The sequence below is a fragment of the Desnuesiella massiliensis genome, assembly GCF_001403615.1.
In the GTDB taxonomy this organism is placed as follows: domain Bacteria; phylum Bacillota; class Clostridia; order Clostridiales; family Clostridiaceae; genus Desnuesiella; species Desnuesiella massiliensis.
Window position 1 is genome coordinate 1 of record NZ_LN879450.1, and the last position, 84816, is coordinate 84816.

General features: G+C 32.8%; 81 protein-coding genes, 2 tRNA genes, 3 rRNA genes and 1 pseudogene. 24 read left to right on the plus strand and 63 right to left on the minus strand.

Annotated features, from left to right (window positions below):
* Positions 1-41 precede the first annotated feature (41 nt).
* Positions 42-1544 (minus strand): 16S ribosomal RNA (locus BN2665_RS00275).
* Positions 1545-2482: 938 nt separating this feature from the next.
* Between BN2665_RS00275 and BN2665_RS00280 the strand changes: the two genes are divergently transcribed.
* Positions 2483-3787: a hemolysin family protein gene (locus tag BN2665_RS00280; RefSeq protein ID WP_055665128.1), complete on the plus strand. Its 1305-nt coding sequence runs from the start codon at positions 2483-2485 to the stop codon at positions 3785-3787.
* Positions 3788-3931: 144 nt separating this feature from the next.
* Here BN2665_RS00280 and BN2665_RS00285 read toward each other — a convergent pair whose 3' ends face one another.
* The 5 genes from BN2665_RS00285 to BN2665_RS00305 all read right to left on the minus strand — a co-directional run bounded on the left by BN2665_RS00285 (position 3932) and on the right by BN2665_RS00305 (position 8424).
* The gene (locus BN2665_RS00285) at positions 3932-4765 is read right to left on the minus strand and encodes a class I SAM-dependent methyltransferase (RefSeq protein WP_055665129.1); all 834 of its coding nucleotides are present in this window, start codon (positions 4763-4765) and stop codon (positions 3932-3934) included.
* Between the two features lie 471 nt (positions 4766-5236).
* On the minus strand, positions 5237-5803 hold the full coding sequence (locus tag BN2665_RS00290) for a DJ-1/PfpI family protein (RefSeq protein ID WP_055665130.1): 567 nt from the start codon (positions 5801-5803) through the stop codon (positions 5237-5239).
* Between the two features lie 22 nt (positions 5804-5825).
* Positions 5826-6650, minus strand: a complete 825-nt coding sequence (locus BN2665_RS00295) for a DUF2785 domain-containing protein (RefSeq protein WP_055665131.1) — start codon at positions 6648-6650, stop codon at positions 5826-5828.
* A gap of 68 nt (positions 6651-6718) precedes the next feature.
* The gene (locus BN2665_RS00300) at positions 6719-7642 is read right to left on the minus strand and encodes a helix-turn-helix transcriptional regulator (RefSeq protein WP_055665132.1); all 924 of its coding nucleotides are present in this window, start codon (positions 7640-7642) and stop codon (positions 6719-6721) included.
* A 92-nt stretch (positions 7643-7734) separates the two neighbouring features.
* Positions 7735-8424 (minus strand): Crp/Fnr family transcriptional regulator, encoded by a 690-nt coding sequence (locus tag BN2665_RS00305; RefSeq protein WP_055665133.1) that lies wholly within the window; start codon positions 8422-8424, stop codon positions 7735-7737.
* A 94-nt stretch (positions 8425-8518) separates the two neighbouring features.
* Here BN2665_RS00305 and BN2665_RS00310 point away from each other — a divergent pair, with 94 nt between their 5' ends.
* The 4 genes from BN2665_RS00310 to BN2665_RS00325 all read left to right on the plus strand — a co-directional run bounded on the left by BN2665_RS00310 (position 8519) and on the right by BN2665_RS00325 (position 10905).
* Entirely contained in the window at positions 8519-8941 is a 423-nt protein-coding gene (locus BN2665_RS00310) for a DMT family transporter (protein WP_074042181.1), read from the plus strand.
* Positions 8942-8953: 12 nt separating this feature from the next.
* Entirely contained in the window at positions 8954-9418 is a 465-nt protein-coding gene (locus tag BN2665_RS00315; RefSeq protein WP_074042182.1) for a DMT family transporter, read from the plus strand.
* A 73-nt stretch (positions 9419-9491) separates the two neighbouring features.
* Positions 9492-10184 (plus strand): YjjG family noncanonical pyrimidine nucleotidase, encoded by a 693-nt coding sequence (locus tag BN2665_RS00320; RefSeq protein WP_055665135.1) that lies wholly within the window; start codon positions 9492-9494, stop codon positions 10182-10184.
* A gap of 289 nt (positions 10185-10473) precedes the next feature.
* The gene (locus BN2665_RS00325) at positions 10474-10905 is read left to right on the plus strand and encodes a hypothetical protein (protein ID WP_055665136.1); all 432 of its coding nucleotides are present in this window, start codon (positions 10474-10476) and stop codon (positions 10903-10905) included.
* Between the two features lie 5 nt (positions 10906-10910).
* On the opposite strand, the gene BN2665_RS00330 is transcribed toward BN2665_RS00325, so the two are convergent.
* The 9 genes from BN2665_RS00330 to BN2665_RS00370 form a co-directional block, all read right to left on the minus strand.
* Positions 10911-11432: a hypothetical protein gene (locus BN2665_RS00330; RefSeq protein WP_055665137.1), complete on the minus strand. Its 522-nt coding sequence runs from the start codon at positions 11430-11432 to the stop codon at positions 10911-10913.
* A gap of 218 nt (positions 11433-11650) precedes the next feature.
* Positions 11651-12040, minus strand: coding sequence for an iron chaperone (locus BN2665_RS00335; RefSeq protein ID WP_055665138.1), 390 nt, complete (start codon positions 12038-12040; stop codon positions 11651-11653).
* Positions 12041-12083: 43 nt separating this feature from the next.
* Positions 12084-12497 (minus strand): acyl-CoA thioesterase, encoded by a 414-nt coding sequence (locus BN2665_RS00340; RefSeq protein ID WP_055665139.1) that lies wholly within the window; start codon positions 12495-12497, stop codon positions 12084-12086.
* Positions 12498-12553: 56 nt separating this feature from the next.
* Complete coding sequence (locus BN2665_RS00345) at positions 12554-13039, minus strand: cysteine hydrolase family protein (protein WP_055665140.1); 486 nt, start codon at positions 13037-13039, stop codon at positions 12554-12556.
* 404 nt (positions 13040-13443) lie between these two features.
* Positions 13444-14697 (minus strand): IS110 family RNA-guided transposase, encoded by a 1254-nt coding sequence (locus BN2665_RS00350; protein ID WP_055665141.1) that lies wholly within the window; start codon positions 14695-14697, stop codon positions 13444-13446.
* Positions 14698-15260: 563 nt separating this feature from the next.
* Positions 15261-16757: a phytoene desaturase family protein gene (locus BN2665_RS00355; RefSeq protein WP_055665142.1), complete on the minus strand. Its 1497-nt coding sequence runs from the start codon at positions 16755-16757 to the stop codon at positions 15261-15263.
* A 180-nt stretch (positions 16758-16937) separates the two neighbouring features.
* Positions 16938-17117, minus strand: coding sequence for a hypothetical protein (locus BN2665_RS00360; RefSeq protein WP_195892638.1), 180 nt, complete (start codon positions 17115-17117; stop codon positions 16938-16940).
* 93 nt (positions 17118-17210) lie between these two features.
* Positions 17211-17903, minus strand: a complete 693-nt coding sequence (locus BN2665_RS00365) for a FadR/GntR family transcriptional regulator (RefSeq protein ID WP_055665143.1) — start codon at positions 17901-17903, stop codon at positions 17211-17213.
* A 68-nt stretch (positions 17904-17971) separates the two neighbouring features.
* The gene (locus tag BN2665_RS00370; protein WP_055665144.1) at positions 17972-19156 is read right to left on the minus strand and encodes an MFS transporter; all 1185 of its coding nucleotides are present in this window, start codon (positions 19154-19156) and stop codon (positions 17972-17974) included.
* A gap of 285 nt (positions 19157-19441) precedes the next feature.
* Between BN2665_RS00370 and BN2665_RS00375 the strand changes: the two genes are divergently transcribed.
* The 3 genes from BN2665_RS00375 to BN2665_RS00385 all read left to right on the plus strand — a co-directional run bounded on the left by BN2665_RS00375 (position 19442) and on the right by BN2665_RS00385 (position 23789).
* Positions 19442-21316, plus strand: a complete 1875-nt coding sequence (locus BN2665_RS00375) for a beta-glucoside-specific PTS transporter subunit IIABC (protein ID WP_055665145.1) — start codon at positions 19442-19444, stop codon at positions 21314-21316.
* A gap of 42 nt (positions 21317-21358) precedes the next feature.
* The gene (locus BN2665_RS00380; protein ID WP_055665146.1) at positions 21359-22765 is read left to right on the plus strand and encodes a glycoside hydrolase family 1 protein; all 1407 of its coding nucleotides are present in this window, start codon (positions 21359-21361) and stop codon (positions 22763-22765) included.
* Positions 22766-22940: 175 nt separating this feature from the next.
* A complete protein-coding gene (locus tag BN2665_RS00385; protein ID WP_055665147.1) occupies positions 22941-23789 on the plus strand; it encodes a PRD domain-containing protein in 849 nt (282 codons plus the stop codon).
* 234 nt (positions 23790-24023) lie between these two features.
* Here BN2665_RS00385 and BN2665_RS00390 read toward each other — a convergent pair whose 3' ends face one another.
* On the minus strand, positions 24024-24332 hold the full coding sequence (locus BN2665_RS00390) for a serine hydrolase domain-containing protein (RefSeq protein WP_154674827.1): 309 nt from the start codon (positions 24330-24332) through the stop codon (positions 24024-24026).
* Positions 24333-24560: 228 nt separating this feature from the next.
* Positions 24561-28916, minus strand: a complete 4356-nt coding sequence (gene polC / locus BN2665_RS00395) for a DNA polymerase III subunit alpha (protein ID WP_055665149.1) — start codon at positions 28914-28916, stop codon at positions 24561-24563.
* A gap of 244 nt (positions 28917-29160) precedes the next feature.
* Between polC and BN2665_RS27850 the strand changes: the two are divergent.
* Positions 29161-29341: pseudogene (locus BN2665_RS27850) on the plus strand (hypothetical protein).
* 131 nt (positions 29342-29472) lie between these two features.
* Here the strand turns inward: BN2665_RS27850 and BN2665_RS00405 are convergent.
* From BN2665_RS00405 to BN2665_RS00495, 19 genes are all read right to left on the minus strand, one after another.
* Positions 29473-29796: a hypothetical protein gene (locus BN2665_RS00405; protein WP_055665151.1), complete on the minus strand. Its 324-nt coding sequence runs from the start codon at positions 29794-29796 to the stop codon at positions 29473-29475.
* Between the two features lie 173 nt (positions 29797-29969).
* Complete coding sequence (locus BN2665_RS00410; protein WP_242865872.1) at positions 29970-30848, minus strand: metallophosphoesterase; 879 nt, start codon at positions 30846-30848, stop codon at positions 29970-29972.
* Positions 30849-30997: 149 nt separating this feature from the next.
* Positions 30998-31825, minus strand: coding sequence for a methyl-accepting chemotaxis protein (locus BN2665_RS00415; RefSeq protein WP_055665152.1), 828 nt, complete (start codon positions 31823-31825; stop codon positions 30998-31000).
* A gap of 190 nt (positions 31826-32015) precedes the next feature.
* Positions 32016-32729, minus strand: coding sequence for a CoA-transferase subunit beta (locus BN2665_RS00420; protein WP_055665153.1), 714 nt, complete (start codon positions 32727-32729; stop codon positions 32016-32018).
* Between the two features lie 13 nt (positions 32730-32742).
* Positions 32743-33570: a CoA transferase subunit A gene (locus tag BN2665_RS00425; protein ID WP_055665154.1), complete on the minus strand. Its 828-nt coding sequence runs from the start codon at positions 33568-33570 to the stop codon at positions 32743-32745.
* 17 nt (positions 33571-33587) lie between these two features.
* Complete coding sequence (locus tag BN2665_RS00430) at positions 33588-34922, minus strand: CoA-disulfide reductase (RefSeq protein WP_055665155.1); 1335 nt, start codon at positions 34920-34922, stop codon at positions 33588-33590.
* A 10-nt stretch (positions 34923-34932) separates the two neighbouring features.
* Positions 34933-36105, minus strand: coding sequence for an ABC transporter substrate-binding protein (locus BN2665_RS00435; protein ID WP_207643666.1), 1173 nt, complete (start codon positions 36103-36105; stop codon positions 34933-34935).
* Between the two features lie 14 nt (positions 36106-36119).
* The gene (locus tag BN2665_RS00440) at positions 36120-36677 is read right to left on the minus strand and encodes a BMC domain-containing protein (protein WP_055665157.1); all 558 of its coding nucleotides are present in this window, start codon (positions 36675-36677) and stop codon (positions 36120-36122) included.
* Positions 36678-36920: 243 nt separating this feature from the next.
* Positions 36921-37187 (minus strand): EutN/CcmL family microcompartment protein, encoded by a 267-nt coding sequence (locus tag BN2665_RS00445; protein ID WP_055665158.1) that lies wholly within the window; start codon positions 37185-37187, stop codon positions 36921-36923.
* Between the two features lie 13 nt (positions 37188-37200).
* On the minus strand, positions 37201-37851 hold the full coding sequence (gene pduL / locus BN2665_RS00450) for a phosphate propanoyltransferase (RefSeq protein WP_195892639.1): 651 nt from the start codon (positions 37849-37851) through the stop codon (positions 37201-37203).
* A gap of 15 nt (positions 37852-37866) precedes the next feature.
* Positions 37867-38145, minus strand: coding sequence for a BMC domain-containing protein (locus tag BN2665_RS00455; protein ID WP_055665205.1), 279 nt, complete (start codon positions 38143-38145; stop codon positions 37867-37869).
* 131 nt (positions 38146-38276) lie between these two features.
* Positions 38277-38570: a BMC domain-containing protein gene (locus BN2665_RS00460; RefSeq protein ID WP_055665159.1), complete on the minus strand. Its 294-nt coding sequence runs from the start codon at positions 38568-38570 to the stop codon at positions 38277-38279.
* Between the two features lie 39 nt (positions 38571-38609).
* Entirely contained in the window at positions 38610-38888 is a 279-nt protein-coding gene (locus BN2665_RS00465; RefSeq protein WP_055665160.1) for a BMC domain-containing protein, read from the minus strand.
* Positions 38889-38907: 19 nt separating this feature from the next.
* Positions 38908-39231, minus strand: coding sequence for a BMC domain-containing protein (locus BN2665_RS00470; protein WP_055665161.1), 324 nt, complete (start codon positions 39229-39231; stop codon positions 38908-38910).
* Between the two features lie 17 nt (positions 39232-39248).
* A complete protein-coding gene (locus BN2665_RS00475) occupies positions 39249-40739 on the minus strand; it encodes an aldehyde dehydrogenase family protein (protein WP_055665162.1) in 1491 nt (496 codons plus the stop codon).
* 10 nt (positions 40740-40749) lie between these two features.
* A complete protein-coding gene (locus BN2665_RS00480) occupies positions 40750-41529 on the minus strand; it encodes a class II aldolase/adducin family protein (RefSeq protein WP_055665163.1) in 780 nt (259 codons plus the stop codon).
* Between the two features lie 211 nt (positions 41530-41740).
* Positions 41741-42403 carry a deoxynucleoside kinase gene (locus tag BN2665_RS00485; RefSeq protein ID WP_055665164.1) on the minus strand — a complete coding sequence of 221 codons (663 nt, stop codon included), beginning with the start codon at positions 42401-42403 and terminating at the stop codon, positions 41741-41743.
* Between the two features lie 4 nt (positions 42404-42407).
* Positions 42408-43346, minus strand: coding sequence for a GNAT family N-acetyltransferase (locus BN2665_RS00490; RefSeq protein WP_055665165.1), 939 nt, complete (start codon positions 43344-43346; stop codon positions 42408-42410).
* Positions 43347-43356: 10 nt separating this feature from the next.
* The gene (locus tag BN2665_RS00495) at positions 43357-44541 is read right to left on the minus strand and encodes an MFS transporter (protein WP_242865873.1); all 1185 of its coding nucleotides are present in this window, start codon (positions 44539-44541) and stop codon (positions 43357-43359) included.
* A gap of 186 nt (positions 44542-44727) precedes the next feature.
* Here BN2665_RS00495 and BN2665_RS00500 point away from each other — a divergent pair, with 186 nt between their 5' ends.
* From BN2665_RS00500 to BN2665_RS00515, 4 genes are all read left to right on the plus strand, one after another.
* Positions 44728-45924 carry a class I SAM-dependent methyltransferase gene (locus BN2665_RS00500; RefSeq protein WP_055665166.1) on the plus strand — a complete coding sequence of 399 codons (1197 nt, stop codon included), beginning with the start codon at positions 44728-44730 and terminating at the stop codon, positions 45922-45924.
* A 19-nt stretch (positions 45925-45943) separates the two neighbouring features.
* Entirely contained in the window at positions 45944-46621 is a 678-nt protein-coding gene (locus BN2665_RS00505; protein ID WP_055665167.1) for a DUF4230 domain-containing protein, read from the plus strand.
* A 214-nt stretch (positions 46622-46835) separates the two neighbouring features.
* Positions 46836-47318 carry a hypothetical protein gene (locus BN2665_RS00510; RefSeq protein WP_055665168.1) on the plus strand — a complete coding sequence of 161 codons (483 nt, stop codon included), beginning with the start codon at positions 46836-46838 and terminating at the stop codon, positions 47316-47318.
* Positions 47319-47389: 71 nt separating this feature from the next.
* Positions 47390-47899: a flavin reductase gene (locus tag BN2665_RS00515; RefSeq protein WP_055665169.1), complete on the plus strand. Its 510-nt coding sequence runs from the start codon at positions 47390-47392 to the stop codon at positions 47897-47899.
* Positions 47900-48117: 218 nt separating this feature from the next.
* Here BN2665_RS00515 and BN2665_RS26615 read toward each other — a convergent pair whose 3' ends face one another.
* Entirely contained in the window at positions 48118-48843 is a 726-nt protein-coding gene (locus BN2665_RS26615) for a CD3324 family protein (protein WP_082435747.1), read from the minus strand.
* Positions 48844-49128: 285 nt separating this feature from the next.
* Positions 49129-49899 (minus strand): tRNA threonylcarbamoyladenosine dehydratase, encoded by a 771-nt coding sequence (locus BN2665_RS00525; RefSeq protein WP_055665170.1) that lies wholly within the window; start codon positions 49897-49899, stop codon positions 49129-49131.
* A 538-nt stretch (positions 49900-50437) separates the two neighbouring features.
* On the opposite strand from BN2665_RS00525, the gene BN2665_RS00530 reads away from it, so the two are divergent.
* Positions 50438-51199, plus strand: a complete 762-nt coding sequence (locus tag BN2665_RS00530; RefSeq protein WP_055665171.1) for a DeoR/GlpR family DNA-binding transcription regulator — start codon at positions 50438-50440, stop codon at positions 51197-51199.
* A 90-nt stretch (positions 51200-51289) separates the two neighbouring features.
* On the opposite strand, the gene mtnA is transcribed toward BN2665_RS00530, so the two are convergent.
* The 5 genes from mtnA to BN2665_RS00555 form a co-directional block, all read right to left on the minus strand.
* Positions 51290-52348 carry an S-methyl-5-thioribose-1-phosphate isomerase gene (mtnA, locus tag BN2665_RS00535; RefSeq protein ID WP_055665172.1) on the minus strand — a complete coding sequence of 353 codons (1059 nt, stop codon included), beginning with the start codon at positions 52346-52348 and terminating at the stop codon, positions 51290-51292.
* Between the two features lie 11 nt (positions 52349-52359).
* On the minus strand, positions 52360-53583 hold the full coding sequence (mtnK, locus tag BN2665_RS00540; RefSeq protein ID WP_055665173.1) for an S-methyl-5-thioribose kinase: 1224 nt from the start codon (positions 53581-53583) through the stop codon (positions 52360-52362).
* A 19-nt stretch (positions 53584-53602) separates the two neighbouring features.
* On the minus strand, positions 53603-54577 hold the full coding sequence (locus BN2665_RS00545) for an ABC transporter permease (protein WP_242865874.1): 975 nt from the start codon (positions 54575-54577) through the stop codon (positions 53603-53605).
* A gap of 2 nt (positions 54578-54579) precedes the next feature.
* Positions 54580-56085, minus strand: coding sequence for a sugar ABC transporter ATP-binding protein (locus tag BN2665_RS00550; RefSeq protein WP_055665175.1), 1506 nt, complete (start codon positions 56083-56085; stop codon positions 54580-54582).
* A 79-nt stretch (positions 56086-56164) separates the two neighbouring features.
* Positions 56165-57286 (minus strand): sugar ABC transporter substrate-binding protein, encoded by a 1122-nt coding sequence (locus tag BN2665_RS00555; protein WP_055665176.1) that lies wholly within the window; start codon positions 57284-57286, stop codon positions 56165-56167.
* Between the two features lie 382 nt (positions 57287-57668).
* Here BN2665_RS00555 and BN2665_RS00560 point away from each other — a divergent pair, with 382 nt between their 5' ends.
* The 5 genes from BN2665_RS00560 (at position 57669) to BN2665_RS00580 (ending at position 62075) form a co-directional block, all read left to right on the plus strand.
* Positions 57669-58091, plus strand: a complete 423-nt coding sequence (locus BN2665_RS00560; protein ID WP_074042183.1) for a MarR family winged helix-turn-helix transcriptional regulator — start codon at positions 57669-57671, stop codon at positions 58089-58091.
* Positions 58092-58192: 101 nt separating this feature from the next.
* The gene (locus BN2665_RS00565) at positions 58193-58546 is read left to right on the plus strand and encodes a carboxymuconolactone decarboxylase family protein (protein WP_055665177.1); all 354 of its coding nucleotides are present in this window, start codon (positions 58193-58195) and stop codon (positions 58544-58546) included.
* Positions 58547-58605: 59 nt separating this feature from the next.
* Positions 58606-60321: a dihydrolipoyl dehydrogenase gene (gene lpdA, locus BN2665_RS00570; RefSeq protein WP_055665178.1), complete on the plus strand. Its 1716-nt coding sequence runs from the start codon at positions 58606-58608 to the stop codon at positions 60319-60321.
* Positions 60311-61306 (plus strand): lipoate--protein ligase, encoded by a 996-nt coding sequence (lplA, locus tag BN2665_RS00575; RefSeq protein WP_055665179.1) that lies wholly within the window; start codon positions 60311-60313, stop codon positions 61304-61306. The genes lpdA and lplA overlap by 11 nt, the downstream gene beginning before the upstream one ends.
* A gap of 76 nt (positions 61307-61382) precedes the next feature.
* Complete coding sequence (locus BN2665_RS00580) at positions 61383-62075, plus strand: 5'-methylthioadenosine/adenosylhomocysteine nucleosidase (RefSeq protein WP_055665180.1); 693 nt, start codon at positions 61383-61385, stop codon at positions 62073-62075.
* A 175-nt stretch (positions 62076-62250) separates the two neighbouring features.
* Here BN2665_RS00580 and BN2665_RS00585 read toward each other — a convergent pair whose 3' ends face one another.
* The 12 genes from BN2665_RS00585 to BN2665_RS00640 all read right to left on the minus strand — a co-directional run bounded on the left by BN2665_RS00585 (position 62251) and on the right by BN2665_RS00640 (position 75483).
* Positions 62251-63804 (minus strand): zf-HC2 domain-containing protein, encoded by a 1554-nt coding sequence (locus tag BN2665_RS00585; RefSeq protein WP_055665181.1) that lies wholly within the window; start codon positions 63802-63804, stop codon positions 62251-62253.
* The gene (locus BN2665_RS00590) at positions 63794-64366 is read right to left on the minus strand and encodes an RNA polymerase sigma factor (RefSeq protein ID WP_055665182.1); all 573 of its coding nucleotides are present in this window, start codon (positions 64364-64366) and stop codon (positions 63794-63796) included. The genes BN2665_RS00585 and BN2665_RS00590 overlap by 11 nt, the downstream gene beginning before the upstream one ends.
* A gap of 194 nt (positions 64367-64560) precedes the next feature.
* Positions 64561-65439, minus strand: a complete 879-nt coding sequence (locus tag BN2665_RS00595; RefSeq protein ID WP_055665183.1) for a radical SAM/SPASM domain-containing protein — start codon at positions 65437-65439, stop codon at positions 64561-64563.
* 222 nt (positions 65440-65661) lie between these two features.
* Complete coding sequence (locus BN2665_RS00600; protein ID WP_055665184.1) at positions 65662-66954, minus strand: TldD/PmbA family protein; 1293 nt, start codon at positions 66952-66954, stop codon at positions 65662-65664.
* A gap of 3 nt (positions 66955-66957) precedes the next feature.
* Positions 66958-68340, minus strand: a complete 1383-nt coding sequence (locus BN2665_RS00605) for a TldD/PmbA family protein (RefSeq protein ID WP_055665185.1) — start codon at positions 68338-68340, stop codon at positions 66958-66960.
* Positions 68341-68591: 251 nt separating this feature from the next.
* Positions 68592-69836: a DUF1015 domain-containing protein gene (locus BN2665_RS00610; RefSeq protein WP_055665186.1), complete on the minus strand. Its 1245-nt coding sequence runs from the start codon at positions 69834-69836 to the stop codon at positions 68592-68594.
* Between the two features lie 230 nt (positions 69837-70066).
* On the minus strand, positions 70067-70978 hold the full coding sequence (locus BN2665_RS00615) for a D-2-hydroxyacid dehydrogenase (protein WP_055665187.1): 912 nt from the start codon (positions 70976-70978) through the stop codon (positions 70067-70069).
* 38 nt (positions 70979-71016) lie between these two features.
* On the minus strand, positions 71017-72093 hold the full coding sequence (locus tag BN2665_RS00620) for a pyridoxal-phosphate-dependent aminotransferase family protein (protein ID WP_055665188.1): 1077 nt from the start codon (positions 72091-72093) through the stop codon (positions 71017-71019).
* A gap of 506 nt (positions 72094-72599) precedes the next feature.
* Positions 72600-72788, minus strand: a complete 189-nt coding sequence (locus BN2665_RS00625; protein WP_055665189.1) for a hypothetical protein — start codon at positions 72786-72788, stop codon at positions 72600-72602.
* Positions 72789-72950: 162 nt separating this feature from the next.
* Entirely contained in the window at positions 72951-74456 is a 1506-nt protein-coding gene (locus BN2665_RS00630) for a carboxypeptidase M32 (protein WP_055665190.1), read from the minus strand.
* A gap of 65 nt (positions 74457-74521) precedes the next feature.
* A complete protein-coding gene (locus tag BN2665_RS27250; RefSeq protein ID WP_055665191.1) occupies positions 74522-74680 on the minus strand; it encodes a hypothetical protein in 159 nt (52 codons plus the stop codon).
* Between the two features lie 122 nt (positions 74681-74802).
* Positions 74803-75483 carry a beta/alpha barrel domain-containing protein gene (locus BN2665_RS00640; RefSeq protein ID WP_055665192.1) on the minus strand — a complete coding sequence of 227 codons (681 nt, stop codon included), beginning with the start codon at positions 75481-75483 and terminating at the stop codon, positions 74803-74805.
* A 489-nt stretch (positions 75484-75972) separates the two neighbouring features.
* Between BN2665_RS00640 and BN2665_RS00645 the strand changes: the two genes are divergently transcribed.
* From BN2665_RS00645 to BN2665_RS00665, 5 genes are all read left to right on the plus strand, one after another.
* Positions 75973-77214, plus strand: coding sequence for a DUF1576 domain-containing protein (locus BN2665_RS00645; protein WP_055665193.1), 1242 nt, complete (start codon positions 75973-75975; stop codon positions 77212-77214).
* The gene (locus tag BN2665_RS00650; RefSeq protein ID WP_055665194.1) at positions 77211-77555 is read left to right on the plus strand and encodes a hypothetical protein; all 345 of its coding nucleotides are present in this window, start codon (positions 77211-77213) and stop codon (positions 77553-77555) included. The genes BN2665_RS00645 and BN2665_RS00650 overlap by 4 nt, the downstream gene beginning before the upstream one ends.
* A gap of 108 nt (positions 77556-77663) precedes the next feature.
* Positions 77664-78590: an ABC transporter ATP-binding protein gene (locus BN2665_RS00655; protein ID WP_055665195.1), complete on the plus strand. Its 927-nt coding sequence runs from the start codon at positions 77664-77666 to the stop codon at positions 78588-78590.
* The gene (locus BN2665_RS00660; protein ID WP_055665196.1) at positions 78590-79780 is read left to right on the plus strand and encodes an ABC transporter permease subunit; all 1191 of its coding nucleotides are present in this window, start codon (positions 78590-78592) and stop codon (positions 79778-79780) included. Before BN2665_RS00655 ends, BN2665_RS00660 begins: the two co-directional genes overlap by 1 nt.
* 396 nt (positions 79781-80176) lie before the next feature.
* On the plus strand, positions 80177-81325 hold the full coding sequence (locus tag BN2665_RS00665; RefSeq protein WP_055665197.1) for a glycosyltransferase family 4 protein: 1149 nt from the start codon (positions 80177-80179) through the stop codon (positions 81323-81325).
* 36 nt (positions 81326-81361) lie between these two features.
* Here BN2665_RS00665 and BN2665_RS00670 read toward each other — a convergent pair whose 3' ends face one another.
* The 8 genes from BN2665_RS00670 to BN2665_RS00705 form a co-directional block, all read right to left on the minus strand.
* Positions 81362-82159 carry a TIGR00266 family protein gene (locus BN2665_RS00670; RefSeq protein ID WP_055665198.1) on the minus strand — a complete coding sequence of 266 codons (798 nt, stop codon included), beginning with the start codon at positions 82157-82159 and terminating at the stop codon, positions 81362-81364.
* Positions 82160-82199: 40 nt separating this feature from the next.
* Positions 82200-82745: an NAD(+) diphosphatase gene (locus tag BN2665_RS00675; RefSeq protein ID WP_055665199.1), complete on the minus strand. Its 546-nt coding sequence runs from the start codon at positions 82743-82745 to the stop codon at positions 82200-82202.
* A gap of 65 nt (positions 82746-82810) precedes the next feature.
* Positions 82811-83515, minus strand: a complete 705-nt coding sequence (gene sfsA / locus BN2665_RS00680; protein ID WP_055665200.1) for a DNA/RNA nuclease SfsA — start codon at positions 83513-83515, stop codon at positions 82811-82813.
* A gap of 388 nt (positions 83516-83903) precedes the next feature.
* Positions 83904-84104 carry a DUF4177 domain-containing protein gene (locus BN2665_RS00685; protein ID WP_055665201.1) on the minus strand — a complete coding sequence of 67 codons (201 nt, stop codon included), beginning with the start codon at positions 84102-84104 and terminating at the stop codon, positions 83904-83906.
* Positions 84105-84277: 173 nt separating this feature from the next.
* A tRNA-Leu gene (locus BN2665_RS00690) sits at positions 84278-84361 on the minus strand.
* A gap of 53 nt (positions 84362-84414) precedes the next feature.
* Positions 84415-84489, minus strand: a tRNA-Glu gene (locus BN2665_RS00695).
* Positions 84490-84509: 20 nt separating this feature from the next.
* Positions 84510-84626: ribosomal RNA gene (gene rrf / locus BN2665_RS00700) — 5S ribosomal RNA — on the minus strand.
* Positions 84627-84693: 67 nt separating this feature from the next.
* Positions 84694-84816: ribosomal RNA gene (locus tag BN2665_RS00705) — 23S ribosomal RNA — on the minus strand; the annotation flags it as partial.

An 84816-nucleotide genomic window follows, 5' to 3' on the forward strand; every position in this document is an offset into this window, starting at 1 on the left:
TTCTTATCATATAGGTTATCCCTATATGTTCGACTCCTTAGAAAGGAGGTGATCCAGCCGCAGGTTCTCCTACGGCTACCTTGTTACGACTTCACCCCAATCGCTGACCCTACCTTAGGCCGCTGCCTCCTTACGGTTAGCTCACGGACTTTGGGTATTGCCAACTCTCATGGTGTGACGGGCGGTGTGTACAAGGCCCGGGAACGTATTCACCGCGACATGCTGATTCGCGATTACTAGCAACTCCGGCTTCATGTAGGCGAGTTTCAGCCTACAATCCGAACTGGGACCAGTTTTTGAGTTTTGCTCCACCTTGCGGTCTCGCTTCTCTCTGTACTGGCCATTGTAGCACGTGTGTAGCCCTAGACATAAGGGGCATGATGATTTGACGTCATCCCCACCTTCCTCCCGGTTAACCCGGGCAGTCTCGCTAGAGTGCTCAACTTAATGGTAGCAACTAACAATAAGGGTTGCGCTCGTTGCGGGACTTAACCCAACATCTCACGACACGAGCTGACGACAACCATGCACCACCTGTCTTCCTGTCCCGAAGGACTTCCCCCATTACGGGTAATTCAGGAGATGTCAAGTCTAGGTAAGGTTCTTCGCGTTGCTTCGAATTAAACCACATGCTCCGCTGCTTGTGCGGGCCCCCGTCAATTCCTTTGAGTTTTAATCTTGCGACCGTACTCCCCAGGCGGGGTACTTATTGTGTTAACGGCGGCACGGAAGGGGTCGATACCTCCCACACCTAGTACCCATCGTTTACGGCGTGGACTACCAGGGTATCTAATCCTGTTTGCTCCCCACGCTTTCATGCCTCAGCGTCAGTTACGGTCCAGAGAGTCGCCTTCGCCACTGGTGTTCTTCCTAATCTCTACGCATTTCACCGCTACACTAGGAATTCCACTCTCCTCTCCCGCACTCTAGACTTCCAGTTTGGAATGCAGCACCCAAGTTGAGCCCGGGTATTTCACATCCCACTTAAAAATCCGCCTACGCATCCTTTACGCCCAGTAAATCCGGACAACGCTTGCCACCTACGTATTACCGCGGCTGCTGGCACGTAGTTAGCCGTGGCTTCCTCCTCAGGTACCGTCATTATCGTCCCTGAAGACAGAGCTTTACAACCCGAAGGCCTTCATCACTCACGCGGCGTTGCTGCATCAGGCTTTCGCCCATTGTGCAATATTCCCCACTGCTGCCTCCCGTAGGAGTCTGGACCGTGTCTCAGTTCCAATGTGGCCGATCACCCTCTCAGGTCGGCTACGCATCGTCGCCTTGGTGAGCCTTTACCTCACCAACTAGCTAATGCGCCGCGGGCCCATCTCATAGCGGATTACTCCTTTGATTGCTCTACCATGCGATAAAGCAATATTATGCGGTATTAATCCTCCTTTCGGAGGGCTATCCCCCACTATGAGGTAGGTTGCCCACGTGTTACTCACCCGTCCGCCGCTAGAGACCGAAGTCTCTCGCTCGACTTGCATGTGTTAGGCACGCCGCCAGCGTTCGTCCTGAGCCAGGATCAAACTCTCAATTTAAAATTTAAGTTTGATTGCTCATTCTTACTTTGTCTTATGATTTCTCATAAAGAATTGCTGGTTTCATGTTTATTTTCCTCTGTTTAATTTTCAAAGACCATGTCGCTTCATCTGAGCGACTTCTATATCTTATCATCTAAGTTTCTGCTTGTCAACAAATTTTTTTAGATTTTTTTAATCTTTTTTAACTTGTTGTTTTCTCAGTGTACTTAAATGATTCGTTTCAGTGTCGCTTGCTTCAGGCGACTTCTATATATTATCACAGGAGCTTAACCCCATATGATAAGTATAATCTATATGATTGAAAATGTATATTGTTTTCTATTAATTTCTTTAAATTTCGCTATGTTTCTTATATGGACACACTAGGAGGTGTTAGACGATATTATTAGAATTTTATCAATTATTAGAGTTATTATAATATAGTTAATGGTTCTTAGCTATTAACTTACATACGCCTCATAGAGTCTGAAAGGTTGGTATTGGGGAACACGTATAAATTAGAATTACACATAAACTCACTATTATATAGAAACAAAATAATAAAGCTATTACTTATTTTTTATATACTTATATGCTTAAAATTTACTTATATATTTATTAGTATTCTACACATATCGTTTTTTATACTTAAGTATTAATAACTGTTTTGTGGGGTTTTTCATTATTACTATGATTTTGTTCATAGTAATGCTTATCATAGGACGTCCCCCTATTTATTGCTATTTAAAAATTACTTCAGAATATGTCGTGGTTTTATATTAAATCTTGAATTGTTATCTTTGACTTAATATGTATGATTTACTGTATCACTAAGATATAGATACTATACAGAAATTTTAGATAATTTAACCAATATTCCTTATGTGTGTTGAACAAGCTATTTAAATATGATATACTTCCTAATATATTTTTATTTAATGAGGAGGAATTTATTAATGGACACGGACCCTAGCAGTATACTTATGCAAATTCTTTTAATCTTAGTTCTAATTCTAATGAATGCTTTCTTCGCAGCTTCGGAGATAGCTATCGTATCTTTAAACAAGTCGAAAATTTCACTTCTTGCTGAAAATGGTGACAAGAAAGCAAAAATATTATTAAAATTAATAGAGGAGCCAAGTAGATTTTTAGCTACTATACAAGTAGGTATAACTCTTGGAGGTTTTTTTGCTAGTGCATCTGCAGCAACTAATCTTTCACAGCCTTTAGCTGCTTTACTTTCAAAATTTAACATACCAGGTAGTGGAGAGATAGCACTTATTGCAGTAACAATAATTTTATCTTACATTACTCTTGTATTAGGTGAGCTTTATCCGAAAAGATTAGCACTACAAAACGCTGAAGGTATAGCTAAATTTGCTGTAAAACCTATATTGTTAATATCTAAGGTCGCAGCGCCCTTCGTAAAGATATTAACTTTATCAACAAACTTATTAGTAAGAATTTCAGGAATTAATAGTGATAATCTTGATGAGAAGGTATCAAAAGAAGAGATACGAATGATGATTAATGCCGGAGAAGAAAATGGTGTATTTAATGAAATAGAAAAGGAAATGATAAACGGTATTTTTGAATTTGATAATACATTAGCAAAGGAAATTATGACTCCCAGAGTTAATGTTTTCATGCTTGATATAAAGACTGATCCAAGTGCAATATTAGTGAGGGTTTTAGAAGAACAGTACTCTAGAGTCCCTATATACGAATATGACATTGATAATATAATTGGTGTTTTGTATATGAAGGACTTATTTATTGAATCAAATAGGGGAGAACTTACTAAAGATACTATAAGAAATATTCTAAGACCTGCTCATTTTGTACCTGAGACAAAAAATATAGATGAACTTTTTAGAGAACTTCAACGTACCAAAAATCACATGGCCCTATTAATTGATGAATATGGAGCATTTAATGGTGTTGTTACTATTGAGGATCTTATTGAAGAAGTAATGGGAAATATCTTTGATGAATACGATGAAAATAATGATAACATAATCAAGCTTGATGATACTAATTATTTAGTGGATGGCTTTACAGATATAGATGATATAAACGAAGCTTTAAATCTAAATCTTCCATCAGAGATATTTGATACAATAGGTGGATTTTTGATAGATCTTTTAGGCTATATACCTAAGTCTAATGAAAAAAGCATCATAGAATATAATAATTTGAATTTTACTGTTGAAAAAGTAGAAAAGAAAAGAATCAGTAAGATTAAAATTTCTATAAATTAGTCATATGTAAGGAGTATATTGCCTAATATACTCCTTATATTTATTTATATTGTCTATCAGATCCATAAACCTATGTTTATAGTAGAATTTTTTGGCTTTTACGTAGCTCACAAAGCTCAGCGCCTTAACAGAATAGCTTAACCTCTATTTTTCTACTACAATACACATAGTCTTAGATTTCATATCATAAGAATTACCTGTTACATCCGAAAACACTTGTATATTTTTAAAACCTACTTTTTTTAGTTCCTCTGCTATCGTATCCTTTGTGTAATAATGATCCCATATCCTATAGGCATTTATCTTTCCTTCTTTATCAATTATTACATATTGATTTAACCTTATATTTTCTTCATAAATATAATGAGCTTCTATACATATATGGGCATCTGGGGCCCAGAATCCACCCCCTTCGTTCAAATACCATGTATTATTTTCAGTTTTTCCTTCATAATTTTTTGGAGTAAATACGTCAAAGATAAACTTTCCTCCGCTTTTCAAAGCCTCATATATCTTCTTTAATAACATTTCTCGTTGTACATGGGATAAAACTCCAAAATCACAATAAATTAAAGTAATTAAATCAAATTCATCTCTATATCCTATATCAAGATAGTCCTGATAGATATACTCAATATTATAACCTTTTTCTTCAGCTTTCTGTTTAGCATATTCTATGGATCTTTGGGAAAAATCTATTGCTGTCAACAAATATCCTTTTTCAGCTAATCTTTCTGCATAAAGCCCTGGCCCACAGCCTAAATCTAAAAGCTTTTTATAGTCTTTACAAGGCGCTAGTTCACTAATCCATCCTACAGAACTATCAATAAAAGAATGCCTTCTACTTGCTGCTTCCAAGGCTGGATCTAGATGAGCCTTTAGCATTCCCTTAGATATATGATCATCATCCCAAAATTTCGCAGTACTTTCCTCATACAGCTTTGGTCTCTTTAGATATTGAAATATTTTATCTAACATTTTTATACACACTCCTATTATTACTTTTTACTAACATCAATGTTTTTACAATAAAGCACTATTATTCATATGGCTTTCGTGACTCCCTCTCCCCTTAATAATTATTTGTAACAATATGAATTAATTAAAACAAAAAGAGCCGTGATTTTACTCTACGGCTCTTAAAAATAAGATGGAATACTATTTGCCGAGAGTGCAGAAATAAAATCATAATTGATATAATAGGCACACTAAAAAAGCTGTTAAATAAACAGTTTTCTACCTATTCAATTAATGATTTTATCCTACCTCTCCATGCTGCACTCATGTTAGTTGACTGCTTAACATCAAGCGTACCGGATAGCATTCCACCTTTCTTAATCATATTGTTACATCTAAATTTTACCATAACAAAGTTATGATGTCGATATCCTATAGATATGCCTACTAAATTAATTAGGATAGTTCACCGCAACTTGTGTTTTGTTTAAACTACTTTTTATCTTTAATATTCTTTAACCAGTTATAGCTATCTTTGATTTCTTTATCATCTTTATAAATATTCATTACTTTTTGTAATTCAATAGCGAATTCAATAAATGCTTGACCAATTGATGTTATACAATTTCCATCTATAACAACATCCTCATCCACTATAACCACTTTTTCATATACGTGCTTGTTGTTTTCATCTACTCTAAATCCTTGACTATCACCATTAGCCTTTTTATAATCAAGCAATCCGTAATATGCCATAAGCTCGGCTCCCCCACAAATACCAGCAATAAATTTATTCTTTTCATTTAATCTAGAAATAAACTCCTTCAGTTCTGTTTTTTCATAAAGCTGCTCTGGATTTCCTCCAGGAATAATAAAAAGATCAATGTCCTCTGGATTTAATTCATGTATTGTTTTGTCCGGCAAATATTTTTGTTTTTCTTCACTTACATAAACACGATTTTCTAAAGCAGCTGAGAAAATATTATCCCTAAACCCATTAACAGCAAATACAACTTCAAATTCACAAAAACCATCATAATAAAAAACGCATATGTTCATTTAATAACCCTCTTTCTTTTACTTATAGTGTGTTAAGTATTTTTTTAATCTCTTCAATAATAAACTTTGAATCCTCTTTTTCTAATAATCTAAAATATAGGCTTCTCAAAAATCCTTTTATATTGACCTTTAAATGAAAATTATCTATATAGCTATTCCTTGGATTTTCAATTCTAAATTCTTGTAACCACCCCACTATTTCTGAACTGCTAAGTAGTTTTCTGTTAAAAACGTTCTCTACTACCGTAACCATTCTTTCACTCTCTTCATCTATATAAACATAATATTCTATAGATACCTTAGCTTTTATAGAATCCAAAATATCTATCAAGTCAGTTTTATTAAAACAAATACATTGAACTAATTCATCTAAAGCATCTGCAGTATGAGCTGCTGAATGGGCCCAGCCTTTTACTTCAACATATCCTCTCACATCCCGTTCATTAAGCATATATTCTATAAGTTTGTCCTTTACTTCATACAATACCTCTTCTGATAAAAAATCTTCTTTTCTGTGCTCATTTATAATAAGAGCAACTACTAACACTGAGAAGGCTCTTTTAAAAACTGCATCCTCTTCTTTATCATATAATTTATAAAAAAGATGTGATCCGTCTAAGCTAATATTTAGCAGAACTTTAAGCTCTTCGGAAGTAAATCTGCTCTTTGAAATCCAATTAAATAAAATTCCGTATATTAGCTCATCTCGAAGTTCAGAATCTAGTGATCCTATATTCTCTAGCATTTCTAACCCTAGGGTAAAATAATTCTCACCCTCTTCAAGTAAATAGTTATTGTTTTTAATCCTTTTTAATTTCTCTTTCAACATATTTTCTTCGTGGGTCATACCATCCCTCCTAATCCTTTTAACCCTTTATTTTTCTATTATAAAACACAATGACTGACACCTATATGTCAGTCATTGTATTTGCTATATATTTTATTTATATATATGATCATTTCTTTTCTTAATCTTTCAGGACCTAAAACTTCACATTCATCCCCAAAGCTTAAAATGAATTTTTTTAAGCCTTCATCATCAGGGAATGAATCTTCTACTATATATGTTCCATCATCTAAACACTTTATCTTATCTTTTGAAAAATACTCGCTCAATTGCTCTCCTATTTTGCTAGAGAACTTTAATGTAACTAGAATGCCATTTTTTTCATAGCTTTCACTAAATATTTTTCCTATTTTTTCTTTGGATATAGTATTTTTTATAAAGCCCTCTCCTAATTTCATATTTCTTACTCTAACAAGCTTGAACTTTCTATAATCTTTTCTTATTCTACAAAAGGCAATAATATACCACTGTCCTTCACTAAATTCTATTTGAATTGGTTCCACTATTCTCTTTGAATATTCCATTTTTCTGTTTATATATTCAAATTCTAATGTCCTATTATCTTCAATTGCTTTATTTATCAAGAATAAATACTCCCTGAGCTCTCGTTCCATACTAAAGTGAGACATGTCTATACTAAGCTTTTCATATTCTTGCTTCTCATTATTACGTAAAGCTTCGAACTTGAGTATTATGTCATTAAATTTCGGGTTGTTTCCAAATAGAAACTTTAAATTATCCATTACAGCAATCAAAGGCTCAATTTCTTTTTTATTAAAGAATAGATTATTCAGATTATAGTTTTCCATAATATAATAGCCACCACCTTTTCCACCAGTGGCAGCTATAGGAACCCCTGCCTCACTTATTTTTTCTATATCGCGATATATGGTTCTCAAGGATACCTCAAAATGTTCCGCAAGCTCTTTTCCAGTGACTAAACCCTTTTGGGAAATTATTATTAAAATCGATAATAATCTATCTGCTCTCATAATATAAATAGGTTTTTAAACCCTTCCTACCTCATCATCAAATTTATTTTTATATTAATTTTACCACACTTCATCTCTACATTTTTCTAATCTCAAAGAGATTTTATATATAAATTCTTAGATAATTCCTTAAGCCTATGCTCATCTAATATATATATTATTTTATCCTCACATTTTACAATAGATGCTGTTTCAAGCTCTTTAAAAGTCCTATTTAAATGCCTATAGGTTGTTCCTAAAAATTGAGCAATCTCTTTAAAGGAGGAATTTAAGATTATATAGTTTTTATCCGTCATATGCTCAACTAAGTAACTAGATAATCTGTTTATAAGAGGATATACAAAGTTGTAGGAGCTGTTATTAATGGTAGCATAAAGTTTTTCGCTTAGAGACTCTACTAAATGATGCAGAAATTTTACATTATCTAAATACTTTTTTCTAAGTATATCTGAAGATATTGCTATTAAATAAGTGTCTTCTATGGCATCAATATTGCAGAGTACAGGAATGTTTTTTAAAAGTTCTAAGTCCCCTATAGTATTAAATTCTTTATAAAACTTTAGAAGCATTGACTTACCGTTTTCAAAGAGATAAGAAACTTTAATCTTTCCATCTACAAGCAAATAATAATACTCAAGCTTTGTTTCTGCTTCTAATATATATTCATCTTTTTCGTAGAAATGAAGCTGTGCATGTTTTAATATATCCTTGTCAAGTATGTTTTCTATATTATGTTTATCAATATAGTGGGTTAAAAGATTATGATCTGAAATTCTTCTCATAAATTCTCCTTCATATGACATATGTCATGTCCTAATTTATATAAAATATTATAATTTACTTATAAACCATTGTAAATCATTAGGAGGAATGCATATGTATAAAAACTTAGCTCTTATAAATGGCGCTATACTGGCCATAATGGTTTTTTTAAATGGCATGCAATCAAGTATAATAGGGCCTTATATGAGCACTTTAATATTTCATGTAATAGGTTTTATCTTAATTATAATTATATCCATAATAAAGAAGAATAGGCTCTCAAATTTAAAAGAAATACCCTTTATGTTTTTCCTTCCAGGCATACTAAGCGTTATAACTATACTTTTAAACAATATCTCTATACCTCAAATAGGCTTGACCCTTGCCATAGGAGTGACTTTGTTTGGCCAGCTTGTAATGTCTAGCTTAGTAGAGCATTTTGGATTATTTGGAATGCCTATTAATAGTTTTAAGAAGGAAAAGATATTAGGTTTTTCTATAATTTCGCTTGGAATAATAGTGATGATTACTATGTAAGGAGGGATCAAAATGATATATATATTCTTATCCTTTTTAACAGGGGTATCAATAGTTATAAACATGATGTTAAATGGAAAGCTGGCTCAAAGAGAGGGCATGACAAATGGAGTTATTATTAATTATTTAATGGCTACCCTATCTTCTATGATGCTATGTGCCATTATGGTAAAGTCTATGCCATCTTATTCGGCTATAAGATCTGTTCCCCTCCCCTATTTTTTAGGGGGTTTCATAGGAGTTTTAACAACCTATATGTTTAACATCATAGTTCCTAGAGTACCTGCAGTATATGTAGTTATACTTCGCTTTATAGGTCAAATGCTTGCAAGTGCAGTTATAGATTATATGTATTTAGGTATTTTTTCTAAAGGAAAGATATTAGGAGGTATGTTATTTCTTATAGGACTTATAATTAATGCAAAAATCGATAATAAATATACTGAAGAAAAGCTTAAGTTAAGTAAGAATGTTTAAATACTAATAGACTTTTATATAAAAAAATTTGTATGTTATAATTATAAAAACTAATCACTTAAGGGGGATTAAGATGAAATACGAAATTATATTATTTGATGCCGATGAAACTTTATTTGATTTCAAAAAATCCGAAAAACATGCTCTTAAAAGTGCTATGCTTGAATTTAATATAGAATATGATGAAAACCATCACTTGGAAGTATATAAGGATATAAATACGGTTATATGGAAAGAACTTGAGGATGGGCTTATTACTCAGGATAAGTTAAAGGTTGAAAGATTTAAAAGATTCTTCCATAAATTAAATATACAATTTGATGAGGTAAAATTTGCAAAATCCTATATGAGGCATTTGTCCCAATCATCTTTCTTATATGATGACAGTACACCCCTTATAGAAAGCCTTTATAAAACTCATAGACTTTCTATAATCACTAATGGCCTTACGGATGTTCAGAATACTAAAATAAGAAAATCTACTATAGCAAAATACTTTGAAGATGTAGTGATATCTGAGGAAGTTAAGGTGTCAAAGCCAGATGCTAGAATATTTGAACTAGCTTTAAGCAATCTAAAGTATACTGATAAGAGCAAGGTGCTAATGGTAGGGGATAGTTTATCTTCTGATATACAAGGTGGAATAAATTTTGGTATAGATACCTGCTGGTTCAACCCTAATAAGATTGTAAATAAAACTTCAGTAAAGCCTACCTATGAGATTTCTAGTTTGATGGAGCTTGAGGATATATGTAAGTTGAAATAAAAATCTTATGTTTCTAGATACAAATGACAACCTCCATAAATTGTATTTTATAAGTAAAATTAAATTTCTGTAATACTTAAAGTGACTTACCCCCCTTTCATATGATTATACCAAATTAATATAAGGATAAAATATATTAATTTGGTATAACACAATTAATATGCATATAATTACATTTAAGTATATATAAGTACATTTCTTAATTATTTATACATAAAAGTAATATTATTGAAACTTATTGTTATATAATGTATGATTAATTTAAAGCTTGTAAAGGAAGGGGTTATAAATGGGACTTATAATTTTAAACATAGTAATTTTAAGTATTTATTTGGCTATACCAACATGGGTTGGTGCTATTTACTCAGTTATGTTAAAGCATAAGTTTAAAGTTAAAACTATATATATTATGCTAGGAACACTTTTCTTAGAGTTATTGGTAGTTGGCTATTTATATTTTAATCCTATAATCACTTATTCTCCTGAAATATCTCAAAGTGAAATTGAGCAAGTAATGAAGTATATTAAAGAAACTGATTTACAAGTAGATGATATATTAGGCTTTGGCCAGAATCAGTTGCCTATCTTTGTTTATAGCTATCATTTTGAATATAATCTCTATAAAGAAGATTACCCCACAAATCCCATAATACTTCATGTAAGTGGGTTACCTATTGGATATGAAAGATATCATCCTGAAATTAAGCCTAGCTTAGACTAAATAGGTTAATCTAATTTTATTACCTTATGACGGGGCATGCCTTTAGGAATATATATATCTACTTCTTTATCGCTTAGCCAAGTTAAGGAAAAATCGTTAAGTTTGAATGCTTTATAGTCATTATCTATATCTATAGAAGAATCTTCAATTTTTTTCTTAAATATTAAATATTTTTTTTCGTAAAAATCAACCGTAGTAAGAAAAAACCTAGATCGTTCTACTGCAACTAAGGTATTGCTACTATCAGGAGATTTAAAATAATATTCTTTTGGTTCAAGATGAACTAATAGAAGAATTATATTCACTATTATCAATCCTATTAGTGGGTAAACAATTACTTCACTGTTTTTAAATAAAAATATTGCTAAAAATAGGACAATAAAATTTAGTATCTCTGAAGTTATAGTACCTAATATATACAGCTGAAAAAAGTTATGTAGTATAGAAATAAGTATTCTACAAAAAAGAAGTACTATAAAACAAATAATACATAGCCTTTTAACAAACTTTTCTGTAACTTCATTCATAATTATATATAATCCTCCATTAATTAAAATATTCATGACATTAAATATACGTTATATAAATTTAAAAATATACCCCTCGCATTTATATTTTGGGGTAAAATATCTTATTAATAGTTGAGAATAAATTAATAAAAAATATAGCCTGGCATATTATAAATACCAGGCTCATGTTGCTTACAGACCCTAGCTTATTTTAATACGCTAGGGTTTGTAACGAATTATTTCTTCTTTTTTAGTTTTTCTTCTGTTAGTTTTACATTCTCTTCAACCCTAAATTTAACTATATCCTTTACTAATCCATAAGGTAAGGGCCTTTCTATTGGGAATTGTACTGACCCCTTGGCTCCTTTATACTCTGATAACCGATCCTTAAATGCCTCAATTCCACTAGGAGCTGGATAAAAGCCTATATGATTCTTATGAGCCGCAAAATGTACTAGATTTCCATGCAACGTAAAGGTAGGCATCTGATAGCTTATCTTCTCCTGCGCCTCTGGCGCCGCCTCTTTTATGACTGCTCTTAACCTTTGGAGTATATCTTGAATGTCAGGAGGGAATTGACTAATATATTCATCAATGGAATTAAAGGTTGTTTTGTTTCCTTCCATAATTTCTCCTTTCATATGTGTTTTTACAATATAATTAATATGGCTATATTAATGATTGTAATTTCTCGAATATCTCTGTATGCTTTTTCTTTAGATTAACTATCTTAAAATCATTATCAACGAAAGCGTGTAATGTGCTGCCCTTAGCAATTTCTTTCTGATCTTTTTCTCTAATTACTGAATAATTAAATTCTGCTTTAACTGGAGTTAACTCTTTAATCCAAGTTTTTATTAGCAGTTCATCCTCATATTTTGCCCCTTGTATATATTTGCAGCTGCTTTCAACCAAGGGAAACATTATACCACTTTGCTCCATATCTGAATAACTCATACCGCTTTTCTTAATAAACTGAGTTCTTGCCTCTTCAAAATAAACATAATAGTTAGAATGATGCACTATGCCCATCTTGTCAGTTTCTACATATCTAACAATTATTTTTGTTTCATTTATATACAAGTTTTACACATCCTTTCTACATCCATAGCATCATACATCTATTATATCATTTTGTATTATAGACTGCTTAGGATGTACGAAAGTACTTCAAAGGAAATCAATGCCCTGTTATTATAAATATCTATTAAACCATTAGGATGGTTTGCAAAGACACCATGCTGAAGTATGGCTGCTCCAAAATCCCTTTCAATGGCACCATTATATGTTGCTAATACACAATATTCAGCTGCATTACCACATAATACAACAAAATCAATATTTTTTTCTTTTAATATTTTCTCTAAATCCGTTTTCCAAAAGCTATTACTATATACCTTTAAAACTTCTGTATCACTATCCTGAACAATTAAGTCTCCTACATTTTGAAAGCTCTCATCATTACCACCTTCAATATCCCTAACAATTATTACAGGTTTGCCCGATTTTCTAAATAATTTTGCTGTCTCATTAATATATTCAAAGGTATTATGATATTCCTGCCCTCCCTTTCTATGGCCTATAAAAGCTTCTTGCACATCAATTATTAATAATGCAATATTCACTATACATTACCTCCTACCTCAATAATTTAATATTTTCTTTAATATTCTCTTGTTTTCATTGAATTTCAATTTGTATCATAAAACAAACTTAGTAAGTATTTGGAGTTATATTGAATATATAACGTTATTTTACTGGAGTTAGGTAGACAGCCCTATTAGAATTTTACTTTTTACCAATAATTTGAAGGTATTCACCGAAAAAGCTCTAATGCTGACCCTACCATATCTCCCTGAGTACACAACATTTGTGCCTCTATCATTCCTTCGTTCTGCATTTTAGAGCAGGTGCTAGCGTTAATCCTTGTATACTGGGTCATTTATGCCCTTATGGGGGTGTGAACGTGTTTAACCTTACTCTTTTTAACCGAACAATTTTTTATTGCTATATAACTTTAAATATCTTATTAAGCTGCTTGTTTATAACTATTTACTCCGTGAACTTTATCATGTGAGTACATTATCTTTTTAGTACACAAAGTATACATAACTTTGATAAGTCTAACACTTAAAGCTACTATTGCTTGTTTCCCTGTAAGTTTATTATCTTGTCTTTTTGTGAGATGTTCATAAATCTCCTTAAATGCTTGATTTTTCGCAACCATAACTATAGCTGCTTGATACAAAATATTTCTTAAATTAGATCTACCTCTTTTACTAATCTTAGTTTTTCCTTTTTTCATGCCAGAACTAGTTTCTTTCAGATTTAGTCCCGCAACTTTTTGAATTTGCTTATAGTTATCATACTTAGATATATCTCCTACCTCGGCTAAGAAAGTTGCAGCAGTCACTATTCCAACGCCTTGTATACTTAACAGAAAGTCAATATAACCAGTTTTATCTAAGTATTGCTTCATCATTTCTTCAACTGCATCTATTTCTTTTTGCAGCCAATCTAACTTCCTTAAAATTAACTCTAATCTATATTTTGCACCTTCTAACCCTACGGGTACACCTATTGACTTTTTAGCCGCCTCATATACCAATATAGACTTTTTTAAACCCACACGATTTTTAGTAGCATCTTTTAAAATCTGTGTAAGCCTTTCAATTCCAATATCTAAAATATCTTTCGGAAAAGGACAATTTTTTAAAATTGCTATTAAAGATTTACTTAATATATCTGAAAATAATCTTGTGAGTTCTGGAAAATATTCATCTAATAGCGCTATTAGTCTTACTTTTTCAGCAATTAGTTGCCTTCTTAATTCTTGTCTATTATTACTACACAATCTTAAATAAACATATACTTCTTCTTCAAACATGCATGTAAGATATTGCCCTTGATAGATTAGTTTTGATATTATTTTGGCATCCTTTTTGTCATTCTTAGTAGGACTATTATCTTCTAATTCCTTTGTTTTATTAACATGATAAGGATTAACTAAACATATATTTATGCCTTTATTTTTCAAATAGTAGGCGATATTTTTCCAATAATGGCCTGTCGGCTCCATGCCTACAAGAGTATGAATTGTTCCATATTTATTCGTTAATTCTTTTATTGTTTCTAATAGACAATCAAAAGATTCTTTGGTATTCTTTATTATGAATGGTTTTTTTATATATTCACCATTCACTACAAATTGACCATAGTGGTTTTCTTTTGCGATATCTATCCCTAGAATTAACGTATTGGGAACCATTATTATGTTATTCATTTAAGTTTACCTCCTGATATAAATTGTTTGTTGTCTTTTGCAAGTTGACACAATATATTTATATCAGGTTTTTTTATTCATCTCAAAGTCTAAAACACTTTATTACAGGAATACTTGTATAAATTAGTTGTTATTTGTTAATCATCCCATCTATAAGAACTCTGTACTTTAACTGATTAGCTTTCCATTTTCTGAACTGCTCCTATCACTAGCACAAATAACAAATCGGAGTTTTCATACAAAGCCTCTTTTTACTAATTCTAACAATAAGACATTCATTAGTAAATAAAAACCCATAGAAAGGATAAATAATTTATCACAAAGTAGAATTGATTTTGCCAGATGCTCTTTAAGAACCATATTCTATTCTATATAAGTAATTCCTTTGTGATATTTTGTGCATATAAAAAAAGCCAATTAATGTTTCCTCATTGATTGGCTTCGTTGTTGTAATATATACTCAAATTCTTTTTTATTATATAATTAACATATTTGTATATAATTTATATTTAATCTTTTAAGTTTTGTGGTGTTAAGTTCTCTTCCTTCTTATTTTATCTGATTCACTTTATCTTCTTCACACACTGATAAGCTGCTGCAAGAGCACCAGGTACACCACCGATCTGCATAGCCCAACTGGAGCCGATATAAAGATTTTTTACTGGTGTTTCTATATTCACACTCATGCTATTTTTATAGAACTTCTTCTTAGGATTCCAACTCCATGAAGAACTCGCTCCATCAGTATTATGTGTGAATCTTTCATAAGTCAGTGGAGTTGCGGCATCTTTATATTCTATGCATTCCTTCAAGCCGGGAATTAGCCTGGCTGCACTGTCTATCATTGCATCCATTGCCTTTTCCTTCAATTGTCTATATACTTCCTTATCCCCACCACCCCAATTGTTCATCCAATGGCTAGGCACTATGGTCTGAATCATCAATGACGATTTTCCTTTAGGAGCAAGTTTAGTGTTTATCATTGATGGTGAATACAGTGAAACAGATGTCTTGTTGAAAAACTCTCCGTCTTCGGAATTGTAAATGTCATAACCTGGCTTACGATCTAAAGCGAATACATGATAAACCTTCATATGCCTTCCAAGTTCCTCATTGGACATATTCAATCCTAGGTATACTGTGAAGAAACCCTCCGAAACTGCAGCAGTGTCGATATTATTCTGGAACGCCTGTGAAACAAGGTTCTTGTCGTCTAAAAGCTTCAGGATGGTTTTCTTATAATCCCCTGCAGAAATAACATAATCTGCGTTATATATGGTATTTTTGCATGAGACTCCAACTGCGGTACAATTTTTTGTGATTATCTTGTCAACATAAGAGCTCAGCTTTAAATCACCGCCAAGTTTCTTGAAGTTTTCTGCGAGAATGTTAGCCCATGATTGCATACCGCCTTTCACAGTCCAAAGGTCGGTCAACATAGTCGACAAACCTGTGCCGAATATGGCCGGCATATCCGGATAGCCTAATCCGCTGAACTGCTTGAACAACTTTGAGTCTTTTTCAAAATATCTTGCAGCAAACTCCGAGGACGTCATGTTGCCATACAACTTTGCTAGCTTTATTTGCCTTGGAGCGCTCATGATGTAGGGAATCATTGATTTTAACATTTTAAGCCCACTGTAAAGAAATGGGATGGGTTCATTCACGTTCTCCATCATATTAGCTATTTTGTCAAAATCTGAAAAAGCCGTATCCAGTTTTTCTTTATCGGATGGGAAAGCAGCGTAAATCATTCTTTTATAATCATTGTAATTCTCAGGAGTTCCGTCGAAATCCTCTGAAACGAATCGTATTCTCTGCTTTACGAAGTCAATCTTTTCAAATATTCCTATGTCCTTCATTGCCTTAAATACCGATGCTGAAGCTTCAAAGGAAAGAGTGCCGCTCTCAAAATAATAACCCTTTCTGTAAAATCCGGCGGTATAGCCGCCAGGCATGGTGTGAGCTTCAAATATGGTTACTTTATGTCCCTTCTTTGCAAGAAGATTTCCGGCAATAAGTCCACCGATTCCCGAACCGATTATTATGACATTTTTCATTTGAAAATCCCTTCTCAAAATTATTTCACTAGATTTTATATGCCTCCCTAACTCTTTTTATTCTTCATTAACATTTTTAACCACGATTTTAGCTACTGGCAATACTCTTTTCTCTAACCTACTCAATGTGAGTCCCTATTTCTTCCTTATGTGAATTATAAAAGACAAACATTTTTCCACTTACCTTTTTAAAATAAATTTTTGATTCGGATAATTAAACTCTTCTACCAAGTCACCTTCAACAAAACCAAATTTATTATATAACTGTCTTGGAGCTATTCCTTTTATATCTCCTTCCCGAAAAGTTGTAACTGAAATATCCCCTTCCTTTGAAAATAGTTCAAGCATTTTTGCAATCAATGCAGTAATCATCTTTTTAAATAGAGTTAAATAAAAAGAAGCACTCTCTCCTTCTGAAAAGCGTGCTCCCTTTTGCTCTAGTAATTAAACTTTTTATCTTCTTTGAAATAATTCAATTATCTCTTCTAAATGGTCATACATTGCATGATATGCTAAATTCTTATCTTTCTTCTCTATGGAATCCATTACTTTATTATGGTGTTCAATCATATCTTTTAATGAAGTTCTATATTTAAACCCAAAAAATTGATTAGAAAATATAGTTTTAGGAATTAATTCGTAATACTGAATAAATAACTCACAATGTGATGCTTTAATAATCTCTTTGTGAAAATTTAAATCTGCCTCATTACATTCTTCAATTAAACCACTAGATACCTTCTCTAACTCTTCTATGGATTTTAAATATGCATCTTTTATTCTTTCTCTCTCTTCATCTGTAGCATTAATTGCAGCTAGCTTAGCAGCTTCACTCTCAATTAACTGTCTAGTTTTTAAAGACTCTACATAAAAATCTTGAATATCGCTTCTACTAAAGGGTTCACTCTCATCAAATAAATCTAATTTTTGAAATCCCTTAACTATTGGACTTGAATACGGAATAACTTCAATTACTCCTTCTTCACACAATTTTTCTATGGCTTTACGAACTGGAATACGGCTTATATTAAATCTTTCTGCTATTTTTCTCTCACTAGGTAATTTACTATTAATCTTAAATTCTCCACTTAGGATATTTTCTTTAATATACTCTATAACTTGTTCAGTTGCATTTAAATTTGACATGGCATATAAAACTCCTAATAATATATTCTTTTACTAATATCTTAGCTTAAAACATATTATTATTTCAACTATTCCATATAATAACGAGTTTTTACTGCTTCACTAATGGAACCATTATAATAGATTTTAGATAATACTGCACCAACTAAAGCAATAAAAGCTAATATAAAATATCCACTTTTAATGGACATGAAACCTGCAATCTTTCCTACTACCATTGGAAAAATTGACATACCTATTGCATATACTGCCTGAAATAATCCCATTGCAGTTGATCTTTGATGTTGTGGGACTTCCACCATTGCCTCGCTAGTTAAATATGATAAAAGAATCCCTGTAGACATACCAGGTAAAAGTTGTAATGAGAAAATTATAAAGATGTTATCCACATTTGGAACTAATATACAATATAAACATATTAATGAGAACACTATTGGAATCCATACCTTAGGCCCTTTTTTAACACAGAACTTAGAAGAAGCGAATCTAGCTGAAACTACTGCAGATACCATATAAAATATAGATGCTAGTCCAACCACTAAAGGAGCTGCTCCTAGCTCTTGAAGTATTTGAGTAGTAAATGACATTGTTGTAGACATTTGAATTCCTTGCTGAATTAATGCTAATAAAGAAAAGAAGATTAGTCTCTTATTTTTACAAATTGATATACATTCTCTAAAAGAAGTTTTCTTGTCAACTTGCTTATGATCTTTAACCCAAAAGGATAGTATTGATCCAACTATTGCTGCTATTACGCTTGTAGCACATAAAAATTTCATTCCTAGATTATTATAAAATAATGTACTTACTATAAATCCAAATAGCATTCCCACGTTATTCACTAATATTATTTTACTAGTAGCCTTTTGTTGATCTTCCTTAGAAAAATACCCAGTATAGTGAACCATATAAGAAATCCACATGGATGATGCAATCCCTGATAAAACATTTGCAATAAGAAACCCTATCTCCGCTGGCATAATAACACGTATGCATGAGGCTATCCCTGCAAAAATTACCCCTAAAAATATAAAACACTTATGCTTGCCTATAGAATCAGCAAAAATTCCTGCTGGTAATCTTAATAAACATTGTGATATTCCATATGCCCCTATAATTGTACCTATCATGTTACTTGAAACACCATTCATTACTAAATATAGATTTTGAAAAGGTATGTACACATACTGTGCAAACCAAAATAGTACAACGATTGTAAGTAACAAATTCTTCTGATTAAGTGTCTTTTTCATATTATCTCTCTCCTATGTGGTATATTTACATTGCAAATAATATACCATTTTTAATTTTAATGCAAGTTTTTTTCTATTTTTAGTTTGACAATCGAAAATGTTTATGATAACATGAGACCATAAAAACGAAATATTAACAGTAGACGTGTTACTGGTAAAGCAGGCAAGATCGAATCAATTTTTTAGATTATTTTTTAATAATCTAATATTTGATTTGGTCTTTTTTTGTTGAATGGCCATGAGACAAAAGCTAAAAAGTTTTCATTAACATAGGAGGATTTTGTTATGGATTATAAAAAAATAGCCCAAGACATTTTAGCAAACTTAGGAGGCAAAGATAATGTACAAGAATTATCTCACTGCATGACAAGACTTAGATTTAAGTTACACAACTCATCTAAGACAAATTCAGATAAAATATCTTCAATTGAAGGAGTTATAACAGTTGTTCAAAGTATGGGACAATTTCAAATTGTAATTGGAAACAAGGTTACAAAGGTTTATGATGAAATGATTAAACTTGTGCCTGAATCAGGAGTTTCAAATGTAGACTCAGACACTAAGGAAAAACAAAGCCTTGGCAATGCCATTTTAAGTGCTGTTTCTGGAATCTTTACTCCTACTATTCCTGCAATTGCTGGTTCTGGTATGATTAAAGGTATATTATCGGTTTTAGCTATGTTCTATTTAAATAAATACGGTATTAATATAAAAGAATCTCAAACTTATATCATCTTAAATTCATTAGCTGATGCTGTATTCTTCTTTATGCCTATTATCTTAGGCTACACAGCTGCTAAAGTATTTAAGACAAGTGAAATAATATCAATGATTATTGGTGCTACATTATGTTATCCTGCTTTTACAACACTCATGACAGGTAAAGCGGCTGTTTATTTCCTTGGATTACCTGTAACAAAAGCAACATATACTTCTTCAGTAATTCCAATAATTATTGCTATATGGGTGCTTTCTTATGTTGAAAAATTCCTACAAAAATATATACCTGAAGTGCTTAAGATTATAATGGTTCCAACATGTGCATTAATTATAATGTTACCAGCTACAATATTACTATTTGGACCTATCGGAATATACTTAGGAAATGCTATTAACTTTGCTTATAAATATATCTATCAATTAAGCCCAGTGTTATGTGGTGCCTTCCTTGGCGGATTATGGTGTGTACTAGTTATCTTTGGTGCTCACAGAGCTTTATTACCAATTGGTATTAATGATGTTGCTACAACTGGAAGACAAAACCTTTTAGCTTTTGCAGGTGCTGCGAACTTCTCTCAAGCTGGATCTGCTTTAGGAGTATTCTTTAAAACTAAGAATAAGCAATTAAAAACTATTGCTATGTCTTCTTCTATTACTGCTTTATTCGGAATTACAGAACCAGCTATCTATGGTGTTAACCTTAGACTTAAAAAACCAATGATATTAGCTGTAATATGTGGTGCTATCGGTGGCGGAATTATGGGACTTGGGGGAGCTTATGGTAATGCTTTTGCCAACCAAGGTATTTTAACAATTCCTGTATACGCTGAAGCTGGTACTATGGGATTCTTAAGCTACTTAGGTGGATGTGCTATAGCCTTCTTTGGTTCTGCAATACTAACTTACATTTTAGGTTTTGAAGATATAAAAGAAGACAATGAACAAATTTCAAATAGCACAAAGCTTGAAACTTTAACTAAATCAGAAGACCTAGATATTACGTCACCACTTGAAGGGACAACTATCCCATTAACTGAAGTAAAAGATGATGTATTTTCATCAAAAGTTATAGGTGAAGGTGTTGCAGTAATACCATCTACTGGAGTTATAACTGCACCTGCTGATTGCACTGTTGTATCATTATTCCCAACACTGCATGCTATAGGGTTAAAACTAAATAATGGCGCTGAGTTACTTATTCATATTGGTATTAACACTGTTGAATTAAATGGCGAACACTTTATTAAATTCGTAAATCAAGGGGATACTGTAAAAAAAGGAAGCAAGCTAATCTCATTTGATATAGAAGAAGTAAAAAAAGCAGGCTATGATATTACTACACCAATAGTAGTAAGTAATACAGGTGATTTTGCTAAGGTAACATCATACGAAAATGCAAAAGTTTCAACGGAAGACGTAATAATATCTTTAACAAAATAACTAGAACAAACCAAAATTTCATTATACTAAGGAGGATTATATATGAATACAATATTCCCCAAAAATTTCTTATGGGGTGCATCTTCATCTGCATTCCAAATTGAAGGTGCCTGGGATGAAGAAGGCAAAAAAATGACGGTTGCTGACTACAACTCATTTAAAAAATCCCACTTACAAGCCGACACAAAGGTAGCCTCAGACTTTTATCATAAATTTGAACAAGATATTGATTTAATGAAAGAACTAGGAATGAAAACTTATAGATTTTCTATTTCCTGGGCTAGAATTATTCCAGATGGTGATGGAGAAATTAACCCAAAAGGGATAGATTTTTATAATAAGGTTATAAATAAACTAGTGGAAAACGAAATAGAGCCTTTCGTAACTCTATATCACTTTGATTTACCATTTGCTTTAGTAGAAAAATATAATGGTTGGGAAAGCAGAGAAACTGTATTTGCCTATGAACGCTTTGCTAAAGTCTGCTTTAAGGAATTTGGAGATAGAGTTAAGTATTGGCAACCTCATAACGAACAAAACTTAATTGTTAGGGTAGAAGAAAGAATTAATATTTATAGTGAAACAGATCCATTAAAGATTGATAAAATGCGTGCACAAATGGATTACAACATGTGTTTAGCACATGCTTTAGCCGTCAATGCTTGTCATGAAATGATAGAAGGAAGTAAGATTGGCGCTGCTGTTTCATCATCTGTAACGTATCCTCTTACTTGCAAGCCTGAAGATATTTATGCTGCTCGTATGAATGATAACTTCAAAGTTTATTATATGCTAGATATGCACTACTACGGGGAATATCCAGGATACTACATTAAATATCTAAAAGAAAGAGATATAATGCCTCATATGGAAGATAACGATAAGGAAATACTAAAGAAGGCAAAAATGGACTTTATCGCAATTAACTACTATAGAACAAATTGTGCTGAAGCTTTACCAATAGATGCTGAACATCCTTTTGGCTTAAGAGAAGGAACTGTAGACTTTAGTATGTATGGACTATTTAAAATGTCTATGAATCCTAAGTTAAAAGCAACAGAATACGGTGCTGCAATAGATCCTTCTGGATTACGTGTTGCATTAAATGAATATTGGCAAAGATATCACTTACCTATTATAATTACAGAAAATGGATTAGGAACTGCTGATGTCATAGAAGATGGAAAAGTTCATGATGAATACCGTATTAATTATCTAAGAGAACATATAAATGCTTGTGCTTTAGCAGTTGAAGACGGTGTTGAAATGCTTGGATACTGTCCATGGTCATTTATGGATCTATTAAGCTCTGCTCAAGGATTTAAAAAGCGTTACGGTCTTGTTTATGTAGACAGAACTGATGATGATACATTAAGTATGAAGAGAATTAAGAAAGATAGCTTCTACTGGTATCAAAATGTTATAAAAACTAATGGTGAAACGGAATAAGGTATCGTAAAAAAATAAATAGTCAAAGATGGGTCGTATATTTTGCGTAAGACAATTTACTTACATTAACTTATATGAAAATTCAACTAAGGCTCAGAGGTAGTTTTCTCCTGCTGAACCTTAATTGAATTTATTTACAATATATAAATATAATAATTATATTGGAGTGTTAAATATGCATATTACAAAGGTATTGAATAACTCTTTAGTTCTTGCACAAGATAATTCTGGCAATGAAATAATCTTAATGGGTAAAGGAATAGGTCATAACCATTCTGTAGGGTATGAGTTGAAAAAGGAGGAAATTGAAAAGATATTTGTCCTTCATGATGAAGGTATCAAGAAAAATATTTTGCAACTTGCTTCCGAAATTGATGAGGTATATTTTAATATTGCTCAGCTTATTATCGATTATGCAATAACAAAATATAATCTTAAACTAATGAATCATATATATTTAGCCCTTACGGACCATATAGCCTTTGCTGTAAAACGTTTTAAATCTAATATTATAATAGAAAACCACTATTTATCTGAGATTAAAGAATTTAATCCAAATGAATACGACATAGGATCATATGCTCTTAAAGTAATTGAAGAAAACCTAGATTTAAGACTTCCTGAAGATGAGATTGGAAATATAGCAGGACACTTTATTAATGCACAACAAGATAACCCTTATAGTGATAAAAATAAAAAAGTTGCAAAGATAGTTAATGATATACTGCAGATTGTACACTACCATTTTGCAATAATATATAATAAAGAATCTTTCTCTTATACACGTTTTGTAATGCATTTAAAAGCTTTTGCTCAAAGATTTATATCTAATAAGCCTAATAAAGAGCAAGTTGACTTTATTTATGAACAAGTCCGTGCTAATTGTAGATCTGAATATGAATGTGTTAAGAAAATAAAAACATATGTAAATAATGAATATTCTAAGGAACTACCAAAACAAGAGGAATTATATTTAATGATACATATCCATAAGATACTTGGAGAATTAAATGAAGTTAATTAAGTGCTGTTGCAAAATGAAATTTTGCAACAGCACTTTTATATGATGTAAAATAACTTAAGCTTACTCTATTACAGCCGGAATAATACATTCACATATCAGTGTCCACCTATCACGAGGATTCATGATGAATTCTGAGGCAATTGCTATAACTAAATTTTTTTCTGGAATGCAACAAATGATATTACCGTCATCGCCCATTGCCAAGTATGCAAAAACTCCGTCCTCTTCTCGTAACTACCATAGATAACCATATTTATTAGAGTTCATCGCTGTTGTTTCATCAATCCATGTCTCCGAAATAATCTGATTATTGTTCCAAATACCACGGTTTAGATATAGGAAGCCAAAGGATTTCATTCCATAACTCGGTATCTGCTTCATACCGATGGGATTAAATAAACGTTCGTTGGCAAACTCACGAGCACTTTTTCCTGTGCTGCGAGTAATGATGGTTGAAAGCAGGTGAGTCCCTGCATTTGTAGATACTTCGCATATATTCCAGAATTCTCCAATAGATAACAAGAGATCATCTCCATTCTTCATATTTTCATACTAACTAACTGCTTTAAACATCCATATCCTGTTTACTTCTACTATACACTTCAAAGTCAACTGAAAAAATATCGCCCCTCGTAATTGCTGAGCGACGGACTTTCATCACCAAACTGTCACCCACGCTGGCGTACATCAAAAAAATCCACAACATTTCTGTCGTGGATTTAATGAGGAAGACGAGGTTTACCTTACCAATATCTTCATACAATCTTAGTATTAAATTGCATCAAAAAAGCTCAATTGATCCTTTTCTGGAAGGCCTTTTAAACAACCGAATTTTCTAAGTGAATCTATAGCAGAATTACCAATTTTAGCACGTTTCTTTAGATCTTCTAAAGAACCTATTGGCTTTCCTGTTTGAGTTGCTTCTTGTACTGCATTGTATATGCCTTCTGCTGCCACATTTCCCATACCGGATATACTGTTTATAGGGGGCCTTAAGCCCTCCTCTTCTACTAAGAATTTTGTAGCATGGGATTTATATAAATCAATGGGTAGGAACTCAATCTCCCTCTCGTACATTTCCAGAACCAATTCCAGGTCATCATACATATCCTTATCCTTAGGGAGAGCTTGCATACCCATCATTTCAATTTCCTTCATCTTTTCTTTAACTTTCTCTTTTCCAAAAATCATAAATTCTGCATCAAAGGCTTTCGCCCTAATACTGAAGTATGCTGCGTAATAAGCCTTAGGTATGTGAACCTTAAACCAAGCTATTCTAAAGGCCATCATTACATAGGCTGCAGCGTGGGCCTTAGGAAACATGTATTTTATCTTTTTGCATGAATCTATGTACCATTCCGGCACATCACATTCCCTCATTAATGCCTCATATTCCGGAAACTTTGGGTCTTTTAATGCTTTTCCCTTACGCACCGTTTCCATAATCTTAAAGGCAGTATTAGGTGGCAAGCCCTTCTTAATAAGATAAACCATGATATCATCTCTAGTACATACTGCCTCACTTATACTATTAATGGTTCCTGAATCAATTAAGTCCTTAGCATTTCCCAGCCATACGTCGGTACCATGAGAAAGTCCTGATATACATATTAAATCCATAAAGGTTTTTGGCATTGTATCTAAAAGCATTCCTCTTACGAACTTGGTACCAAATTCAGGGATTCCAAAGCTTCCTACCCTGGAATTTATCTGCTGCGGTGCTACTCCTATAGCCTTTGTGGATGAAAATATAGACATAGTATCCTTATCATCCATAGGAATCTTTTGGGGGTCTACTCCTGTTATATCCTGTAACATTCTTATGACTGTTGGATCGTCGTGCCCTAGTATATCTAGCTTCAACAAGTTCTGATCAATAGAGTGATAGTCAAAATGTGTTGTTATTATATCTGAATTTGGATCATCTGCTGGATGCTGTACGGGACAAAATTCAAAAATTTCTCTCCCCTTAGGAACAACTATAATTCCACCAGGGTGCTGTCCCGAAGTTCTTTTTATACCTGTACAGCCCTTTGAAATTCTGAGTATTTCTGCCTTGTTTACTGTAAGGCTTTTTTCTTCAAAATACTTTTTCACATAACCAAAGGCTGTTTTTTCTGCTATGGTACCTATAGTTCCTGCCTTAAAGGTTGTGCCCTTTCCAAAGATAACTTCTGTATATCTATGTGCTTTTGCCTGATATTCTCCTGAGAAGTTTAAATCTATATCCGGCTCCTTATCTCCGTTGAATCCCAAGAAGGTTTCGAAAGGAATATCTATACCATCCTTAGCAAGCTGTTCTCCACAAACTGGACATTGCTTATCCGGCAGGTCAAAGCCAATTTTAGCACCGTAATCTGCAAAATCCGAAAACTTACATTTGGGACACCTATAATGAGCTGGCAAAGCATTTACTTCAGTTATACCAGTCATATATGCCACTACAGAAGAACCAACAGAACCTCTGGAACCAACCAGATATCCGTCCTCATTTGATTTCCATACTAGCTTTTGAGCGATTATATACATTACTGAGAAACCATTTTTTATAATGGAATCTAGCTCCCTCTCCAATCTTTGCTGAACTAACTCTGGAAGTGGATTTCCATAAAGTTCATAAGCTTTTCCATAGGTAATATCCTTAATAGTCTGCTCACAACCATCTATATGAGGCGTAGCTTTCTCAGATGAAATTGGGCTGATCTGCTCACACATATCTGATATCTTATTGGTATTTGTAACTACCACTTCATAGGCTTTTTCCTTACCTAAATAAGAAAATTCCTGAAGCATCTCCTCAGTAGTTCTTAAATATAAGGGTGCCTGATTATCTGCATCCTTAAAGCCCTGACCTGCCTCCAGTATACGCCTGTATATCTCATCCTCAGGATCCATGAAATGAACATCTCCTGTGGCCACTACAAGCTTATTTAGCTTCTCACCAAGCTGTATAATCTTTTTATTGATTTGCTTTAAATATTCCCTATCAGGTACTTGCCCATTCCTTACTAAGTAATCATTATTTCCTAGAGGCTGAATTTCTAAATAATCATATTCCTCTGCAATAGCTTCAATTTCCTCATCGGATTTTCCAAGAAGTATTGCCTGATAAAGCTCACCCTCACTGCAGGCACTGCCAAGAATCAAGCCTTCTGAGTATTTTTTGTACATGCTTTTTAATATACGAGGCCTTTTATAGAAATAGTCTAAACTTGAATAAGACACCAATCTATATAAATTTTTCAATCCCACATAATCCTTAGCAAATATTATTGCATGATAGGTTTTAAGCTTTTTATATTCTTCCTTTTTAGCTGCTTCATCAGAACCGTATATATCTATCTGCTCAAGGGTTTGTGCTCCCCTTTCCTTTAGCTTTTCAAGCATTATCTTGAAGACCTTAACGGTAGTATCCACATCATCTAATGCTCTGTGAGCAACCTCTACACTTATGCCAAGGTTTTTAGCAATTCTCCCTAATTTATAGCTTTTATACTCGGGAAAGAGCTCTTGAGCCAAGGTCAAGGTATCTACATAGGTAAAATCAAAATCGTAACCTAGGACTTTAGCATTATGCTTTAAGAAGCCCACATCAAATCCAGCATTATGAGCAACTAAAACACTTCCCTTAATAAACTCCAACATTTTAGGAAAAACTTGTTCTATAGTTTCTGCATCTCTTACCATGTCATTAGTTATATTTGTAACCTCAATAACCCTTGCAGGAATAGGCTTTTCAGGATTTACAAAGCAGCTGAACTGATCTATTATCTTTCCATCTTTATATTTCATGATTCCTATCTCAGTAATTTTTTCAGTTACCGGGGAAAAACCTGTAGTCTCCAAATCTAGCACGCAATAGGTAGTATCAATACTCTGTCCCTTAGGATTTGTTACGGATGGCCTTTTATCTGGTGCTAAATAAGCTTCCACTCCATATATAACTTTCATGTCCGGATTATCTCTTCCTAAAAGCTTATGCGCCTCAGGAAATGACTGCACTACACCATGATCTGTAATGGCAATGGATTTCATGCCCCAGCTCATGGCTCTTTTAATCAAGTCCGTAGCACTAGTCATAGCATCCATCTGACTCATCTGTGTATGCATGTGCAGCTCTACCCTCTTCACCTCTGCATTATCCTGCCTCTTAGTCTTCTTCGTACCTTCTATTTCTATTATGGTATTAGCAATCATCTCAACTTCCCCAGAAAATTTACTGAAACCAGCATTTCCAGCAAGCCTGACACCCTTAGCATTTTTGAGTCTAGATAATACTTCACCATCTTCATCTGATTTTAAGAAGGATTTACAAGTCATGGAACTTGAGCCATCGTATAGGTCAAAGGAAACTAATATTTTTCCACTTTTTAATTCCTTTGCTTCTATATTAGATATTTCACCTTCTATAGCTACTTTACCCTCATCTGGTGTTATGTCAGTAATTTTTATTACATTCTCCTTAATTTTAGAGCTTCTGCCTAATATTAAGAATGGATCAACTTTTTTTCCACCCTTTTCTTCTTTTACATCCTCTTTTTTCTCTGCATAATTTTTAGGTAATTTAGCTGTATTATTACTTATATTAGCCTTAATTTCCCTTGCAATAGACAGTATTTCCTTTTCACGTGCTTCATCCTTAAGAACTAACTCTTCACTGGTTACCTTATCAACAAAATTTATATTATAGGTAATGCCATACAAGGTTTTTATAGACTTATGAATCTTATTATGATAATGCATGGATTTCAAAAATTCTGATACCGGCACTTTAAAGTTAAAATTTATGTTGTTTTTATCCACTTCATATTCACTTTGATTTAGTAGTACCCTTAACGCAGGATATTTATCTGCCACTGAAAATACAATATCCATAAGTTCCTCTTCTGTGAGGTTTTTATCCATTCCATCAGCATAATTTACAGCGATTATAGAATCTTGTAAGGCAAATCTTTTTCTTATAAATCTATTAAGTTCTTCAAGTTCTTTTACTCCAATATATTTGTCTGAGCTGATTTTCATCTCTAAGCATTTACTTCTTTTATTTATGGTTACCGCTTCTACAATAGCAGTATTTATATTCCCTACTGAATTATAATCACTAAAAATTTCATTTATTCTTTTCATTATATTCTTTAACCTTCTCCTCAAAATTTTTAGCACTCTACTATTATGATAGTAATATTTGTGTTTTTCAACATAAAAGTGAGGTATTAAATCTCTATCCTAATACCCATATATTTATTCTACATAATTATGATGCAATGTCCAAGTAAAATATATTAACCACAGAAAGATGGTTGTGGATGTTTTGAATGTTTTATCCACCTGGGCTATTGGCAAATTATTCACTATAGCTAATGAGGTGGCATTGGATATGTTTAATGCTTTTATAAAGTATGTATCAATGGTTTATGTGATTAAATTAGTTTTAAAACATAATCTTTTTCTTTCTAACGTTAATTATCAAGATTAAATTTCTTGGAATTCATATAGAAGTTAATGGCAATGAGAAAAAGCACCCATCAACGATTAGTGCTTTAAGCTCTTAAATTCACATAATAGATTTTATCCAATAGTCCTAAAACAAAATAAATGTTCTAAGGATGCTTAGTGTTGGCAGCACTAAGCATTTCTTATTTATATTATATCAAATTTATTATAAAAATACACATCTATTTTCTTATTTATTCTTTCTCCTAAACAGGACTGAAACAATTATATTATATACACCATAGAAAAGCGTAATAGAGAATATTGCTGCAACAAATAAAATCAACACTAATGTAGTTCTAATGATACTTACGTCTAAACTTAGTTTGTTAAATACTCCCAATAAAAGAAAAAATAATAGCAAGGACACAAAGCCAATGATTACCTGTTTTACTCCTCGTTGTAGATTTGCACTTGCTTTATTTGCATTATCTTCAATTTGGTGATTGAGAGTTTTTCTGCTTTCAGCAAAAACCATATCTTCTCTTACCTTGTTATTCCAGTCACCAGCCACATAATCACATCCTTTAAATTCTTTTATAATATAATTATATCACGGTGGTGAATATTGTAAAATAAGTAAACATTGAACTATACAAAATAGCACTTAAACTGTCCTAATTACTTGTTGTCACATCATTTTATACTTTAAGAAAAATACTTATAAAATTTAACTAATGACTATAATTAATTAGATAGAGTAATCACCGATATGTCTGGATTATTTAGTAGTCTTATGCCAAAGTCTCCATTACCTAAGCCTCTATTTACAATGAGGACTTTGTTGTTAAGCTCATATTTCCCAAAATCATATTTAGGAAAGAACTTTCTTTCTGGTGACAATAGCCCTCCTAAGAATGGCAATCTAATCATTCCACCATGAATATGTCCGGTAAGGGTTAAGTCAACTCCCCAATTTGAATAAGTCTCAAAGTATAGAGGATTATGAGTTAATAAAATATTATAATCATTTTTATTGAAAGAGCCTAGGATGCTTGCCATGGTTTCTTCTGAAAAATTAATATCCTTTGCATAATTACTGTTATTATCTTTATAGTACCTAAGATTAAACCACATTCCATAAAGGTTAATACTATCATTACCTTTATTAATTTTAATAAAATTATTATCTAAAACCTTAGTGTCTGCTTGTTCTAATCTATTAATTAGTAGTGAGAACTTGTCTTTAGGTAAACTCTGTTCGTGATTTCCTACAATATAGTAGGTATCATATTTTCTGCTTATTGCTCCTGCAAAGTCCAAAAACACATCAAAATTATCATCTTTGGTATTAATCATATCTCCTGTCATAACCACAATATCTGGCTTCTCTTTTTCTATTTTCTTTATTAGATTACTATTGTTTTTTCCAAAGCTTTTGCTGTGCAGGTCTGATACTTGCACAATCTTAAAACCATTAAAGACTGATGGAATTTTGTCTGATTTAACTTTATACCTAGAAACCTGTATCAACGTATTACTTAAAATTATCATAACTACATTAATGATTATTAGAATTAAGATAACCGATAAAATAACTTTTTTCTTGCTTTTTAGAATTACCAACTATATCACCTCAACAAAACATGTCCTTCAATACACCATAACTATATTTATTTACGTTTTAAAATTATAAAAAGCACCTTAACTAAGCAGACACATTAAAGCATGTCCGGTTAAAGTGCTTTTATTATTTGAAGATGATTATAATATCTTTATAATTTATTAGACAGTTCCTTAAGTATAGAAACCGCATTGCTTACTTCACTCATGCTAGCAAGAATCTCCTCTATGGCTCCTGCTTGTTCAGAGGTTATTTCATTATTAGTATTAACTAACCTTTTTATTTTTTCGTTAATGCTTTTTACTTCATTTAGTATAGCCTCTATATTAGTTACTGCTCCTGAGCTGCTATTCCCTAATTTTTTCATTTCATTAGCTACAATAGTGAAGCCTTTACCTGCTATACCAACTCTAGCCGCTTCAATCTGAGCATTTAAGGACAATAAATTAGTTTGTCTTGAAACATTCTTTATGAAGTTTAATATATTGTCTGTTTCTTCTTGCTTATTTACAGAATCTAACATAGTCTCCACCATATGCTGACTTGTTTCTTCTTGTTGCTGTGCTCCCTTAGCAATATGGTTTATTGCTTCCTCAATCTGCCCTACAGATTGTACTATAGTATCCGTTATATTTATAACTTTTTCTTCTATTTCTAATTCTCTTCCTAAAGCCAGTCCACCTATAATTTGATTTTTTTCATCTCTCACTGGGCAATAATAGGCTTTAAAGGCTATACCATATAACTCTTTACCAACCTTTACTTCTATAGGTTTTCCTGTTCTCATAACCTCAAGCATAGGGTCCTCTGGTAGTAGCATTGTATTAGGTGCTATGCTTAAATCAATTGTATCATTAGGCACAAATCTTAAGGTCTTTTCTCTGTCTGTTACCCCAACCATGTAACCATTTTTCCTCATGGTTTTTATATAAGGTGCTGCTTCCACTAAAGATTGTAATATAGGATGTATATTTTCCATTAAAGCACACTCCTTTTTTTCTAAAATTTGCCTAAACTTAAATTTTAAAAATTAAAATTTCTCTTATAAATTAAAATTGGGTTCAGAAGAACACTCCCCTGAACCTTATAATATTAAAGTTTTCATGATTAAATTATACCATATTTGCCAAATGTTATGCATATAAATTTAAAATTCTTTAAACTTCCAATTAAAACTCAATGCTTCTTATATCTGTTGGGTCAACCTTTTGAAGCATCTTCAACTCTTCTGGTGTAGGATCTTCTGTGAATCTTATTTTATCATAGACTACCTCAAAGCCGGTATTATCAATTACCTCTTGAAGGCTTGAAGTTTTATGAATGCTGTCTAAAACTAATCTTCCATCCTTAAATGCAAAAATACATAAAGGGGTAACTATTTTATGTATATTTCCTCTCGTAGTTACAAAGTCACACTTAGGCACAAAGGTTCTCTTATCATGCTTTGTTCTCCATATTATAGCTCTCTTTGCTGTAGGTATAAGCACCGCACTTCCAGCACCGCCAGGCAGTCTTACCTTAGGCTTATGATAATCTCCCACTACACTGGCGTTAACATTTCCATAAGAGTCAAATTGTATTCCGCTAAGAAAAGCTACGTCTAATCCCCCTCTCATAGATAAATCGAATATCTCTGAAAGAGGGAAAAGAGCTTTTGTTCCCTTTAAAAGTTCCGGGCCATCTGTAGATTTGGAAAACTTAAGAGGCTTAGCATCTACTCCACCAGTGATGTTTACATATATCAAATCTGGTGCTTGCAGACTTTTAGCAAGCTGTATAGCCACCATAGGCAGCGGAGAAGCTACTCCATGGAAAACTGTTTCGTCATTTTTAAGCATTCTAGCTATAGCTATGGTCATTATATCTGATGGTCTGTAATTCATAATTTATCACTCCTTAGAATCTGCTTACGCCCCTATCTTTTCTGCTGTATTTGTCTACATAATCTATGATTTGCTCTTTTGTCTTTAAGCCTTTAAATTCCTCTAGGGATTTTCTATCTAAATCATATCTTCCTGCACAAGTACCAGGAGCTGCTCCGTTAGGTGCAAGCACCACCGCCTCTACTAAAAATCCTGGTATATCTGTAAGCTCAGGCTGCCTTGCAAAATTATCCGTATGTATCAATCTTTCGCAAGTGATGATTACCTTCTTAGCAGATCTTGATAGTAAAACATCTTCGTATTTAGGTCCAACTATCCTTGCGTTACCATACTCATCTGCTTCCTGAACATGAAGGATTGCATAGTCAGGTCTTAGTGCCTTAACCACTGTTATTTTCTCTTCACTGAAAGGATCTTCTATAACTTTAAAATAGTCATTCTTTTCAATTAAATCACCATACACAAGCCCTCTTACAGGCATAAAAGGCACTCCATATTGAGATGCTCTTAAGGCACATATAACAGTATAGCATGCATGTTCATTAGCTTTTACCACGCCACCTTCTACCGCTTTTCTATAGTGCATAGCCAAGCCATACTCTGTTTCATAGCCTATGAATCCAGCATCTACTGAAGCAACAGCAGCTGCTGAGCATAGTATATCTACATCATGCGCTCCTGCAGTCTTTACAAGCTTTAATCCACTTCTGTTTTGCCTTATTAGCTCTCTGCAAAAGGCTAGGGGACTTCTATGAAGCACATTACCCCCTAAAGATAATGTATCTCCATCTCTTACTAAAGCTGCAGCTTCTTCTAAACTTAAAACCTTACTCTTTGCCATCTAATCTCACCTCAACTCTATTTAGCAGCATTAGCTGCAATATGAATAGCATCCCAAACCCCAGCAAAAGGTGGTGCATAGCATAGGTCTAACATTCCTAATTCTGCTGTGGTCATCTCATTATGAATAGCTGTAGCAAACACATCTATCCTAAGGGCTACTCCTTTTTCTCCTACCATTTGAGCACCTAAAAGCTTTTTACTCTGTTTTTCATATATCAATTTAATGAATATAGGGGTAGGATTAGGATAGTAAGACGCATGGCTTGAAGTCTTAACAAATACCGTATTATAGTCTAAAGCAAATTTCATAGCTTCTTTTTCAGATATGCCCGTTCTCGCTACCTCTAAATCTAAAACCTTAGCCACAGCACTGCCTAAGGTACCTTTGAACTTTATGTGCTTTCCTAGCATATTTTCTCCAGCTATTCTTCCCAGTTTATTAGCCGTAGTTCCAAGAGGAATATAAGCATTCTCTTCTAATACCTTATGATATACCATAGCACAGTCTCCGGCGGAATATATATCTGGTATGCTTGTTCTCATTTCTCTATCAATTATGATAGCTCCATTTCTCTCCATTTGTAATGGCAGACTCTTTAAAAACCCTGTATTAGGTCTTACCCCTATACACAGAACTACTAAATCTGCTTCATACTGACCCTTATCTGTTTTAACTGCCTTTACTTCCTCATAACCAAGTAACTCCTGAACGCTTTCATTTAGACTAAGATTAACTCCTTGCTTAATAAGTTCCTTTTCTACTATAGAGCTTATCTCAGTATCAAAATTACCTAATACCTGAGAGCCTAATTCTATAACTCTTACATTTTTCTTAAGCTCTACCATGGACTCTGCTAATTCCATGCCTATGTATCCAGCACCTACTATCACAACATTTTTAACGCTATCCTTGCTTAGAGCTTCCTTTAACACCATGCCATCTTCAAGAGTTTTTAGAGTATATACATTTTTCAAATTAACTCCTGGGAAAGGAGGCACTATAGGGGCAGCTCCTGTAGATATCATGAGCTTATCATATTTATCTACAAACATATTACCGTTTTCTAAGTCTCTCACCACTACGCTTTTATCCTCTGGATATACCTTTACCACTTCATGTCTTAGCTTTACCTTTATGCCCATCTCTTCAAATTGAGCTGGCGTTCTAGCTATCATTTTAGTATAATCATCATTTACATTGGAAACATAATATGGAAGTCCACACGCTCCATAAGAAAGAAAATTTCCTTTTTCATAAACTACTATCTCTGTTTTAGGATCTAATCTTATAGCCTTTGAGGCTGCACTCATGCCAGCTGCAACTCCACCTATTATAATTATCTTACTCATTTTCTCACTCCTATCTCATACACTGCATTATTTTTTTGTGAGCTGTCCTTAAAGCCTCTTCTGCGCTTAACTCATAGTTAAAGGCTTTGCTTATATATTCATAAAGAATTCCCAAAATCTCTCCGGAGCCCTTTAGACTTGGCAATGGCTTAGCATACTTTTCTACCATCTCCAAATGAGCATCATACCAAGAGCATTTACTTCTTTCTGTTTCATCTAAATATGTAGACTTTCTTACAGGGCTTCCTGCATAGCTTCCCACTAATTTGTCTATATCTTTAGAAGTTAAATAAGCTAAAAATCTTACTGCGTCCTCTTTATTCTTGCTATTATTATTTAAGGCAAAGCTCCAGGTTACATTCCATGGCTTATCTAAGGTAGCAAAGCCTATGTCCTCTGGCTCCTCACATTGTTCATTCAATACCACTCCAAGCTGGCCACCCCAGGTAATAGCAAATACTGCTTTCTTCTGCTGAATTTGATCCTTTATCTCTACATTGCCAAATTCATTAGTGTTAACAGGTGCATACTTTCTTAAGACTATATACTTATTAAGGGCCTTTATACCCTTATCATTATAAAAGCTTGGTTTGTGGTCCTCATCAAATAAATCTATACCTTCGCTTCTCAAATAAGGTAAGAAATCTGTCAATATCTCGCTTACATGAGCCTTTAAGGCTATTCCTCTCAAGCCTTTAAAGCCATCTACCTTTTCCACCATGGAAATCAATTCATCTATGGTGATACATTCTTTTGGCAGATATCCTAAAACCTCTTTAACAATGCTTTTTCTATATAAAACCATATGTCCATCACAAAAGGAAGGCAATAGGTACTGATGTCCATCTAATTTCATTTCTTCTCTTATTATGGGTAATATATCCTCATATTCATAATCCTTAGGCAATAAATTCATATAATCATCCATGGGGCTTATAAACTTATTCTCCACAAAATCTCTTAACCAAAAATGACCTGCCACCATGACAATATCATAATTAGGTTCTTCTGCTTTGAAATCTTCCATCATGGTATTATAGTAGTTTTCCCAAGAAGCTATATTAAAATCTATATCTATACTATTATTGTTTTTCCATCTATCTAATATTTTATAATTTTTATCTACATAAACTTCTACCGCTGGATCTCCTACTGCAAGTACACGGACCTTCTTGCTACTCATAGGCATAGCCTCCTTTACTTATTATGAAACAAAGCTTCTTTTAACGTATCATGGGGATTTGCTATAACATTGCAAGCAATTATCTTATCTCTTAAATTTATAGGAGAGGATATTTGTTCTACTGCATGTTTTACAGAAGAATATTCTCCGCTGATAACAATACTGGTTCTGCCGCCCATGGTTTCAGAAATATTAAATCTTACAACCCTAGCGTTAGAAGTTTTAGAAGTTATATCTGCAATAATAACTCCAGTTATTATATTTAATGTATCTATTATAGCTAAGGATTCCAGGTTTTCAGCGCTTTCTATACCTTTTAAGGAACTTAGTAAAGCTTCCTCTGCTTTCCCTATCATATAGAAATCTACAATGCTCTGTTCAAAGTTATTTACAGCTATCTGCATGGCATTTTCTATATTTCCGTAGCTCCCCTCTATAATGATAAAAAATTTACCCGGATTTACTACAGAACTTCTTATTACATTAATTAGAGCTCCCTTTAGCATAAAATCCATGCAAGCTATACCATCGGACACATTATTAAGCTCTAAAAAACCGAGGGCACTATTCATATACTTCACCTCATTTAGCTATAGGGAAACGCTACGTAAACTTAACTTATACATGTTCCAAAATGGCATCCTTAAGCCATTATGGTACATGTATAAGTTTGTAGTTGGAGTTGTTTCCCTATAATATAATAAAAACCCTCTATAGACAAACAATTAATAGGTATGCATAAAGAAAATACTCCTAAAGCTAATATTTTCTTTATGCATAATTTAAAGGGGAAAAAATTGCTTATCTTAGCAGGGCTATTTTATTTCTATATATTGATCTCCGTCTATAATGCCAACCACTATAGCATCAATAGGAACTTCATTTCTATCTAAGGCATACTGAGTGTTATGTCCTTGTGTTACTAATACCGTCTCTCCTATGCCCGCTCCTATATTATCTGCTGCCACTATGTAATCAGCATTTTCCTTAAATAGAGGCTTTATGATTAATAATTTATATCCCTGTAACTTTTGAACTTTTCTAGTGGATACTACGGTTCCACAAACCTTACCTAATATCATGTTCAGCCCCACCTTATTTTAATATCTCTATTTCATCTCCATTATTTATCATAAAAGCATTAGCATCATCGGTATCTACATGCATTTCAAGGAAGAAATCCTCTCTCACCTTAGCAGTGACATTATACATGATCCCACCTTTTTCACCTTTTATTTTCACAGATAACTTTTCATTATTTTTTACTCCAAAATATTCTGCATCTTTAGGAGTAAAGTGGATATGTCTATCAGCAATAATACAGCCTTTATCTAAGGTAACGCTTCCTTTAGGTCCTACCAGGGTTATTCCGGGGGTATGCTCTAGCTCTCCTGAGCTTCTTATAGGAGGATTAGTTCCTAGCACTCTAGCATCTGACTTTGCTAGCTCTATTTGGGTTTCTTTTCTTTCGGGACCTAGGATTCTTACTCCTTCAATAGTTTTTCCATTCTTACCTACCAAAGTTACTTTTTCATTAGCTGCAAATTGTCCTGGTTGAGAAAGGTCTTTAAACCAAGTCAGCTTATAACCCTTCCCAAATAACACATCTACATGTTCTCTGGTCAAATGCACGTGTCTTGCGGATATGCCCACATTTATTATTTTATTCTTAGGCTGCACATCATTGTTGTTCATGGCCTCCATGACCTTTTGGGTTATGAAAGCTACAAGTTCTCTATTTTCCATAGCCTCACCAGCTTACTATTTTATTATTGGTAAAATCTTAGATATATCAGAATGTGGTCTTGGAATTACATGTACCGCTACAAGCTCTCCTAATCTTTGAGCTGCTTCTGCTCCTACTTCTGTAGCCGCTTTTACTGCTCCTACATCTCCTCTTACTAATACAGCCACTAATCCTGAACCTATCTTTTCAGTACCTACTATTTCAACATTTGCTGCTTTTAACATAGCGTCAGCTGCCTCTATAGCTGCTGTTAATCCTTTAGTTTCTATCATTCCTAATGCTTCACCGTTCATTTTTCTTTCCTCCTTAATAATCTTTTCTTTTTTCTTTCTTTTATTTTCTGTGCTTGTTGGCTTAATATCCTGTATATCTTCTGGTAGTTTTACCTCTTGAATCTCAGAAAGCTTTTCATTTTTGTTTTCCATTAAACATCACTCCCCTGTTTCGAAATTATAAACTTTAATATTTCTTTGTGGGGATTAGTAATTAATATGGCTGCCTTTAAAGAAGATGAAATACGGGAGTTATTTTTAACCGCTTCTATTGCCTGATTAACATCAGAGACCCTTCCTCCAACAATTAGAGTAACCAATTTACCTCCAAGAACCTTTTCAGAATTAAGATAAGTCACATTGGAGGTTTTTAGCATGGTATCAAGAGCCTCTACTGCATGAACAAAGCTTTTAATCTCTACAGTACCTATTGCATCTATGGTCACTATTACCTACTCCTTTTAGGAGGTGAACCCTCCTACTTTTTACTTTAAGCTTGGCAGCATTTTTTCTATATCAGCATGTGGTCTTGGGATTACATGTACTGCCACAAGTTCTCCTAATCTTTGAGCTGCTTCTGCTCCTACCTCTGTAGCAGCCTTTACTGCTCCTACATCTCCTCTTACTAATACAGCCACTAATCCTGAACCTATCTTTTCAGTACCTACTATTTCAACATTTGCTGCTTTTAACATAGCGTCAGCTGCCTCTATAGCTGCTGTTAATCCTTTAGTTTCTATCATTCCTAATGCTTCACCGTTCATTTTTATTCCTCCTTAAATATTACTTTATTTTTACCTTACCAACATTAATTAGCTTTTGAAGGTCTTCATAAGGCCTTGTGATTATATGAGTTAGAATATCTTTTTCTTCGTTGTAATTTAAAGCTTTTCTCTTTGCCACTTCTAAAGCCACTTGAACATCATCAATGCTTCCTATTAGCTTTATCTGTACCATTAAAGGTATGTTAGCCCTATCTCCAAGAGCAGGAGCATTACAATCCATGGCTGCCAGCTTCACATCGGAGGCCTTACAGGCAGAATCTGCCACAGCTAATGCCACAGAATAGCCTTGAACCTCTATTATTCCTAATGCATAATTTAGCATATTATCTCCTCGCTAATCTAAATTATAGAAAACCCTTCAGCAAGCACGCATCTTCTTTGTCTTGTAAAGGTTCTTGCAGAAGTTATTCCCTCTCCAGTAGGTCCAGCTATGGTAAAGGTTGTAAAGCCTTCTCCTCCAAATCCTACTCCAGCAAAAGATTTAGCATTCTTTACAAATATAGTGGTTTCAATTTCTCTGGCAAATCTAGTTAGGTTGTCTACATTTTTTGAGTGCATATGAGCACTATGTCTATTCCCATGCTCAGCCTTTTTAGCATAAGCTATGGCTTGGTCTATGCCTTTAACTCTAACTATTGGTAATATTGGCATCATTAATTCTGTCATTACGAAAGGATGATCTAAATCAACTTCGCATATTAAGCATTGAATATCATCTTTTCCTTCAATACCTAAAGCTTTTAAATAAAGAGCTGCATCCTTTCCAACCCATTTTTTATTTATTACATAATGTCTTTTTCTATCTAAAGAGCAGCCTACTGCTTTTTCTTCTATATTCTCATGTAGTACTATCTTCACTAGCTCCTCTACTTGATTCTTAGTGAGCATATATGCTTTGTTTTGAAGCATGTGATATATTAAATCATCGGCAACGTTTTCAAAGACGAAAACCTCTTTTTCTGCTATACAAGGTAAGTTATTATCAAAGCTGCAGCCTTCAATGATGTCTTTTCCTGCTTTTTTAACATTTGCTGTATCATCTACTATAACCGGAGGATTTCCTGCCCCTGCTCCTATAGCTTTCTTACCTGAAGATAATAAGGTTTTAACTAAGCCTGGTCCACCAGTTCCACATAATAGCCTTATTTCTGGATGCTTCATTATAGCTTCTAAGGATTCCATAGTTGGCTCTGCTACCATGGTTATAAGATTTTCTGGACCGCCTGCCTCAACTATAGCCTTATTCATCATATCTACTGCATAAGCTACGCACTCTTTAGCTCCTGGATGAGCATTGAACACTACTGAATTTCCTGCACCTATCATTCCTATACTGTTACAAATAGCAGTTTCTGATGGGTTAGTAGATGGAGTTACAGCTCCGATTACACCATAAGGTGCCATTTCCACAATAGTCAATCCATTATCTCCCGACCAAGCTTCAGTGGTTAATATGTCTGTGCCTGGAGTTTTTTCTGATACCAGCTTATGCTTTAAAACCTTATCTTCATATTTTCCCATGCCAGTTTCATCTATAATCATTCTTGCAAGGATTTCTGCATTAGCTACAGTTGCTTTTTTTATACTAATTATAAATCTTTCTCTATCTTCTATTTTAAATTCCTTTAATAATTTCTTTTGAGCTTTGCTAGCTGCTTCAATAGCATCTTCAGCTTTTTCAAAAACTCCTAAATACTTCTTTCTAAGAGGTGTTGCTTCAGCTTTAACTTCTGGAGTAGCATCCTTTTTCACGTCTTCACTTGGCTTAGAAGTAATATTTACTAAAACCTGCTGAATTATTTTCTCTATATCATTTTCAGTTATATTCATTTTATACCTCCTACTTATTAAGCTTTTGGAGTACACTTTCAGTTACCTTTTCCACTATTACTTTAATTAGCTGTTCTTTTTCTATATCTTCTGCTAATGAGCTTTTATTCTCAGTACTGCAAGGTGGAACTCCTCCAGTATTTAATCCTATACGTTTTCTTAAATCTAATAGAGCAGAAACCTTATCACAATCTAATTCGTTTGCCCTACCAATCATTCTTGTATGTAATAACACTGTACCGAAGTACTCTAAAGTTTCCATTCTATAATAGGCCTGATATAAGTCGTCACCCCAGGTAAGCGCTCCATGATTAGCAAGCAGCACCGCATTGTAATCCTTTAGATATTTAACTATAGAATCTGGCACCTCATTGGTACCTGGTGTAGCATATTCAGCTATAGGTACTGTTCCTAAATTTACAATAGCCTCTGGTAATAAGGCTTTCTCTAGCGGTATTCCTGCTATAGCATAAGCTGTGCCTATAGGAGGATGAGCGTGAGTTACTGCCTTTACATCTGGTCTTTCCTTATAAACTCTTAAGTGCATTTTTATTTCAGAAGAAGGCTTGTTCTTACCCTCTATTACCTTACCATCTAAGTTTACTTTTACTAGCATGTCAGGAGTCATAAAGCCTTTGCTTACACCTGTAGGAGTTGTCCAAACCGCGTTAGGTCCTACCTTAACAGATATATTTCCGTCGTTTGCTGCCACAAACCCCTTAGCATACATTCTTCTTCCAATTTCACATATATCTTTTTTTACTTGGTATTCAGACATGTACTGTGACATTTTGTACCTCCTCTCATTTATCTTTTTGGTTTTATATTTGATTTGTTTTTGTTTCTGTTGTTTTATACATATATTTTAGCACCTTTATTACTTTTAGTCAAACATTATATATGAATTTCACAGTTTTATTTTGGTTTTATTTTGGTTTTGTTTGTTTTTAGCTATGAAAAAGCACCTCTTTTAGTTATAATCCCAAAAGAAGTGCTTTGTTTTATTTTTCTTCAATCTCTGCTAATTTTGAATTTACAAGATTCATTACATATTCTCTATCTTTTTCATTGTTCTCAAAATCCAAACCATCAACATTGATTTTTAGTATAGGCGATATATGATAATTATCAAAATACTCTCTATACTCATTATTTAGCTTTTCCCAGTAGGCTCTCTCTACCACTTGCTCATAATCTCTTCCTCTTTTTTTGATTCTTCGAATAGCCTCATCTACAGATACTTCTAAATATATCATTAGCTTTGGAGCTCTTACATGCTCTAGCATATTCTCAAGCAGTTCTTTGTATAATTCAAATTCTTCTACGGACATTTCTCCCTTATCACAAAGCATCTTAGCAAAAATAACATCTCCATAGATACTTCTGTCCATTACTGCATTAGGCACTTGTGAAGCCTCTTTTATATGTTTAAACCTCTTATTCAGGAAAAATACTTGTAAAGGAAAAGAGTATCTTTGTCTGTCATAATAAAACTTAGGCAGGATTGGATTGTCCACTACTGGTTCTTCAAAAGACACATAACCTTCCTTTGCTATAATTTTCATTAAAGAACTCTTCCCTACTCCAACAACACCGTCAACTACTATCATATTCCAGTCTCCTTCTTTATTAATTCTCTTAAGTATTTCATAATATAAGGACATGCTTTTATCCCCCTGTATGTATCCTATAAAATGTTATATGGTCCCTCCAAGCTCCATTTATAAACAAATATTCTTTATTAACTCCTAGCTCCTTAAATCCACAAGCTTTAAGGACTCCTTGGGATTTCATATTATCTACCAAAGTAGAGGCTTCTATCCTATGTAGTTCCATTTCCTCAAAAGCATAATCTAAAAGTAACTTTAAGCCCTCTTTCATATAGCCTTTTCCTTGATAACTTTCATCTATGGAGTAACCTACAAAAGCACTCCTAAAAACACCATAGACTATATTTGATAATTGTACCTTACCAATGAAAGTATTTTCTTTATATATACCTAAATTAAGGCTAGTACCATTTAAAAACTGCTTATAGTTTTCCATTAATATATTCCTTTGGACCTCTAAGCTATAAAAACTCTCCTCCCTAGAGGGTTCAAAGTTTTTAAGATGCTCCTTGTTTCTTATGTAATAATTTAATACCTCTTCACTATTTTCAGGAGTAAGCACCTTTAAGTTTACCCTTGCTCCCTTTATGCTAAATACATTTATAGTGCCAAAATTCTTAAAAACCAAGGCTGTTATGCCAAATATAAATTCACTTTTATAAATACCATTTGAAAAAATATTGTCTTCTAATATACCTTCTAGCTGAAAACCTAAGTCCAAGAAAGCTTTTGTGTTTATAGTTTCTATAGCAAGCATATTTATTTTATATACTTCCTTGTTCTTAAAAACCGTTCTCAATATTATAGCTAAGGCTTCCTTTAATAGTGCGCTATTTTCTTCTCGATAGAACTTCATCCTTATAGTACAGTTCCTGTTAACCTTATCCATTTCCAATATTACAAATCTGCCTATGGTTATACCAGCTAAATCTTTAATCATGTATTCATTAGCAGTTCCCTTTGATAATTCAATACTTATATTTTTTTCTTTCACCATCACATCGCCTCTATCTAAGGTTATTTTTATTTATCACAAGAACATCTTTTGTGCTTCTATGAAGTAATAATAAAAAGGTTATAGAAGTCATTAAGCTTATAGGAATCATGTATATAGATATGCCTATACCTAAATTATCATTAGCTATGCCCATAAAAAGATTCATTATCATATTAATACCGGAGGATAGGGTTACTACAACTCCAGTTATATAGGCACTATTGCTCTTAAAAACCTTGCTTATGGTGCTTACCAAGGTTGGGTAAGTTATGGAAAAGAATAAACCGGATATGGATATTATCATCATACCTTTATCCTTTAATAAAAGTCCTGAAATATATAATACAAGGGCTATTATAAGGAATTTAATAATAGTGTTTATATAACCAAATCTCTCTACTATAAAGCCCCCTAAAAGCCTTCCCACTGTAAAAATTCCAAAGAATAAAGCTAAATAAAAGGAGCTTGTGCTTTTATCAAAGCCATAGGATTTCTCTACATAATTTATAAGCCAATTCCCTGTGCCCATCTCTGCAAAAACATAGAATCCTAGGGAGATTATATAAAAAATCACTAGCTTATTTGATAAAACTTCTTTCACTGAAATCTTACTATTTTCTTCATGTTTATGAGATTCTGGTATCTTTATAAAGAAGAATACAATAAGCAAAAGAATAAAGCCTATAGCTACTGCTAAATATATAGTTCTCCAGTGAACCCCATTATAAACTAGAACCCCTGCACCTCTTTGCCCTATAGTAGACCCTAATCCATAGCAAAAATGCACTAGATTCATTATTAAGGTTTGCATACCTACAAAAAGTATAGGTACTACAGTATTGGCTGCTATACCAGCTAAGGATAGTCCACAATTAGTGAGTACCATACCAACTATAAAAACTCCAAAGCTATAGCTTACTGAAAGCACGCCCAAGGATACAGCAAGAATGGCAATACCTATTATAAAAACCTTCTTCTGACCTATTCTTTGACACAAGCTTCCCCCTATATAGGAAAAAATCATATATCCTATAGACCCTGCAGTAAGCATAGTTCCTATTTCTGTATCTTTTATAGCAAAAGTATCTTTAAATAAAGGAATAAATACCCCCCTAGTATTTTCCGCCATAGCCATGAACATCATAAGTAAAAAAATCAAAACCGTAGCTAACACATGATTTTTCTTACTACTCACCTAATCACCCCTTTTTAACTAAAATTTATAACTCTAAAAATCCCTCATACATTATATCATAAAAGAACTATGCAAAATATCTCTAAATATGTTTTTATTGATATTTCCTAGGTAATATGTTTATATTATTATTAAGAAAAATTTCTTTTTCGACCTTATTTTTTTTAGAAAGGAACTAGTCTAATTATGAATAAACAAAACATAACCAAATTAAAACTTTTTTTAATGGGCTTAGAAAGTAGATTCAGTGAAAATTGTAATATTTTCAAGGGAATATATGTTAATTATATAGCTGGTTTAAAAGAATTTAAAGGCTCAGGAGTGTACGAAGAAGGTAAAATTAAATACAATTTTAATGGTAAAACAGAGCTTATGGAAATAAACAAATTATTTTCTACTATCTCAGAAGAAGCTGAAATATACGATAGTTTAACGGTGCTTTATAGGGAAAGAGGCAATGATATTGTAATTACTGCCGACAATAAAAACGTTAAAATGACTACTACTGAGGTAAAGGAAGAAGAAGTAACTCAGCCAATAAATAAAAGCTTCAATAGTTATGCAAATCATATAGGAGAAACCTCCACCTTATTAAATAGAGATTATTATATAAAGGTAGGAAAAGCTGATAGCCTATTAAAAGAGATAGGAATAATGACCAAAGAAGGTAAAATAAAAAACGATAGGATAAGAAAGTACAATCAGATAGATCACTACGTAGAATTATTAGAAGGGGTTTTAGATCAGCTGCCAAAGAATCAAACCATAAACATATTAGATTGCGGCTGTGGCAAATCCTATCTTACCTTCGTTTTAAATTATTATCTTACTGAGATTAAGAAAAGAAAATGCTTCTTTATAGGGTTAGATAGATCCGAGCAAGTAATAGAGGCTTCTAGAAAGATGGCTTCAAACCTAGGCTATAGAAACATGGAGTTTAAAGCCTTAGATATTAAGGAATATACTCCTGATAAAAAGATCCATGTGGTTATATCCTTGCACGCCTGTGATACCGCTACAGATATGGCTCTAGCTCTTGGAATAAGAGTGGATTCTGATGTAATAATAGCAGTGCCTTGCTGCCATAGGGAATTATTAAATCAATATAGCTATGAACCCTTTAAAGGTATACTAAAGCACGGAATATTTAAAGCCAGAATGGCTGATGTATTAACAGACGGAATGCGCTCCATGATGCTGGAGGCTAAAGGCTATGAGGTTTCAACAGTGGAATATATATCACCTCTAGAAACTCCTAAAAACCTGATGATAAGAGCCATAAAAACCTCTGAAGAAAGACCTGAATTAATGGAGGACTACATTGATTTAATGGCAAAATTAAATGTATATCCTGCTCTATATAGCTTCTTAAATCAGTGGTAAAAATACTTAGGGGGATGTTATGCGAAGATTAAATATAAAATCAAAGGTAATCTTTATTTCAATAATAGCAATATTATTTACTTCCTTAGGTCTCTGGGGAGGATATAAGCTCTGGGTAGCCCCTAAAAAGGCTAGTGAACAATGGGTGCTTCCCAACTTAAAAAATCCTTCTAATAAATTTGTAACTAGAGACTCCTTAGTTACTCAAATAAATCAAAAACAAGAAATTATACCTATGGAAGCAGACATAGAACAGACCATAACCTTTGACGAAAGTTGGGGAAATTTAGGTTTCTTTAAGAAAGTACAAAATGTTCACTTTTTCGCCAAAGGAATATATGCTGTCGATATGTCTAAAATTTCAGAAGGAAATGTAGAAATCAATAATGACAAAAAATCCATAAAAGTTACACTACCCAAGCCCTATGTAAAATCTATAGCGATAAATGAAGAAAAAACCATATATGAAACTCCGCAAAAGGGAATTTTAAGGTTTGGCGATATAAAAATGACCCCTGCAGAATACCAAATAGTCATGGAGGATGCAAAAAAGAAGATAAGCGAAAAGCTTTCTTCTGAAGAATATTTTGGACAAGCTCTAAACAATACGGAGATAGCTGTAACAAGATTAATAAGATCCTTTTTCTCCGAGGATACTAAGAATAACTATAATATCATAATCGAATTTGCTAAATAGCATTAGATAATACATCAAAAATAGGAATACCTAAATAAAGGTATTCCTATTTTTTCAATTTCATAATTACCCTTATTAAATGTATTATTTTTCTAATTATGATATAATAAAGTAAAAGTTGATGTGAGTTTAGGGAGGTTTAAATGAAATTATATGTGCCAAGGCCGTTTAGAATATGTACAAAAATTAAGAAATTATTTTAAGAGGTATTTAAATGTTTAATAAAATATTATTTAAAAAACCATTCCTTAATTATGTTGCTGTAACTATATTTATTTGCGCACTAATATTATCGGCGATAAAATTAAGTAAGAGCTATAATATTTCAACTGAAAATAAAATAATTGAGAATCAGAAAATTCACCAGCTTGTGAATTATAATTATTCATCCGTAACAAAAATTACATTACTTAATGGCAAAACAGGAAAGTCAACACTAATTAATGATAAAGAAAATATTAACGAATTTACCCAACATTTAAAAACACTTACATTAGTAAAATCAAAAGATCAATCTGAAAAAATAGGTTATTTATATAGTATAAAACTTTATAACGAAGCTGAAGGCGCCATTCATATCATATTAAATGATCAGATGAATATTAATAATACTTTTTATGATATAGCAGAAGAAGATGCAACTATAGCTAACTTCAAAGAGTTTACTGATTCGCTGGCTAAAAATGATAGACATTAAATAACTTATATCACATATGCTACAATAAGGTTATAAACAATATAAACTTTAGATCATAGGAGGAATGCACCATGTGTAATTTTAAAGAAATTCAACCCGAAGAGTTAAATGAAAGCCCCTTTAAACTTATAGGTAAGGACTGGATGCTCATTACCGCCGAAAAAGATAATAAGGTAAATACTATGACTGCTTCTTGGGGCGGCCTTGGTGTTATGTGGGGAAAGAATGTAGCTTATATAGTTATTCGCCCTCAGCGCTATACTAAAGAATTTATCGACCATTCAGATACCTTTTCTCTAACCTTCTTTGATGAAAGCTTTAAAAAGCAATTAAACTATTTGGGCACTGTTTCCGGAAGAGATGAAGATAAAATTAAAAATGCCGACCTAACCATTACACACTCAGAAGGTACTCCATATTTTGAAGAAGGAAACTTAGTAATATTATGCAAAAAATTATATGCTCAAGAATACAAGCCAGAATACTTTATAGATAAAACCTTAAACGAAAAATGGTATCCTAAAGTTGATCATCACACATTATATATTGCTGAGGTTACTAATATTCTTATAAAGAAATAATAAATAAAAGTCTCTTTAGCAAGCTTACTTTAAAAACGTAAATCTAAAAATTACAATCATTTTTCAATAGTATTTGCAGCAAAAGAGGTATGCTATTTGATAATTTTAGCATACCATTTTGCATTTGTTATTTAGTTGTTACAGAGCAATATTTCAATATCGCGTTATAAATTTACTGCAGATTCTGCTTATTAGCATATTATCGAGTTTGTTGTAATCTACTCTATATATTCAGAGTATTGAGATAAAAACAAATCATACTCGTATTTTTCTGTAATCCAAACAATTACATAGTACTCTTTTACTCCCAGGCGTGAATATGCCTCATACCTGTGGTTTCCATCGTTTAACTCGAATTGCCCATCTACAAAGTGAACAATAAGTGGTGACATATCTTTTTCTCTTTTTATAACATTTTCAAGTTTCGTGACATGCTTTTCAAACCAATCTGCATTTACTCTGTATTTCATATTCGCCTCTGGGCCACAACAACGGGAGAAAAGTGATAATGGCATTTTTATTGGTCCTAAAAAGTACCTATCAAAAAGTTTTAAACCGTCTGAAAACTCTTTGTTATGTCCATCTGATAATAGGTAGGTATGAACCCACTCTTCAAGTTTTCCATTTTTCGCATAGCACTGAGCAGATGATAAAGTACACTTGTATTCCATAATGAATACCTCCTTTTTTGAATAAACAATCTTCTTAATTGAATCTAAGGAAAGATAATATTCATCAGATAGCTGTTCTATACTGATGCCATCATTGAATTTGTTTCGGATATCACGATTACGTTCAAGTAGATACTGTTTATATCCTGAAGTCTCTCCCCATGTACGTTTATTGCCACCTGATGGAATATAGACGAGTTTTCCCGACACATATTTTTGTATTTGTTTGAGCAATTGTTCAGGGAATATATCTTCACCGTTTTCGTATTTCACATCTATCCCTCCCTTATAATAAAGTGTACTATATCACTAACAAAGTAAATATATAGAGAACTTGTATAAGTGTTTTTTGCATACAGCATAATGTACAAAACATAAATTATCTTTACTTCACATTATATAAACAGGTCGAAACAAATTAAACTAATATCCATATCTACTAAAACGAAAAATATCATTATATAAAATATATAAGTTAATCTAAAATTTGTAAATATGTATATAATGAAAAAGGACTATACATTCTTATATGCATAATCCTTTTTCTAATTTCTAGCGCTATCTTCTTATCTTATCCCCTATTAAGTCCTTAATTACCTCTCCACCTAAAATCATGCCTGCTACAGGTGGTACAAAGGATATACTGCCCGGTATCTGTCTTTTAGCCGTACACTTTCTTGTGGTTTCACCAGTACATACACAGCCTTCTTTACAGGTTATTACTTCATCTAGTTTTGGCTTTAGCGGAATCTCTTCTGAATAAACCACTTTAAGCTTTTTTACTCCGCGTCTTTTTAGTTCATATCTCATAACCTTAGCTAGTGGACAAACCTTGGTTTTATATATATCCGTAACTCTGAATTGAGTTGGATCCAACTTGTTTCCTGTACCCATGGAACTTATTAGTTTAACATTATTCTTCTCACACCAAACTGCTAAGGCAATTTTTGAGGATACGGTGTCTATAGCATCTATTACATAGTCCACATCTTCTGTTATAATTTCCGTTATATTTTCTTCTGTTATAAAGGTTTGATGAGTTATAACCTCACATTTTCTACTTATTTCTAGTATTCTATCCTTCATAACCTCTACCTTAGACTTGCTTATGGTTTTAAAGGTAGCATGAATCTGTCTGTTTATATTGGTAAGACATACGGTGTCATCATCAACTAATACTAATTTACCTACTCCAGCTCTAGCTAAAGCTTCCACCGCAAAGCTTCCTACTCCGCCTATACCTAATACTACAACTTTTTTATTCTTTAGCTCATCCAAAGCTTCTTTACCTATTAACAACTCCGTTCTTGACAATGAGTGTTGTAACATTGACTTTTCTCTCCTTTAGTGTTTATTAACAACCATTATTATATTATAATCTTTTGCAATTTTCTACATTTTATTTATCTGTGATTTATTTTATAATAAAAATAGCCTAGGAATATCACCTAAGCCATTTATAGATTTTCTAATTAAAAAAATATTGAAATAAGTAGCAATAATATCAATGGCAAAATTACTGAAACTATTATAAGCCCCCTGCCACTACTTTGCGAGTCTTCTTTCATGTTTTCCCCCCACCACATTATTCACCTAAAATATGTTAATTTTATTATATAATCATATTAATAACTTTTCAAATAAATATTACAAAAAACTATTGACAACTTATTTAGAAATAATATTAATTATTGTTCTTTAATGTACTAAAAACTCATATTTTGGTTTTCAACAATTATTTATTGGTTTTATCTTTAGTTTTTGTTATAAATCAAAAGAAAACAAAAATACTCCCTTTATGTTTACTATTAAAGCAATAAGATGTTATAATATAATATATAAAATAAAATATAAAGGTGATAAAACTATGCTACCAATTGCAAGAAGAAACAAGATAAAAGAAATAATTACGGAAAAAAAGAGTGTTATAGTGTCAGAACTGGCAAAATCTTTTAAAGTCACAGAAGAAACCATTAGGAAAGATTTACAGCAGCTAGAAGAGGAAGGTTTTTTAACTCGTACCTATGGTGGAGCTTATATTTCAGATGGTGTTGAAAACGATGTAGATATAAATTTAAGAGAGCATATACAAGTAGAAGGAAAACAAAGAATCGCTGAAATGTGTTTGAATTATATAAATAACGGGGATTCTATATTTCTCGATGCATCGACCACTTCCTTATATATTGCCTCAATCCTCAAAGAGAAACGCTTAACTGTAACTACTAACTCTATTAAGATAATGAATCTATTGGCTGATAATCCAAACATAAAGTTAATTATAATTGGAGGAAGAATCGAACATCCTTCAATGTCTGCTCTAGGCAGAAATGCTGAGTGGAACATGAATAACTACTTCTTTGATGCAGCCTTTATTTCTTGTAGAGCCATCAGCATGACTCATGGTATAACTGATTCCAATGAGCAGCAGGCGGAAATAAGAAAGATTGCTATAGAACACTCAAACCACACCTACTTAGTGGCCGATTATACTAAATTTGATAGAACCGCTTTTACAAAGATATGTGATTTCAGCAGTATTGATACTTTAATTGTAGATAAGCCCCTTCCTACGGAATGGCACGGTTTCTTGAAAAATTATGATACAAATTTAGTTGAATGCGAATAAAAAGTTTTATAATTAAATATGAAAAAATAAAGCTTAGATTGAATCGAATCAATCTAAGCCTTATTTTTTATATATGGACTTAGCTATTAATTACTCAAAAAGCTTAGCTAAGCTTTCATTATATGGTGGATAAGCAATGCCTTTTTCTGTTACTATGGCAGTAATTAAATTATGGTCCGTAACGTCAAAGCAAGGGTTGTAAACCTTAACTCCTGCTGGAGCCATTGGCTTTTCGTACCATTTTGAAGTTACTTCTTCATCAGGTCTTAATTCTATGTGTATGTTATCTCCGTGCTCACATTTTAAGTCTATAGTGGATAATGGTGCACAAACATAGAAAGGTACTCCATAGTGTTTAGCCAAAATTGCTACTCCTGAGGTTCCAATCTTATTTGCAGTATCTCCATTAGCAGCTACTCTATCGCAGCCTACAAGCACAGCTTGAATCTTTCCTTCTTTCATTACTATAGATGCCATGTTATCGCAGATTAAAGTCACATCTACTCCCGCTTCTTTAAGCTCCCAAGCAGTTAATCTAGCACCTTGAAGCAATGGTCTTGTTTCATCCGCATATACTTTAAAATCATAGCCTCTTTCTTTTCCAAGATATATTGGGGCTAAAGCAGTTCCATATTTAGCTGTAGCTATAGCTCCTGCATTGCAGTGAGTTAATATGCCCATGCCGCTCTTTAGAAGTGATAGAGCATTTTCTCCTATAGTCTTGCACACTAATTCATCCTCTGCTCTTATAGCCTCAGCTTCTTGTCTAAGAGCTTCCTTAACCTCTGCTGCAGTCTTTCCTTTTTCTCTTAAGAATCTATTCTCCATACGATCAAGAGCCCAGAAAAGATTTACTGCTGTAGGTCTTGAGGAAGCAAGATAATCTTTTACTTTCTTGAAATCTTCATATAATGCTTCATAGGTCTCTGCCTTTGATTCTTTTGTTCCAAGATAAGCACCATAGCCTGCTGCTATACCTATAGCTGGAGCTCCTCTAACTCTTAGAGCGTATATAGCCTCCCAAATTTGATTTTGGCTAGTTAATCTTAAGAATATCTTCTCATTAGGAAGTAAGGCTTGGTCTAGTATAACTAATGCATTGTTTTCATCATCTAAAATTACGGATTGTATAACTTCATTTTCTAACATATTTTATCCCCCTACCTTTTGCATTTTTCTATCAAGTCTAAATAACTCTTTCCATCTAGCATAGCTTCTCTGTTCATCACAAGCTCTTTTCCATAAACTAAGCAGAACTTTTCTGCTGCTGCTCTCTTTTCAGCATCTTTAATAGTTGTAACATCCTTTACGTGAGCAATACCTAAAATTCTTCTGCAAAGTTCTAGTCCAGCCACTGCTGCAGTATCTCTTAATACAGTATTTAAGTAGTACTCAGCAAAGCCTTCATATTTAGCTACTCTTTCTGTAGCTTTTTCAGCCCAAACTTTAAGGAATTTGTCCTTAAACATATCTATAGTATTATTAATAGATTCCTTTACCCAAGCTAGGTAGCTTTCTTTTTCCGCTCCCTCTTCCATAGTAGCCTCTCCGTTTACCATAGCAAATATGAAGTGAGCCACTACATTTCCTATATCATAACCTGCTGGTCCATAGAACGCAAACTCAGGGTCGATAACTTTAGTAGAATCTTCTTTAACAAATATAGATCCGCTGTGAAGATCTCCATGAATTAGGCTTTGAGCATTGGACATGAATTCAAATTTAAGTTTAGCAGTTTCTAATAGGAACTTATTATCCTTCCATAATAACTCCTCTGCTAAAGGTTTAGTTGCTTCAAATATGTCATTTCTTTCACAGTTAAAGAAAGGCTCTGTATAAACTAAATCCTCGGAGATTTCGCAAAGCTCAGGATTTATAAAGCTTTTAACTAGCTCTTTCTTTTCTTTATGTCCCATAACCACATCTGTAGTAAGTAATAAAGTGTTAACCATATAGGTTGTAATATGATCTGCTAGCATAGGGAATTTCCTATGATTTAAAAGAGCTGTTCTTAAAATTACATGGTCAGATAAATCCTCCATTACGCAGCAATTCATCACTGAATCATACTTATAAACCTCTGGCACTAATCCTGGTGCTAAGGAATATTGAAGCTTTAATATTTCACTTTCAATTCTATTTCTATCTGGGGAAAGCTTGAATTCATCTGATATTCTAGCTACAGGACCTGCTTGCTTTATTATAACAGATTTATTATTTTTTTCGTCAACTACTCTAAATACGTAGTTAAGATTGCCATCACCGATTTCTTTACAAGTTAAAACTGCATCCTTATCAAAGAAATTTAATACGGTTTTAGCGTATTCTATAGCATCATTTTCTTTCATGGTAAAATACTCTTTAGTGAAATCTAAATTTGACATAATACATCCTCCTCGTTACTTAACGCTTCTTGTAATATGTTAATGCAAGAGCGAAGGCTAATACTGTTCCTTTAACTATATCCATGGCATAGTAAGGCACCGAAAGCATTACTAGACCGTTTTGTAATATTCCTATTAATACAGCACCTACTAAAGTACCAATAGCATTTGCTTTTCCTGATCCTCCTACAGAGAAGCCTATATAAGCTGCTGCTACTGCATCCATTAAGTAAGGAGCTCCAGCATTTATTTCAGCAGTCATAACACGAGAACCTAATATGATTCCTCCTATAGCTGCAAATAATGCAGAAAGTAAGTATGCTATTACTCTATATTTATTAACTGGTATACCGGATAATCTAGCCGCTTCCATATTTCCGCCAATAATGTACATGTATCTTCCATGCTTTGTATAGGTAAGGAATACATGAACTATTACCACCACTGCAAGCATTATAATAATTATCCATGGAACTTTACCAAGCTGTGCAAATACTGGGCTAATCTGTCCTGGTGCTGTTTCCCCATTAGCCATTACCATGTTTTGAGATATAACAGCTCCTTTAGTATAGGTTAATGCTATACCTTGGAATATAAACATGGTAGCAAGAGTCATAAGCATATCCTGCACCTTTATCTTCACTATCATAAAAGCATTTATTCCACCAGCTACTAGGGCCACTGCTAGGGCTGCTAATATAGCTACAAAGGTGTTTTGCTCATGCCAGACAAACATTGAAATAACCACCGCTACTGAAATAGAAGCTACTGAACCTACAGAAAGGTCAAAGCCTCCTACGGATAAGGAAATGGTAATACCAATAGCAATAATTGTTACTATAGAAATAGAACGTAAAATATTTATTATATTGCTTTGAGTCATGAATCTATCTGAAGCGAAAGTAAAGAATATTAAAAGCAACACAATAGTCAATAATGTTCCATATTTATATAAGAAATCGAATAAGCTAAAACTACTTTTTTTATTTTCCACGATTATTTTCCTCCTGTTGAATAATATAGTATTTCTTCTTCGTTAGTCTTAGAGGTTTCAAGCTCTTTTACTATTTTCCCATCGTACATAAGGTAAACTCTATCCGTTATACCTAAAATCTCTGAAAGCTCACAGGAAGCATAGATTACAGCCTTTCCAGCCTTAGCTAGGCCATATATAAGCTCGAAAATATCCTTCTTGGCTCCTACATCTACCCCCTTAGTAGGCTCATCAAAGATATAAACCTCAGAATCTGTCACTAGCCACTTTCCTATAGCTACCTTCTGTTGGTTTCCTCCAGAAAGGTTTTGAACCTTGCTTTCATGGCTAGGAGTTTTGATTCCTAAGCTGCTTATCATCTCTTTTGCGGTTTTCTTCTCACTGCCAAAGTTTAAAAAAGTATTGGCATTACAGAATTTTTTAAGGTTTGAAACTGTTATATTTATAGCAACGGATTCACTAACTAATATCCCTTCTTTTCTTCTCTCTTCCGGTACAAGAGCTATACCTTGTTTAACTGCCTCATGCGGCTCTCTAACCTTAAGCACTTTGTTCCTTAATACTCTTTCTCCTGTGACATTAGGTGTTGCTCCAAATATAGCCTTACACAATTCTGTCTTACCTGCACCTACTAAGCCAGATATACCTACTATTTCACCAGCATTCACATGGAAGGAAACATCGGACACTATCTGTCCATCATTTAAATTCTTTACTTCAAACAATTTTTCTCCAATAGTATTTTCCTTTGGAGGGAATTGCTCGTCCATTTTTCTTCCTAGCATATATTCAACTATCTCATTTTGACTTGTATCACCTATGTTCTTTTTAACAACAAACTCTCCATCTCTCATTACCGTGATCTCATCACAGATTTCAAAAAGCTCTGGTAATCTATGAGATATAAAAATTACCCCTACATTTTTCTTTTTTAAGTCTCTTACTATCCTAAAAAGCTCTTCTGTTTCTGTATTACTTAAAGGAGCTGTAGGTTCATCTAGTATAAGAAATTTACAATCCTTAGAAATAGCTCTAGCTATTAAAACCATTTGTTTTTCTGCTAAAGTAAGCTCACTTACTAGCTTTTTAGAAGATATCTTTACATTCATGCTATTTAATATTTCTTGAGACTTTTTATAAATTGATCCCCAGTTGATAAGGGAGTTTTTATTTTTAGATTCTACCATATCATTTAACATTATATTTTCTGCTACAGTTAAATAGTGAATGAGTGCAGTATCTACTTCTTGATATACGATTTGTACTCCATATTGCATTGACTCTTTTGGAGATCTTATATTTGCTTTTTCATTATTAAAATACATTTCACCGGTATAATGATTATAAGCTCCAGATAATACCTTCATTAAAGTTGACTTTCCAGCTCCATTAGCTCCGATTAAGGCATGAGATACTCCGGTCTCAGTTGTAAAATTAACATTTTTTAATGCCTTTACTCCGGGAAATTCTATAGAAATATCTTTCATGTCTAATGTTATTTTTTGCATTAAATCCATCCACCTCACCCTACCCTGGAATATTTACAGAGAGAACACATATAAAATGTGTTCTCTGTATGGTAGTTAATTATTTTTTAAATAAATCTTTTAATTCTTTCATCCAAGGCTGTAAATGAGCATCTGATTTACCCCAGCCTGGAACCACTTCTGAAAGATTGTCCATATTAACAGCTTTTCCTGCAGCTTTTAATTGTTGTTGAGTTATTAAGCTTGCTTCCATTTTGTGTGTTTCTGGTGTTTGCTCTCCAGCTATCTTCTTAGCTAAAAGTCTAACGTTTACAGCACCTATAAGTTTAGGATCTACTGCAGCTGTTGCCACCCATGGGCTTCCTTCTTCTTGCATTAATTGAAGGTCAGCATTAGAAACGTCTATTCCAACAATCTTAACATCTGTTCTCTTTGCTTCTTTAACTGCACGAGCAGCACCTATAGCAAAAGCATCCCAAGTTGCAAATATAGCATCTAAATTACCCTTTGAATATTTAGTAAGCATTGCAGAAACCGCATTTTGAGTTTGTACAGATGTATCTGCCGCAGCTACACCAAATCTATCAACTTCTTTAAGTCCAGCATTGTCCTTTAAGAATTGAGTGTAAACTTTATTTCTGCTTACCATTGGTGGGAATCCATCTACCCAAAGATAAGCTAATTTACTTTGTCCATTAGTTATTTTCTTTAATTCCTCTAAAGCTAACTTAGCTAAAGATTCATCATCTTGTGATGTCATAGTTACGCCTTTTACTTCACCTATTTTGGGATTAGAGTCAAAGGTTACTACAGGAATCTTCTTATCTGTTAGTTTCTTTACATCTTCTACCGTAGCATCATCGTCTCCGTGAGATATGATTATTCCATCATAGCCTTTATCCATAGCTTGGTTTATAGCATCATGGAATTTAGCTGTATCTCCATTTGCTGTAAAGGTATCCACCTTAAAGCCCATGGATTCTCCTTCTTTTTTAGCACCAGCCAAGAATTGAGCTGTATGGTCATCTCCGCCTATTTTACGGATAACCATGATCTTTACTCCATCAGCATCCTTAGCGATTTTCTCTGGAATATTTTTTGAGTATTCTACCTTTTTATCACTATTAGCAGTTTTAGAATCTGATTTTGATGAACATCCTGTTAATCCAATTACCAATGACATTGCAACAGCTAGAGTAGCACTTAAAAACTTTTTATTCATTATGTAATCCCCCTTATAAAAAATTATTTTGATAATTCTATAATACTTAGTTAACTTACCCTTGGGATAAACCGCTCACCTCCAACCCTTTTAACAACGTTTACATATGGGTTAAAAAATAAAACAAAAACATTCTAGTAAAAAACCAAATTTTTAAGTATATATTATCATATATTTTTAGATTTTTCAATAATATTTTGTTTTTTGTTTGTTTTTAATTTGGTTTGTATTTGATTTTGCCAATATTTTAAGTTTGATTCTTTTGATATGTCCTTAAACTTTTCTATTTCCTAACTGATTGTCATAATTCTCCCTTAACAATTGATGTTTTATTCATTAAAGGATATAATTAAGTATTATAATTTTAATAGGAGGACTTTTAATGTTTGATTTAGAATCTTGTATTGGATTTCTTACCAATGTTCAAGCAAAAAAACTATCAGAAGCCTTTAATAATAGAATAATTCTAAAAGGAATTACTAGAGTGCAATGGATAGCTATGTATTATTTAGATAAATTTACTTCCTTAAGCCAAATGGAACTAGCAGAAAAGCTGGATATAAAACCTTCTTCTGTAGTTAGACTCATGGATAGAATGGAAAGGGACGGTTTAGTACAAAGAGTTAAAAATCCTGAAGATAGAAGGGCTCATAATTTAATTCTTACAGATAAAGGTCAGAATTTCTGGAATAATGTTAAAGAAGAAGGTCCAGCTATGAGCGAAATTTTTACTAAGGATATATCTGATGAAGAGTTAGAGATTTTTAAAAAGGTCTTAGATAAAATGGTAGAAAATATTAAATAATTTTTTAACAATCCCTATTGCTTCTCTCCCGAATAGTTGCTATACTAATTATTAGATAAGTAACAATTGCTTGTCTAATAAAATTCTAGGAGGATTGCGCTATGAGTAAGAACCCAAGAGAAATGTTAAATAGCTTTATGAATGGTTTACAAGAACTAGGTGGCACAAATAAAGAAAATATTGATGCTTTTATGAATCTTTTAGGAGCTTCCTATAAGCCAGGAAAAGTAGATACAAAGACTAAGGAATTGATAAGCATTGGTATAGCTGCTTATAATAGATGTGAATACTGCATAGTTTTCCATGTTTATAAAGCATTAGAAGCTGGCGCTAGTAGAGAAGAAATAATGGAAGCTGCCATGGTTTCAGTAGCCTTCGGCGGAGGTCCTTCAATGGCTTATTCTGTAACTCTATTAAAGGATTCCATTGACGAATTTGAAAAGGATTTCAAATAGAACATAAAAGCAAGAGGTAGTGGTGATCACTACCTTTTTGACTATGGAGGTAATATATTATGAATATTATTATTGATAAAATAAATGGACACGCAAAGCAAGGAAAGGTATGCAAGATTCATATTAGTGTAGGAGACTGCATAAAGGTTGGCGATAGCCTTATTTCTATAGAAAGCAATAAAGGAAGTATCGACTTTAAGTCCACTGTTAACGGTATAGTAAAATCCTTAAATATAAATGAAGGGGATACTATAGATATAGGACATACTTTAGCTGAAGTAGAATGTGAGGCAAGTAACACCGCTTCAAAACCTGATACTCCATCGCCATCTACCTTTGACTATATGGCTGGATTGCTAAAACCTAAAAAAGAAGAAGTAGAATGTGATATTGCTATAATAGGTGGTGGCCCAGGAGGATATGTAGCAGCTATCGAAGCTGCAAAACTAGGCGCCAAGGTAATTTTAGTTGAAAGAGAGAGCTTAGGTGGAACCTGCTTAAATCAAGGCTGCATCCCCACTAAAGTCTTAGTTAGAAGCACAGAGGTATACCACAACATAAAAAATAGTGAGGAATTTGGAATTGAGGTTTCAAGCGCCAAGGCTAACATGAGTAAAATATTAACTCGCAAAAATAAAATAGTGGAAGAATTAAAATCTGGTATTGGATACATTCTTAATAAAAGAAATATTAGAGTGATTTATGGTGAAGGAAATATATTAGACTGCTCTACAATATTTGTAAGAGAAGGAAACAAAGAAATCACCATAAAACCCCAAAACATCATAATAGCTACAGGCTCAAAATCCAATAAACTTCCTATAAAGGGTGCGGAATTTTCTGATATAATAACAAGTAAGGAAGCTCTTAGCCTTGATAAGATACCTGAAAGTATGGTTATAATCGGCGGAGGAGTTATAGGTATGGAATTTGCCTTTATATACTCTGAGTTAGGCTCCAAGGTAACTGTAATAGAATACTTCGACTCCATACTAGCCACTCTAGATAAAGATATTATTGAAATCATCGAAGATAGAGCTAGAGATAAGGGAATAAAAATTTATGCTGGAGCCAAGGCTGAAGAGATAATAAAAGATGAAGATAATAATCTTATAGTCTGCTTCAGTAAAAATGAGGAAAAGAAATACGTAAGCGGCCACAAGGTTTTACTATCCGTAGGCAGAAGCCCTGTAATGAAGGTAGAAGAACTTAAAAACTTAGGCATTAATTTATCCAAAGGCGATAGAGCCATAGAAATAAACGATAAAATGGAGACTTCTGTGAAAGGCATTTATGCTATAGGTGATGTTACAAATAAAATTCAATTAGCTCATGTAGCATCTCATCAAGGAATTATAGCCGCAAATAATATAATGGGTAAGAATTGCATAATGGATTATTCTATGGTTCCTAGCGCAATATTTACAACCCCTGAAATCGCGGTGGTAGGAGTAAGTGAAAAAGAAGCAGAACAAAAATCCTTAGAAATAGAAGTGGGTAAATTCCCCTTTGCTGCAAATGGAAAAGCCTTGATATATGGTGAAAGTCATGGCTTTGTTAAAATAATAAAAGATAAAAACACTGGCATAGTTATAGGTGGAGCTATCATTGGACCTCATGCCACAGACCTCATTGGAGAAATAGCTCTAGCTATTAAAAATAAACTAACTGCTGAGCAGATTATTGAAACCATTCACGCTCACCCAACCACTGCAGAATCTATTCACGAAGCCGCTCTAGAATTGGAAGGAGGAGCTATACACTTTGTCAAGTAACTTGAAAGGAAAAATAGTCTATTCTAATAGCTATAATCCTTGGTACAATCTAGCTTTAGAAGAATATCTTCTAAACGGCTTATCAAAGGACGAAATAATACTATATCTTTGGCAGAATCAAAATACCGTAGTCATAGGTAACAATCAAAATCCCTGGAAGGAATGCGATATAGATTCCTTAAAAAATCACGAAGGAAAGCTAGCCAGAAGGCTCTCTGGTGGTGGTGCAGTATTTCATGATTTAGGTAATTTAAATTTTACTTTCTTAACCTCCAAGGATAATTTTGATATATTAAAACAGCTTTCAGTTATAATATTAGCTGTAAAAGCCTTTGGCATAAATGCCCTATTCTCTGGAAGAAATGATATTGAGGTAGAAGGTAAAAAGTTCTCAGGTAACGCCTTCTTCTATGGCGAAAAAAACAACTATCATCATGGCACACTGCTTGTAGATGTAAATATGGATAAACTATCAAAATATCTTCAAGTTTCTAACAGCAAGATTCAATCAAAGGGCATAGATTCCGTTAGAGCTAGGGTTATTAACCTAAAGGATTTGAATAAGGACTTAACTATTGATAATTTAAAACACAGCATAGTGGAGAGCTTTTCTACCATGTACAATATTAAAGTAGAAGAATACGTAGTAGATGAAAACAACGAGTATTTAAAAGAACTCTATGATAAATATAGTTCTTGGCAGTGGATATATGGTGAAACCCCTATATTCGACATTGAATACGAAAACAGATTTTTCTTTGGAAATCTTCAGCTTTGCATGAAGGTATCTAAAGGCATCATACAGGATACAAAAATCTTCACCGATGCATTAGATATCAATTTTCCAAAAATCATAGAAAAATCCTTAATAGGAGTAGCTTTTAGCAAAGATTCTATTATAAATTCACTCTACTCTATTAGAAATTCTGTAATAGATGAAGCCTTTAAGGCTATTATTGCTTGGATAGAAGAAATTATAGAATAGAAACTTCTTCAAAGCCTAAGGATTCTATGCTATAATTTAAATCTATAAAATAGATTTAAATTTGGAGGTTTAATATATGATTATAGGTGTTATAGGAGCAATGAGTGAGGAGCTTGAAATTCTTCTTAAAGAGATGAGCCTTGAAAAAAAAGAAGTTAAAGCAAGAATGGAATTTAACTATGGTACCCTTTGGGGCAAAAAAGTTGTGGCTGTAGTTTCTGGTATAGGAAAAGTAAACGCAGCGGTTTGTACACAAATACTAGCTACAGAATATAAGGTAGATAGAATCATTAATGTAGGTATAGCTGGAGGCATCGGAAAGGATATAGTGCCTGGAGATATAGTTATCGGGGATTCCCTTGTTCAACATGATATGGATACCTCTGCTTTTGGAGATAAAATAGGTCAAATACCAAGAATAGATACCTTCGACTTTAAGAGCAATGAAGATATGATTGCTTTAGCTAAAAAAGCTTGCGAAGGCATAAAAGGTCATAATAGCTATGTAGGAAGAATAGCTACAGGAGATCAGTTTATAGCTAATATAGATAAAATCCGCTGGCTAAGCGAAGAATTTGGTGCTCTTGCTTGTGAAATGGAAGGTGGAAGCATCGCTCATGTTTCCTACTTAAACAATATTCCCTTCGTAGTTATACGTTCCATATCTGATAATGCTAACACTGGAGCTCATATGGATTATGAAAAGTTTAAATATGTAGCTGTAGAAAATTCTACTAATATATTGAGAAATATGATAAGCGAAATGTAATTTAAATCTCAAGATGCGCGTTTTATCATAAGGAGTATTTTCTTATGATAAAAACGTGCATTTTTTAATAATCTACATTTCTATATCCAAATCTTTAATATAATACATAGCGTAAAAGACTCTGCCTTTAAAGCAGAGCCTTTTATTGAATTCCCTCGTATTACCTTGTGCTTATCTATTTATTTTCATATAAGATATTTGCTTTTAATGAATTTATATCATATTCTATGATTTTAAAATCTGCTAGGGTTTTAGCATTTTCATTAAACTTTACCACCACAATTTTATCTTCATCTTTAAAATTTCCATAGGTATAGCTTAATCCCTCTAGCTTTAAATCCTTCTTTGTGTCTCCCTTTTCATCCCCTATGAGAAGCTTTATTTTTCCTGCTTCCATATTAGAGTTATTAATATCTATGAGCTTATTTCCTTCCTCGGACAATCTATATATTTCATCTGTGCTATATTTATATATTTTTTTACTATCAATATTTAATACATAGTTATTTTCCTTGCTGTCGGATAGTATTATTTTTCTGTCCCTTATACCTAAATACTCTGCAGCGCCTACGTCCTTTATAAGCTGTTTAGTTTTAAAGTCATTTACGTATATCTTAGAGCCTTCTTTCTGTATTACATAATTATCTCCAAAGCCTATAACATTAATATTATAGCTATTTGTCTTACTATAATTATTAGCTTTAGAGTATAATTCTCCTTTGCTGCTTATATAATCTCCATTTTCTCCTATAAAGAACTTATCAGAGCTTGTTTCTTTTTTTCTATACTGTGTGCTTTCTTCAGTATCATATACTAACAAATCCTGCTCCCCTTGTATCAATACAAATCTAGAGTTCTTAGACCATTCAATTCTTGTAGGTATCATATTTATGGAGTCAAATAACTTTTCCGAAGACCCATTTAGCAAATTCATCATATATAGAGGCCTATTTTTCTCATACTCATCCCCATTAGAGGTTCCCATAATCATATGGCTGCCATCAGGGCTCACATTAAAATGCACCACCTCACTTCCTTCATAGCCACCCACCTCAAAATTCTTTAAATTTATAGCTGAGTATATACCACCTTCTCCCCCTGAATAGTTATAGGCTAATACATGAGAATAATTATAAAAAACTATATTATCCTTACTGCTGTGTATAACCTTCCAAGGACCAATACCTAAGTTTTGGCTTTTTAAATTATTTAATTCTTCTGCTACTAGATTCCTTTTAGAACTCAAACTACTTTTATTGCTTGTATCCTTGTTTGGATCTATAGCGGCTATTCCCATATCCTTGCTTTCCATTTCAGGCTTAGATAGGTCTCTTTTAAAATATTTGTTTTTATTTGCAGTACTGCCACTTTCAATACCCTTTGAGGATAAATTTTTATATACTAAAGGAGTTATGCTCAATATAAAAACCAAGCTGGCAGCCATAGCTATGGCTTTTTTATTTGCAAATATACTATACTTCATTCTACTAGTAACAGTATTGCTATACTTATTCTTATCTATCTTCTTCATTATTTCGCTTCTCTGGCTTCTAAATTCTTCATTATGGTTTAAGCTTTTAAAGCCTTCTCTTGCTAATCTCTTTTTATTATATATAATTCTACATTCTTTACAGTCCTTTATATGCTCTTGCATATATTGCATTAAATGAGAACTTAACTCCTCTTCTAAGAACTCTGGCAAATACTCTTTAAAGTCTTTACAATCCATAACTATCACTCCTTTCTTCTAGAGTTAATTTCCCTTCCATATACTGTTCATATTTATCGTAAATTCTATAATATCTTCTTTTTACTGTGGATTGATTTATTTCTAAAATATCTGCTATATCAGTGAAAGTAAGTGACTGATTAGAATATCTTAGATATAGTATTTGCTTATCCCTCTCATCTAAGGTTAATATAAAATCTTCTATGGATTTTTTTAATTCTCTATACTCAACTATTTTTTCAGGAGAATCATCACTAGATGGGGAATTTTCTATATAATCTATGCTTATTTGCTTTATCTTCTTTTGCCTTCTTATATGATCTATAGCTCTATTTTTAGCTATCTGATGTAACCAAGTAGAAAACTTATATTTCTGCTTAAAGGTGTAAAGCTTATTGTACGCCGAAATAAAAACCTCCTGGCATATGTCTTCAGCAGTTTCCCTATCCCCTACAATGCTGTAAATAAGTCGCATTATAGATAACTCATATTTAATTATCAACTGATCGAAAGACTCTATCTCACCCTTTAATACCCTGCTAACTAGTTCAATGTCCTCCATTGTTAAGGTGCACCCCCATATTTAAAATACATGTATATCTATAGATAATTTTGATTTTTCATTTTTATTACGATTAAGTTATAAAATAGTTACGGCAAATAAAAATATAATCATAGATTTTTTGTAGAGCAACGGAGAAAAATCCTCCATGAATTGTGAGTTATGCATTCAAAAAAGCGACTTCCGTCGCTTTTTTATAAATTGAACCTCTTCCTATATCCACATTTTCTGCAAAGCTCCTCTACTACCTCTCGCCTAGAGAATCCATCAAATATATCATTTGCCCTTTTACTCTCTATTATTTCAGAGAAGGTATTTTTATGAATATTGCCTAGATTTATTACGCCTTCTCCATCTAGGCAACAAGGAATAACAGTCCCATCCACTAATATGCCTACTTGATTTCTTAATCCATAGCAGAAGCCCTTTCCTAAGTCCTCTTCTTCCTTTAAATCTGGCCACTTAAATTCATAATCTTGATTTAAAAATACTCTTTCATGAATTTTTATCCCTCTTCCCGGGCTTATTTGTTCCTCTATTCTATAAGGAAGATTAAAGGTATTTTCAATCTTCTCTAAAATGTCTCTATTTCTCTTCCTTTGAAGGTTTGTAGCATTATCCTCATATAAGTTCCAAAGTCTTAAAGATATTAATGTATCGCTCTTTATTAAGGCTTCTTGTACAAAATCCATAATATCATTAATATAAGCGTCCATATTGGTTGAATTTTCATTGCCATCGAAGCTATGTAATGAAAAATTAACCTGCCTTAACGCAGGCTTTCCCAATAATTTATCCTTAACTTTGCTTATAAGTGTTCCATTGGTGGTTAAATTAACCTTAAAGCCTTTTTCATAGCTTAAATCTAAAAACTTATCTATGTGAGGATGGGTAAGAGGCTCCCCCTTTATGTGAAAATATATATAACTAGTGTGATCTTTTATTTGCTCTAATATTTTGTTAAAAGTGTCAAGGCTCATTATTTCTGGAGTTCTTTTAGTTTTAGGGCAAAAGGAACAAGCAAGATTGCATATATTTGTTATCTCGATATAAAACTTCTTAAATTTTTTCACTTAAATTTACTCCTTATCATCAAAAAACATAATAACCCCATTATAATTTTTTATATAATAAAAGACAATAGTTAAAGTTTTTTACTAAACTATTGTCTTTTTATAGGAGGCTGTGAAAAAAGGTGTTCTATAGGTTTCCCTCCACCGCGCGTGGAGCTCCACGCGCGGCCCGTGAAAAAGAACACCTATGTTTTTCACATCCTCCTATAGCTATATATTCTTCTACTTTCCTGATATATTAACTCCATTGACCTTTATCCAAGGTAGTATAGTACTTCCTGAATTTATAGTTTCTATAGATATATCTTCTATATTATTAAACATATCATATAAGTTTGAAGATATCATAGTTTCTGATAAAGCGTATTTTATTTCCCCATCTTCTACATAGAAGCTATTTTTAGCAACTCCAGCAAAATCACCATTATTAGCTGGATTACCTCCAGAAAATCTTCCTAGAATTATACCTTTTTTAGTATTCTTTATTATATCTTGCAAGGATGTATTACCACCCTCCACTACAAGATTAAGTGCTGTTTTAGCTACAGCTTTTCCTGTCTTTTTGGCAGCATATAATCCTAATACAAAGCTCTTTAAAACTCCCGCTTCTACTAGAGTGAGATTCTCTGTCTTAATGCCATCAGTGGTTATAAAGTTTTTATCTGCCATGCTTTCAGCTAGTGGCATACATTTTACGGTTAAGCTTTCCTTAGCCACCTTTTCATTTAATTTATCCTTTAGTATACTTGTACCACTTATCAGTGGACTATCTGAAAGGAAATTCATTATATAGGAGCCTATCATGTCCATAGCTGACTCAGGGGTTAATATAATATCTCCTATGAATTTTCCTACACTACTGCAATGAAGCTGTTTTATTATATCTTCCATTCTTTGTCTTACATCGGCATATTCCATTAAATCCTCTGGTAGTTCCTCGAAGCTATAAGCAAAATAGTTAAAGGATGTGGATTTATCTCCTTCCTTTGCTAAGAAAACTACGCTTGCATTATATATACCCTTACTTATTTTAAATTCAACACCATTAGAGTTAACAAACACGCTCTCAACCTTATCAAAAGATAGGGTAGTTCCATCCATGAAGTTAATCTGAGGATAATCTTTTTCTATCTTAGCTAAAAAATTCCTTGTTAAGTCGTACATTTTATCTAAGTCTGGTTCATTATTTCCTGAAAAAAAGTCTTCTTTCTCTTGATATTCTGCTATATCATTGCAAGGATCTGTCTCTGCAGAATTAGTCATTTCAATAAGCTCATCTATTTTGCTATTGATTGTATTCTTGTCCAACTTGTTTAATGCTATGGTGGCTTTTTTTCCATTCTTTATAGCCAGCATACTTACTGAGCCATCTATGGTGGTTCTTAGCAGTGATATACCTTCTCTTGTAAAGTTAAGCTCATATTTTTTATTATTATATACACTACAACTTGCTTTATCTACACCTAAAGCTTTTATAGCATTCACACAATATAAGGCTAAATCTCTGTTATCCATATCCTATCTTCCCCCTATATTAACTTTACACTTAATCGCAGGACCACCCATACCAACGGTTATAGGCTGTTTCTTTCCACACATGCCTCCACTGAGCCAAGTAAGGTCATCAGATATCATGGAAACAGTTTTAAGCATATCAAAGGCTACTCCTGATATAGTGGTATCCTTTATAGCTCTACCAAGATTACCATTCTTTATTTCATAACCCATGGTAACTCCAAACATAAATTCACTAGTAGCGTCGGCCTGTCCATTGCTAGGATTCATTAAATAATATCCATCCTCTACAGAGGCTATAAGTTCTTTCAATTTACTCTTTCCTGGTAATATACAGGTATTTCTCATTCTTATTATGGGTTCATCATAAAATTCATAAGCTCTTGCATTTCCTGTAGGCTTAAAGCCTAAGATGCTAGCACTCTCTTTATTATGCATATATCCTTTTAGTATTCCATTTTCTATTATCACTGCATCCCCTGCCTTAGTACCTTCATCATCTATGTATATAGGTACTGGACAAGTCTTATCAAAAGCAGTATTAGCAAAATCCACTAAATTAACTAAGGGACTCGCTACCTCTTTATTTAAATATTCTCCCGCTATAGAGCCACTTAAAACAAAGTCAGCCTCGGTGGTATGGCCTATGGCCTCATGGGCTAGTATACCTGCAAGGTCTGGTGCTAATACACATTCCTTAAAGCCTGCTTCTGGGTGTACCCCTTCCCTCTTATCCATAAGCTTAAGATATAATTCATCTATTTTACCATATACATCACTAGGAGCATTAAATTTATCCTCAAATTGGCCTAACCCGCCATATACCTCATAAAGCTCTACAGGAACACCAGTGTTATCTTCTACCGTTAGTTCAATGATAATCATGGTTCTTGGTAATAAGGAGTAAAGGCTAGCTCCTGATGAAGTTAATATTCTCTTTTCCATATTTAACTCATTAATACCCACAAATCTACTTGAAAGATTCTTATATTTATTTGCTATATACGCATCTATTTCCTTAGCAAAATTTATTAACTCTCCTTGGCTTAGTCTCTTTTTTTTAGTACCAAAGCTCTTTTCTATAGAGTAATCAGAGGTAATAAGCTCTCTTTTTGGCGCAGAACTCTTGCTGTTTAAGAACTCACCATTGCTCTTAGCTAATCTTAATACTTCTTTTACACTTTCATTACTAATTTCAGAATTTGATGCAAAACCCCAAGAGCCATTAACATTAACTCTTGCACTAACTCCGCTAGTGGATGACCTTACGTTATTAACCAAATTCCCATTTAGCAAGGATACCCTTGTTAAAGAATTTTCTTGACATCTTAATTCTGTATAACCCTTTAATAAGTGGTTATAGCTATTTAGAGTTAAAATACTCATAATATCCCCTCCCTCTTGTATTCATATATAATTCTATATTTACATTAATTTACCTTCTATTATTTCTTAACTTTATATTAATTTTTAATATTATTTTTAATCTTCTAACTCCTTTTCTTAAGGTTCTTAAAATAAAAAAACAATAGTTGAAGCCCCCCAGCTTCAACTATTGTTGTCCCCCTTATATAAAAAACCCTCTTTTTATTCATTGTATAATATACACAAATTACATCTTTTATAAGCTAAATCCCCTATTTTAGCTTATGGATAAACAATCCGCTCCTTAGTTTTGGCTCAAACCATGTTGATTTAGGAGGCATTACCTTCCCTGCATCTGCAATAGCCATCAAGTCATCAATGGTTGTAGCAAACATGGAGAAGGCTACTTTCATTCCTCCCTCTACTCTTCTTTCTAATTCTTTCAGACCTCTAATTCCACCGATAAAATCAATTCTCTTGTCCGTTCTAGGATCTTTAATTCCTAAAATAGGATCTAATAAATTATTCTGAAGAATAGATACATCTAATCTATCAACAGGATCATTAGGATCATAAGTTCCCTCTTTTGCAGTAAGCTTATACCATTTTCCATCCAAGTACATTCCGTAGGTATGTTTACTAGAAGGCTTATATGGTCCTTCCCCTTCATATAGGCTCACGTCAAATTTTTCCGCAGTCTTAAGCATATATTCCTCGGTTGAAAAGCCATTTAAGTCCTTAACAACCCTGTTATAGTCCATAACATATAGGTCCTCATCTGGGAAAATTACTGATAAAAAGAAATTAAATTCTTCGTTTCCTGTAAAGTCAGGATTTTGTTCTCTTCTCATTTTTCCAACTTTTACTGCCGATGCAGCCCTATGATGTCCATCTGCAATATATAAATAGTCTACCCCTTTAAATAGATCACATAATCTTTCTATAGTATCATTACAATCTATAACCCAAACCATATGAGCTATTCCATCTTCAGATACAAAGTTATATACAGGTTCTTTTTTAGTCCAAGCCTCAACTATATCAGAAATCTCTTTTTTATTTCTATAGGTTAAGAATATAGGACCTGTATTTGAATCACAATAGTCTACGTGATTTATTCTATCTTGCTCTTTATCTGCTCTAGTGTGCTCATGCTTTTTAATAACATCCTTCATATATTCATCTATAGAAGTGCACCCTACTAAGCCTGTCTGCACTCTGCCATCCATTACTTGTCTATAAATATATAGATAATCTTCCCCATCCTGTATAAAGGTATTTTCCTCTATCATCCTATTTAAATTTTTCCTAGCTTGTTCGTATACTTCTTTACTATATAGGTCAATACTAGAATCTAGATCTATTTCTGCTTTATCTACATGTAGAAAAGAGTAAGGATTGTCCTTTACCATTTCTCTAGCTTCTTCGCTGTTCATTACATCATAGGGTAGAGCTGCAACTTTATCAGCCAAGTTCTTTTCAGGTCTTACTGCCTTAAAAGGTTTTACTACTGCCATTAATTTTAACCCCCTGTGTTAGGGAATCACTACGTAAACTTAATTTATACATGTTCCCAAATGCCAATCTTCAAGGGATTTTGGTGCATATATAAATTAATAGTTGAAGTTGTTTCCCTAATATATTGTATTTTTAAAATATAAAATTTATAACTTATTCAAGCAGAAAAATCCTTGAGCATAGGAAATTTTCTGCTTGATTAATTAAACCTTAGATCTATATATTTTTTCTATTTTAAAAAATTCTTTATAATACTTACTATCTCTTCACCTATTCTTGTTTGTGCTTCTATAGTAGAAGCTCCTATATGTGGTGTTACTGAAACTTTAGGATGGTTTACTAGCTCCATATTCTTCGTTGGTTCTTCTGCAAACACATCTATTCCCGCTCCGGCCAATTTTCCACTATTTAAAGCCTCTAATAAAGCCTCCTCACAAACTACGCCACCCCTTGCGCAGTTTATTATATAAGCTCTGTCCTTCATCATCGCAAGCTCTTCTTTTCCAATTACCGCACCTTTACTCTTATCTAATGGAATATGAAGAGAAACAAAGTCTGATCTCTTTAATAAATCCTGTAATCCACAGTATTCATACTCATCATAACCTTCTGCTTTTCCGCTTCTATTAGTATATAGCACCTTCATTCCTAACACATGGGCTCTCTTAGCTAGCTCTTTAGCTATTCTTCCAAAGCCGATTAAACCTAGAGTTTTTCCTGAAAGCTCTATTCCCTCATATTTTTTCTTTTCCCACTTGCCTTCTCTCATAGTTATATTAGAATCACCAATAAATCTGGTCACCGCAAACATATGAGCTAGGGCTAATTCCGCTACGGAAGCACTGCTTGCGTTTGGAGTATTTGTAACCTTAATGCCTTTTTCTTCAGCATAAGCTACATCAATATTATCTACTCCAACTCCGCCACGAATTACAAGCTTCAGTCTACCGCTTTCTAAAGCTTTATCTATTATAGGCTTTCTAACCTTTGTGGCTGATCTTACTACTAGCGCATCAAAATTATTTAACTCTGCTCCTAAAGCTTCTGGTTCATAGAACTGTTCTACTACCTCAAAGCCAGCTTTTCTTAAATCTTCCACCGCACTTTTTTCCATACCATCAGTTATTAAAATTCTATGCATTAAAGGCCCCCCTCAACTAAGCATATAGTGTAGTATTTCTATTTAAATCCTAATACTTCATCAAGAACACTTAATACTTCATTTATGTCTTCCATTTGACAGTCTGCCATATGAGCTATTCTAAAGGTCTTATCTTTTAGTTTTCCATATCCATTAGATATCTGGAATCCTCTTTCTCCAAGTTTTTTATTTAATGCAGATATATCCATACCTGTAGTGTTTTTAATATTAGTTAAGGTATTAGATAAATATCTTTGGTCTGGGAATATCTCAAAATGTTCTCTAGCCCAAGCTCTAACTACTTCTGCCATAGCTTTATGTCTTTCAAATCTATTTTCTAATCCTTCTTCATTCATTATTCTATCAAGTTGATAGTCTAAAGCATACATATGTGATAATGAAGGTGTTGATGGATATTGATAATCCTTCTTTTGAATGTATTCATATAAAGATAATAAATCTAAGTATAATCCTCTATGTGGTACTTTCTTAGCTCTTTCTACTGCTTTTTCTGAGAAAGTACAGATTGCTAATCCTGGAGGCAATCCAATTGCTTTTTGAGTTGATGTTATACAAATATCCACTCCAAGTTTGTCTACTTCAATTTTTGTACCAGCTGCTGAACTTACAGTATCTAAGCAATATACTACTTCAGGATATTTCTTCATAACCTCTGCAATTTCTTCTACAGGATTCATTACACCTGTGGAAGTTTCATTGTGAGTTATGGTTATAAGGTCATATTTTCCTGTAGATAAAACCTCATCTACTAGCTCTGGTGTTGTTGGTGTTCCCCATTCAACTTCAAATAAGTCTGCAGGCACATTATTAGATGTAGCCATTTCATACCATCTGTTTCCGAAAGATCCTACAGAAAAAACTGCTGCTCTTTTTGCAGTACATGAACGAACTGCACCTTCCATAAGTCCACTACCAGAAGTTGTTGAAAGTAAAATTTCACTTTCTGTATAGAATAATTTTCTCATGTTGTCACTTATTCTTCTTTGAAGCGCTGAAGCATCTTTGCTTCTATGGCCTATCATAGGCGTTGCCATCTTTTCTAATACATCTGGTCTAACTTCTACTGGTCCTGGTATAAATAGTTTTTTGTGCATTAATCAACCCTCCAAATTATGACTCTAGCTATAGATAATATGCAATTTAATCATCTAAGCTTATGCCATTTTAATTTCAAATTAATATACCCCGCTGAATTTTTGTAACCATTTACATTTTACCATTAGATAATTCTTTTCTCAATATTCTTAAAAATAAATATATATAGTTTTTTATGAATTATTAAAATTTTTTCCTAGACTTTTTAATATTTTTTGTAATATCCTCTAAAAAAATTTCACATTCTTTCAAAAAACTATGCTTAAAGATATTATAATATGAATTTTAGATAATATTGAATTTTTTTATTATGTTAATTCATCAATTTATTATACTAAATCATAGAATCGCAAGTTTTAGAATACTCTAATGGTGATTATATGCTATACTAAACATTATATGCTATTATATTAATATATTCAATTACAAATTACTTCCTAATATTAGCCATGTCAAAAAAACTAGTTAGTTAGCCTGTCTATTTTAGGTAATATTGAGTCCACTACTAATTTGTATTAATGAGATTTTTCATGTAGTCGTATAGATCCTTTATACATTTTCCTCTAACAAAATTTGAGCAGTTATCACAGCTATTTGAGAGCGGCCCTCCCATGCTTATTATAGATGAACCATATCTTGCATCATACCCCGGGCAATTTTCTCCGATTATACTTTTTAGTTGATCTTTATACACTGTTACCACCTCGTTTTTATAGGTTATTATTGTGTATAGTTTCGCCCTAAAGATCATTAAATATGTAAATGTAACAAATGAATAAGCGTTATACAAATAAAAAAGACAAGATTGCCGCTATATATCAGCATTAATCTTGCCTTTAAATTTATTATTCAATAATTAAAGCTTATAAATCTCTTTATATTTATTATTTAAGTATTCTATAAAATACTTAGCTGTTAGCTCTTCCCCTGTCACCATTTTAATGAGCTCAGCAGGCTTGTGCACTCCACCATGTTTATGAATATTATCCTTTAGCCATTGATGAATGGACATAAGATTACCTTCTTGTATTTCTTTGAAAACCTCTGGTATATCCTTAATCATCTTATTTAAGAATTGGGCACCATAAAGATTTCCTAAAGCATAGCTAGGGAAATATCCAAAGCTTCCATCGGACCAGTGAACATCTTGAAGCACACCCTCAGCATCATTTTTAGGCTCTACACCTAAATACTCTTTATATTTTTCATTCCATAGCTGTGGTAGGTCTTTAACTTCTACTTCTCCCTTTATAAGCGCCTTTTCTATTTCATATCTTATAATAACATGTAAGCTATAGGTTAGCTCATCCGCTTCTGTCCTTATAAGAGAAGGTTCTATCACATTTATTCCTCTATAAAAGTCCTCAAAAGAAACGCCTTCAAACTGTGAAAATACTCTTTGGACTTCAGGGTAAAAATAATTCCAAAACTCCTTACTTCTTCCTATTATGTTTTCATAGAATCTTGATTGTGATTCATGGATACCCATGGATACTCCTGAATTCAATCCTGTTCCATCTAATTCATCTGGTATATTCTGCTCATAAATACCATGACCACCTTCGTGAATTGTGCTAAATAGAGCGCTTCTAAATTCATTTTCTAGGTATTTTGTTGTTATTCTCACATCTTTATTACCAAAGTTAATAGTAAACGGATGTACACTTTCATCTAATCTTCCAGCTTCAAAATCGTAACCCATCTTTTCTAATACATATAAACTAAATTTCTCTTGAAGCTCTTTTGAAAATTTCTTTTTAAAGAACTCGTCTTTTATTACTACATTACTGGCTTTAATTTTATTTAACAAATTAACTATGGCATCTCTTAATTCTCCAAATACCTTATCTAATTTTTCTACAGTTATGCCAGGCTCATAAAAGTCTAGTAAGGTGTCATATTTATTTTCTTTATATCCCCAATATTCAACGAATTCCTTTGTAAACTCTACTACCTTTTCTAGATAAGGCTTGAATATATTAAAATCTGACTTTTCCTTAGCCTCTTCCCAAGCTACCTCAGAACTTGTCTTTAAAATAACAAACTCCTTGTATCTATCTTCTGGTATTTTCTTTGTTTGATCATAGGTCTTTCTAGCCTCTTCTAACATAGCCTTAGAAACCACATCTAAATCTTCCACTATAGAAAAGTAGTCAATAAAGGACTTCATCTCATCAGAAGTTTGAAGTTTATATATTTCACTGTATAATAATCCTAGAGCATCCCCTCTTTGAGCTGCCCCTTTCTTGGGCATGTTTACTCTCATATCCCAATATAGAACTGATGCAGCACTAGATAAGTGCTCTATTTTTCTGATATAGCCTTTGAACTCTTCTAATTTCTTTTGAACTTCTTCCCTCATATCTCGGCCCCCTTAATATTAAAAATATACATAAATAATTCTATTACTTTTAAAAAATCCCTTTATTATTCTAGTATAAGAATAGATTCTGTTTCAGTACAGTATTTTGTAATAATACACTTACCTAAAGTCCTTGGACATCTTTTGCACATACAATCCTGTGCCTGTCCATCACATTTGTTTTCTTTAAAATCTGGGCAAACCTTACAATTATCTGCTATCATTTTTTCCTCCTTAAAATAATGGCCTTAACTTTAGTTTTTGCAAACATAAGAACTCTAGTAACAAGAAATTCTTATGTTTGCACATTAACATATACTCAAAAATACTTATTATGAATTATATCTTAATACATGCTATCATTTTTATACTTTTCTCTATAATTTGTCATTATTTCATTCAATATCTCCGCAGTGGATGGTGGTGTATAGGTTATAGCATTAGCTCCAGCCTTTATGGTTTCTAGTATAGTTTCATCATTAGGCCCTCCTGTAGCAATGATAGGGAAGTTAGGATACATACTCCTGATCTTCTTAACAATATTTGCAGTATTCTTGGCTCCTGATACATTGAGTATAGTAGCTCCTGACTCAACCCTGCCTCTTATATCTTCATATTCTGAAACCACCGTTACAATTATAGGTATGTCAATAGTATCCCTTAAATGTTGAATAACTTCATTAGGGGTTGGATTATTAACCACTACACCCATAGCTCCTTTAAATTCTGCATCTAGAGCTAGGTTAACCACCCTTTTACCCATAGTTATTCCTCCACCAACTCCGCAAAATACCGGTACATCTGCAGCCATCACTAAAGCTTGAGTAATTACTGGTTGAGGCGTAAAAGGATATACTGCAATAATAGCATCCGCATTTGTATTTCTTATGACCGCAACATCCGTACTAAATAAAAAAGACTTAAGTCGCTTACCAAATATCTTTATCCCACTAGCTTCTCTTATAACACTAGGTAATTCTATCATATGATTGCGTAGAGTTCCTTTTATTTCTGGTACTTGTTTCATAAATATTTACCGTTATGTATAGACTATAAAACTCTATAGGTAATTAAGCATCTACAAATAAATATAAAGCTTTATATTTTTATACCTAACGGCATTCACCTCCTTTATAATAAAGTTTTTGAAGTCTTATAATAAACTCATTAAAACAACTGTATCTAACTTTAGGTTGTAAAATTTTAATTTTATAATTTATAAAAAGTATTTAATATATATTTACATAAAATTATTATATCTTTTTAAATAATGTATTTAAAGCATTTAAATCCATTATTTGTTAATTAATTATTAATTTTCAACAGATTTTATGATTAATATGCAATGATTGTCATCAAATAACTGTTAGCATTATTTTGATTTTTCCTTTATAATTATATTGTAAGTTAAATTTCCTTATTAATTCATGTTAATACATTTTTTTAAAAAGCTTTTATAGCTTTTTATGTTAAAAATTTAACTTTCCTATACTATAATATTAAAAGGAGGTCTTTGATGAAGATAAAAATCTATCCTGCTTACTATGTTTGTATGTTTATTTTTACCTCTCTAATAATCTTTGGATTTCTAATTGATTCTCCAAAGGAAATATTTAATGGCATATTAGAAATCATTCTAAACTCTGATATTTTAATTACAGATTATGTTGAACTAGGTGGTATAGGTGCTGCCTTTGTAAATGCCGGACTACTATCTTTAATTTGCATATTCATATTAATATACGTTGGAATAAAGCCAAATGGTTCAACTCTTATGGCACTATGGTTAATGGCTGGCTTTGCCTTTTTCGGAAAAAACCTTCTCAATGTATGGCCTGTAATGATAGGAGTTTGGTTATATTCTAAAGTTCAAAAGGAACCGTTTCTAAATTATACTCTTATAGCCTTATTGGGCACCACTCTTTCTCCTACTGTGAGTCAATTAAGTTTTATTGGACAATTCTCAATTTTAGGTGGAATTCTTATAGGCATTATAATAGGTATAGCCGTAGGGTTTATCCTTCCTCCTTTGGGAGCTTATTGTATCAAGCTTCATCAAGGATATAATCTTTATAACATTGGTTTTGCTGCAGGGCTTCTTGCAACCATGGTAATGTCCGTATTTAGAGCCTTTGGTATTAACTTTGATAAAAGGCTTATATGGAATACAGGGAATAATAAAGTATTCTTTATACTTTTAATATTTTTATTCATTTCACTAATCATAATAGGTTTTATTTTAAATAATAGAAGTTTTAAAGGAATAGAAAAGATATTTAAACACTCTGGTCGATTAGTAAGCGATTATTATCTATTATACGAGAACCTAGCCTTTATTAATATGGGCATCCTTGGTATAATATTTACAATATTCGTAGTACTAGTAAAAGGAGACTTAAACGGCCCTACCATAGGAGCTATTTTTACTATTGCAGGATTTGGAGCTTTTGGTAAACATCCATTTAATGTAGCTCCTTTAATAATTGGAGCATTATTATCTACCTTTTTAAATATATGGACAATAGATTCACCTCAAATGATTTTGTCCTGCCTATTTAGCACCGCTTTAGCTCCTATAGCCGGTCAATATGGGTGGCCCTATGGTATTATTGCTGGGTTTCTACATGTTTGCACAGTTATGAACACAAGCTATTTACATGGCGGATTAAATCTCTATAATAATGGCCTAGCGGCAGGTTTAGTTGCTATTTTACTAGTACCTATAATAAATGCCTTCAGAAAGGAGCCTACGGCATGAAGCACCTAAAGCAAAGAAATATAAGAATAGTAGATGAACTTATGACCTTCTGCTATAAATACGGAACAAAAAAAATACAAATAGATATTTTAGAAGAAGAAGAATATACGGTATTTGCTCTTTCTGCTGAAATTCATGATTTAGACCAAAATGTTTTGGATAATGTCAGCAAATTATTAAATGCACCTCGTCTTCATGAAATGGAAGAATATTATTGGAATCTTACTGGCGATAATGATACTGATAGCGAATTAGCTTTAGTAGGTATGATGACTGATGAAGTTTTTGTTAATTATATGGAAAATAAAATTTTAAATATTATTTTAAAGAGAAAAATATAGTTATAAATACATAGCACCTTAAAGCTTAATGTATTTAATTGTAAAATACTGGATATATATCTATAAGGTATCACTATTATAAATGGTTTTCTGAGAGGAGAGGTTATATTGAAAGTACTTGAAGTAAAAGACCTTCATAAATCCATAGGAAATAAAAAAATTATTAAAGGTATAAGCTTTTCTATAGATGAAGGTCAAATATTTGGTTTTCTTGGTCCTAACGGTGCTGGAAAGACCACTACTATAAGAATGATAGTAGGTCTGATAGCTCCTAACAAAGGAAATGTAACCATTTGCGACTATGATGTTAAAAGTAATAAAGAAGCCGCCTTAAAGAATGTTGGAGCTGTAGTAGAAAATCCTGAGCTCTATACTTATATGACTGGAATGCAGAATTTAATGCAGATTGCTAGAATTGATACTAGAATAACCAAAGAACATATAGAAAATGTGATAGACTTAGTAGGGCTAAAAGAAAGAATCAATGATAAGGTAAAAAAATATTCTCTAGGGATGAAGCAACGCCTCGGCATAGCTGAAGCTCTTTTATCGAGCCCTAGACTCCTTATATTGGATGAACCTACCAATGGTCTTGATCCCTCTGGTATAAAAGAATTTAGAGATTTAATTAAAAAGTTAGCTAAAGAGAAGAATATGGCGGTATTTGTATCTTCTCACTTGTTAAGCGAAATTCAGCAACTTTGTGATACTGTAGCCTTTATAGACCATGGAGAAATTAAATCTATTGAGAGTGTTACTTCTAGCTTGTCTGCAGTTAACGATGTAGAAAACATAGAAAATATTATTCTATCTACCCCTGATATAGAAAAATGTAAAGAGCTAATTACTAATTTTGATTATATAAATAATTTTTCAATAGATGATTCGCTTATACAAATTAAAATCAATAAGGGTTATACTCCTCAACTAGTAATAGATTTAACTAAAAACAATATTCCTATAGAAGAGGTTTATAAAAAGCAACAAGCCTTAGAGGATAGATATATGCAATTAGTCGAAGGGGGTATTAAATAATGATTAATCTCATAAAGAATGAGCTTCTTAAACTTCATTATAGAAGAAAATTTATTGTAACCCTTATAATCTTAATATCACTTTCACTATTAATATGTATAGGTATGTATGGTATAAATAAATTCGTCAGGCCCGAAGCTCAAATAAGCGCCTTAGAATCTAGTGTAAATCAGTTAAAAAACAGAAAAAACTCTAGCAATATATCAGATAACGAAAAGAAATCCTTAGAACAGCAGATAACTCAGATAGAATTAGAGATAAATAAGCTCAAGCTTGAGAAATCTACATCCAAGGAAGATAATTGGCGGGATCAATTAAAAACAAATTTATCTTCTCTTGAACAACAGCTTACTAATATAGATTCTATAATGGATGAAAACTCTAAGGAAGAAATCTATAAGTCTTATATTACAACAAAATATTTAATTGATAATAATATTAAGCCTACTGCTGGTGCTCCTCTTAATGCCTATATTGGTATTCAAGGCTTAATTCAAGCCTTAGGTGCTATATTTCTAGTAATTATCGTAGCCATAATATCTTCTGATATAGTATCTGGAGAATATACTCCCCCTACTATGAAAGTTTTGTTAACTAAGCCTATATCTAGAAGCAAGGTATTGCTTTCAAAATTTATTGCTGCATGTATTTCTTCAGTTCTGGTAATAATTATAGTAGAGCTACTACTTTTTATAATAATGGGTATATTGTGGGGCTTCGGAGATCTAAGCTCTCCTGTTATAGCAGGAACAAAATATAAGCTAGGCTTAATAAAAGCTCCTGTTTTCACTAAGAATATTGTTCCAGTATTTAAAAGTTCTTATGTAATACCTGTTTGGAGCTTCCTTTTAAAAATGTTGGCTTTTCAGATACTATTTATACTTTCAACGGTATCCTTCTGCTTTTTACTATCAACTATACTAAAAAGCAGTATGATATCTATGACATTGAGCATACTAGGTACTATAGCCTTAAGTATTTTTACGCAAATACCTTATTTTAATAAGGTATCGCCTTTTATATTTAATTCCTATTCTAATCCTATGAGTGTTATCGATGGAAGTGTTGCACGATCCTATGCCTCTCCATTAATGACACCTCTTATAGGAACTATAGTATTAATATTATGGGGAGTTATATGCTATGCTATAGCTTATGTTACGTTTAATAAAAAGGATATGCTTGTATAATTAATTATACACCTGTACCAAAAGTCTCTGAGGAATTTGTACTTTGGAATAGGTATTAATTAAGTTTATGTATTGTTTATCTTTATCTAAAGGTTTAAGTTTCAAGGATTAACATACATTGATGAAATAGAGGATATTCACTATTTTATAAGTAATATTTTTAATGATTTAAATATATGACTTTTACAAATTTAAGCAAAATTTAAGATTTCCATAACATTAAATTTAAGATTAAGATGTTATACTAATGATATAGGATAAATAGTTATAAATTATCTCCTCAGATAATCTATAACTATCTATTAAGGTGGATTAGCAATCAAAATATAAATATAAAACCACGTAAGTTCATGGTTGTTAGTCTAAAATACAAGCTTTGTAAGGGGTTGATGAATAATGAGGATTGCTTTTTTTACGGACACATTTTTACCTCAGATAAATGGAGTTGCAAAAACTTTAAGCAAATTTGTTGATTATATGGAAAGAAACCATATTGAATATAAAATATTTGCTCCATCTTTTAAGGAACAAGAATTTTATAGTAATGTAATAAGAGCTAAAAGCTTTAAATTTGTACTATATCCTCAGTGCAGATTATCTTTACCAAATTACTTTGCCATTTCAAAACAACTAGATGAGTTTAATCCTGATATAGTACATGTAGTAACAGAATTTAATATGGGACTTTGTGGTCTTAAGTATGCAAGATCAAGAAATTTACCTTTAGTATCATCCTACGAAACAAATATTTCTCAATATCTTGAATACTATAATTTAAAATTCTTAGAAAGTCCTTCATGGAAATATTTTAAGTGGTTTCATAATAAATGTGATATTAATTTTTGTCCTTCCATAGCTACTGTAGATTTATTAAAAGAACAAGGCTTCGGGAACCCTAAGCTTTGGGAAAGGGGTATAGAAACTGATAAATTCTCCCCTGAGCTTAAAGATCCTTCCTTCAAGAAATCTATAAATGCTGAGGGCAAGCTAGTATTTTTATATGTAGGAAGGGTATCTCCTGAAAAAGATCTTGAGATTTTTGTTAATGTAGCAAAAAGATTAAATGAGAAGTATTATGATAAAATCCATTTTGTAATGATAGGGGATGGCCCATCTTTAAAGGATTTAAAGGATATGGCTCCCGATAATATTACCTTTACTGGCTTCTTAACTGGTGATGCTTTAACCAAAGCTTATGCATCTTCAGATGTATTTTTATTCCCTTCACCTACTGAAACCCTAGGATTTGTAATTTTAGAGGCTATGTCCTCAGGATTAGCTATAATATCCTGTAATGCAGGTGGAGTATCAGATAACCTTATAGATGGATATAATGGCATAGCTTGCAGAGAGAAGCAAGAGGATGATTATTATAATGCTGCAGAAAAAATAATCAATGATGAAAGTTTAAGAAAAAATCTAGCTAATAATGCCAGAGCTTTTGCTTTAACTAAAGATTGGGATAGAACCTTCGACGGCTTAGTTAAAGATTATGAAAGTCTATTATTGGAGAAGCCAACTATGGATAAAGAACAATGTTCTTAGCATTAAACAAAAAAGCGACTTTCGTCGCTTTTTTTCTTAAAATCCATCTCCATCAAATAAGTTTCCTATATTTCCTAATATGCTTCCCTCATCTTTTCTACCTCTACCGGCCACTCCTGCAGCTGCAAAAACTTTAGAAGCTAATCTACTAAATGGTAGGCTTTGAATCCAAACACTACCCGGTCCAGTAAGCGTAGCAAAGAAAAGACCTTCCCCTCCAAATAATGTGTTTTTAACACCACCTACAAATTCTATATCATAGTGAACATCTCTAGTCATAGCCACTAAACAACCTGTATCTACCTTCAGTGTTTGGCCAGGCATTAAATCTTTTTTAATTATTGTTCCTCCTGCGTGAATAAATGCCAAACCATCACCTTCTAATTTTTGTAAAATGAATCCTTCGCCTCCAAAGAATCCTACGCTCAATTTTCTTCTAAAATCAATACCTATAGATACTCCTTTAGCTGCGCACAAGAAGGCATCCTTTTGACAAATTAACTTTCCACCTAGTTCTAATAAATTCATAGGTATTATTTTCCCAGGGTATGGGGATGCAAAGGCTACTTTTTGCTTTCCATAACCTGCATTAGTAAAAGTAGTCATAAACAAACTTTCTCCAGTAAGAACCCTTTTTCCTGCAGAGAATAGTTTATCCATAAATCCTCCTCCACCATGATTTGCATCGCCAAAAATAGTTTCCATCCTTATAGCGCTATCCATCATCATCATTCCGCCAGCTTCTGCTATAACTGTCTCATTAGGATCCAATTCAATTTCCACAAACTGCATATCGTCTCCATAAATTTTGTAATCAATTTCGTGTGCTAACATAAATCTACTCCCCTTCTTAAATTAATAATTCATTATATACTTATTCATTGATACTACAGGCACCATTATCGCATCTAAAAGCCTTTTGTCCTTTATATCCAATTTCATTTAAAACCTTTTTTACTATTCTTTTTCCTATTTCATCCTCACTCATTTCACATAGTGCATCTTCAAGGCTTCCCCATTCAACCCATTCTACTTCTGAGGATTTATGTATATGCCCACTTTCATATTTTGCCATGAAAGTTAACATAATAATTTCTCTTGATTTTAAATATTCACTTCCTAAGTATTTTATTTCTCCAACAGTAATACCAGTCTCTTCCTTTACCTCTCTTCTCACTGTTTCTTCTACAGTCTCTCCGTTAGTCACATAACCTGATACTAATACTTTAGAATTCTTAAATATATAACTCTGCTTTAATAGCAAAATTTTATCTTCTTTTATAACTGCAGCTATTATACAAGGCTTAGGGGTGTCAAAATACATCATATCATCTACAGCACAATAAGGAACTCCACCTTCATCAAAGCTATACTTTTCTATTAATTTTGTGCCGCATATAGGGCAATATTCAAATTTCATTATTAAAGTACCCCCTTATTTATAAACAACTTCTAATTTATTCTAGCATACTAAACAGGTAAAAGCTACAGAATAACCTTTACCTCTCTATCTAGCCTTATAAGGTTATGTTCTACCCGACAACTATATGCAAACACATCTACACCATTATTGTAAGCTTTTCTTAAAGCATCTCCAAAAACTTTGTCCATACTATCATGAGGAGTAAAAGCTTCCACATTATCCATCTGTATTAAAAATATTACGCCTGCCCCTCTGCCACTCTTCTTTACTTCTATAAGCTCTAAAAGATGTTTAGTACCTCTTTCTGTAGGAGCATCAGGGAACTTTGTAAGCCCGTCTGTCTCGTAAGTCACCCCTTTTACTTCTAAATAATACTCTTGCTCAGGTATCTCTATATCCGAAATACTTAGTTTAAAATCAAATCGGCTATTTCCAAAGGTTTTTTCCCTATTTACATGTTTATATTTTGATAAGGCATATATTCTTCCTTCTTTAAGTGCTTCTTCTACAACTTTATTAGGTATTTGAGAGTCTATATTAATCAATTTATCCCCCTTATATCCAGCAATTAAATCAAAGGATGTTTTTCTTTGTGGATTATCTTCCTTTCTTAATATAACCTCTGTTCCAGGAGTAAGTATCTCTCTACATCTGCCTGTATTAGGTACATGAACCATTATCTCTTCTCCATTTAATTCTACAAATCCCTGAAATCTATTTGGTCTTCTTATAAATTTTGCAATTTTTATCTCTTTATTTATAATCATTTTTTTCTCCTTTAAAACTTATCCACTTATTTTTTTCAAAGTTATCCACGTTATCCACAGATTTTATCCACATGTATGTTAATTTAAAATACTGTAATATTTTACAATATATCTCAAAATATTTTCATATATTACCTTTTTCTTTTCATAAATTTTTTACATATAGATTATATACATTTTCAAGCGCTATTGTACATACTTTATTATATTTAAAAATAGAGTATTTTAAAAGCATAGAACTAAAATATTTATCAACAATATACACATAACTTATCCACATTATAAACAAAACACATTAGAAATTGTTGATATCTTTATATAATCAAAATAGGATCTCCTTTGAAAATATATTTTTCTGAAAAGAGATCCTATTTTATTATTCTCCTTATTAATTTTCTACAGCTCTCTTAAATACAATGAGATCACTATTTAACTTTGGAAGCCATCCCTTTCCTTCTTTTGGAACTTCCATAATTCCAACTAACTCCCAGCCTTGTGATCCATAATTGTTTAGTTCTTCTTGAAATTTTAGTGAATCTTTTAAGTTTATATTGTTTTCTAGTTCTATTGATTTATACTCCCATTTCATTTACATTACTTCCTTTCCAATTAAGATTAAAGAGAAATAACTGATTATTGATTTTTTAATAAAATACTCATAAATAGTTTTTTAATCATTATGCTATATTATACTATTATACAATTTTTATTTTTTGCAATAAAAAAACTTCCCATAAAAATAGGAAGTTAATCTTTATTATATGGTGCAGGTGAAGGGAGTCGAACCCCCACGCCGTTGGCGCTAGATCCTAAGTCTAGTGCGTCTGCCAATTCCGCCACACCTGCAAATATAATTATCTCGATGCATAATATTATACACCGAGTAATATAGGAACTTATGGTGACCCCTAGGGGAATCGAACCCCTGTTACCACCGTGAAAGGGTGGTGTCTTGACCGCTTGACCAAGGGGCCATGCCTTTATAAAATAATAAATCTGGCGACGACCTACTCTTCCACAAAGTCTCCCTTGCAGTACCATCGGCGCGGTAAGGCTTAACTTGCGTGTTCGGTATGGGAACGAGTGTTACCCTTACGCCATAATCACCAGATTTTCTTATTTAGTTCTGAAAGAAGCTTGTTCTTTCAAAATTGCACATAGAATTGGATTCATGTATATTGATCAAGCCCTCGATCTATTAGTATCAGTCAGCTGAACATGTTACCATGCTTACACCCCTGACCTATCAACCTTGTGTTCTTCAAGGGATCTTACTAGCTTAACGCTATGGGAAATCTCAT

What these genes read in the sequence shown, in the direction of transcription:
- BN2665_RS00280 (WP_055665128.1), top strand. Translation starts at nt 2,483, where the DNA reads ATGGACACGGACCCTAGCAGTATACTTATGCAAATTCTTTTAATCTTA.
- BN2665_RS00285 (WP_055665129.1), bottom strand. Translation starts at nt 4,765, where the DNA reads ATGTTAGATAAAATATTTCAATATCTAAAGAGACCAAAGCTGTATGAG.
- BN2665_RS00290 (WP_055665130.1), bottom strand. Translation starts at nt 5,803, where the DNA reads ATGAACATATGCGTTTTTTATTATGATGGTTTTTGTGAATTTGAAGTT.
- BN2665_RS00295 (WP_055665131.1), bottom strand. Translation starts at nt 6,650, where the DNA reads ATGACCCACGAAGAAAATATGTTGAAAGAGAAATTAAAAAGGATTAAA.
- BN2665_RS00300 (WP_055665132.1), bottom strand. Translation starts at nt 7,642, where the DNA reads ATGAGAGCAGATAGATTATTATCGATTTTAATAATAATTTCCCAAAAG.
- BN2665_RS00305 (WP_055665133.1), bottom strand. Translation starts at nt 8,424, where the DNA reads ATGAGAAGAATTTCAGATCATAATCTTTTAACCCACTATATTGATAAA.
- BN2665_RS00310 (WP_074042181.1), top strand. Translation starts at nt 8,519, where the DNA reads ATGTATAAAAACTTAGCTCTTATAAATGGCGCTATACTGGCCATAATG.
- BN2665_RS00315 (WP_074042182.1), top strand. Translation starts at nt 8,954, where the DNA reads ATGATATATATATTCTTATCCTTTTTAACAGGGGTATCAATAGTTATA.
- BN2665_RS00320 (WP_055665135.1), top strand. Translation starts at nt 9,492, where the DNA reads ATGAAATACGAAATTATATTATTTGATGCCGATGAAACTTTATTTGAT.
- BN2665_RS00325 (WP_055665136.1), top strand. Translation starts at nt 10,474, where the DNA reads ATGGGACTTATAATTTTAAACATAGTAATTTTAAGTATTTATTTGGCT.
- BN2665_RS00330 (WP_055665137.1), bottom strand. Translation starts at nt 11,432, where the DNA reads ATGAATGAAGTTACAGAAAAGTTTGTTAAAAGGCTATGTATTATTTGT.
- BN2665_RS00335 (WP_055665138.1), bottom strand. Translation starts at nt 12,040, where the DNA reads ATGGAAGGAAACAAAACAACCTTTAATTCCATTGATGAATATATTAGT.
- BN2665_RS00350 (WP_055665141.1), bottom strand. Translation starts at nt 14,697, where the DNA reads ATGAATAACATAATAATGGTTCCCAATACGTTAATTCTAGGGATAGAT.
- BN2665_RS00355 (WP_055665142.1), bottom strand. Translation starts at nt 16,757, where the DNA reads ATGAAAAATGTCATAATAATCGGTTCGGGAATCGGTGGACTTATTGCC.
- BN2665_RS00365 (WP_055665143.1), bottom strand. Translation starts at nt 17,903, where the DNA reads ATGTCAAATTTAAATGCAACTGAACAAGTTATAGAGTATATTAAAGAA.
- BN2665_RS00370 (WP_055665144.1), bottom strand. Translation starts at nt 19,156, where the DNA reads ATGAAAAAGACACTTAATCAGAAGAATTTGTTACTTACAATCGTTGTA.
- BN2665_RS00375 (WP_055665145.1), top strand. Translation starts at nt 19,442, where the DNA reads ATGGATTATAAAAAAATAGCCCAAGACATTTTAGCAAACTTAGGAGGC.
- BN2665_RS00380 (WP_055665146.1), top strand. Translation starts at nt 21,359, where the DNA reads ATGAATACAATATTCCCCAAAAATTTCTTATGGGGTGCATCTTCATCT.
- BN2665_RS00385 (WP_055665147.1), top strand. Translation starts at nt 22,941, where the DNA reads ATGCATATTACAAAGGTATTGAATAACTCTTTAGTTCTTGCACAAGAT.
- BN2665_RS00390 (WP_154674827.1), bottom strand. Translation starts at nt 24,332, where the DNA reads ATGAAGAATGGAGATGATCTCTTGTTATCTATTGGAGAATTCTGGAAT.
- polC (WP_055665149.1), bottom strand. Translation starts at nt 28,916, where the DNA reads ATGAAAAGAATAAATGAAATTTTTAGTGATTATAATTCAGTAGGGAAT.
- BN2665_RS00415 (WP_055665152.1), bottom strand. Translation starts at nt 31,825, where the DNA reads ATGGAAAATATACATCCTATATTACAATCTTTAGTGGAAGCAGCACCT.
- BN2665_RS00420 (WP_055665153.1), bottom strand. Translation starts at nt 32,729, where the DNA reads ATGAATTACAGACCATCAGATATAATGACCATAGCTATAGCTAGAATG.
- BN2665_RS00425 (WP_055665154.1), bottom strand. Translation starts at nt 33,570, where the DNA reads ATGGCAAAGAGTAAGGTTTTAAGTTTAGAAGAAGCTGCAGCTTTAGTA.
- BN2665_RS00430 (WP_055665155.1), bottom strand. Translation starts at nt 34,922, where the DNA reads ATGAGTAAGATAATTATAATAGGTGGAGTTGCAGCTGGCATGAGTGCA.
- BN2665_RS00435 (WP_207643666.1), bottom strand. Translation starts at nt 36,105, where the DNA reads ATGAGTAGCAAGAAGGTCCGTGTACTTGCAGTAGGAGATCCAGCGGTA.
- BN2665_RS00440 (WP_055665157.1), bottom strand. Translation starts at nt 36,677, where the DNA reads ATGAATAGTGCCCTCGGTTTTTTAGAGCTTAATAATGTGTCCGATGGT.
- BN2665_RS00445 (WP_055665158.1), bottom strand. Translation starts at nt 37,187, where the DNA reads ATGATATTAGGTAAGGTTTGTGGAACCGTAGTATCCACTAGAAAAGTT.
- pduL (WP_195892639.1), bottom strand. Translation starts at nt 37,851, where the DNA reads ATGGAAAATAGAGAACTTGTAGCTTTCATAACCCAAAAGGTCATGGAG.
- BN2665_RS00455 (WP_055665205.1), bottom strand. Translation starts at nt 38,145, where the DNA reads ATGAACGGTGAAGCATTAGGAATGATAGAAACTAAAGGATTAACAGCA.
- BN2665_RS00465 (WP_055665160.1), bottom strand. Translation starts at nt 38,888, where the DNA reads ATGAACGGTGAAGCATTAGGAATGATAGAAACTAAAGGATTAACAGCA.
- BN2665_RS00470 (WP_055665161.1), bottom strand. Translation starts at nt 39,231, where the DNA reads ATGCTAAATTATGCATTAGGAATAATAGAGGTTCAAGGCTATTCTGTG.
- BN2665_RS00475 (WP_055665162.1), bottom strand. Translation starts at nt 40,739, where the DNA reads ATGAATATAACTGAAAATGATATAGAGAAAATAATTCAGCAGGTTTTA.
- BN2665_RS00480 (WP_055665163.1), bottom strand. Translation starts at nt 41,529, where the DNA reads ATGTCACAGTACATGTCTGAATACCAAGTAAAAAAAGATATATGTGAA.
- BN2665_RS00485 (WP_055665164.1), bottom strand. Translation starts at nt 42,403, where the DNA reads ATGTCCTTATATTATGAAATACTTAAGAGAATTAATAAAGAAGGAGAC.
- BN2665_RS00490 (WP_055665165.1), bottom strand. Translation starts at nt 43,346, where the DNA reads ATGGTGAAAGAAAAAAATATAAGTATTGAATTATCAAAGGGAACTGCT.
- BN2665_RS00500 (WP_055665166.1), top strand. Translation starts at nt 44,728, where the DNA reads ATGAATAAACAAAACATAACCAAATTAAAACTTTTTTTAATGGGCTTA.
- BN2665_RS00505 (WP_055665167.1), top strand. Translation starts at nt 45,944, where the DNA reads ATGCGAAGATTAAATATAAAATCAAAGGTAATCTTTATTTCAATAATA.
- BN2665_RS00510 (WP_055665168.1), top strand. Translation starts at nt 46,836, where the DNA reads ATGTTTAATAAAATATTATTTAAAAAACCATTCCTTAATTATGTTGCT.
- BN2665_RS00515 (WP_055665169.1), top strand. Translation starts at nt 47,390, where the DNA reads ATGTGTAATTTTAAAGAAATTCAACCCGAAGAGTTAAATGAAAGCCCC.
- BN2665_RS00525 (WP_055665170.1), bottom strand. Translation starts at nt 49,899, where the DNA reads ATGTTACAACACTCATTGTCAAGAACGGAGTTGTTAATAGGTAAAGAA.
- BN2665_RS00530 (WP_055665171.1), top strand. Translation starts at nt 50,438, where the DNA reads ATGCTACCAATTGCAAGAAGAAACAAGATAAAAGAAATAATTACGGAA.
- mtnA (WP_055665172.1), bottom strand. Translation starts at nt 52,348, where the DNA reads ATGTTAGAAAATGAAGTTATACAATCCGTAATTTTAGATGATGAAAAC.
- mtnK (WP_055665173.1), bottom strand. Translation starts at nt 53,583, where the DNA reads ATGTCAAATTTAGATTTCACTAAAGAGTATTTTACCATGAAAGAAAAT.
- BN2665_RS00550 (WP_055665175.1), bottom strand. Translation starts at nt 56,085, where the DNA reads ATGCAAAAAATAACATTAGACATGAAAGATATTTCTATAGAATTTCCC.
- BN2665_RS00555 (WP_055665176.1), bottom strand. Translation starts at nt 57,286, where the DNA reads ATGAATAAAAAGTTTTTAAGTGCTACTCTAGCTGTTGCAATGTCATTG.
- BN2665_RS00560 (WP_074042183.1), top strand. Translation starts at nt 57,669, where the DNA reads ATGTTTGATTTAGAATCTTGTATTGGATTTCTTACCAATGTTCAAGCA.
- BN2665_RS00565 (WP_055665177.1), top strand. Translation starts at nt 58,193, where the DNA reads ATGAGTAAGAACCCAAGAGAAATGTTAAATAGCTTTATGAATGGTTTA.
- lpdA (WP_055665178.1), top strand. Translation starts at nt 58,606, where the DNA reads ATGAATATTATTATTGATAAAATAAATGGACACGCAAAGCAAGGAAAG.
- BN2665_RS00580 (WP_055665180.1), top strand. Translation starts at nt 61,383, where the DNA reads ATGATTATAGGTGTTATAGGAGCAATGAGTGAGGAGCTTGAAATTCTT.
- BN2665_RS00585 (WP_055665181.1), bottom strand. Translation starts at nt 63,804, where the DNA reads ATGGATTGTAAAGACTTTAAAGAGTATTTGCCAGAGTTCTTAGAAGAG.
- BN2665_RS00590 (WP_055665182.1), bottom strand. Translation starts at nt 64,366, where the DNA reads ATGGAGGACATTGAACTAGTTAGCAGGGTATTAAAGGGTGAGATAGAG.
- BN2665_RS00600 (WP_055665184.1), bottom strand. Translation starts at nt 66,954, where the DNA reads ATGGATAACAGAGATTTAGCCTTATATTGTGTGAATGCTATAAAAGCT.
- BN2665_RS00605 (WP_055665185.1), bottom strand. Translation starts at nt 68,340, where the DNA reads ATGAGTATTTTAACTCTAAATAGCTATAACCACTTATTAAAGGGTTAT.
- BN2665_RS00610 (WP_055665186.1), bottom strand. Translation starts at nt 69,836, where the DNA reads ATGGCAGTAGTAAAACCTTTTAAGGCAGTAAGACCTGAAAAGAACTTG.
- BN2665_RS00615 (WP_055665187.1), bottom strand. Translation starts at nt 70,978, where the DNA reads ATGCATAGAATTTTAATAACTGATGGTATGGAAAAAAGTGCGGTGGAA.
- BN2665_RS00620 (WP_055665188.1), bottom strand. Translation starts at nt 72,093, where the DNA reads ATGCACAAAAAACTATTTATACCAGGACCAGTAGAAGTTAGACCAGAT.
- BN2665_RS00630 (WP_055665190.1), bottom strand. Translation starts at nt 74,456, where the DNA reads ATGAGGGAAGAAGTTCAAAAGAAATTAGAAGAGTTCAAAGGCTATATC.
- BN2665_RS27250 (WP_055665191.1), bottom strand. Translation starts at nt 74,680, where the DNA reads ATGATAGCAGATAATTGTAAGGTTTGCCCAGATTTTAAAGAAAACAAA.
- BN2665_RS00640 (WP_055665192.1), bottom strand. Translation starts at nt 75,483, where the DNA reads ATGAAACAAGTACCAGAAATAAAAGGAACTCTACGCAATCATATGATA.
- BN2665_RS00645 (WP_055665193.1), top strand. Translation starts at nt 75,973, where the DNA reads ATGAAGATAAAAATCTATCCTGCTTACTATGTTTGTATGTTTATTTTT.
- BN2665_RS00650 (WP_055665194.1), top strand. Translation starts at nt 77,211, where the DNA reads ATGAAGCACCTAAAGCAAAGAAATATAAGAATAGTAGATGAACTTATG.
- BN2665_RS00660 (WP_055665196.1), top strand. Translation starts at nt 78,590, where the DNA reads ATGATTAATCTCATAAAGAATGAGCTTCTTAAACTTCATTATAGAAGA.
- BN2665_RS00665 (WP_055665197.1), top strand. Translation starts at nt 80,177, where the DNA reads ATGAGGATTGCTTTTTTTACGGACACATTTTTACCTCAGATAAATGGA.
- BN2665_RS00670 (WP_055665198.1), bottom strand. Translation starts at nt 82,159, where the DNA reads ATGTTAGCACACGAAATTGATTACAAAATTTATGGAGACGATATGCAG.
- BN2665_RS00675 (WP_055665199.1), bottom strand. Translation starts at nt 82,745, where the DNA reads ATGAAATTTGAATATTGCCCTATATGCGGCACAAAATTAATAGAAAAG.
- sfsA (WP_055665200.1), bottom strand. Translation starts at nt 83,515, where the DNA reads ATGATTATAAATAAAGAGATAAAAATTGCAAAATTTATAAGAAGACCA.
- BN2665_RS00685 (WP_055665201.1), bottom strand. Translation starts at nt 84,104, where the DNA reads ATGAAATGGGAGTATAAATCAATAGAACTAGAAAACAATATAAACTTA.